Annotated in this window: 98 protein-coding genes, 2 tRNA genes and 3 pseudogenes (2 of these 103 cut by a window edge); 53 read left to right on the top strand and 50 right to left on the bottom strand. The window is 66.5% G+C overall.

Annotated features, from left to right (window positions below):
- Positions 1-1,710, top strand: partial view of a mechanosensitive ion channel gene (locus tag HT579_15080; protein QKS30129.1) — the 3' portion only. It extends 1,038 nt beyond the left edge of the window; only the last 1,710 of its 2,748 coding nucleotides appear in the window; its start codon lies beyond the left edge, outside the window; the stop codon is at positions 1,708-1,710.
- A gap of 356 nt (positions 1,711-2,066) precedes the next feature.
- Here HT579_15080 and HT579_15075 read toward each other — a convergent pair whose 3' ends face one another.
- From HT579_15075 to HT579_15055, 5 genes are read right to left on the bottom strand one after another with little or no spacing between them, the layout of a single operon-like run.
- Positions 2,067-2,633, bottom strand: coding sequence for a DUF3365 domain-containing protein (locus HT579_15075; protein QKS30128.1), 567 nt, complete (start codon positions 2,631-2,633; stop codon positions 2,067-2,069).
- A gap of 20 nt (positions 2,634-2,653) precedes the next feature.
- Complete coding sequence (locus HT579_15070; GenBank protein ID QKS30127.1) at positions 2,654-3,046, bottom strand: OsmC family protein; 393 nt, start codon at positions 3,044-3,046, stop codon at positions 2,654-2,656.
- A gap of 30 nt (positions 3,047-3,076) precedes the next feature.
- Positions 3,077-3,523, bottom strand: coding sequence for a YeeE/YedE family protein (locus HT579_15065; protein QKS30126.1), 447 nt, complete (start codon positions 3,521-3,523; stop codon positions 3,077-3,079).
- A 9-nt stretch (positions 3,524-3,532) separates the two neighbouring features.
- Positions 3,533-3,967, bottom strand: a complete 435-nt coding sequence (locus tag HT579_15060; protein ID QKS31656.1) for a YeeE/YedE family protein — start codon at positions 3,965-3,967, stop codon at positions 3,533-3,535.
- Positions 3,967-4,266 carry a helix-turn-helix transcriptional regulator gene (locus HT579_15055; GenBank protein ID QKS31655.1) on the bottom strand — a complete coding sequence of 100 codons (300 nt, stop codon included), beginning with the start codon at positions 4,264-4,266 and terminating at the stop codon, positions 3,967-3,969. The genes HT579_15060 and HT579_15055 overlap by 1 nt, the downstream gene beginning before the upstream one ends.
- Before the next feature lie 174 nt (positions 4,267-4,440).
- Here HT579_15055 and HT579_15050 point away from each other — a divergent pair, with 174 nt between their 5' ends.
- Together HT579_15050 and HT579_15045 are read left to right on the top strand one after the other, a co-directional pair.
- Complete coding sequence (locus HT579_15050) at positions 4,441-5,307, top strand: MBL fold metallo-hydrolase (protein ID QKS30125.1); 867 nt, start codon at positions 4,441-4,443, stop codon at positions 5,305-5,307.
- 7 nt (positions 5,308-5,314) lie between these two features.
- Complete coding sequence (locus HT579_15045) at positions 5,315-6,142, top strand: sulfite exporter TauE/SafE family protein (protein ID QKS30124.1); 828 nt, start codon at positions 5,315-5,317, stop codon at positions 6,140-6,142.
- 134 nt (positions 6,143-6,276) lie between these two features.
- On the opposite strand, the gene cysK is transcribed toward HT579_15045, so the two are convergent.
- Positions 6,277-7,254 (bottom strand): cysteine synthase A, encoded by a 978-nt coding sequence (gene cysK, locus HT579_15040; GenBank protein ID QKS30123.1) that lies wholly within the window; start codon positions 7,252-7,254, stop codon positions 6,277-6,279.
- Positions 7,255-7,498: 244 nt separating this feature from the next.
- Positions 7,499-7,678, bottom strand: a pseudogene (locus HT579_15035) (rhodanese-like domain-containing protein).
- 114 nt (positions 7,679-7,792) lie between these two features.
- Here HT579_15035 and HT579_15030 point away from each other — a divergent pair.
- The 5 genes and pseudogenes from HT579_15030 (at position 7,793) to HT579_15010 (ending at position 12,738) form a co-directional block, all read left to right on the top strand.
- Positions 7,793-8,803: a sulfate ABC transporter substrate-binding protein gene (locus tag HT579_15030; protein QKS30122.1), complete on the top strand. Its 1,011-nt coding sequence runs from the start codon at positions 7,793-7,795 to the stop codon at positions 8,801-8,803.
- A gap of 189 nt (positions 8,804-8,992) precedes the next feature.
- Positions 8,993-9,828, top strand: a pseudogene (gene cysT, locus HT579_15025) (sulfate ABC transporter permease subunit CysT).
- 1 nt (position 9,829) lies between these two features.
- Complete coding sequence (gene cysW, locus HT579_15020) at positions 9,830-10,729, top strand: sulfate ABC transporter permease subunit CysW (GenBank protein QKS30121.1); 900 nt, start codon at positions 9,830-9,832, stop codon at positions 10,727-10,729.
- A complete protein-coding gene (locus HT579_15015) occupies positions 10,726-11,793 on the top strand; it encodes a sulfate ABC transporter ATP-binding protein (protein ID QKS30120.1) in 1,068 nt (355 codons plus the stop codon). The genes cysW and HT579_15015 overlap by 4 nt, the downstream gene beginning before the upstream one ends.
- A 9-nt stretch (positions 11,794-11,802) precedes the next feature.
- The gene (locus tag HT579_15010; protein QKS30119.1) at positions 11,803-12,738 is read left to right on the top strand and encodes a CysB family HTH-type transcriptional regulator; all 936 of its coding nucleotides are present in this window, start codon (positions 11,803-11,805) and stop codon (positions 12,736-12,738) included.
- 101 nt (positions 12,739-12,839) lie between these two features.
- Here the strand turns inward: HT579_15010 and ychF are convergent, their stop codons facing one another.
- The 8 genes from ychF to HT579_14970 form a co-directional block, all read right to left on the bottom strand.
- On the bottom strand, positions 12,840-13,931 hold the full coding sequence (gene ychF / locus HT579_15005) for a redox-regulated ATPase YchF (protein QKS30118.1): 1,092 nt from the start codon (positions 13,929-13,931) through the stop codon (positions 12,840-12,842).
- A 16-nt stretch (positions 13,932-13,947) separates the two neighbouring features.
- Positions 13,948-14,517, bottom strand: a complete 570-nt coding sequence (gene pth / locus HT579_15000) for an aminoacyl-tRNA hydrolase (GenBank protein ID QKS30117.1) — start codon at positions 14,515-14,517, stop codon at positions 13,948-13,950.
- 76 nt (positions 14,518-14,593) lie between these two features.
- Positions 14,594-15,199: a 50S ribosomal protein L25/general stress protein Ctc gene (locus HT579_14995; GenBank protein QKS30116.1), complete on the bottom strand. Its 606-nt coding sequence runs from the start codon at positions 15,197-15,199 to the stop codon at positions 14,594-14,596.
- Between the two features lie 100 nt (positions 15,200-15,299).
- A complete protein-coding gene (locus HT579_14990; GenBank protein ID QKS30115.1) occupies positions 15,300-16,250 on the bottom strand; it encodes a ribose-phosphate pyrophosphokinase in 951 nt (316 codons plus the stop codon).
- 89 nt (positions 16,251-16,339) lie between these two features.
- Positions 16,340-16,416: transfer RNA gene (locus HT579_14985), tRNA-Gln, on the bottom strand.
- 145 nt (positions 16,417-16,561) lie between these two features.
- Positions 16,562-17,443: a 4-(cytidine 5'-diphospho)-2-C-methyl-D-erythritol kinase gene (gene ispE, locus HT579_14980; protein ID QKS30114.1), complete on the bottom strand. Its 882-nt coding sequence runs from the start codon at positions 17,441-17,443 to the stop codon at positions 16,562-16,564.
- Positions 17,430-18,062 (bottom strand): outer membrane lipoprotein LolB, encoded by a 633-nt coding sequence (lolB, locus tag HT579_14975; GenBank protein ID QKS30113.1) that lies wholly within the window; start codon positions 18,060-18,062, stop codon positions 17,430-17,432. Before lolB ends, ispE begins: the two co-directional genes overlap by 14 nt.
- Positions 18,059-19,810 carry a tetratricopeptide repeat protein gene (locus tag HT579_14970; protein QKS30112.1) on the bottom strand — a complete coding sequence of 584 codons (1,752 nt, stop codon included), beginning with the start codon at positions 19,808-19,810 and terminating at the stop codon, positions 18,059-18,061. The genes lolB and HT579_14970 overlap by 4 nt, the downstream gene beginning before the upstream one ends.
- A 95-nt stretch (positions 19,811-19,905) precedes the next feature.
- Between HT579_14970 and mutM the strand changes: the two genes are divergently transcribed.
- Both mutM and HT579_14960 read left to right on the top strand, forming a co-directional pair.
- A complete protein-coding gene (gene mutM, locus HT579_14965) occupies positions 19,906-20,733 on the top strand; it encodes a bifunctional DNA-formamidopyrimidine glycosylase/DNA-(apurinic or apyrimidinic site) lyase (GenBank protein QKS31654.1) in 828 nt (275 codons plus the stop codon).
- A gap of 86 nt (positions 20,734-20,819) precedes the next feature.
- Entirely contained in the window at positions 20,820-22,775 is a 1,956-nt protein-coding gene (locus HT579_14960) for a dynamin family protein (protein ID QKS30111.1), read from the top strand.
- Positions 22,776-22,793: 18 nt separating this feature from the next.
- Here the strand turns inward: HT579_14960 and HT579_14955 are convergent, their stop codons facing one another.
- The 3 genes from HT579_14955 to menB all read right to left on the bottom strand — a co-directional run bounded on the left by HT579_14955 (position 22,794) and on the right by menB (position 27,059).
- Complete coding sequence (locus tag HT579_14955) at positions 22,794-24,887, bottom strand: ATP-dependent helicase (GenBank protein ID QKS30110.1); 2,094 nt, start codon at positions 24,885-24,887, stop codon at positions 22,794-22,796.
- A gap of 114 nt (positions 24,888-25,001) precedes the next feature.
- Entirely contained in the window at positions 25,002-26,123 is a 1,122-nt protein-coding gene (gene menC, locus HT579_14950; protein ID QKS30109.1) for an o-succinylbenzoate synthase, read from the bottom strand.
- Between the two features lie 96 nt (positions 26,124-26,219).
- Entirely contained in the window at positions 26,220-27,059 is an 840-nt protein-coding gene (gene menB / locus HT579_14945; GenBank protein QKS30108.1) for a 1,4-dihydroxy-2-naphthoyl-CoA synthase, read from the bottom strand.
- A gap of 127 nt (positions 27,060-27,186) precedes the next feature.
- On the opposite strand from menB, the gene HT579_14940 reads away from it, so the two are divergent.
- Genes HT579_14940 through HT579_14920 form a run of 5 tightly spaced genes read left to right on the top strand, consistent with a single transcriptional unit; the run spans position 27,187 to position 34,213 of the window.
- A complete protein-coding gene (locus tag HT579_14940; protein QKS30107.1) occupies positions 27,187-27,387 on the top strand; it encodes a hypothetical protein in 201 nt (66 codons plus the stop codon).
- A gap of 9 nt (positions 27,388-27,396) precedes the next feature.
- Positions 27,397-30,183, top strand: a complete 2,787-nt coding sequence (locus tag HT579_14935; protein ID QKS30106.1) for a histidine kinase — start codon at positions 27,397-27,399, stop codon at positions 30,181-30,183.
- An 18-nt stretch (positions 30,184-30,201) separates the two neighbouring features.
- Complete coding sequence (locus HT579_14930) at positions 30,202-30,570, top strand: response regulator (protein ID QKS30105.1); 369 nt, start codon at positions 30,202-30,204, stop codon at positions 30,568-30,570.
- Between the two features lie 3 nt (positions 30,571-30,573).
- A complete protein-coding gene (locus HT579_14925; GenBank protein QKS30104.1) occupies positions 30,574-32,769 on the top strand; it encodes a DNA polymerase III subunit epsilon in 2,196 nt (731 codons plus the stop codon).
- The gene (locus tag HT579_14920; protein QKS30103.1) at positions 32,750-34,213 is read left to right on the top strand and encodes a CBS domain-containing protein; all 1,464 of its coding nucleotides are present in this window, start codon (positions 32,750-32,752) and stop codon (positions 34,211-34,213) included. The genes HT579_14925 and HT579_14920 overlap by 20 nt, the downstream gene beginning before the upstream one ends.
- On the opposite strand, the gene HT579_14915 is transcribed toward HT579_14920, so the two are convergent.
- Together HT579_14915 and HT579_14910 are read right to left on the bottom strand one after the other, a co-directional pair.
- Positions 34,210-34,653 (bottom strand): thioesterase family protein, encoded by a 444-nt coding sequence (locus tag HT579_14915; protein ID QKS30102.1) that lies wholly within the window; start codon positions 34,651-34,653, stop codon positions 34,210-34,212. The two genes, HT579_14920 and HT579_14915, sit on opposite strands and share 4 nt — an antisense overlap.
- A 56-nt stretch (positions 34,654-34,709) precedes the next feature.
- Positions 34,710-34,889: a hypothetical protein gene (locus HT579_14910; GenBank protein QKS30101.1), complete on the bottom strand. Its 180-nt coding sequence runs from the start codon at positions 34,887-34,889 to the stop codon at positions 34,710-34,712.
- A gap of 116 nt (positions 34,890-35,005) precedes the next feature.
- On the opposite strand from HT579_14910, the gene gcvA reads away from it, so the two are divergent.
- Entirely contained in the window at positions 35,006-35,962 is a 957-nt protein-coding gene (gene gcvA / locus HT579_14905; GenBank protein ID QKS30100.1) for a transcriptional regulator GcvA, read from the top strand.
- 129 nt (positions 35,963-36,091) lie between these two features.
- Here the strand turns inward: gcvA and HT579_14900 are convergent, their stop codons facing one another.
- Complete coding sequence (locus tag HT579_14900; GenBank protein QKS30099.1) at positions 36,092-36,514, bottom strand: phasin family protein; 423 nt, start codon at positions 36,512-36,514, stop codon at positions 36,092-36,094.
- Positions 36,515-36,830: 316 nt separating this feature from the next.
- Here HT579_14900 and HT579_14895 point away from each other — a divergent pair, with 316 nt between their 5' ends.
- Positions 36,831-38,246, top strand: coding sequence for a wax ester/triacylglycerol synthase family O-acyltransferase (locus HT579_14895; GenBank protein QKS30098.1), 1,416 nt, complete (start codon positions 36,831-36,833; stop codon positions 38,244-38,246).
- Positions 38,247-38,464: 218 nt separating this feature from the next.
- Here the strand turns inward: HT579_14895 and HT579_14890 are convergent, their stop codons facing one another.
- Positions 38,465-38,671 carry a hypothetical protein gene (locus HT579_14890; protein ID QKS30097.1) on the bottom strand — a complete coding sequence of 69 codons (207 nt, stop codon included), beginning with the start codon at positions 38,669-38,671 and terminating at the stop codon, positions 38,465-38,467.
- Positions 38,672-38,964: 293 nt separating this feature from the next.
- On the opposite strand from HT579_14890, the gene HT579_14885 reads away from it, so the two are divergent.
- From HT579_14885 to HT579_14875, 3 genes are all read left to right on the top strand, one after another.
- Positions 38,965-40,281, top strand: coding sequence for a replication-associated recombination protein A (locus HT579_14885; protein ID QKS30096.1), 1,317 nt, complete (start codon positions 38,965-38,967; stop codon positions 40,279-40,281).
- Between the two features lie 2 nt (positions 40,282-40,283).
- On the top strand, positions 40,284-41,567 hold the full coding sequence (serS, locus tag HT579_14880) for a serine--tRNA ligase (protein QKS30095.1): 1,284 nt from the start codon (positions 40,284-40,286) through the stop codon (positions 41,565-41,567).
- A 139-nt stretch (positions 41,568-41,706) separates the two neighbouring features.
- Positions 41,707-41,796: transfer RNA gene (locus HT579_14875), tRNA-Ser, on the top strand.
- A gap of 106 nt (positions 41,797-41,902) precedes the next feature.
- Here HT579_14875 and HT579_14870 read toward each other — a convergent pair.
- The gene (locus HT579_14870; protein ID QKS30094.1) at positions 41,903-42,262 is read right to left on the bottom strand and encodes a hypothetical protein; all 360 of its coding nucleotides are present in this window, start codon (positions 42,260-42,262) and stop codon (positions 41,903-41,905) included.
- Positions 42,263-42,326: 64 nt separating this feature from the next.
- Here HT579_14870 and HT579_14865 point away from each other — a divergent pair.
- From HT579_14865 to HT579_14855, 3 genes and pseudogenes are all read left to right on the top strand, one after another.
- Positions 42,327-43,480: pseudogene (locus HT579_14865) on the top strand (IS3 family transposase).
- 224 nt (positions 43,481-43,704) lie between these two features.
- On the top strand, positions 43,705-43,899 hold the full coding sequence (locus HT579_14860) for a hypothetical protein (protein ID QKS30093.1): 195 nt from the start codon (positions 43,705-43,707) through the stop codon (positions 43,897-43,899).
- An 80-nt stretch (positions 43,900-43,979) separates the two neighbouring features.
- Positions 43,980-45,179, top strand: a complete 1,200-nt coding sequence (locus HT579_14855; GenBank protein QKS30092.1) for an MFS transporter — start codon at positions 43,980-43,982, stop codon at positions 45,177-45,179.
- Positions 45,180-45,237: 58 nt separating this feature from the next.
- Here the strand turns inward: HT579_14855 and HT579_14850 are convergent, their stop codons facing one another.
- Entirely contained in the window at positions 45,238-46,398 is a 1,161-nt protein-coding gene (locus tag HT579_14850) for an NnrS family protein (protein QKS30091.1), read from the bottom strand.
- Positions 46,399-46,670: 272 nt separating this feature from the next.
- Between HT579_14850 and HT579_14845 the strand changes: the two genes are divergently transcribed.
- Complete coding sequence (locus HT579_14845) at positions 46,671-47,411, top strand: DUF4124 domain-containing protein (GenBank protein QKS30090.1); 741 nt, start codon at positions 46,671-46,673, stop codon at positions 47,409-47,411.
- 33 nt (positions 47,412-47,444) lie between these two features.
- Here the strand turns inward: HT579_14845 and HT579_14840 are convergent, their stop codons facing one another.
- On the bottom strand, positions 47,445-48,131 hold the full coding sequence (locus HT579_14840; GenBank protein ID QKS30089.1) for an RluA family pseudouridine synthase: 687 nt from the start codon (positions 48,129-48,131) through the stop codon (positions 47,445-47,447).
- Positions 48,132-48,319: 188 nt separating this feature from the next.
- Here HT579_14840 and HT579_14835 point away from each other — a divergent pair, with 188 nt between their 5' ends.
- Positions 48,320-49,135 carry a crotonase/enoyl-CoA hydratase family protein gene (locus HT579_14835; GenBank protein ID QKS31653.1) on the top strand — a complete coding sequence of 272 codons (816 nt, stop codon included), beginning with the start codon at positions 48,320-48,322 and terminating at the stop codon, positions 49,133-49,135.
- A gap of 79 nt (positions 49,136-49,214) precedes the next feature.
- Here HT579_14835 and folE read toward each other — a convergent pair whose 3' ends face one another.
- Positions 49,215-49,859 carry a GTP cyclohydrolase I FolE gene (gene folE, locus HT579_14830; protein ID QKS30088.1) on the bottom strand — a complete coding sequence of 215 codons (645 nt, stop codon included), beginning with the start codon at positions 49,857-49,859 and terminating at the stop codon, positions 49,215-49,217.
- Between the two features lie 237 nt (positions 49,860-50,096).
- On the opposite strand from folE, the gene HT579_14825 reads away from it, so the two are divergent.
- Together HT579_14825 and HT579_14820 are read left to right on the top strand one after the other, a co-directional pair.
- On the top strand, positions 50,097-51,344 hold the full coding sequence (locus HT579_14825; GenBank protein ID QKS30087.1) for a nitronate monooxygenase: 1,248 nt from the start codon (positions 50,097-50,099) through the stop codon (positions 51,342-51,344).
- 53 nt (positions 51,345-51,397) lie between these two features.
- Positions 51,398-52,243, top strand: coding sequence for a 23S rRNA (adenine(2030)-N(6))-methyltransferase RlmJ (locus tag HT579_14820; protein QKS30086.1), 846 nt, complete (start codon positions 51,398-51,400; stop codon positions 52,241-52,243).
- On the opposite strand, the gene HT579_14815 is transcribed toward HT579_14820, so the two are convergent.
- The 3 genes from HT579_14815 to HT579_14805 all read right to left on the bottom strand — a co-directional run bounded on the left by HT579_14815 (position 52,218) and on the right by HT579_14805 (position 54,715).
- Positions 52,218-52,628, bottom strand: coding sequence for a nucleotide pyrophosphohydrolase (locus HT579_14815; protein QKS30085.1), 411 nt, complete (start codon positions 52,626-52,628; stop codon positions 52,218-52,220). The genes HT579_14820 and HT579_14815 overlap by 26 nt on opposite strands.
- Before the next feature lie 4 nt (positions 52,629-52,632).
- Positions 52,633-53,616 carry a CoA ester lyase gene (locus HT579_14810; protein QKS30084.1) on the bottom strand — a complete coding sequence of 328 codons (984 nt, stop codon included), beginning with the start codon at positions 53,614-53,616 and terminating at the stop codon, positions 52,633-52,635.
- 112 nt (positions 53,617-53,728) lie between these two features.
- Positions 53,729-54,715, bottom strand: coding sequence for a malate dehydrogenase (locus HT579_14805; protein QKS30083.1), 987 nt, complete (start codon positions 54,713-54,715; stop codon positions 53,729-53,731).
- 210 nt (positions 54,716-54,925) lie between these two features.
- Between HT579_14805 and HT579_14800 the strand changes: the two genes are divergently transcribed.
- The 10 genes from HT579_14800 (at position 54,926) to lpdA (ending at position 66,426) form a co-directional block, all read left to right on the top strand.
- Positions 54,926-55,663 carry a GntR family transcriptional regulator gene (locus HT579_14800; protein QKS30082.1) on the top strand — a complete coding sequence of 246 codons (738 nt, stop codon included), beginning with the start codon at positions 54,926-54,928 and terminating at the stop codon, positions 55,661-55,663.
- 117 nt (positions 55,664-55,780) lie between these two features.
- Positions 55,781-56,173 (top strand): succinate dehydrogenase, cytochrome b556 subunit, encoded by a 393-nt coding sequence (gene sdhC, locus HT579_14795; GenBank protein ID QKS30081.1) that lies wholly within the window; start codon positions 55,781-55,783, stop codon positions 56,171-56,173.
- Positions 56,167-56,514 (top strand): succinate dehydrogenase, hydrophobic membrane anchor protein, encoded by a 348-nt coding sequence (gene sdhD / locus HT579_14790; GenBank protein ID QKS30080.1) that lies wholly within the window; start codon positions 56,167-56,169, stop codon positions 56,512-56,514. The genes sdhC and sdhD overlap by 7 nt, the downstream gene beginning before the upstream one ends.
- A complete protein-coding gene (gene sdhA / locus HT579_14785; protein ID QKS30079.1) occupies positions 56,515-58,299 on the top strand; it encodes a succinate dehydrogenase flavoprotein subunit in 1,785 nt (594 codons plus the stop codon). It begins immediately after the preceding gene.
- A gap of 24 nt (positions 58,300-58,323) precedes the next feature.
- A complete protein-coding gene (locus HT579_14780; GenBank protein ID QKS30078.1) occupies positions 58,324-59,037 on the top strand; it encodes a succinate dehydrogenase iron-sulfur subunit in 714 nt (237 codons plus the stop codon).
- Positions 59,037-59,291 carry a succinate dehydrogenase assembly factor 2 gene (locus HT579_14775; GenBank protein QKS30077.1) on the top strand — a complete coding sequence of 85 codons (255 nt, stop codon included), beginning with the start codon at positions 59,037-59,039 and terminating at the stop codon, positions 59,289-59,291. The genes HT579_14780 and HT579_14775 overlap by 1 nt, the downstream gene beginning before the upstream one ends.
- A 70-nt stretch (positions 59,292-59,361) precedes the next feature.
- The gene (gene gltA / locus HT579_14770) at positions 59,362-60,657 is read left to right on the top strand and encodes a citrate (Si)-synthase (protein ID QKS30076.1); all 1,296 of its coding nucleotides are present in this window, start codon (positions 59,362-59,364) and stop codon (positions 60,655-60,657) included.
- A 111-nt stretch (positions 60,658-60,768) separates the two neighbouring features.
- A complete protein-coding gene (locus tag HT579_14765; protein ID QKS30075.1) occupies positions 60,769-63,609 on the top strand; it encodes a 2-oxoglutarate dehydrogenase E1 component in 2,841 nt (946 codons plus the stop codon).
- A gap of 12 nt (positions 63,610-63,621) precedes the next feature.
- Positions 63,622-64,899 (top strand): 2-oxoglutarate dehydrogenase complex dihydrolipoyllysine-residue succinyltransferase, encoded by a 1,278-nt coding sequence (gene odhB, locus HT579_14760; GenBank protein QKS30074.1) that lies wholly within the window; start codon positions 63,622-63,624, stop codon positions 64,897-64,899.
- A gap of 90 nt (positions 64,900-64,989) precedes the next feature.
- Positions 64,990-66,426 (top strand): dihydrolipoyl dehydrogenase, encoded by a 1,437-nt coding sequence (lpdA, locus tag HT579_14755; protein ID QKS30073.1) that lies wholly within the window; start codon positions 64,990-64,992, stop codon positions 66,424-66,426.
- Positions 66,427-66,519: 93 nt separating this feature from the next.
- On the opposite strand, the gene HT579_14750 is transcribed toward lpdA, so the two are convergent.
- Both HT579_14750 and HT579_14745 read right to left on the bottom strand, forming a co-directional pair.
- Positions 66,520-67,152, bottom strand: a complete 633-nt coding sequence (locus HT579_14750; protein ID QKS30072.1) for an MBL fold metallo-hydrolase — start codon at positions 67,150-67,152, stop codon at positions 66,520-66,522.
- 119 nt (positions 67,153-67,271) lie between these two features.
- Positions 67,272-67,505 (bottom strand): thioredoxin family protein, encoded by a 234-nt coding sequence (locus tag HT579_14745; protein ID QKS30071.1) that lies wholly within the window; start codon positions 67,503-67,505, stop codon positions 67,272-67,274.
- A gap of 118 nt (positions 67,506-67,623) precedes the next feature.
- Here HT579_14745 and HT579_14740 point away from each other — a divergent pair, with 118 nt between their 5' ends.
- The 5 genes from HT579_14740 to HT579_14720 all read left to right on the top strand — a co-directional run bounded on the left by HT579_14740 (position 67,624) and on the right by HT579_14720 (position 72,560).
- Positions 67,624-68,214, top strand: a complete 591-nt coding sequence (locus HT579_14740; GenBank protein ID QKS30070.1) for a winged helix-turn-helix transcriptional regulator — start codon at positions 67,624-67,626, stop codon at positions 68,212-68,214.
- Positions 68,211-68,873: a hypothetical protein gene (locus HT579_14735; GenBank protein ID QKS30069.1), complete on the top strand. Its 663-nt coding sequence runs from the start codon at positions 68,211-68,213 to the stop codon at positions 68,871-68,873. The genes HT579_14740 and HT579_14735 overlap by 4 nt, the downstream gene beginning before the upstream one ends.
- Positions 68,870-70,330 carry a hypothetical protein gene (locus HT579_14730; GenBank protein QKS30068.1) on the top strand — a complete coding sequence of 487 codons (1,461 nt, stop codon included), beginning with the start codon at positions 68,870-68,872 and terminating at the stop codon, positions 70,328-70,330. The genes HT579_14735 and HT579_14730 overlap by 4 nt, the downstream gene beginning before the upstream one ends.
- Before the next feature lie 22 nt (positions 70,331-70,352).
- Complete coding sequence (locus tag HT579_14725) at positions 70,353-71,207, top strand: endonuclease/exonuclease/phosphatase family protein (GenBank protein QKS30067.1); 855 nt, start codon at positions 70,353-70,355, stop codon at positions 71,205-71,207.
- 207 nt (positions 71,208-71,414) lie between these two features.
- The gene (locus HT579_14720; GenBank protein QKS30066.1) at positions 71,415-72,560 is read left to right on the top strand and encodes an FAD-binding oxidoreductase; all 1,146 of its coding nucleotides are present in this window, start codon (positions 71,415-71,417) and stop codon (positions 72,558-72,560) included.
- A 125-nt stretch (positions 72,561-72,685) separates the two neighbouring features.
- Here HT579_14720 and HT579_14715 read toward each other — a convergent pair whose 3' ends face one another.
- The 6 genes from HT579_14715 to HT579_14690 all read right to left on the bottom strand — a co-directional run bounded on the left by HT579_14715 (position 72,686) and on the right by HT579_14690 (position 79,047).
- Positions 72,686-73,861, bottom strand: coding sequence for a glycosyltransferase family 4 protein (locus HT579_14715; GenBank protein QKS30065.1), 1,176 nt, complete (start codon positions 73,859-73,861; stop codon positions 72,686-72,688).
- 85 nt (positions 73,862-73,946) lie between these two features.
- A complete protein-coding gene (locus tag HT579_14710) occupies positions 73,947-75,158 on the bottom strand; it encodes a polysaccharide export protein (protein ID QKS30064.1) in 1,212 nt (403 codons plus the stop codon).
- A gap of 257 nt (positions 75,159-75,415) precedes the next feature.
- Complete coding sequence (locus tag HT579_14705; protein ID QKS30063.1) at positions 75,416-76,753, bottom strand: glycosyltransferase; 1,338 nt, start codon at positions 76,751-76,753, stop codon at positions 75,416-75,418.
- A gap of 318 nt (positions 76,754-77,071) precedes the next feature.
- On the bottom strand, positions 77,072-77,440 hold the full coding sequence (locus HT579_14700; protein ID QKS30062.1) for a cytochrome b5 domain-containing protein: 369 nt from the start codon (positions 77,438-77,440) through the stop codon (positions 77,072-77,074).
- Positions 77,440-78,699 (bottom strand): ferric reductase-like transmembrane domain-containing protein, encoded by a 1,260-nt coding sequence (locus HT579_14695; protein QKS30061.1) that lies wholly within the window; start codon positions 78,697-78,699, stop codon positions 77,440-77,442. Before HT579_14695 ends, HT579_14700 begins: the two co-directional genes overlap by 1 nt.
- 15 nt (positions 78,700-78,714) lie before the next feature.
- Positions 78,715-79,047, bottom strand: coding sequence for a hypothetical protein (locus HT579_14690; protein QKS30060.1), 333 nt, complete (start codon positions 79,045-79,047; stop codon positions 78,715-78,717).
- A gap of 842 nt (positions 79,048-79,889) precedes the next feature.
- Here HT579_14690 and glgX point away from each other — a divergent pair.
- From glgX to HT579_14675, 3 genes are all read left to right on the top strand, one after another.
- Positions 79,890-83,819, top strand: coding sequence for a glycogen debranching protein GlgX (glgX, locus tag HT579_14685; protein QKS30059.1), 3,930 nt, complete (start codon positions 79,890-79,892; stop codon positions 83,817-83,819).
- 79 nt (positions 83,820-83,898) lie between these two features.
- Entirely contained in the window at positions 83,899-86,070 is a 2,172-nt protein-coding gene (glgB, locus tag HT579_14680; GenBank protein QKS30058.1) for a 1,4-alpha-glucan branching protein GlgB, read from the top strand.
- Positions 86,070-86,453, top strand: coding sequence for a hypothetical protein (locus HT579_14675; protein ID QKS30057.1), 384 nt, complete (start codon positions 86,070-86,072; stop codon positions 86,451-86,453). Before glgB ends, HT579_14675 begins: the two co-directional genes overlap by 1 nt.
- A gap of 87 nt (positions 86,454-86,540) precedes the next feature.
- On the opposite strand, the gene HT579_14670 is transcribed toward HT579_14675, so the two are convergent.
- From HT579_14670 to HT579_14615, 12 genes are all read right to left on the bottom strand, one after another.
- Positions 86,541-87,275, bottom strand: a complete 735-nt coding sequence (locus HT579_14670) for a c-type cytochrome (protein QKS30056.1) — start codon at positions 87,273-87,275, stop codon at positions 86,541-86,543.
- A gap of 345 nt (positions 87,276-87,620) precedes the next feature.
- Positions 87,621-88,756 (bottom strand): IS3 family transposase gene (locus tag HT579_14665; GenBank protein ID QKS30055.1). Its coding sequence is split into 2 segments (ribosomal slippage): positions 87,621-88,504 and positions 88,504-88,756, totalling 1,137 coding nucleotides; the frame shifts between segments, so codons are not numbered across the junction.
- Positions 88,757-88,898: 142 nt separating this feature from the next.
- Positions 88,899-89,594, bottom strand: coding sequence for a two-component system response regulator KdpE (gene kdpE, locus HT579_14660; GenBank protein ID QKS30054.1), 696 nt, complete (start codon positions 89,592-89,594; stop codon positions 88,899-88,901).
- On the bottom strand, positions 89,591-92,302 hold the full coding sequence (kdbD, locus tag HT579_14655; GenBank protein ID QKS30053.1) for a two-component system sensor histidine kinase KdbD: 2,712 nt from the start codon (positions 92,300-92,302) through the stop codon (positions 89,591-89,593). The genes kdpE and kdbD overlap by 4 nt, the downstream gene beginning before the upstream one ends.
- An 83-nt stretch (positions 92,303-92,385) precedes the next feature.
- Positions 92,386-92,961 carry a potassium-transporting ATPase subunit KdpC gene (gene kdpC, locus HT579_14650; GenBank protein QKS30052.1) on the bottom strand — a complete coding sequence of 192 codons (576 nt, stop codon included), beginning with the start codon at positions 92,959-92,961 and terminating at the stop codon, positions 92,386-92,388.
- 10 nt (positions 92,962-92,971) lie between these two features.
- Positions 92,972-95,038: a potassium-transporting ATPase subunit KdpB gene (gene kdpB / locus HT579_14645; GenBank protein ID QKS30051.1), complete on the bottom strand. Its 2,067-nt coding sequence runs from the start codon at positions 95,036-95,038 to the stop codon at positions 92,972-92,974.
- 16 nt (positions 95,039-95,054) lie between these two features.
- Positions 95,055-96,866 carry a potassium-transporting ATPase subunit KdpA gene (gene kdpA / locus HT579_14640; protein ID QKS30050.1) on the bottom strand — a complete coding sequence of 604 codons (1,812 nt, stop codon included), beginning with the start codon at positions 96,864-96,866 and terminating at the stop codon, positions 95,055-95,057.
- Complete coding sequence (locus tag HT579_14635; GenBank protein QKS30049.1) at positions 96,863-96,955, bottom strand: potassium-transporting ATPase subunit F; 93 nt, start codon at positions 96,953-96,955, stop codon at positions 96,863-96,865. The genes kdpA and HT579_14635 overlap by 4 nt, the downstream gene beginning before the upstream one ends.
- Positions 96,956-97,343: 388 nt before the next feature.
- Positions 97,344-98,390, bottom strand: coding sequence for an NAD(P)-dependent alcohol dehydrogenase (locus tag HT579_14630; GenBank protein ID QKS30048.1), 1,047 nt, complete (start codon positions 98,388-98,390; stop codon positions 97,344-97,346).
- 355 nt (positions 98,391-98,745) lie between these two features.
- Positions 98,746-100,008, bottom strand: coding sequence for an ABC transporter permease (locus HT579_14625; protein ID QKS30047.1), 1,263 nt, complete (start codon positions 100,006-100,008; stop codon positions 98,746-98,748).
- A complete protein-coding gene (locus HT579_14620; protein QKS30046.1) occupies positions 100,005-100,718 on the bottom strand; it encodes an ATP-binding cassette domain-containing protein in 714 nt (237 codons plus the stop codon). Before HT579_14620 ends, HT579_14625 begins: the two co-directional genes overlap by 4 nt.
- A 4-nt stretch (positions 100,719-100,722) precedes the next feature.
- Positions 100,723-101,247 carry a DUF2796 domain-containing protein gene (locus HT579_14615; GenBank protein ID QKS30045.1) on the bottom strand — a complete coding sequence of 175 codons (525 nt, stop codon included), beginning with the start codon at positions 101,245-101,247 and terminating at the stop codon, positions 100,723-100,725.
- A gap of 342 nt (positions 101,248-101,589) precedes the next feature.
- Here HT579_14615 and HT579_14610 point away from each other — a divergent pair, with 342 nt between their 5' ends.
- From HT579_14610 to HT579_14580, 7 genes are all read left to right on the top strand, one after another.
- Positions 101,590-101,763, top strand: a complete 174-nt coding sequence (locus tag HT579_14610; GenBank protein QKS30044.1) for a hypothetical protein — start codon at positions 101,590-101,592, stop codon at positions 101,761-101,763.
- Positions 101,760-103,064: a hypothetical protein gene (locus HT579_14605; protein ID QKS30043.1), complete on the top strand. Its 1,305-nt coding sequence runs from the start codon at positions 101,760-101,762 to the stop codon at positions 103,062-103,064. Before HT579_14610 ends, HT579_14605 begins: the two co-directional genes overlap by 4 nt.
- A gap of 7 nt (positions 103,065-103,071) precedes the next feature.
- Complete coding sequence (locus HT579_14600; GenBank protein QKS30042.1) at positions 103,072-103,713, top strand: hypothetical protein; 642 nt, start codon at positions 103,072-103,074, stop codon at positions 103,711-103,713.
- The gene (locus tag HT579_14595; GenBank protein QKS30041.1) at positions 103,713-106,520 is read left to right on the top strand and encodes an AAA family ATPase; all 2,808 of its coding nucleotides are present in this window, start codon (positions 103,713-103,715) and stop codon (positions 106,518-106,520) included. Before HT579_14600 ends, HT579_14595 begins: the two co-directional genes overlap by 1 nt.
- A complete protein-coding gene (locus tag HT579_14590; protein QKS30040.1) occupies positions 106,513-107,691 on the top strand; it encodes a hypothetical protein in 1,179 nt (392 codons plus the stop codon). Before HT579_14595 ends, HT579_14590 begins: the two co-directional genes overlap by 8 nt.
- Positions 107,691-108,080: a cupin gene (locus tag HT579_14585; GenBank protein ID QKS30039.1), complete on the top strand. Its 390-nt coding sequence runs from the start codon at positions 107,691-107,693 to the stop codon at positions 108,078-108,080. Before HT579_14590 ends, HT579_14585 begins: the two co-directional genes overlap by 1 nt.
- A 716-nt stretch (positions 108,081-108,796) precedes the next feature.
- A complete protein-coding gene (locus HT579_14580) occupies positions 108,797-110,326 on the top strand; it encodes a PEP-CTERM sorting domain-containing protein (GenBank protein QKS30038.1) in 1,530 nt (509 codons plus the stop codon).
- Positions 110,327-110,400: 74 nt separating this feature from the next.
- Here HT579_14580 and malQ read toward each other — a convergent pair whose 3' ends face one another.
- The gene (gene malQ / locus HT579_14575; protein ID QKS30037.1) at positions 110,401-111,927 is read right to left on the bottom strand and encodes a 4-alpha-glucanotransferase; all 1,527 of its coding nucleotides are present in this window, start codon (positions 111,925-111,927) and stop codon (positions 110,401-110,403) included.
- Positions 111,928-112,170: 243 nt separating this feature from the next.
- Between malQ and HT579_14570 the strand changes: the two genes are divergently transcribed.
- A protein-coding gene (locus HT579_14570) for a RecQ family ATP-dependent DNA helicase (GenBank protein ID QKS30036.1) crosses the window boundary here: on the top strand, positions 112,171-115,343 show its 5' portion. Its footprint extends 1,993 nt past the window's final position; the window shows 3,173 of its 5,166 coding nt (coding positions 1-3,173); it begins with the start codon at positions 112,171-112,173; its stop codon lies off the right edge, out of view.

The raw sequence follows: 115,343 nt of genomic DNA, 5'->3' as shown, positions 1-115,343 counted from the left end.
GCAGCCGGCCCGCTGCTGAGGGCGGCCGACAGCCAGGCGTTCACCGCGGCGCTGGGGGACGCGCTGCTCGTCGTCGGCCGGCTGTTGCTGGCATTGCTCATCAGTGCGTGGCTGCTCGACCCGAGGGGGGTGGCCGTCCGCCATTTCGGCTGGGACGCCAGCCTGGTGGCGGCCACGGCGCACGGCCTGCGCCGACTGACGACCGTCTTCGTGCCGCTGATGCTCATCGCCGCAATGAACGGCATGGCGCATGCACCGTTTGCCAACGAAGAGAGCCTCGGTCGCGTGGCACTCGGTCTGAGTGCGTTGACGGTGGCCCTGTTCTTCCTGCGTCTCCTCCTTTCCGGCAGCGCGTTGATGCGCCGCTTTCGCGAGTACGCGCCACGCAGTTGGGCGGTGCGCCTGCGTCCGGTGTGGATGCTCTTTCTCGTCGGCGTTCCCTGCGCCGTGGCGGCACTCGCGCTCGCCGGCTACATCGTCGCCGCCGGCTACGTCTTTTCCCGCCTCGTCCACTCGCTTTTCCTCGTACTTGCGGCGGTTGTCCTGTACGGGCTGATGGCCCTGTGGGTACAGATTCAGCGGCAGCGGCTGGCGTGCGAGCGGATCGGTGTCGGGGCTGGCGAGGGGCGGCCACCGGGGGCAGCCGGATTGGCGGCTGCGGTCGCGCCGGCCGCCGCCGGCGTGCCGCGGCCGCGTCTCGACATCGCGGCGCTAGGCGAGGAGACGCGCTCGCTGCTCGACTTCGTCGTCACCCTGCTACTGGTCGGCGGGCTGTGGTGGGTATGGCGTGATGCCGTGGCGACGCTGGGGGTGATCACCGACTACAAGCTGTGGAGCTACACGGAAAAGGCCGGCGGCAAGGAGGTCACGCACGCTCTCACCGTTGGGCGCCTGCTGCTGGCGATCGTCGTCCTGGTGATCACCGGCATCGTCGTCCGCCGCGTCGGTGCACTGCTCGACATCATCCTGCTGCAGCGCCTCGACATGCAGGCCGACGCCACCTATGCGATCACCGTCATGACCCGCTACGCGATCGCGGCCATCGGCATCGTCGCTGCCAGCCGCCTGCTCGGCGTCGGCTGGGAGGACGTGCAGTGGCTGGTCGCGGCACTGGGTGTCGGCCTCGGCTTCGGCCTGCAGGAGATCGTCGCCAACTTCGTCTCCGGGCTGATCGTCCTTGCCGAGCGGCCGATCCGCATCGGCGACGTGGTCACCGTCGGCGACGTGTCCGGCAAGGTGGCGCGCATCCGCGCGCGCGCGACGGCGGTGATCGACTTCGACAACAAGGAAGTGATCATTCCGAACAAGGCCTTCATCACCAGCCATGTCGTCAACTGGACGCTGTCGAACCAGATCATCCGCCTGCTGATCAAGGTCGGGGTCGGTTACGGCAGCGACATTGCGCTGGTGCAGCGGGTCATCCTCGAGGTCGTGCAGGGCAACGCCGACGTGCTGCCCGAACCGGCGCCGTCGGTCTTTCTGGTGGCGTTCGGTGACAGCTCGCTCGACTTCGAGATCCGCGCCTTCGTCGATGCGCTCGACAAACGCCTGCGCGTGCAGCACGAGATCAATCAGGGAATCTCGCGCGCACTGCAGGAACGCGGGATCGACATCCCGTTCCCGCAGCGCGACCTGCACATCCGTTCGCTGCCCGAAGGCTTGGCCGCCGTCGTTGGGTCCGGTGCAGGTGGAGCAGGAACGGGTCGCTGACCGAGGCTGGCGGCACGGGTCCCACGGAGTTGACCGGAACCTCCTCGCCAACGACGGTGCAGTGTGACTTCAATGGGCCACGCCATGCCGGCTTTGGTCTCGCCAGTCCTGGTGCGAGTACCGCCTGCGTCGGGTGGGAAACCGACTGCAACATCGGCATCGACACCATCAGCTTCGCAGTGATCGCCCCTCGAAGGGGATTCCCGAGCCGGGATCGCTGGCGCTCCTGGCAACGGCGCTGGGTCTCGCCGGTCCTGGCCAGCGCCGCCACGCTGCAACGCATTGAGCACCTGCGGCAGTGCGGGGCCCGGCGTGGCGGCCCCGCCGGGCTTAGCGGCGGCGATCGACGCCTTCGTTCAGAGCGGGCGTTTGACCGTCAGCGCACCGCGGATCTGGCCCTTTGCGTAACCGGTGGCGCGGTCGTTCGGGTAGTGCTCGGCGAGCTTCCGCCGCAGCTCGCCATCCAGTCCGTCAACGGGACCGTGGCAGCCGAGGCAGACCTCGCTCACCGGCAGTGCCTTCATGTAGCGCAGTACGGGCCGCCCGTTGACGGTGACGATCTCGCTTTTCTCGATGGTTTCCGGCTTTTCGCCGCTGGCTGCGCGGCGGTCGAAATCGGCGAGCTGTGCGGCTTCCCACGCGTCGGGCGTACCGCGCTCGGCGTTGCGGGTCTTCAGGCTGACGCGCCGGATGTCCCAGCCGGTTTCGGCGCGCTTCGCGCCGATCAGCTGCGGTGCCAGGTCCTTGCAGACTGGAATTGCGCCGGCGACTCCCTCGGCGGCCACCGCCTCCTGCATCGTGGCGATGACCTTCGGGATGACGGGCAGCACGGTCGCCCGGGTTTCGCCGGTGAGCGCAGCCAGGTCCTGGGCGCAGACGGGCACGGTGCAGACGAGCAGGGCGATGCCGACAGTTGCTTTCATGGCGTGCGTCCTCGGCTTGTTCAGGAGACGGTGGCGGGTGCTTCACTGACCGAGAAGGCAATCTCGGCACCCGTCTGGACGATCTTCTTGACGGCACAATCGTTGATCGCCTGGAGAACACGTTCCCTCTGTTCCGCGGAGAAGTCCTCGGGAAAGCTGACTTCGGTGCGGAAGCGGGACAATGTCAGTGGCCCGCCGTGGCCGGCGAAGGGCTTGCAGCCGATCCGGATCCCGGCTGCAGACACGCCCATCGCCTTGCATTCCTTCTTCGCATAGACCGCCGCGCAACTCGCCAGCACAGCGTAGAAGGCTTCCAGCGGATTCATCAGCGAACCATCCACGGCGTAGCTCACCTTGTGCTTGCCGCCGCTGACGGTAATCACCTTCGAATCATCGACATCGACCGAATACATTCAACTCTCCTGATAAAGATGGACCGCGGATCACTTGCCCGCGTCTGACTGCGCCTCGCGCGCGCGCGAAAGGCGCTCGCAGGCGGTGAAGATGGCCATGCCGGCAAGCATGGCGAGGAAGAAGACGAAGGCCTTGGAGGCTCCGGTACCGAGCAGGACGAGAGCCGGTCCGGGGCAGATTCCCGCCAGACCCCAGCCGATTCCGAACAGCGCGCTGCCGGCCAGCAGCCGGCGGTCGATCTGGCGGGCAGTCGGCAGCTGCAGCGGCTTTCCGCGTAGCGAGGTCTGCCGCTGCCCGGCAATGCGGAAGGCCACCAGGCCGACGGCGATCGCCCCGGCCATGACCAGCGCCAGAGAGGGATCCCAGTCGCCGGCGAGGTCGAGAAAGGCGAGCACCTTGGCAGGATCGCTCATGCCGGAGACGATCAGGCCGCAGCCGAAGACGAGACCCGTCAGCAGTGAAATCAGCACGCTCATGCCGGGCTCCTACGCGAAAAGATGGCGACCGGCGAAGACGGTCACGAAACCGGCGGTCATGAAGACGATGGTGGCTACCAGCGAGCGCGGCGACAGGCGCGACAGCCCGCAGACGCCATGGCCGCTGGTACAGCCCGAACCGAGCCGGCTTCCGAAGCCGACCAGCAGGCCGGCGACGACGAGCGTTGCCCAACCGCCATCGATGCGGCTCGGCGGCAACTCGGCAAGCGCCTGGCAAAGCAGGGGCGCTGCCACCAGCCCGAGGGCGAAAGCCAGCCGCCAGGCGAAGTCGCCTGCCCGCAGCGGTTGCAGCAAGCCGCCGACGATCCCGCTGATGCCGGCGATGCGTCCTTCGAGAAGAATCAGCAGCGCCGCCGCGAGGCCGATCAGCAGGCCGCCGGCAAGGGCGCTGGCGGGTGTGAAGTGCAGCCAGTCGATGGTGATCATGGGTTGTCGTTCCCCGCTTGCGGGCAGTACAGTTCATAGAGGGTGCCGAGCAGGGCGAGCACCCGCGGGTCGGCGACCGAGTAGTAGATCTTCTTGCCGTCACGCCGGGTGCTTACCAGTCCCTCGCTGCGCAGAACGCCGAGTTGCTGCGACAGCGTCGGCTGGTGCAGGTCGAGCAGTTCCTCGAGTTCGCCGACGCACTTCTCGCCCTGACTGAGCTGGCACATCAGCAGCAGTCGGTTGGCGTTGGCCAGCACGCCGAGGACGGCCGTCGCCCGGCCAGCCGCGGCGCGCATCGATTCGATATCCAGGGTTGCGGTGTCCATGGCTCGATCTCTCCAAAAAGTTCTACTTGACAATATTATGTAGAGAAGTATTATGTGTGTCAACAGATTGTTTTGGCTGGCCGATACGGGACCGCTGCTCGGCGGTGGTTGCACGGCGCCAGCCGCTCACCAAGGAAGACCGCCATGCACATTGAAGCCTTTTTCGATCCGGCGACGAGCAGCAACACTTTCCTTGTGTTCGATGCTGACCGAACGCGTTGCGTCATCGTCGACAGCGTCCTCGACTACGATCCGCAGGCGGCACGGATCAGAACCGACAATGCCGACCGGCTGGTTCGCCGTGTCGCCGACACGGGTGCCCGCGTCGAGTGGATCCTCGAGACGCACGTTCATGCCGATCACCTTTCGGCCGCCGCCTACCTCAAGGAGAAGCTCGGCGGCCGGACAGCCATCGGCCGGCAGGTGGTCGTCGTGCAGGACGTGTTCGGCAAGCTGTTCAACGCCGGACCGGGCTTCGCCACCGACGGCAGCCAGTTCGACCATCTCCTTGCCGATGGCGAGACGATCACGGTCGGCAGGCTGAGCATCACGGTCATGCACACCCCCGGCCACACCCCAGCCTGTGCCAGTTACGTGTTCACCGATGGTGACGAGCAGGCGGTCTTCGTCGGCGATACCCTGTTCATGCCCGATACCGGCACCGCCCGCTGCGACTTCCCGGGTGGCGACGCGCGCACCCTCTATCGTTCGCTGCGCCGCCTGCTCGCGCTGCCGGCGGCGACCCGGCTCTACCTCTGCCACGACTATCCGCCGGCCGAACGGCCACACTCCTTCGTCAGCACCGTTGGCGAACAGTGCCGCAGCAACATTCACGTGCACGACGGCGTCAGCGAGGACGAATTCGCTGACCTGCGGCGCCGCCGCGATGCGACGCTGGCGGTGCCGGTACTGTTGCTGCCCGCGGTACAGGTGAATATGCGCTGCGGCCGGCTGCCCGAACCCGAGGAGAACGGTACGCGCTACCTCAAGATCCCGCTCAACACGATCTGAGCCGACGATGCCGATACTGAGCGACCCCGCAATCATCGCCCCGCTGCTCGGTGCGGCTGTCGGGCTGGTCCTCGCCCTGACCGGTGCCGGCGGTGGCATCATTGGCGTGCCGCTGCTGGTCTTCGGGCTTGGCCTGCCCATTCAGCAGGCCGGTCCGATCGGCCTGCTGGCGGTCGGCCTGGCCGCTGGTCTTGGCGCACTGCTCGGTCTGCGCCAAGGGATCCTGCGCTACCGGGCCGCCGCGCTGATCGGCGCCTGTGGGCTGCTCACGGTGCCGGCAGGAGTCTTCCTCGCACGGCACATCCCGAATCAGCCGCTGACGCTGGCGTTTGCCCTGCTGCTCGGCTGGACGGGCTGGCGAGCGCTGCGGCGCGCGCGCCCACGGCCGGACGTTGCCGCGTCGGCCAGCGAGCCCCAACCGTGCCGGCTGAACCCGGATGTCGGACGATTCGACTGGAATCTGCCCTGCGCCCGCGCGCTGGGTGGAACCGGCCTGCTGAGCGGCCTGCTGAGCGGTCTGCTGGGCGTCGGTGGTGGCTTCGTCATCGTGCCCGCGCTGACCCGCTACTCCGATCTGCCGATTGCGAGCGTCATCGCCACCTCGCTCGGCGTCATGACGCTGGTTTCGGTCGGCGGCATCGCGGCAGCCGCGGCGGCCGGCAGCATCGTCTGGTCCCTCGCCTTGCCTTTCGGCGGTGGTGCGATCGCTGGCCTGCTGCTCGGCCGGGCGCTTGCAGCGCGCTTTGCCGGCAGACGCCTGCAGCAGAGCTTTGCCGTTCTCTGCCTGATCGTCGCTGGCTTGTTGATCGGACGCGTCGTCAGCGCCATCCTTTGATCGCCCGGCCGGACTGGCAGGGATCAGGGCGTGTCGTGGGCAAGCGCCGCGTGCACGATGTTGCAGCCAGGCGCGAAGTGCCATTGTCGGCGACACCGGCGCTGTCCGGCCGACGGCGTCCCGCTGCGGTGGCCTTAAAAGGCTTGGCCCGTGGCGTCGAACACGCCGTCGAACAGCACCGAACTCAGGTAGCGCTCTCCCGAATCGGGCAGCACGACGACAATGGTCTTGCCGGCATTTTCAGCCTTCCTGGCATGGCGAAGCGCCGCTGCCACCGCCGCGCCACAGGAGATTCCGGCGAGGATGCCTTCTTCCCTGGCGAGGCGGCGGGCGTAGTCGACAGCCTCTTCGTTCGACACCTGTTCGATGATGTCGACCAGCGAGAGGTCCAGCACCTGCGGTACGAAGCCGGCACCGATCCCCTGGATCTTGTGTGGCCCGGGCCTGGGCACTTCGCCGGCGCGCGTCTGCGTGAGCACGGGGCTGGCGGAGGGCTCGACTGCCACCGAGAGAATGGCTTTGCGACGGGTATTCTTGATGTAACGCGAGACGCCGGTGATCGTGCCGCCCGTCCCTACCCCGGCGACGAAGATGTCGATGTCGCCGTCGGTATCGTCCCATATCTCCGGGCCGGTGGTGCTCTCATGAATCGCCGGATTGGCCGGGTTCTTGAACTGCTGCAGCAGCACATGGCGGCCCGGGTCGGACTCGACGATCTCTTCGGCCTTGGCAATCGCGCCGCTCATGCCCTTGGCGCCTTCGGTCAGGATCAGCCTGGCGCCATAGGCCACCAGCAGCTTGCGCCTCTCGAGACTCATGGTTTCCGGCATGGTCAGCGTCAGGGGAATGCCGCGTGCCGCAGCGACGAAGGCCAGCGCGATGCCGGTGTTGCCGCTGGTCGGTTCGACCAGTTCCTTGCCTGGGCCCAGCAGGCCCCGCTGCTCCGCGTCCCAGATCATCGCGGCGCCAATCCGGCACTTGACCGAATAGGCGGGGTTGCGTCCCTCGATCTTGGCGAAGACACTGGCCGGCGCGCCTTCGGCGAGTCGATTGAGCTTGACCAGCGGCGTGCGGCCGATGGAAAGGGAATTGTCTGCATACCATCTGGACATGCGGATCTCCTTGGTTGGCGATGGTGTCGGGATGGCAGGCGGCCGGTGATCGGCGGCCTGCCATGGCTCGTTCAGCACGTAGTCGCCAAGCTTAGCCGCCGTACCGCGCCACGCAAAGACGAACTTCTTCTGTACTTATGCGCACCAGGTGGATCCAGCCGTGTCGTCTGGCCAACACCTCCGGCGAGCCGAGGCTTTGTGCTGCCGCGCGGGGCGGCGCCCGTGCCCCACTCGCTGGCTGAAGCTACTCCACCGCTTCGAGTGGATAACCGGCACCTTTCCAGGCGAAAAGGCCGCGGGGGACGCGATAGACCTGCGTATAGACAGGCTTGCGCGCCCACGTCGCACCGTTGTCGCTACGAGTGCATTTGACAAAGCCGCAGTAGAACACCACCGGCTTGTCCTTGTCCGCACCGAGAAGGGCAGTGAAATCAGCCTCCGTCCGGACGTTCCTGAATAAGCTCATAAGCAAAGATTCGTTCACTGCAGGCTGCAGCATTCCTAAACTGCGCGCCCCACCCACTGCAACGGAACCCTGATGAAACTGAAAAGTCTTCTCGCCGGCCTGCTGGCGAGTGCTCTGCTTGTCGGCAGCGCTGTCGCAGCCGACGTCTCCCTGCTGAACGTCTCCTACGACCCCACCCGGGAGTTCTACAAGGAGTTCGACGATGCTTTCGCCAAACACTGGAAGGCCAAGGCTGGCGATGCCGTCACCATCAACCAGTCGCACGGCGGCGCCGGCAAGCAGGCCCGCGCCGTGATCGAGGGCCTCCAGGCTGATGTCGTGACGCTGGCCCTTGCCTACGATATCGATGCCATCGCCGACGCCGGGCTCATACCGTCGGAGTGGCAGAAGCGTCTGCCGCACAACTCCTCGCCCTACACCTCGACGATCGTCTTCTTGGTGCGCAAGGGCAATCCCAAGGGAATCAGGGACTGGAACGATCTGGTGAAGCCGGGCGTCTCGATCATCACACCGAACCCCAAGACGTCCGGGGGCGCGCGCTGGAACTACCTGGCCGCGTGGGCCTATGCACTCGAGCAGCCGGGCGGCAACGAAGCCAAGGCGAGGGAGTTCGTCGGCCAGCTCTATCGCAATGTGAAGGTGCTCGACTCCGGAGCACGTGGCTCGACGACGAGCTTCGTCGAGCGCGGCATCGGCGACGTGCTCCTCGCCTGGGAGAACGAAGCCTATCTGTCGCTCAAGGAAGCCGGCGCCGACAAGCTGGAAATCGTCACGCCGTCGCTGTCGATCCTTGCCGAGCCGCCAGTGACGATCATCGACCGGGTGGTCGACAAGCGTGGCACGCGCAAGGTGGCCCAGGCCTACCTCGAGTACCTGTATTCCCCGCAGGGACAGGAACTGGCCGCCAGGCATTTCTACCGCCCGACGGATGCGCAGGTTGCGGCGAAGTACTCGAAGCAGTTCGTCAAGACCAGGCTGATAACGGTTGACAAGGTCTTCGGCGGCTGGCGCAACGCGCAGAAGGTTCACTTCTCGGACGGCGGCGTCTTCGACCAGATCTACGTTCCCGGCGGCAAGCGCTGAGGGCTTCGCGGTGGCACAGCGAAGCGGGTGGCCTTGCGGCATCCGCCTCGTCCTCATGCGGACGGTGAATGAGCTTGTCACGATTCGGTATTTGCCAGCCATGACCGTCAACTCTAGACTTTGCGCAGCGAATGTTGCGGTGCAACAGGAATCGGCGATGAATCAGGATCTGTCCTTCAGGAGGCGCACATGGCCAGCGTGAAGCGTTTCAGCCCCTTGCCCGGGTTCGGCCTGGCGATGGGCTACACCCTGGTCTATCTGACTCTGGTCGTGCTCATCCCGCTGACCGCGGTGGGGACCAAGACTCTCACGATGGGCCTGGATGCTTTCTGGGCCGCCGTCAGCACCCGCGCGTCGTGGCTTCCTATCAACTCAGCTTCGGCGCCTCGCTTCTCGCCGCCGCGATCAACGTCGTATTCGGCCTGATTTTCGCCTGGGTCCTGGTCCGCTACCGCTTTCCCGGCAAGAGCCTGATCGATGCGCTGGTCGATCTCCCGTTCGCCCTGCCGACGGCGGTCGCCGGCATCGCACTGGCGACGATCTATTCCGAGAACGGCCCGGTCGGCGAGTTGCTGGAGCCATGGGGCATCGAGATCGCATACACGCCAAACGGTGTCCTGCTGGCACTGGTCTTCATCGGCCTGCCGTTTGTTGTGCGGACCGTGCAGCCGGTTCTGGCCGACCTGGAAAAAGAGGTCGAGGAGGCTGCCGCCGGGCTTGGCGCCTCGCGCGGGCAGACCTTTCTGCGCATCATCCTGCCGCACATCGCGCCCGCGCTGCTGACCGGTTTCGCGATGGCTTTCGCCCGCGCCGTCGGTGAGTACGGCTCGGTGATCTTCATCGCGGGCAACGTGCCGATGGTGTCGGAGATCACACCGCTGCTGATCATCACCAAGCTCGAGCAGTACGACTACGCCGGGGCGACGGCGGTTGCCTCGGTGATGCTGATCTTTTCCTTTGTTCTCCTGCTGATCATCAATGGCCTGCAGGGCTGGATGCATCATCGTCACACGAGGGGAGCCTGAGATGAGCACGACCATTGCGCTGCACGCGGGCAGTCTGGAGCGTGCCGAAACGGCAAGCACCCGCGAGCCTGCCTGGGTCAAGGTCGTGCTGATCAGTGTCGCCCTGAGCTTCTTCGCCGTCTTCCTGCTGCTGCCCCTGGGCACGGTCTTCGGCGAGGCCCTGCGGAAGGGCTGGGGCGCATATCTGGAAGCGCTGGTCAACCGCGACGCGTGGGATGCGATCAGGCTGACGCTGATCACCGCGGCCGTTGCCGTTCCGTTGAACCTCGTCTTTGGCGTCGCTGCCGCGTGGTCGATCGCCAAGTTCGAGTTTCGCGGCAAGCGCCTGTTGATCACCTTCATCGATCTGCCGTTTTCCGTCTCGCCGGTCATTTCCGGCTTGATCTACGTCCTGCTCTTCGGCGCCCAGGGCTGGTTCGGTCCCTGGTTGCAGGAGCACGACATCCGGATCATCTTTGCCGTGCCCGGCATCGTCCTGGCGACCACCTTCGTCACCTTTCCCTTCGTTGCGCGCGAACTGATTCCTCTGATGGAAGCGCAGGGGAGCGAGGAGGAAGAAGCGGCAGTGGTCCTCGGCGCCTCCGGCTGGCAGGTGTTCTGGTACACCACCCTGCCCAACATCAAGTGGGGGCTGCTGTACGGGGTGATCCTCTGCAATGCCCGCGCGATGGGCGAGTTCGGCGCGGTCTCGGTGGTCTCTGGACACATTCGCGGCCAGACCAACACGATGCCGTTGTATGTCGAAATCCTCTACAACGAATACAACTACGCCGCCGCCTTTGCCGTCGCTTCGCTTCTGGCGCTGCTCGCCATCGTCACGCTGGCACTGAAGACGCTGGTCGAAAGGCAGACGCGCCGGCAGTTGCAGGAAATTGCCGCCACCTCGGAGAGTGAGACATGAGTATTTCCATCCGCAACATCAGCAAGCAGTTCGGAGCGTTCCAGGCGCTCGACGATGTCTCGATCGACATTCCTTCCGGTGAGCTGGTCGCCCTTCTTGGCCCCTCGGGCTGCGGCAAGACCACTCTGTTGCGCATCATCGCCGGTCTGGATTATGCCGATCGTGGCCAGATCCTGCTCGACGGTGATGATGCGTCGACCCGCCATGTCCGCGAACGACGGGTCGGCTTCGTCTTCCAGCACTATGCGCTCTTCCGCCACATGAGCATCGCTGACAATGTGGCTTTCGGCCTGCGCGTCAGGCCGCGACGCGAGCGCGTCGCCGAGGCCGAGATCCGGCGGCGAGTGAAAAGGCTGCTGGAACTGGTCCAGCTCGACTGGCTCGCCGACCGTTTTCCGCCGCAACTGTCCGGCGGCCAGCGGCAGCGGATCGCCCTGGCGCGCGCGCTGGCGGTGGAGCCGAAGGTGCTGCTTCTTGACGAGCCCTTCGGCGCCCTCGACGCGAAGGTGCGCAAGGAGCTGCGGCGCTGGCTGCGCCAGTTGCACGACGAAATCCATGCGACCAGCGTCTTCGTCACGCACGATCAGGAGGAGGCGCTCGAGGTGGCTGACCGGGTGGTGGTGATCAACAAGGGCAAGGTCGAGCAGATCGGCACGCCGGAGGCCGTGTATGACCATCCGGCGACCCCGTTCGTCGCCAACTTTCTCGGTTCGGTCAATCTCTTCCACGGCCGGGTCGAGGATGGGCACCTGCATCTCGGCGAACACGCACTGGCTCTCGGCGCGGGCGGCGGCAGCGAGGGCAGCGCGGTGGCCTTCGTGCGGCCGCACGAGTTCGATCTCGTTCCGGGCTGGCAGGCGGAGGGTGGCCTGCCGGCGCGAATCCTGCGCGTGGCCGCGGTCGGACCCAGCGCGCAGATCGAAGTGAGCCGGGTCGATGGCGAGGTGATCGAAGTCACCATCGCGCGCGATGCCTTCCAGCTGCTCGGGCTCGCGGAGGGCGACCAGGTTTCCCTCCGACCACGTCACATTCGCGTCTTCCAGGCCGAAGCACTGGCAGCCTGAGGCAATTCCATGAACTTTCAGCAATTGCGCATCATCCGCGAAACACTGCGGCAGGATTTCAACCTCACCGAGGTCGCGAACGCCCTCTACACCTCACAGCCCGGGGTCAGCAAACACATCAAGGATCTCGAGGACGAACTCGGCATCGAGATCTTCTTGCGCCGCGGCAAGCGCTTGCTGGGGCTGACCGAGCCAGGCAAGGAACTGGCCGAGGTCGTCGACCGCATCCTGCTCGACACCCAGAACCTGCGCCGCATCGCCGACCAGTTCGCGAGTCGGGAGACGGGCCACTTCGTCGTCGCCACTACCCATACACAGGCGCGTTACGCGCTGCCACAGATCATCAAGTGGTTCAAGACCGACTATCCCAGGGTGCACCTCGCGCTGCATCAGGGCAGCCCGGGCGAGATCGCCGACCTGCTCGTTTCCGGCGAGGCCGATGTCGGAATCGCCACCGAAAAGCTGGACCTTGTGCCGGAACTGGTGACCTTTCCGTTCTATCACTGGCATCACGCGCTGATCGTTCCCTACGGCCACCCTCTGCTGCAGGTCGGGGAGCTGACGCTGGAGGTGATTGGCGAGTACCCGATCATCACCTATCAGGAGGGATTCACTGGCCGGACACTGATCGACAAGGCCTTTGCCGACGCCGGTGTCGTTCCCGACATCGTGCTCTCGGCGATCGACGCAGACGTCATCAAGACCTATGTGGAGCTTGAGCTGGGAGTCGGCATCGTGGCTTCGATGGCGTACGACGCCTCCAAGGACCGCAACCTGGCGCTGATCGCCGCACCGCAACTGTTTCCTCGCAGCACAACCCGCCTGGCGGTGCGTCGTGGCATCTATCTGCGCAGCTATGCTCTGGCGTTCATCGAAAAGGTGTGTCCCGACGTCGGCGAGGAACGGCTCAAGGCGGCAATCCAGAAGCAGAACGGGAGCGATTGATCGGCATCCGGATGGCGGCGCCCGGCGTTCGCCGCACTTTCCTGCGCAGGGCTGCCGCAAGCACACGGCACCTGGGTTGCCCGGGGAAGCTGCGGATCAGCCTAGACGTTGAAGAGGAAGTTCAGCACATCACCGTCCCTGACCACGTACTCCTTGCCTTCGGCGCGCATCTTGCCGGCCTCCCGGGCGCCCTGTTCACCCTTGCAGGCGATGAAGTCGGCGAAAGAGATGGTCTGGGCGCGGATGAAGCCGCGCTCGAAGTCGCTGTGGATGACGCCGGCGGCCTGCGGCGCGGTGTCGCCGACATGGATGGTCCAGGCACGAACCTCCTTCGGGCCGGCGGTGAAGTAGGTCTGCAGACCGAGCAACTGGTAGGCGGCGCGGATCAGGCGGTTTAGTCCGGGTTCGTCGAAACCGAGGTCGGCGAGGAAAACGGCCTTGTCCTCGTCATCGAGGTCGGCGAGTTCGGCCTCGATCTTGGCACACAGGGCGACCACCGGCGCTCCTTCGGCGGCGGCGTGCTGGCGCAGGCGGTCGAGGTGCGGATTGTTCTCGAAGCCGTCCTCGACGACGTTGCCGACGTACATCGTCGGCTTGATCGTCAGCAGGCAGAGCGGCCTCAGCAGCGCCCGCTCGTCGCTGCTCATCGGCAGCGTGCGCGCCGGCCGGCCTTCGTTGAGGTGCGGTTGCAGCCGCTCGAGGACGCCGACCATCTTCTGCGCGTCCTTGTCGCCCGCACGCGCCTTCTTGATGTCGCGATTCAAGCTGCGGTCGACGGCAGTGAGGTCGGCCAGCGCCAGTTCGGTGAGGATGGTCTCGATGTCGGCGAGCGGGTCGACGCGGCCGGAGACGTGGACGACGTTGTCGTCCTCGAAGCAGCGGACGACGTTGATGATGGCGTCGGTTTCGCGGATGTTGGCGAGGAACTGGTTGCCGAGCCCTTCGCCGCGCGAGGCGCCGGCAACCAGGCCGGCGATGTCGACGAACTCGACGATCGCCGGCTGCACGCGCTGCGGTCTGGCGATGGCGGCGATCTGCCGCAGCCGCGGGTCGGGGACCTCGACGATGCCGACATTCGGCTCGATGGTGCAGAAGGGGTAGTTCTCGGCCGCGATTCCCGCCTTGGTCAGCGCGTTGAAGAGGGTGGACTTGCCGACGTTCGGCAGGCCGACGATACCGCATTGGAGGCTCATTCGCAGGTTTCCATGGTCAGACGGTCTTCAGGTGCAGTTGTCGTTGCGCGGCGGCGTAGTCGCCGACGGCGAGCAGCGGCCAGGCGAGCAGGCAGCGGTCGATGGCCGGGTCGATCAGTTCGCGCTCTTCGCGCCGTGGTGGCTTGAGGACATAGTTGATCACCTCGCTGCGTTCGCCAGGGTGGCCGATGCCCAGCCGCAGGCGCCAGAAATCCGGCGTCGCCAGCCGCGACTGGATGTCCTTGAGGCCATTGTGCCCGCCATTGCCGCCGCCCTGCTTGAGGCGGATGCTGCCCGGCGGCAGGTCGAGGTCGTCATGGACGATCAGCGTTTCGTCGGCGGCGATGCGGTAGAAGCGGGCGACGGCGGCAACCGCCTGGCCGGAGAGGTTCATGTAGGTCGCCGGCTGCAGCAGCCACAGATCGCCATGCCGCGCGAGGCGGCCGAAGAACTTGCCCTGCGGTGCCAGCCGCAGCTGCAACTGCCGCGCCAGGTGGTCGATGAACCAGAAGCCGACGTTGTGCCGGGTCTCCTCGTACTCGCTGCCGGGGTTGCCGAGGCCGACGATCAGGCGGGGTGGGGGCATGGCGTCTCGTGCGCGGGAAAAACAACAAGCCGCCGCCGGCAGGACATGCCGACGGCGGCCTGGCAGGCATGCGGACCTAGGCGCCGGTTGCGGCCTCGCCGTCCTCGCCTTCGGCGCTGCTGCGCTTGGCCGGAATCGACACCACGACATAGTCGTCGCCGTGCAGCACCAGCTTGACACCGGTGGGCAGGACGACTTCGGAGGCATGGATCGCGTGACCAGATTCGAGGTCCTTCAGGTCGACCTCGATGTAGGCGGGCAGGTCCTGCGGCAGGCAGCTGACCTCGATCTCGTTGTGCACGTGCGACACGTTGCCGCCACTCAGCTTGACGCCCGGCGCGATCTCGGCATTGATGAAGTGCAGCGGAATCCGCTGGTGAATGACGTGCTCGGCATCGACGCGCTGGAAATCGACGTGCAGAATCACCGGCTTCCACGGGTGGACCTGCGAGTCGCGCAGGACGACGCTCTCGGCGACGCCATCGACCAGCAGGGTCAGGACCGACGAGTGGAAGGCTTCCTTGGCGTGGTTGAGCAGTGCCTGGTTGTGATCGATGTCGATCAGTTCGGGTGGCCTCGGGCCACCGTAGATGATGGCCGGAACACGGCCCTGGCGACGCAGGCGGCGGCTCGCTCCGGACCCCTGCAGGGTGCGCTTGCGCGCTTCAATCTGAAACTTCATGGACAGCTCCTGGTTGGACGAACCCCGCCCGCGACCAGGCGGGGGGTTGGGAAAGGACCGGTTGTGGGGGCAGGCGCCGGCGGTCGGCGGCTGCCTCCTGCTATTCGATGAACAGGGACGAGACGGAGTCCTCGTTGCTGATGCGGCGGATCGTCTCGGCCAGCATGCCAGCTACCGAGAGAACGCGGATGCGCGGTGATTCCCTGGCGTCGTCGCGCAATGGGATGGTGTCGGTGACGACCAGCTCGTCGAGGTCGGAGCTGTTGATGCGCTCGACGGCCCGGCCCGAGAGGACGGGGTGTACGCAGTACGAGAGCACCTTCTTCGCCCCGTGTTCCTTGAGCGCGGTGGCTGCCTTGCAGAGCGTGCCGGCGGTATCGACCAGGTCGTCCATGATGACGCAGGTTCGGCCTTCGACTTCGCCGATGATGTTCATCACCTCGGAAACATTGGCTTTCGGGCGACGCTTGTCGATGATCGCCAAATCGCATTCGAGACGCTTGGCGAGCGCGCGGGCGCGGACGACACCGCCGACGTCGGGCGAGACGACCATCAGGTTGTCGAAATCATTCTTCCAGACGTCGCCAAGCATGATCGGCAGCGAATAGATGTTGTCGACGGGGATGCTGAAGAAGCCCTGGATCTGCTCCGTATGCAGGTCCATCGTCAGCACGCGGTGGACACCGGCAGCGGTGAGCAGGTCAGCCACCAGCTTGGCCGCGATCGACACGCGTACCGAACGCACACGGCGATCCTGGCGGGCGTAGCCGAAATAGGGGATGGCAGCCGTGATGCGTCCAGCCGAGGCGCGCTTGAGCGCGTCGACCATGATCAGCAGCTCCATCAGGTTTTCGTTCGCCGGCGCGCAGGTGGACTGCAGGATGAAGACGTCCATGCCGCGGACGTGCTCCTGAATCTCGACACTGATCTCGCCGTCGGAGAAACGCCCGACATGGGCACGACCGAGCGAGATGCTGAGCTGTTTGACGACATCCGCAGCGAGCGCCGGGTTGGCGTTGCCGGTAAAGACCATCAGGCTGTCGTAGGCCATCTTGTGCTTCCCCTGGGGCTCTGCGCCAAGGCGCCCCACAAAGCAAGACGGGCAGGTAAGGACGCCTGCCCGCTTTGACAGAAATCGAATGGCTGGGGAAGAAGGATTCGAACCTTCGAATGCCGGAATCAAAATCCGGTGCCTTGACCAACTTGGCGACTCCCCAGCGGTCTCTCGCAACGCCCTGATGGCGGACGAGGCGCGCATTATAGCGGGGATTCGTCAGGAAAAAAAGGGCGCCGACCGACGAGCCGGAGCCGGTGCCGGCCGGCCGCGGGAGGGTGGCGGCGCGGCGGGCCATCAAAGCGACGTCAGTGCGCCAGCTCGCGCAGCGGGTGGGCGCCGGCGCCTGCGCTTGCCCAGGCACGCAGCCCCGGCGGCAGGCGCCGCAGCGCTGCCGCCGCCTGTTCCGCGCTGCCGAATTCGGCGAAGACACAGGCGCCGGAACCGGTCATGCGCGCGCGCGCCGGGGCCGCCGCCGCGGACAGCTGGTGGAGACATTCGGCGACGGCCGGGAAGTGGGCGCAGGCGACCGCCTCGAGGTCATTGCCGATGTCGTCCGGGCGCCAGTCGCCGGCGTCGATTGGCGGCGAGTCGCGGCGCAGCTCGGGGGCGGCAAAGATGCTTGCGGTCGGCACCTGCACCGGCGGTTCGACGACGACATACCAGCGCGGCGGCAGTTCGACCGCCTGCAGCGCTTCGCCGACTCCCTCGGCGAAGGCGTTGTGGCCAAAAACGAAGGCCGGCACGTCGGCGCCGAGAGTCAGGCCGAGTTCCTGCAGGCGCTTACGCGGCAGGCCGAGCTGCCAGAGATGATTGAGGGCGAGCAGTACGGTGGCGGCATCGGAGCTGCCGCCACCAAGGCCGCCACCGAGTGGCAGGTGTTTCTCGATGCGGATGTCGACGCCTCGGCGGCAGCCGCTCGCGGCCTGCAGGAGGCGCGCGGCGCGGACGCTGAGATCGTTCTCGGGGGGCACTCCTGGCAACGGTGTGGCGAGCCGTACCGCAGCGTCGCCGCGCGGCGAGAAATGCAGTCGGTCCGCGTGCTCGAGAAAGCGGAAGACGGTCTGCAGCAGGTGATAGCCATCACTGCGTCGGCCGACCACGCGCAGCAACAGGTTAAGCTTGGCTGGTGCCGGGAAGCTGCTGTCCCAGGCCCAGCGGCAGCCGGTGGCGGGTTTACTGCGGAGCATCCGCCGCGCCGGGCAAGCGCCACTCGTCGATGCGCAGGCGCAGCACGAAACCGCCTTCCCGTTCGACGAACAGCCGACCGGGCAGCGCCTGTGGCGCGTCGTCGTCGTACTCGTAGGCGATTCGCCAGTCCTCGTGCTGCAGGCGCAACGGACGGCCCAGCGTGTCGTGCTCGAAACGGCCGTTGCCGCCATCGCTGCCACGCAGCCAGGCGAGCAGTCTGCCGAGGCTGACCGGGTAGCCGAGGACGGTCAGCAAGAGCTCGTCGCTGCTCGCCGCAACTTGCTCGCTGCCGTCGCTGCTGCGCAGGCGGGCGCCCTTGGCGTCGCCAGTGATCTCGGCGATGCCCTGTCCGAACGGCGACGCCAGCAGCAGCGTGTCGCGTCCGCCGGCATGCTGCCACTCGATCCGTCCAGCGTAGTTCTGGGTCACATGACGCAACGTGAAGCGGCCGACCAGGACGAAGTCCTGCAACCGGTCGCGCTGCAGGGCCGCCGGTCGGTCCTGTCGGAGCGCTGGCTGGCTGCTGCAGGCGGCCAGCGCGACTGCCGTCAGGAGCAGCCCGAGATGGCGGCGCGGGGCCTCGAGTTTGCCGGACGACGAGGCGCTGCGCCGGCTCACGGGCTGAACTTCCTGATCGCCTCGTTGAGGGCCTCGTGGGTCGGGTCCTTCTTCTGCGCTTCGAGCATGATCCGCTGCGCCTCGTGCTTGCGGCCGAGGGTCCACAGGACCTCGCCGAGGTGGGCGGCGATCTCCGCATCCTGACGCTGTGCGAGCGCGCGCTGCAGGTAGGTGAGGGCGCCTTCCAGGTCACCCTGCCGGTACAGGACCCAACCCATGCTGTCGAGGATGTAGCCGTCGTTGGGTGCGAGTTGCAGCGCCTTTTCGATCAGTTGCCGCGCCTCGGCGAGACGGATGTTGCGGTCGGCGTAGGAGTAGCCGAGCGCGTTGTAGGCCTGCGCACTGTCCGGTTGCAGTTCGATCAGTTTGCGCAGGCGGGTCTCGACGACCTCCATCCTGCCCAGTCTTTCGGACAGCAACGCCGATTCGTACAGCAACTCGGGCTGCTGCGGTTGCCGTTGCAGTTCGCGCTCGAGGACTGCCAGCGCCGCCTCGGTATGTTTCGCTTCGCGCAGCAGCGCGGCTTCGGCGATCACCAGCTGCACCCGCAGTTCGGGCCGGCTGGTGGCCGCCTGCTGCAGCAGGCTGCGGGCCTCGTCGAGCTTGCCGGAGCGGGCGACGATCCCGGCGCTGCGCAACTGCGCCGGCAGGTACTGCTCCCCCGGGCCAACCTGGCCGTAGTAGGCGAGTGCTTCGTCGGGCCGCTGGCCGTCTTCGGCAATCTGGCCAAGGTAGTAGTAGGGCGCGCTTCTGTTTTGCAGGTCGAGCGTCAGCAGGTGCTTGAGCTGCTTCTCGGCGAGCGCGACGTCGTTCTCCTGCAGCGCCAGAAGGGCGACCGGGAAGACCACGTCCGGGTTGTTCGGATGACTGAGGAGCAACTGGTCGAAGTGGCGCCTGGCCTCGCTGTAGCGCTTTTCGCCGACCAGCAGCCGTGCGAGTTGCAGTTGCGCGTCCGGCGACTTCGGATGGCGGGCGAGGAAGCCCTGCAACGCGGTGATCGCCGCCGCCGGCGATTGCTGGGCAAGTATCTGCGCTTCGAGCAACGCTGCCGCTTCCCAGTCGGAACGCAGCTCGAGCGCCTGCCGCGCTTCGGTGAGTGCGCGTGCCTGCTGGCCGGCGGTGCTGGCGGCAATGGCCACCGCATAGTGCGCTTCGGCGAGGCCGAAGAAGGGAGCGCAGACCTCGCTGACCAGCGCCAGGACCGCCTGGCGATCGGGACTGCGGGCAAACATCCGGTTGAGCGCCACGAGGTTTGCCGGCAGGGCGGCAGGGTCCTTCTGCAGCATGCTGATCAACTGCGGTGCGAGGCCGTCGAGCCGGTTGCTCATGATCTGCACGCCGACCAGCACCTGCTGCGCGCGCTGCGAGCCCGGTTCGACCTCGATCCACAGGCGTGCGAGGGCGAGGACGAGTTCGACCCGCCGCGCCTGCCCGGCCACTTCAACGGCGCGGGCAATGATCGCCGGGTCACGCGTACGACGCGCGAGGTCGGCATAGGCGTCGCTCGCAAACTCGCTCTTGCCGCGCTGCAGGGCGACTTCGGCGAGCAGTGCCTGGTAGACCACCTGTCCGCTGAGGCCGCTGTAGTCCTTTTCGTCGGGCTGCGGTGCCGACGGCGGTGCCTTGCGGGTCTGACGGACCGATGCGGCAGCCTGCCGGGCGATGGCCGCTTCTTCGGCAGCCAGCGCAGGAATGCTGCCGCTGAGCGCCAAGGCAGCGCAGAGGACGCTTGGGGTGATCGCTTTCATTTTTTCCTTGCCTGACGCAGAGGGTTGCACGAATCGACGCCCGCTTTGCGTCATAATCCGTTCGCGCATGTTATGGACTTTTCGTGGTCGCAGCAATGCCGGAACTCCCCGAAGTCGAAGTCAGTCGGCAGGGATTGCTTCCCTTCCTGTCACAGCAACGAATTGCCGGCGCCGTCGTGCGAACGCCACGGCTGCGGCACGAGATTCCCTCCGGTCTCGAGGCGCGCCTCGCCGGCCTGCGTGTCGAGACGATCCGGCGCCGCGGCAAGTATCTGCTGTTCGACTGCCAGAGCGGTGATGGCGGCGGCTGGCTGATCCTGCACCTTGGGATGTCCGGCAGCCTGCGTCTGGTGCCACCGGCGACGCCGCCGCAGGCGCACGATCACTTCGACCTGCTCTTCGCCGACAACGTTCTTCGCCTGCGTGACCCGCGGCGTTTCGGGGCGCTGCTCTGGCATGAAGGTGAGCAGGTCGAGACGCATCCGCTGTTGGCCGGGCTCGGCATCGAGCCCCTGTCCGCCGACTTCGATGGTGACTGGCTGTACGCCGCGACGCGCCGGCGCCGCGTGCCGATCAAGCCGCTGCTGATGGACAGTCGCCTGGTGGTCGGCATCGGCAACATCTATGCCGCCGAGAGCCTCCATCTGGCCGGCATCGCGCCGCGACGCACGGCCAACCGCATCAGCCATGCGCGCTATCGGGTGCTGGCGGCAGCCGTGCAGTCGACCCTGTCGGCGGCGATCGCCGCTGGCGGCAGCAGCGTGCGCGACTACGTCCACAGTGATGGCGGCGCCGGCTGCTTCCAGCTTTCGTGCGCCGTCTATGATCGCGCGGGCGAGCCCTGCCCGGGTTGTGGCGGGCCGGTGCGGATGATCCGGCAGGGTGGCCGCTCGAGCTTCTATTGTCCACACTGTCAGCGTTGAGGGAGCTGCAGGGGGCCGCGGCCTGACGGGGACGCGCGACGACTTTGTGATAGAGTGCCGCCACCGACATTGTCCTGGGAACTGCCATGACGCTTGCCCAACACTTTGCCGCCTACAGCGAATGGCGCGCGCGGGTCTCGGAGATCATCGGGAAGTTCTCGGGCTGGTTGCTCGACCACGAGCTGAACGATGCGCAGACGGACCGTCGCATCGCCCGCCTGCTCGACAAGCTGCGCGAGGACCGTCTGCAGGTGGCATTCGTCGCCGAGTTCTCGCGCGGCAAATCGGAACTGATCAACGCCATCTTCTTTGCCGGCTACGGCAACCGTGTTCTGCCTTCGACCGCCGGCCGGACGACGATGTGTCCGACCGAGCTGCTGTTCGACCGGAGCAAGCCGCCGTCGATCGAGTTGCTGCCGATCGAGACCCGGGAAGGGAAGACCAGCATCAGTGAGTACAAGCGATTTGCCGACGAGTGGCGGATCGTGCCGATCGACACCACCTCCGCCGAAGCCATGCAGGAGGCGCTGCGGCACGTCAGCGACGTCATCCGGGTACCGCCGGCAGTTGCCGAGAACCTCGGTTTCACGCTTGCCGAAGGCGACTCCGAGCTGTTGCGACGCGGTGAAGACGGTTGTGTCGAGATTCCCCGCTGGCGGCACGCGGTGATCAATTTCCCGCATCCGCTGCTTGAGCAGGGGCTGGTGATTCTCGACACGCCCGGCCTCAATGCCATCGGTACCGAACCCGAACTGACCCTGTCGCTGTTGCCGAACGCGCATGCGGTGTTGTTCATCCTGGCTGCCGATACCGGCGTCACCCAGTCCGACCTGACGGTCTGGCGCGAGCACATCGCGTCGGCTGGCGGCCGCAGCAAGGGTCGCATCGTAGTTCTCAACAAGATCGACACCCTGTGGGACGAACTCAAGTCGGCGCAGGAGGTCAGCGCCGAGATCTGCCGGCAGGTCGATACCTGTGCCTGGACGCTCGATCTGGCGGAGGACCAGATCTTCCCCGTGTCGGCGCAGAAGGCTCTGGTTGCGAAGATCAACGGCGACGGCGAACTGCTGCAGCGCAGCCGTCTGGGAGAACTGGAGACCGCCCTCTCGCAGGAGCTGATTCCAGCCAAGCAGGAGATCGTTCGCGATGGCATCGACGCCGACTTCGCCGACTGCTTCCAGCGCACGCGCAGCCTGCTCGACTCGCGTCTTTCCGGGCTGCACGAGCAGCTCAGCGAACTGACCGAACTGCGCGGCAAGAACAGGGGTGTCGTCGAGTACATGATGGGCAAGGTGCGCGTCGAGAAGGAGGAGTTCGAGTCCGGCCTGCAGCGCTACTATGCGGTGCGCAGCGTCTTTTCGCAGTTGACCAACAACCTGTTCGCGCACCTCGGGCTCGATTCGATGCGCCTGCTGAGCACGTCGACGCGCGAGGCAATGGCCAAGGCCACGTTCTCGAAGACACTGGCTGCGGCGATGGCGCACTATTTCAACGAGGCGCGCGGCAACCTGGGGCGCTCGGAAGCAGACGTCAGGGAGATCACGACCATGATGGAGGCGATCCACAAGAAGTTCTCGGTCGAGCACGGCCTCAAGCTGGGGACGCCGGTCGGCTTCTCGCTGCTGCGCTACGAGAAGGAGATCGACCGTCTCGACGCCTGGTGCCAGACGCACGTCAGCAGCATGTTCCAGCTGCTGGTGCATGAGAAGAGCCAGTTGGTGCAGCGCTTCTTCGAAGAGGTGGCGGTGCAGGTGCGCAAGACCTTCGAGCGCGCCAACCGTGACGCCGAATCATGGCTGAAGGCGGTTATGGCGCCGCTCGAGATCCAGATCCGCGAGCACCAGATTCATCTCAAGAGGCGCCTCGAGAGCATCAAGCGGATCCATCAGGCGACCGATACGCTGGAACAGCGGATCGACGAACTGCAGCATGTCGAGGACAAGTTGTTGCAGCAGGTGCAATCGCTGACCCAGATCGGCCAGAATTTTGCCGACGTGCTGCGGCAGGAGGTCAACGCTGCCGCGGAGCGTCAGGCCGCCTGAGGCGAGCGCGCCGCCCGTTCATTGCCACATCGCGCGCATCCGCGCCGTCAGGTCGAACACTTCCTGGCGCGCCTGGGGATTGGCGGGCGGCGCTGTGGCGGCCGGAGGTGGCCAGGAAAGCTGTTGGTAATCGGGCAGCAGTGCATGCGGGATGAAACGCGTGCGCGCGGCATGGACGTGCCGGTCACCGAGGGCGGCCTGTTGCGTGACGTGGAAACGTTGCGGCAGGATCAGCTCGAGGTGCGTCCGCGCCCGCGTCATGGCGACATAGAGCAGCCGTCGCTCCTCCTCGATCGCCGCAGTCGAGCCGGTCGCCATGTCCGACGGGATGCAGCCATCGACGGCATTGAGGACGAATACCGCCGTCCACTCCTGCCCCTTGGCGGAGTGGACCGTGGACAGGATCAGATAGTCTTCATCGAGCAGCGGCGGGCCGGCCCCGTCGCTGCTGGCCGCGGGCGGGTCGAGCACCAGTTCGGTGAGGAAGCGCTCGGCACTTGGGTAGGTTGCAGCGATCAGCGCCAGCTGTTCGATGTCCGTCTGTCGCAGCAGCGGGTCTTCGTGCAGACGCTCGAGCTGCTCCTGGTACCAGCGGCAGAGCTGCTCGCAGGCCGCCGGCCACGGCGCCCCTCCCGGGCTGCAACTGGCGATCAGGCCGGCGAACTCGCGCCAGGCAGGCCGCGCCGCCTCAGGTACGGGTTGCTCTTCGAGCAGCAGGCAGCCTGGCGCTGCGGCAGCGATGTTGTCGAGCACCCGGCTGGCGCTTTTCGGGCCGATTCCGGCCACCAGTTGCATGGCGCGAAAGCCGGCCAGGCGGTCACGCCGGTTCTGCGCCCAGCGAAGTATGGCCAGGACGTCCTTGATGTGCGCTGCTTCGAGGAATTTGAGGCCGCCAAACTTGACGAAGGGAACGTTGCGCCGCCGCAGTTCGATCTCGACGCGGACGCTGTGCTGCGCGGTGCGGAACAGGACTGCCTGCGACTTCAGGCGGACGCCTGCCTCGCGCTGCGCGAGAACCTGCTCGACGACGTAGGTCGCCTGGTCGGCCTCGTCGCGTACGGCGACCAGCCGTGGCTTCTCGCCGGCGCTGCGCTCGCTCCACAGATCCTTGCTGAAGCGCTCGGCGGCAAGCGCGATGACCCGGTTGGCGGCGTCGAGGATCGGTTGCGTCGACCGGTAGTTGCGGTCGAGCGTCAGCACCTGTGCCGGTGGCGCGAAGTGCTGCGGGAACTCGAGGATGTTGCGCACGGTCGCGCCGCGAAAGGCGTAGATCGACTGGGCGTCGTCGCCGACGACGGTCAGGCCGCGGCCGTCAGGTTTCATCGCCAGCAGGATCGCCGCCTGCAGGCGGTTGGTATCCTGATACTCGTCCACCAGGACGTGGCTGAAGCGATTGCCGATCTCGTGTCCGAGTCCCGCTTCGCCGACCATCTGCGCCCAGTAGAGCAGCAGGTCATCGAAATCGAGTACCTGCTGTGCCTGTTTGCTGAGCACGTATTCGCGGAAGAGGCGTTTCAGCTCGGCTTGCCACTCGGCGCACCACGGAAAGCTTGTCTGCAGCACTTCGCCGAGGCTCGTCTGCGTATTCAGCACGGCCGAGTAGATCGCGAGACAGGTGCTCTTCAGCGGGAAGCGCTTCTCCCTGGCCGAGAAACCGAGGCCGTGGCGGGCGAGGTTCAGCAGGTCGGCCGAATCCTGGCGGTCGTGGATGGTGAAGCATGGGTCGATGCCGACCCGTGCCGCGTACTCGCGCAGCAGGCGGGCAGCGATGCCGTGAAAGGTCCCCGCCCATGGCAGTGACGGCGTGCCTGCCGCATGTCGGTTGAGGAGCCGCCCGACGCGGCGGGTCATTTCGCCGGCGGCGCGGCGCGAGAAGGTGAGGAGCAGCAGCCGGCCGGGGTCGACGCCGCAGTCGATGAGCTGCGCGACGCGGTGCGCCAGCGTGCTCGTCTTGCCCGAGCCGGCTCCGGCGATGACCAGCAGGGGCGGATGCCGCTGGTCGCCGCTGCCGCGCACGCCGATGCCGAAGCCGGCCGCAGCCCGCTGTGCCGGGTTGAGTTGCGCGAGCGGGTCGCCGGTGGCGGCGCGGCAGCCGTCATCCGGGATTGGCATCGTCAGCCCGCTGTCCACATGCCGCGTTGCCGGCCGGCGCGCATCCTGCCACCCGCTCCTGCGGCAGCCTGTCTGCCCGTGTCGTCGACAAGGCCGTCTCCTCGGTCACTGTAATTATCGACAGTATAACCCAGCGGGCGCAACGAAAAGCCTCGTCCGGTCGGGAACGAAGCCGAGCCCGGGCGATGCGTCGAGCAGCAGTTGGCCGCTGCCGATGATCGGCGGCGATCCGGTGTCCTCGCTCAGCCAGGTCGAGGTCGCGAGACCGTGTGCCAGGCGATTGTCGAGCGCGGCCGCGAGGTGGGCGGCAGCAGTGACGCCGCAGGCGCTGTCGAGGCTGCTGGTGACGATGCATTCGATGCCGGCGCCGCCCGCGCGGCGCGCCAGCGCCAGTGCCGGCAGCAGGCCACCGTGGCGCGGCGGCTTGATCACCAGCCGGCGTACCGCTCGCCGGGCGAGGAGGGCGTGACCGTCGAGGTCCCGAATCGACTCGTCGACCGCGATGGCGATCTTCGTACCGTCCTGCAGCGCCTGCAGCCGCTCGATGTCCGGGGTGGCCAGAGGTTCCTCGACCGTCTCGATCGGCAGATCGGCGCAGGCGTTCAGGAAGCGGGCTGCGGTCGCCGCGGGCCAGGCCCGGTTGGCGTCGAGGCGCAGCTGGCAGGCGGGCGGCAGGACGGTGGCGAGTTGCCGCAGAAGAGCGACTTCCTCATCGATCGCGAGCACCCCGAGCTTCAGCTTGAGGACCTCGAAGCCGGCGCTGCAGGCGGCGCGAATGTCGTCCTCGCAGAGTCCCGCCAGGCTGCCGCAGGCTGCGTTGAGCCGTATCGGCGGCGGTGGCGGGGCGCCCGCTGCCGGCCGCAGCCGGGCGCCGTTGAGATAGGCAGCGAGCGGAATGCCGGAATCCTGCGCCAGCAGGTCGAGGAGCGCCGTTTCGACGGCACAGCGCGCTGCCGGCATCCGGCTGCCGCTGCCGGGTCCGAGTTGCCGCAGCGCCTCCCGGGCAGTGCGGCCGAGCAGCGGCGGCAGCAGGGATTGCAGCGCATCGACCGCCGTCGCGGCGGATTCGGTGCCGCCGTCCGGCAGCGGAGCGCATTCGCCGTAGCCGCGGCGGCCGGTGTCGTCCTGCAGGCACAGCAGCCAGCCGCAACGCTCGCCGAGGCTGGCGCCCGCCGTCAGCCAGCGTGCACGCAGCGGCAGGCGATAGGGGTGGAGGGTGGCTGCGGCGAGCTTCATCAGCGTTCCGGCGGGCCGGTGAAAGTGGCTGCGATCGCTGCGCTGCAGGTGCGGGGGGAGCCCTGGGCGCCGCTGCAGCGGTGACGCCGACAGCGCTCAGGGCCGCCGGCGGTAGCGCGAGAAATCCGGCTTCCTTTTCTCGATCCAGGCGTTGCGTCCCTCCTGGCCTTCGGCGGTCATGTAGAAGAGGCCGGTGGCGTTGCCGGCCAGTTCCTGGATCCCGGCGAGGCCGTCGGTGTCGGCATTGAAGCCGGCCTTGATCATGCGCAGTGCCATCGGCGAGAGCTGCAGCATCTCGCGACACCAGCGGACGGTCTCCTCCTCGAGCCCGGCGAGGGGAACGACGGTGTTGACCAGGCCCATCGATAGCGCCGCTGCCGCGTCGTACTGGCGGCAGAGCAGCCAGATCTCCTTCGCCCGCTTGAGGCCGATCGTACGCGCCATCAGTCCGGCACCGAGGCCGGCGTCGAAACTGCCTACGCGCGGGCCGGTCTGGCCGAAACGGGCATTGTCGGCGGCGATCGTCAGATCGCAGACGAGGTGCAGCACGTGCCCGCCACCGATCGCGTAGCCGGCGACCATCGCCACCACCGGCTTCGGGCAGCGGCGAATCTGCATCTGCAGATCGAGCACGTTGAGGCGCGGCATGCCTGTCTCGTCGTGGTAGCCCCCGTCGTCGCCACGCACGCGCTGGTCGCCGCCAGAGCAGAAGGCGAGGTGACCGGCGCCGGTGAGGATGATGACGCCGATGCCGGGATCGAACTGCGCCCGGTGCATGGCATCCATCAGTTGCTCGATGGTTTCGGGGCGAAAGGCATTGCGCCGCTCGGGCCGATTGATGACAATGCGTGCGATGCCTTCGGCAGCGTCGTAACAGATGTCGCTGTAGGTGTCGTTGGCGACGCGCGGCTGCCATTCTAGAGCGGGGCGGATCATCTGGTATCTTTCCTCGGCGGGGGGACGGCGGGCAGTATAGCGGTTGACGCAGGCTGATTGGACGCTGGCAGCGTGCCACCGGAGCCGCTGCAGACGCAGCGGCATGGTCATTGGCGAGGAGGCTCTGATGCAGCGCAGGATACTCGGCAGGGATCGACTGATCGCGACCTTTCTCGCGGGCTGCGTGCTCTTCAACTATCCGCTGCTGTCGGTCTTCGACCGACCGAGCGAGATCTTCGACATCCCGATGATCTTCGCCTACATATTCTTCGCCTGGTTTCTGGTCATTTTGCTGATGGCGTGGGCGAGCGAAGCCCGTTCCGGCTAGGCGGCGACAATGCTGCAAGCGCCGGTCCTGATCGCCGTCTCGCTGCTCTACCTCGGCCTGTTGTTCGCCGTCGCCTGGTGGGGCGACCGGCGCGCCGACTGCGGTCGATCGCTGATCGACAGTCCGACGATCTACGCCCTGTCGATGGCCGTGTATTGCACGACATGGACCTTCTACGGCAGCGTCGGGCGCGCGGCCGTTTCGGGCATCGGATTCCTGCCCGTCTACCTCGGGCCGACGCTGGTGATGGCCCTCGGCTGGTTCATCCTGCTGAAGATGATCCGCATCGTCAAGGCGAATCGCATCACCTCGATTGCCGACTTCATTTCATCGCGCTACGGCAAGAGCCATCTCCTCGGCGGGTTGGTGACGATCATTGCCGTCGTCGGCATCGTTCCCTACATCGCGCTGCAGCTCAAGGCCGTCTCGAGCACGGTCGGATTGCTGCTGAGCTATCCCCACATCGTCATGCCGCATCGCAGCCCGACGATGTCGGTGGCGGCCGACATCAGCTTCTACATCGCGCTGATCCTGGCGGCCTTCACCATCGTCTTCGGTACTCGCCACCTCGATGCCACCGAGCGACATGAAGGCATGGTCGCCGCCATTGCCCTCGAGTCCGGGGTCAAGCTGGTGGCTTTCGTCGCCGTGGGCGTCTTCGTCACGTACGGGCTGTACGGCGGTTTCGGTGACATCTTCGAACACCTGGCGACGCACGCCGAACTGCAGCGCCTCGCCACGGCGATTCCCTCCGGCCAGGGCTACACCGGCTGGTTCTCGCTGATCGTTCTCTCGGCGCTGGCGGTGCTCTTCCTGCCGCGCCAGTTCCAGGTGGCCGTCGTCGAGAACGTCAATGAATCGCACCTCAGGCGCGCTGCCTGGCTGTTTCCGCTCTACCTGCTGCTGATCAACATCTTCGTCCTGCCGATCGCTCTCGGCGGGCTCATGCACTTCTCCGGCCAGGGTGTCGATGCCGACACCTTTGTCCTGACGCTGCCGATGTCGCAGCGGCAGGAAGGGCTGGCGCTGCTGGTGTTCATCGGCGGCCTGTCGGCCGGTACGGGGATGGTGATCGTCGAGACCATCGCCCTGTCGACGATGGTCTGCAATGACCTCGTGATGCCCCTTCTGCTGCGCCATCGGGGGCTCGCGCTGGCCGAGTCGAAGGACCTCTCGGGTTTGCTGCTGGGGATCCGGCGCGGCGCCATCGTGCTCATCCTGCTGCTCGGCTATTGCTACTTCCGGCTGGCGGGCGAAGCCTATGCACTGGTCGCCATCGGTCTCATCAGCTTTGCCGCCGTGGCCCAGTTCGCACCGGCGATCATCGGCGGCATGTACTGGCGCGGCGGCACGCGCGGCGGTGCGCTGGCGGGGCTGCTGGCGGGTTTCGTCGTCTGGGGCTACACGCTGCTGCTGCCCTCCTTCGCCAAGTCGGGATGGCTGCCGGGCGACTTCCTGACGCAGGGGCTGTTCGGTATCGACCTCCTGCGACCGCAGCAGCTGTTCGGACTGGGCGGCATCGACGAGATCTCGCATTGCCTGTTCTGGAGCTTCCTTGCCAACATCGGTGCCTATGTCGGCGTCTCGCTGCTGCGACCGCCGATGGTCGCGGAGGCGACGCAGGCGACGGTCTTCGTCGATGCGCTGAAGGAGACCGGGCCGATCGGCGCCGTCCTCTGGCGCGGCCGGGCAAAGGTCAGCGACCTGCAGCAACTGGTCGGGCGCTTTCTCGGTCCGGCGCGGGCGGAAGTGGCGTTTGCCGGCTACGCCCGTCGCCAGGGCGGTCGGCAGGACGACAGGCTGGAGGCCGACGCCCGCCTGGTTCAGTTTGCCGAGTCGCTGCTCGCCGGCGCCATCGGCAGTGCCTCGGCACGGGTCATGGTGGCCTCGGTGGCGAAGGAGGAGCCGCTGAGCATCGAAGAGGTGATGCACATTCTCGACGAGGCTTCGCAGTTGCGGACCTACAGCCGCGAGCTCGAGCGCAAGTCGCGGGAGCTGACGGCGGCGACCCTCGAGCTGCGCGAGGCCAACGAACGCCTGCAGGAGCTCGATCGCGTCAAGGATGACATCATGTCGTCGGTGACGCACGAGTTGCGTACGCCGCTGACCTCGATCCGCGCCTTCTCGGAACTGCTGCGCGACGATCCGAAGATGCACCTGCCTGACCGCGAGCGTTTTCTCGGCCTCATCGTCAGTGAGACCGAGCGCCTGACCCGCCTGATCAACCAGACACTCGATCTGGCAAAAATCGAGTCCGGCCGGGCCGACTGGAACGCCTGCGAGCTCGATCTGAAGGAGGTGATCGAGCAGTCGGTGGCGGCAACGAGCCAGCTTTTTCGCGAGAAAGAGGCGCACGTCGAGCTCGATCTGCCCGATAATCTGCCGCTCATCCAGGGTGACCGCGACCGCCTCATCCAGGTGATGCTGAATCTGCTGTCGAACGCAGCCAAGTTCCTGCCGCCAGGCAGTGGGCGCGTGCGCGTCGTGTTGCGCCTGCTGGCTGACGCACTGCAGGTGAGCGTCACCGACAACGGGCCGGGCATCCGACCGCAGGATCAGGAACTGATTTTCGAGAAGTTCCGCCAGGTTGGCGACACGATGACCGCCAAGCCCGCAGGTACCGGCCTCGGACTGCCGATCAGCCGGCGCATCGTCGAGCATCTGGGCGGTCGGTTGTGGGTGGAGAGCGTGCCGGGGGAGGGCGCGACCTTCCTGTTTACCCTGCCCTTCGCCCCGCAGCACGAGCCGGCGCCCGGGCAGCAGGAACAGGCTGCCGAGGGCGGCAGGAGTGGTTGATAGAGGAGCGGAGTGCTGATGAACAGAAAAATACTGATTGCCGACGACGAGCAAAACATAGTCATTTCGATCGAGTTTCTGCTGCGCCGCGAGGGCTTCGAGGTGCTCGTCGCCGGCGATGGCGAGGAGGCCCTGGCGAAGGTGCGCGGCGAGCGGCCTGACCTCGTGCTGCTCGACGTGATGATGCCGAAGATGAATGGCTTTGACGTCTGCCAGGCCCTGCGCGCCGACCCTGATCTCGCCGGCACGCGCATCCTGATGCTGACCGCCAAGGGTCGCGACACAGAGGTGAGCAAGGGGCTCGGCCTGGGCGCCGACGGCTACATGACGAAGCCGTTCTCGACCAAGGAACTCCTGGCCGAGGTGCGCAAGCTGCTCGGCATGTGAGCGATGACGGCGCGTCGCAAGCTCATCCTGGCCGTTGTTGCTGCCAGCTTGTTCATGCTCCTGCTGGTGGGGGCGACGGCGGCACTCATGCTGGCGGGCGAGCCGGACGAGAGCGGGAGCGGCAGGTCGGCCGCGGAGCGCGTCGTCGTCCTCGTCGTGCTGCTGCTGCTCGCCAGCGCCTTCGTCGCTTGGCTGATGGTCCAGCTGCATGATCTCTATGCCGCTTCGCCGTTGCGCATGGCGGAAGAAGTGACGGCGACCCTGGCACACGGCGGCCTGCGCGTCGGCGAGCAGCGAGCGGCCGAACTGCGGGTACTGGCGCAGGCGGTCAATCAGTTGCTAGCCCTGCGCGAGGCGAGGGAGAACGATGTCGCCGAGCGGGTGCGCGAGGCGCGCGCCTCGCTCGAGGAAGAGCGGAGCCGGCTGGCGGCACTGATGGCGGACCTCAGCCAGAGCGTCGTCGTCTGCAACCTGGATGGGCGTGTCCTGCTCTACAACCAGCGCGCCAGGCAGGAACTGGCGGCCGGCGCGGATGGCGGGCACGTCGAGCTGCTCGGGCTGGGCCGCTCGATCTACACGGTATTCGATCGCGCACTCATCACGCACGCGCTCGAGCGCCTGCAGCAGGCCAGCCGCGAACTCGGCGAGACGGAGAGCAGGCAACTCCTCGGTTCGGCACAGTTCGTCACCGCGACGCCGGCTGGTCGCCTGCTGCGCGCGCACATGTCGCCGGTCCTCGGTGGCCACGGTCCGCACCATGCGCAGGTCGGCGGGCTGTCGATCACCGGTTTCGTCCTCGTGCTCGAGGATGTGACCAGCAGCAACGAACGGCACGCGCGGCGCGATGCGCTGATCCAGTCGCTGATCGAGGGTGGGCGTGGGCCGTTGGGCAGCATCCGCGCGGCGGCGGAGATGCTCTCCGAGGTCGCCGACATGCCGGCGCAGCAGCGCGACCGCTTTCTGCGGGTGGTCCATGACGAGGCGGCAAAGCTGTCGGCACAGTTTGAAACCGCGGCCAGCGCTTTTTCCAACGATCTGCGCGAGCGCTGGCTTCTCGAAGAGATGCGCGGTGCCGAACTGCTGGTCGTCGCCGCCCGGAGCATCGGTGAGAGGCGGCCCGGCGAGCGGCGGGCGCTGGCGGTCAAGACCGAGAACGTCGATGAGGATCTCTGGCTGCGCGTCGATGGTTTCGGACTGTTTCAGGCGCTGCGCTATCTGGCCTGGCGCCTGCAGGACGAGTACGCGGTGCGCGAGGTGCGCCTGTCGCTGATACGCAGCGCGCAACTGGCGCAACTGGACCTGTCCTGGCTGGGCACCTTCATGAACAACGAAACGGCGATGAGCTGGTTGCAGGATCCGATGTCGGTTGCCGGCGAAGTGTCGCCGCTCAGCGTCACCGATGTCGTCGAGCGCTGCAATGGCGACATCTGGTTTCAGCGCGAACGGGTGTCGCATCGTGCCTTCTTCCGCACCATGCTGCCGATCGCAGACGCACCGACCGACCTGCCGCGGGCGGTCGTCGCCGCTGCCGAGGGCGAGCGACCCGAGTTCTACGATTTTGATCTCTTCGGTTGGTCGGCCGCCAGTCACGAACTCGACGACCGCCTGCTGTCGGAACTCGCGTACACCGTCTTCGACACCGAGACCACCGGGCTGCAGCCAACCCAGGGCGACGAGATCATCCAGATCGGCGCGACGCGGATCGTCAATCGCCGCCTGCTTCGCCACGAATGTTTCGACCAGCTGGTCAATCCGCAATGCCGCCTGTCGCCGCAGTCGATCGAAGTGCACGGCATTACACGCGAACTTCTCGTCGGCCAGCCGACGATCGATGTCGTGTTGCCGAAATTCCATGCCTTTTGTGCCGATACCGTACTCGTCGGGCACAATGCCGCCTTCGACATGCGCTTCCTGCAGCTCAAGGAAAAGCAGACCGGTGTGCGCTTCGAGCAGCCGGTACTGGATACCCTGCTGCTGTCGGCGGTTCTGCACAGCAACCAGACGACGCACCGGCTGGAGGCGATCGCCGAACGCCTCGGCGTCTCGGTGTTCGGCCGGCACACGGCACTCGGTGATGCGATCGTCACCGGTGAAGTGTTCCTGAAGATGCTGCCGTTGCTGGCCGAGATGGGCATCCGCACGCTGCGGCAAGCGCGCGAGGCGAGCCAGAAGACCTTCCATGCCCGACTCAGGTATTGAGCCGCGAGCGAGCGCCGTGCCGTTTTCGCCCTACGTCTCGCTGCGCTCACTCGTTCGCGGCGAGGCGCTGACGGTCCCGCCGGCAGCCAGCGTGCGTGAGACCCTGCTCCTCCTCGACCAGCGGCGTGCCGACGCGGTGGTGGTCGTCGATGGAGGCGGCCGGGTGCCGCTGGGAATCATCACGCTGCACGACGTGCTGCGGCGGATTGCTCTCGAGCGCTGCGAGCTGCAGGCGCCGGTGGCATCGGTGATGACCGGTGGCCTGATCACCGTTCCGGCCGACTGCAGCGCGCACCAGGCGAGCGTTGTGATGGTGCGGCGTGGCGTGCATCACCTGGTGCTCACCGAAGGCGACGGCAGCTACTTCAACCTGGTGTCGCAAGCCGATCTCCACTCGCTGCCGGGCATGCGGCAGGGAGACCTCGTGCGGGCGATCCTCGGCGCGCGCGACCTGCCGACGGTGGTGGCCCTGGCAGGTGAGATCCGGTCTTTCGTCGTCCGCCTCATCAGCGAACGGGTCGTGGCGGAGACGCTCTGCCAGCAGATCTCCTCGCTCAACGACCTGCTGACGATGCAGGTCATTGAACTGCTCGCCGGCGACTTCGAGCTGCCTTACGTACCGTGGTGCTGGCTGGTCTTCGGTTCGGAAGGAAGACTGGAGCAGACACTGGCCACGGACCAGGACAATGGCCTGATCTTTGCTGCCGAGTCGGAAGAAGACGCGCCCGCTTTGCGGGCGGCCTTCCTTCCCTTTGCACGGGCAGTCAATGAAGCGCTCGACGCCTGCGGTTTTCCGCTCTGCAAGGGCAAGATCATGGCCAGCAACCCGCAGTGGTGCCTGTCCGCGAGCGAATGGCAGGCGGCCTTTCTCGGCTGGCTCACCGAGCCGCAGCCTGACGCCCTGGTCAACGCGAGCATCTTCTTCGACTTGCGGCCACTCTACGGGCAGGACTCGCTGGCCAACCACCTGCGTGAGTGGCTCCTCGAGAGGGCCGCATCCTACCCGATCTTCATGCGTGCGATGGTCGAGAACTCGCTCAACTGGGAGTCGCCGCTGACCTGGTGGAAGGGGTTCCGCTACGACGGCGACAAGGAGTTTCCGCACACCATCGACCTCAAGAAGCACGGTTCGCGCCCCTTCGTCGACAGTGCACGGATCTACGCCCTGGCGCTGCGCATACCCGACACCAATACCGGCGAGCGACTGCGCGTCACGGGGGAGAGAAGCGGCATTCCCGGCGAGGATCTGGCGGCAATGATCGACGCCTTTCAGCACATCCAGCGCCTGCGGCTGGGGCGTCAGGCTGCTGCGCCGCCGACGGCAGCAACCAACCGGGTCAACCCGGACGAGTTGCACGAACTCGACCGACTGATCCTCAGGGAGTCGCTGAAGCAGGTTCAGGCGCTGCAGAAAAGGCTGAGCCGCGAGTACCTGCCCGCCTAGGCGGTGCCGCCGGTCGTCGCCGTCGCGCGCAGGCGGAAGGGCTCGGGGAGGCCGGCCACCTGCCGCAGCCGGTAATCGAAGAAGACGATGCCGGTCTTGCCGCGGGCGACTTCGCGCCCGCTGGACTTCTCGACCATGCACCAGAGCAGGTCGCAGCCCTTGCTGGTGAAGTCAGCCGCCGTCATGCGGACTTGCATGACCTCGCCGGCGAACGCTTCCGACCGGTACTGCAGCGCAGCGTCGGCAATGACGATGCCGAGGCCCTCGACATCCAGTTCGCTGTAGCCGAGCGAGCGGAAGAAGCGGGCGCGCGCCTCCGACACCACCGACAGCAGCAGCGCGTTGTCGAGATGCCCGCCGTAATTCATGTGGCCGACGTAGAGGGCGATGTCGGTCGAAAAGGCGAACTGTTCCGGCAGTTCGATGCGGATTCGTGGCATGGCCTGGCAGTGGTCTGGTAGTCGTGCGAGACGACCATTCTAGGCCATTCCGGCGATCACTGGCGGGCGGTCGGCGACATCAGCAGCAGGTGCAGGAACCTGTCGGTCCATCTGCCCAGAGCCGACAGCGTCCTGCGCGTACCGGCAGCGATCATGTCGCCGGCGGCGATACTCCGCTCGTGGCGGGCACGTTCGACCATCATCATCATCTGTTCGCGGGTAAGATCGGTTTTCATTTGTTTCGTCCTGGTTGGTTTCCCGGTTTGCCGAGAGGGTGTCGCCACTGTATCGGCTTGCCTGGAGGGCGGCAAACGATCAATAATCACGCAACAGGTGAGAAAATCTCAGCCATATGACCTATCGTCTTCCGCCGCTGAATTCATTGCGCGCCTTCGAGGCGGCGGCCCGGCACCTGAGTTTCAAGGACGCCGCCGCCGAACTGTCGGTAACGCCGACGGCGATCAGCCACCAGATTCGTGGTCTCGAGGAGTACCTCGGCTTCGAGTTGTTCCGGCGGCTGACGCGGGCCATGGAGCTGACGCGCGAAGGCCGGCTGATGTTGCCGAAGGTGCGCGAAGGACTGCAGTGCTTCGCTGCCGCAATCGAGAGCACCCATCGGCGCGAGCCGGGCGGGCGCCTGTTGCTGACGACGCCGCCAGCCTTCGGCACTCGCTGGCTGATCCGCCATCTGCCCGGCTTCACTGCCCTGCATCCCGAGATCCAGTTGCACATGTCGGCGTCGATCGAGACCATCGATGCACGCGATTCCGGGCGTGTATCCGGTCTGGCGCGGGTCGACCTGCGTGAAGACGAGACGGAGGTATTCATCCGTTTCGGCCGCGGCCAGTACGACGGTTGCCGGGTCGATCGCCTGTTTTCGCCGCGCTATGGAGTCGTCTGCAGTCCGCGCCTGCTGTTCTCGATGCGCCCGCTGAAGGTTCCGGCGGATCTCCGATGGCACAACCTTCTCCATGACGAGTCGATCATGGAGCTGCTCGATCGCCCGACCTGGGCGGAATGGTTGCATCTCGCCGGGGTCAGCGGCATCGATCCGGACGCCGGCACACACTTCAGCGATTCGGGGTTGGTGCTGTCGGCGGCGATCGATGGTGTCGGCATCGCACTGGCCTCGCAGCCTCTGGTCGAGGCCGAGGTGGCGGCTGGTCGGCTGGTGCAGCCCTTCGACCTCGTCATTCGCCGGACGCAGGCCTACTACCTGGTGGTGCCGGAAGCCGTTGCCGACCGCCCGCCGGTGCAATCGTTCCGGCAGTGGTTGCTGCGCGAGGCGGCGAAGGTCGTGCAGCAATGACGGCGGGGCGCGGGGCGATCCGCCCCGCGCCCCGCCGCCGATCCGAGATGTCGGCTGCCGCCCGGCAGCCGGCCGGGGACGAGCGCATGACCGACCCGTTCGCGTCGCGCCGGCGTTGCCGGCGATCGCTTATGCTTGGCCGCTGGTCGCCGGCTTCTCCTGCTGCCTGCTCTTGCCGCCGGCCAGTTTCTGGACTTCGGCACTGAGCTGGATGACGCGCAGCGAGAGCTGCTCGATGTCGCGCCGGGTGGCGAGGATGACGAAGTCGAGCGGTCTGAGGAAGCGCTCACGAACGAGTTGCTCGCCCCGTTCGATCGTCGCCGTTGCGCTGCTCTTCAGTTCGGCCGAGGTTTCCTCGATCTGCTGACGGGCCTTCGGCCGCATCGCCTGGCCTTCGCGGACGAGCGTCTCGAAGGTCTGCATGCTGCTCCGGGTGGCCAGCGAGTAGGCGCCAAGACCGCACAGCCAGAGCTTGCGCAGCGCTTCGCGGGTCTGGGCCAGCAGTTGTTCGGTCGTGATGCGGTCCATCGTGTTGCTGTTCGGGATGTTCATCTGTTTCTCCTTGATCCAAGAGGTTGCCGGATTTCCGGCGGTTGCCGAAGGGTCCTGGCTGCTTGTCGCCCGTGGCGACGCCGAAGAAGAGGCAGGACCACCTGCCAGCGGCTCCCCCGCAAAGAGGGGAATGGCGTTTCGTCGGTCGCTGGAGTGACCCTTCCGTCTGCCAGCCAACGCGGCGAAGTCTAGCCGGCATCGCTAGAGGAAGCACACTAAACGAATGGCCACCGGCCTCTGCAGGAGGGGTATGTGCTAAGGTGTTGCCCGGTCGCTGCGCTGACCGTTTTCCCGCATGAGCCCGAAGGAGACCGCCATGAACAAACTGTCCCTGCTCGATTTCGGTTTCTTCATCGCCGAGTCGGAACAGAGTCCAAAGCACGTGGGCGGACTGATGATCTGCAAGCGGCCGGCCGGGTCGAAGAGCAGTTTCGCCAGCGATCTGTACCGAGAGCTGCTTGGCTGTGTCGATGTCCAGCCACCCTTCAATCGCCGGATCGAATTCTCGCTGACGGCGATGCCGACCTGGCGTGAGGCGGAGGCGGTCGATCTCGAGCAGCACGTCTTCTACCGCCGCCTGCGGCGTGGCAGGAACAGCCAGCGCGACCTTTACCAGTTGGTCGCCGGGTTGCACCAGCCGACGCTCGACCGCTCAAGGCCGCTGTGGCAACTGCACGTCGTCGACGGGCTGAGTGGCGCCCGTTTCGCGCTGTACGTGAAGATGCACCATGCCTGTGCCGACGGCGTGACGATGATGCGTTGGGCGGCAGAATCGCTGTCGAAAAGCCCTGACGACCTCGCGCTGCGGCCGCTGTGGTCGCTTCGACACGGGCAGGTGGAGCGCAGGCTGCAGCGCGAGCGGGAGAAACTGGCGACCTCGCTGCTCGGCGATCTGCTCGGTGCTGGCAAGCGCGTGCTCGGGGTTGGCCGTCTGGCTGCCATGATGCTGCTGGAGAGCGTCAACCTGACGAAGAACGCGATCTCGCTGCCTTTCGCCGCCGACGGCAACACGCCACTGACCGGACAGGTGACCGCCGGCCGCCAGTTCGCGGCAGCCTGCGTGGACATGCAGCGGGTCAACGCGATTCGCTCGCGGACGCGCTCGACGCTGAATCACGTGGCGCTGACCTGCCTCGACGGGGCCTTGCATCGCTACCTGCGCGACGAGGGCGTCAAGCTGCGGACGCCAATCACCATCCAGATGCCGGTCAACCTGCGGCGGGAGGGCGACGAGGGGAGCGGCAACAAGATCGGCTTCGTGCAGGTGGAACTGTCGGCGCCCACCGACGATCCCTACGTTCGCCTGCGCAACATCGGCTTTTCGTTGCGCAACGTGCGCACGCTGATCGACAGCGTGGCGCCGGAGGCGATCGAGTCCTACACGGTGATCACGTCGCTGGTCGGCCTCATCGCCGAAAAGCTCAATCTCAGTGACCGTCTGCCGCCCGCGAACGGTAATACCCTGGTTTCGAACGTACCCGGTCCGGCGCATCATCTCTACATCAAGGGTGCGCGGATCGAGGAACTGCACCCGATCAGCACCCTGCCACCGGGCAACCTGCTCAACATCACGCTTTTCAGCTACGCCGGCCGACTGTTCTTCGGACTCATCGCGACCGATGAACTACCCCATCTCGAGCGCCTGAGCGACTACGTTGGCGAAGCGTTCAGTGAGCTCGAGCAGTCGGTGACCGACGCCTTTGCCACTCCCGCGCCGCTGGCGCAGTCCTGAGCGGGCGGCACGGCCGGGCCGGTTGGCGCCTGCGGGCACCGCGGCCTGTCGGCAGGCAAAAAAAAGACCGGGCGGGGACCCGGTCGGAAGCTTGGACTCCTGGTTGCTTGCCGGCGGTGCAGCGTTCCGTCGCAACTCTGGTAGACCTGTCGGCGCAGGCGGTGTCTTGCCACTGCCTGGAACATCGCTCGAGCGCAGTCCGCGAAGGGCGGTGTCGCTTAGCCGCGCACGGCTGATCGCCGCTTGCCGGCGCGTCCGTTGGCCTCGGCGAGCAGTAGCTGAAAGCCTTCGAACGAGATCTCGGTCGCTTCGCTCAGCTCCGGCAGCCGGCGCTCGGGTTGCCGCCGACGTTCCGGGAGCCTGCCAGGCCGCCCGAGGTCGACCTGGCGCCGGTCGCTGCCACTGCGGACTCTTTCGGTCTTCAACTCGATCCCTCCTGTCATCATTGCTCGAAGCGATGCCGCGACGATACGCTTGCCCGGCGAAAGCGCCCGTGCGGGATTTCACGATCGCGATCGTGTCGCCAACGGCGGCCCGGACCGCGCCGCGTCACCAACGGCCGGCACGCTTGCGGCGCGTGGCGGGGCGATCGCCGGCGTCCGTCATCGTCGGCGGGCGGCAAAAAGCCCTTAACATGCGTGCTGCGCGGGCCGTCCGGGCGGACTTCGGTTGCCGGCCGATGTCGGTCGTGTCGCTTGCTGCCTGAAGGGAAAGAGAAATGACCGGCCTGTCCACCGAAGAGCACACGCACGTGCCGCTTGCTGAGCGGCTGCGGCCGCGGACGCTGGCCGAAGTGATCGGCCAGACCCACCTGCTCGGGGAGGGCAAGCCACTCGCCGTCGCCTTTCAGTCCGGCCAGCCGCACAGCATGATCCTCTGGGGGCCGCCCGGGGTCGGCAAGACGACCCTGGCTCGCCTGATGGCGGATGCCTTCGCTGCCGAGTTCATCGCCCTCTCGGCCGTTCTTGCCGGAGTCAGGGACATACGCGAGGCGGTCGCCAGGGCCGAAGTCGGCCGTGCGCGCAGCGGCCGGCGGACGATTCTCTTCGTCGACGAGGTGCATCGTTTCAACAAGGCACAGCAGGACGCCTTCCTGCCCTACGTCGAAGGCGGGTTGCTGACGTTCGTCGGTGCGACGACCGAGAATCCGTCGTTCGAGCTCAACTCGGCGCTGCTCTCGCGCGCTGCGGTCTACCTCCTGCAGCCGCTGTCGCCAGAAGAGATGGGCGAACTCCTCGAACGCGCCTTACGCTACGCGTTGCCCGGCACGAGTGTCAGCGACGAGGCGCGTGTGCGGCTGATCGGCTTCGCCGATGGCGATGCCCGGCGACTGCTGAACGTCATCGAACAGTTCGCCACGGCGAGCAGGGAAGTGCTGCCGCAGACGATCGACGGTGCCTTCGTCGAGCAGGCGATGGCGCAGAGCCTGCGGCGATTCGACAAGGGGGGCGACGCCTTCTTCGACCAGATTTCGGCGCTGCACAAGGCCGTCCGTGGTTCCTCGCCGGATGCGGCTCTGTACTGGTTCTGCCGGATGCTCGATGGCGGCGCCGACCCGCGTTACCTGGCGCGGCGGATCGTTCGCATGGCCTGGGAAGACGTCGGTCTGGCCGACCCGCGTGCCGCGCGCATCGCACTCGACGCTGCCGAAACCTTCGAACGTCTCGGCTCACCCGAGGGCGAGCTGGCGCTGGCGCAGGCGGTCCTCTACCTGGCGATGGCAGCCAAGTCGAACGCCGGCTACCTCGCGTATAATGCCGCGCGCGGCTTCATCGGCAGCGATGCTTCGCGGCCGGTGCCGCTCCACTTGCGCAATGCGCCGACGCGGCTGATGAAGACCCTTGGCCACGGCAGGGACTATCGCTATGCGCACGACGAGCCGGAAGCCTATGCCGCCGGCGAGAGTTACTTCCCGCAGGGCATGCCGACGGTCGAATGGTATCGGCCGGTGGCGCGTGGGCTCGAGATCCGGATCGGCGAAAAGCTCGCCCACCTGCGCGAACTCGATCGCCAGGCAAGAGAAGACAAGGACTGAGCATGCTTGACATCCAGCTGTTGCGCAACAACATCGATGCCGTCGCCGAGCGGCTCGCGACACGCGGCTTCATCCTCGACCGTGCCGGTTTTCAGCGGCTGGAGAGCGAGCGGAAACTACTGCAGACACGTACGCAGGAATTGCAGGCGACGCGCAACAGTCTGTCGAAACAGGTTGGCGTGCTCAGGGCACGGGGCGAGGATGCCGCGCCGCTGATGCAGCAGGTGGCGGCGCTGAAGGAAGAGCTGGACACCAATGAGGCACGACTTGGCGGGTTGCTGAAGGAACTCGACGATTTTCTGGCGACGCTGCCCAATCCGCCGCACGAGAGCGTGCCGGTCGGCCGATCCGATGCCGACAACGCCGAGATGAAGCGCTGGGGAACACCACGCAGCTTCGATTTCCCCGTCAGGGATCATGTCGACCTCGGTGAAGCCCTGGCTCAGCTTGACTTCGCCACCGCCGCCAAGATCGCCGGCACGCGCTTCTGCCTGATCCGCGGTCCGCTGGCGCGCCTGCACCGCGTCCTTGCGCAGTTCATGCTCGATACGCACACCGCCGAACACGGCTATCAGGAAGTCTACTCGCCCTACCTAGTCAACGCCGCCAGCCTGACCGGGACCGGCCAGTTGCCCAAGTTCGAGGAGGATCTGTTCCGCATTCCACGTCCCGACGCCGAGCCGCTGTACCTGATTCCGACCGCCGAAGTGCCGGTCACCAACATCGTTCGCAACGAGATTCTGGCGGCGACCGATATGCCGCTCAAGCTCGTCTGCCACACGCCCTGTTTCCGCTCGGAAGCCGGCTCCTACGGTCGCGATACCCGCGGCATGATCCGCCAACACCAGTTCGACAAGGTCGAGCTGGTGCAGATCGTTGCCCCGGCAGACTCGCAGTCGGCGCACGAGGAGCTGACCGGGCATGCCGAGCGCATCCTTGAACTGCTCGAGCTGCCGTACCGGCGGGTCACCCTGTGCACCGGCGACATGGGCTTCTCGTCGGCCAAGACCTACGATCTCGAGGTCTGGCTGCCGGCGCAGAACGCCTACCGCGAGATCTCCTCGTGCTCCAACTTCGAGGCTTTCCAGGCGAGGCGAATGCAGGCGCGCTATCGCAACGAGCGCAACCGGACCGAACTCGTGCATACCCTGAACGGGTCGGGGCTCGCTGTCGGGCGCACGCTCGTGGCGGTGATGGAGAACCATCAGAACGCCGACGGCAGCATCAGCATTCCGGAGGTATTGCGGCCGTATTTTGGCGGCATCGCGACGATCGTGGCGAAGTGAGCGGGTCCGCGTCGCCAGTGCGTGCCGGCAGCGCCAGCCTGGCGATCGGGCGTCCAGGGGCGCCGGCGCAGAAAAGTTCCAGCGGCCAGGTTCGCGACCGGTGCATGCGGGCGTTCCTGTGCTAATATTCGCGCCCGACGGAGAGGTGGCAGAGTGGCCGAATGTACCTGACTCGAAATCAGGCGTAGGTGTGAGCCTACCGAGGGTTCGAATCCCTCCCTCTCCGCCAGTAACCTGCTGATTACTGGTTAGTTTTTCGAAGTCTGTTGCCGCTTGTCATTGCCTGGAAATCGCCCCATTTCCGCAACTTGCGGAAATCATTTCCGCAACCCCGGCTACTTTGTTGGTTTCACCCGTTTGCCGACGCGCTGATAGACGACCTTGGTGATCTGCTTGTCGCTGTGCCCAAGCAGGTCGCTGGCGTGGTCCAGGGCCATTTCGCTGGCCGCTTTTGGGCGCGCGTCACGGAACTGAAACTGCCTGATGCGTGCCGCCAGGACGAGATCCGCGGACTCTTCAGCTCGACCTGCTGCAGCCTCGCGCGCTGCTGTGAAACGCAGGCGAAGCATTCCCTTAGTGAGCTGCTTGCCCTCTGGCGTTGCCAACAGCCACAAGCTTCGCACGCTGCGCGCCCGGATGCGATCGATCAGCCGCCCAAGCTCTGAGCGGCCGCCGCTGTCCGGATCGGTCAGCATGATCGCCCTCTGGAGTTGACCCTTTTCGGTGGACACCTGATGCTTACGCAACAAGGAGTCCAAGATGCCGCAAAGCAGACCACCGTACCCGGCGGAGTTTCGCCAACAGATCATCGAACTGGCGCAGGCTGGCCGAAGCCCGCAAGAGTTGTCTCGGGAGTTCGGGCCGACCAGCCAGACCATTGTCAATTGGCTGGCGCAAGCAGCCCGCGACGCCGGCAAGCCCTTGCCTGGCAAGGAGGGCTTGAGCAGTACCGAGCGGGCTGAACTGGCCAAGCTGCGCCGGGAGAACCGGCAGCTGAAGATGGAGCGCGACATCTTGGCAAAGGCTACGGCCTGGTTCGCCAGAAGGAGCGAAGGTTCCACCTCGAACTCTTCGAACTCGTGATGGCGCGCCAGGCCGACTTCCCCGTGCGTACCCTGTGCCGCGTGCTGCGTGTCTCGGTCAGCGGCTTCTATGCTTGGCGACAGCGGGCGCCCAGCCCGCGCGCCGTGGCGAATGCCGTGCTGACCGAGCGTATCCGGCTGATCCACAAGGAATCCGGCGGGAGCTACGGCCGCCCCCGGGTTCGGGCCGAACTGCTGGAGCAAGGCGAGACCGTCAGCCAGAAGCGGGTCGCCCGCCTGATGCGCCTGGCGGGCTTGCAGGGCGTGAGCCGCCGCCGTGGCTACGTGGTCACCACCCGGCGTGATCCGGACCGTGATCCGGCGCCCGATCTGGTAAAGCGCCAGTTCGTGGCGGACGCACCCAATCGCCTTTGGGTGGCCGACATGACCTACGTGCCGACCTGGCAGGGCTTCATCTATTTGGCCATGGTGCTGGACGTGTTCAGCCGGCGGGTCGTCGGTTGGTCCATCGGCGAGCATATGCGCACGGAACTCGTGCTTTCGGCGCTCAACATGGCCGTGGCCACGCGCAAACCCCACGGGGTGATCCACCACAGCGACCAAGGCAGCCAGTATTCCGCCCTGGCCTTCGGCAAGCGCTCCCGGGAAATGGGCATCCAGCCGTCCATGGGCACCGTAGGCGATGCCTACGACAACGCCATGGCGGAGAGTTTCTTTGCCAGTCTGGAATGCGAACTGCTGGACCGCAACACCTTCCGCACCAAAACCGAGGCTCGCCTGGCCGTGTTCACCTGGATCGAAGGCTGGTACAACCCGCGCCGGCGCCATTCCGCGCTCGGCTATCTGTCACCCATGAACTACGAAAAGAAACACCACCACTCTGTGCAGTCAGCCAGCCCCGAACCCGGGTTATCCACCGCGCCGCTCGCCTCTGGCCTGAGAGGGGCCAGCGGCGGCGCCGTGGATAACCCTACGCCCGAGGAGGCTCAACCCGCTTGAAAACCAAGCGCTAACCTGTCCACCCGATAGGGGCAACTCCAACTCCAGGGAACTGCTTCGACCATCAGATCGACGATCCGATCGAGGCCGGCTTGGTGGATTGGCTCACCGACCGGCGCCAGACGCACTACTGGAGTTCGGTAAAGCTTGATCTGTACGGGCTCGACTCCCACTGCGAGCACGTGCCGAAGAAGCCCTGGGCGCCACCCGGTCTGATCAAGCCGCCGCGCGCGCAGCGCGTGCCGGACATCATTCTCCTCCGGCGGCAGGCGAGCGATGCCGATCCGTAGCCCGCCGGGAACCCGCTCCGCCGCGCCACCAGTTGCCGGGACTCTTGGCCTCGCGCGCTTTTGCTGCGAGGATGACGGCCATGCCCACCACGTCGACCTGTTCTTCCAGCGACGCTGCTGCCAGCCGCGCCGCCTGGCTCCTTGCCGGCGTCGAGTTCTTCTTCTCGCTCGGCTGGGTGGTCTACGTCATCTTCCTGCCCGAACTGCTGGCGCGCGGCGGGTTGGACAAGCGCCACCTACCCTGGCTGCTGGCGGCCGACCAGTTGCTCTTCGCGCTCGCCGACTGGTCGATCGGCGTTGCCGTCGACCGGGCACGCGCCGCGTTGCGGCGGATCGGCGCGATGCTCGTCCTGCTGTCGGCCGTGGCGGCGGCGGCGATGCTGCTGCTGCCCTGGCTGGCGGCGATGCCGGCCGTCTTCCTGTTCGCCACCGCGGTCTGGGTCGCTGCTTCGGCAGCCCTGCGGGCGCCGCCCTACGTCCTGCTGTCCCGGCACGCCGCGCGCGCGGCGATGCCACGGCTCGCCGGCATCCAGCTGCTCGGCCTGGCGCTCGCTTCGGCGCTGGCGCCGTACCTGGCGATCGTCCTCAAGGGGGTCGATCCGGCGCTGCCGTTTGCACTCAGCGCGCTGGCGGTGGGCGTGACGGCGCTGGCGCTGGTTGCCGTCGAGCGGGCGCTGCCGCCGCCGCAGCCGGTGGCGGTCGCGGCGGACGTCGCCGGCGGCCGGCGGGCGCAGGCGGCCGGCTGGAGTGTCCTGCTGCTGATCGCGCTGTTGTTCGCCTTCGGCCAGCAGGTGCATACGGCGATCAACTCGGCGGCGCAGTTCAGGCGCCTGGCCGACGCGGCGCTGCTGCCGTGGCTGCTGCCGGTCTTCTGGGCCGGCTTCAGCATCGGGCTGCTGGCGGTCGGCCGGCTCGTCCGCGCCCGCGGCGCGCTGGCGGTGCTGCAAGGGTCGGCGGCCGCCGGCGCGCTGGCACTCGGCAGCGCAGCGCTCGCCGGTTCATTGGTCGTCCTGTTGCCGAGCCAGTTCGTCGTCGGGGCGCTCTGGGGCTGCATCCTTTGCACGTCGATCGGCGTCGCTGCCGAGCGTGGCGATCCCCTGCAGAGCGGCCGTCACACCGGTGCGCTGATGGCGACGCTGGCGGTGGCGGCGATGTCGCGGCTGAGCCTGGCGGCTGCCGGTGGCGGTGGCACCGGAGCGCTGCTCGAATGGCTGCCGGTGGCGGTGTGGGTGGCGGCGCTTCTGCTGTTGCTGCGGTTGCGGCGGGTGTCGGGCGTGTAGCGGCGGCGCGGCGTCTGCCTGCCGGGCGCAGCCGGCGTGGCCTTGCGCCGCCATCGCCTCAGTGCTCCCTGCCGTCCGCCCGTGGCTTGACGAGAATGGGAATGTAACGCCAGGCGAGGAGGGTGAAGCAGGTGAACCAGCAGGCGGCGGCGAGCTGGATCCAGAGGAGGTAGTGGCCGGGGTCGAACTGCGACAGGACTGTGCGGATGACGAAGCCGGCGATCATGATCCAGAGCACGCTGCGATCGAGACGGTCGAAGACCAGCGGCCGGCCGGTATGGCCCTTGCAGATGCGGATCAGCATCGCCGGGATGACCAGCCCCATGGCGCCGAAGGTGAACACGTGCGTGGCGAGCGAGCCGAGCCACGGCGGCGGCGCCAGCAGTTCGCTTCCCTGCAGCACGAGTTGCGCGACGATCGCCAGGTAGCCGAGGTACATGATGCCGATTTCCAGCCGGCGCAGCGCCCGCTGCGGCTGCCAGAAGGCGAAGCGGACGGCGAGCAGCAGCGCCAGCAGCAGCGACAGCGCCGCGCTGAAGGCCGGCGGCAGCAGGCTGCCGGCGACGAGCAGCAGGGCCAGCAGCTTGATCGACGAATCGAGCAGCGGGTTGCGCAGGATGTCGGCGCCGAGCGCGTTCTTCATGAACTGGGTGACGGTCCGCTCGAGCATGACGAGGAAGGCGACGCGGAACAGCGCCAGCGTCATCGCCGCGCCGGCCGCGAACGATTCGCTGCCGAGCAGCAGGGTCTTGGCGACCAGGAACAGTGGCAGGATGATGAGGAAGAAATGGTTGTCGCGGAACGAATCGGTGTCGCGGTGGCGGAGCAGCGTCCACGACAGCATGCCGACGATGCCGGCGAGGAAGAGGTTGCTCGCGAGGCGGAAGACGAGTGGCGGCAGCGCGCCCGCAAACCACATGCCGGCACGCTCGAGCAGCCAGGCGGCGACGAGGATGATCAGCGGCAGGCCGTGGTAGCCGCGGACCTTCACCCAGTTCTTGCTGGCGGTGAGCAGGAAGCCGCCGAGAACCGCCCAGCCGAAGCCGAAGAACATTTCGTGCGCGTGCCACTGGCTGGGCGAGAACGGCGCCGGCGGCGGCGCGATCGTGCCGGCGAGGATCAGCGTCCAGACGACCGGCAGGCTGAGGCCCGCGAGGCAGGCAAGGGCGAAGAACGGGCGGAAGCCGACCAGCCAGAGGGGATGGTTCACGAAGTTCATCGGGCAGGTGCAGGGTGTCGGCATGGGCGCGGGAGGGCGCAGTATAGCCGGGCGGCGGCGGCCTGTCGCGACGCGTCGGGAGCAGGGTGCTGGCGACGATCCGCCGCTTGCCGGCCGGTGGGTCCTGGAGGAGAATCCATGTCGCGCCAACGCTGGGGGATCGGCGGGGTCGCTGCCGCACGCCTGCCGACGGGCGCCGCTGTGCGGCCGGCTGTGGCGCTGCGACCGGCCGGGGCGGCAGCCGGCGGCTGGATGATTCGACAGGGGGAGGCATGCGACGATCCGGGCTGCTCCTAGCCGTGGCGATCCTTCTTTTCGCCAGCCAGGCGTTGGCGCAGAAGGTCTACCGGTGGGTGGACAGGCAGGGCCAGGTCCATTTTTCCGATGTTCCGGCGGACGACGCACCGGCTACCGAGGTTCCGTGTGCGCCAGCCCCGACCTCACGGCAGGTCGACGAAGCGCGGCAGCGGGCCGAACGCGAACGGCATGCGGTCGCGGCGGCGGCAGCGGCGCGCGCGCAGCGCGACGCGGCGCGGTGGCCGGGCAAGGCGAGCGGCGTCCCGCCCGAGCCGTTGCTCGAGAATGCGACCTCGCAATACATGCGGACGTTGGGTACCGGCGTCACCTGCGACGAGCGGCAATCGTCGCGCCTGCTGCACACGTTCGTCCTGCAGTTGTGGGTGCACCCGGATGTCCCGGTCGGTGCCTACCTTGAGGCAGAGTTCGAGAACCAGCTCGATGGACGCAAGCCGCTGCGAGCCGGCGCTGAACTGCGGGCGCCGGGCTTCCCGGAGGTCAAGGCGCAGGAGGTGTCGCTGGTCTCGCCGCCGTTCGACACCGTCCGCTGCCGCAATTACGAGGTGGTGGTGCGCCTGTACCGCGACAGGACAGCGCGCGAGTTGCTGGGAACGCACCGCCAGCAGATCCGCTCACGGGTGGATTCGGCGCTCTGGAAGGCCTATGGCGAGAACGCCATCGAGCGCATGCTGGAACAGGGACACCTCTGCCCGTGACGGTCGCTGCCGTGGCGCTCGCCGCGCCGGCCGTCAGAACGGCGCCGGCGAGTCGACGCAGAGCGGCCTGCCGCTGGCGGGATGGATGAAGCGCAACTGGTCGGCGTGCAGCAGGAGCCGGCCGGCATCGCCGGCGCCGCTGGCGTCGCCATAGAGCAGGTCGCCGACGATCGCATGGCCGAGAGCCTGCAGGTGGACGCGCAACTGGTGGGTGCGGCCGGTTTCGGGAAAGAGGGCCAGCCGCGAGCGGTTGCTCGCGGGGTCGTGGCCGAGCACCTGGTAACGGGTGAGCGACGGTTTGCCGGCCAGCCGGTCGACCCGCTGCCGTGGCCGTTGCGGCCAGTCGGCGGAGAGCGGCAGGTCGATCGCGCCGCCCGCCGCCGGCAGGCGCCCGCAGACCACCGCCAGGTAGCGCTTGTGCACCCGGCGTGCGGCGAAGTCACCGGCGAGCCGTCGCTGCATCTCGCGGCCGCGCGCCAGGAGCAGCAGGCCGGAGGTGTGCAGGTCGAGGCGATGGACGATCAGCGCGTCGGCGACGATCGCCTGCACGCGCCGCAGCAGGCAGTCGTCCTTGCCGTCGCCGCGGCCGGGTACGGCGAGCAGGCCAGCCGGCTTGTTGACCAGCAGCAGCGACGCGTCGCGGTACACGATGTCGACGCCATCGTCGGCTGGCGGCGCGTAGGGCAGGGCGGCGAGTGTCGACGGCAGGTGCTGCGGCATCGTGCGTCCGGGACGGCGGGAGTGGACGCGATTGTCGCGCATTTTCCGCGACTCGCGGCGGCGGCTGCCGCCGCTCGGGTGCGCCGATCGGGTACACTGCGTCGGCGTTGCCCGCCGTCCGGCGCCGGTGCGCGCAGCGCGCCTGCCAGCCACGCGCGTGATCTTCAGGAGAAGCGATGACTACGACCATGCCGCAACTGACGACGATTGCCGTCGAGTTGAACGAGGGACTTGCCGAGCTTCGTCTCAATCGACCGGAACGTTCGAACGCGATCAACGAGGCGATGTGGCAGGAACTGCGCATCGCCTGCAACTGGGCGGACGCGACGCCGGCGGTGCGCGTCGTCGTGCTCGCCGGCGCCGGCCGCAATTTCTGCGCCGGCATCGACCTGGCGATGCTGGCGAGCGTCGCTGCGGTGGTTGCCGACGCCGACCCGGCGCGCAGCCGCGAGGCGCTGCGGCGGCTGATCCTCGACCTGCAGGATTGCCTGACGAGCGTCGAGCGTTGCCGCAAGCCGGTGCTGGCGGCGATCCACGGTGCCTGCATCGGTGGCGCGATCGATCTCGTGACCTGCTGCGACATGCGGTACGCGGCCGCCGATGCGCAGTTCTCGGTGCGCGAGATCGATGTCGGGATGACCGCCGACGTCGGCACGCTGCAGCGGCTGCCGAAACTCATCGCCGACGGCGTCGCGCGCGAGCTCGCCTACACCGGTCGCAGCGTCGATGCCGTCGAGGCGGAGCGCATCGGTCTCGTCAATCGCGTCTTCGCCGGCCCCGACGAGTTGCTCGCCGGCGTGCGCGAGATCGCCCGCGGCATCGCCGGCAAGTCGCCGCTGGCGATTCGCGGCACCAAGGAGATGCTCAACTATGGCCGCGACCATTCGGTCGCCGACGGCCTGAACCATGTCGCGACCTGGAACGCGGCGATGCTGATGTCGGCCGACCTCGACGAGACGATGGCGGCGATGCGCGAACGGCGGCCGCCGCGCTTCCGCGACTGAGCGCCGCCGGCGCGACCGTCGCTTCTGGCTGCGGGCTTCGCGCCGCCGTAGCCGCCGGGGCCTTGCCGCGGCGCGGCCTTCAGTCGTGGCGGCGGCTGCCGGCGATGGCGCGCTGGAACTCGCTGCGCCACTGCGGCGAGCGTTCGAAGTCGCCGCAGAATGACTGCGTGATGACGCGCTCGTCACCGCGCCGGTCCTCGCCGAGCAGCAGGCACAACTGCTCGGCCTCGATGACGCAGGCCGCGCCGCGCGCCCTGCCGTGCCGCATCAGCGCCTCGGCGATGTCGCGCGTCATCCATTCCTGGTAGGTGAAGCGGTGGCCGATGGCGTCGACCATGCGCGCGATGCGGCCGAAGCCGTGCAGGCGTCCACCCGGCAGGTAGGCGACATGGGCGACGCCGCGAAACGGTACCAGGTGGTGCGGGCAGACGCCATGCACGGCGATGCCGCGGACGATGACGAGGTCGCTGCGCTGGTCGGCGAAGCCGTCGCCGAGGGCGGTCGCCGGATCGAGATCGTAGCCGCCGAGCAGGCGGCGCTGCCAGAGTTCGCGCACGCGCTGCGGCGTGCGTCCCATGTGTTCGGCATCGGCGGCGATGCCGCACGCGCGCAGCAGGTCGACGACCGCTCTTTCGAAGGCCGCTGCATCGAATGGCTGCTGGCGGGGAATGCCGATCGTGCCTGTGCTGGCGGCGGCGGGCTCGGGGTGGCTGCAGTCGGTCATCGTCGCCTTTCGTCCGGCATGGCTGAGGGCATCATCATACACGCCGCCGGCTGCCGCTCCGGATGGCGACGGCCAGGGCGTGGCGAATTCGCGACGGGCCGCCTGAAGACGGTGATTTCACGCGCCGCAGGGCGCCACGCGCGCGCGCGATGAGCGATAATTCGGGCCTTGAGCCATTTCGATGATCGCCTGCAGTCCGATCTGTGGGGGCGCAGACCCGGCTTGGGAAGGAAGTGGATGAAGCGCGTTGATGATTTTCGCTTGCGGTTCGGCACGAAGGAACTCGTGCCGATCGTGATCGGCGGCATGGGAGTGGACATCTCGACCGCCGAACTGGCGCTCGAGGCAGCCCGGCTTGGCGGCATCGGCCACATCTCCGACGCGATGGTCAACACCGTCGCCGATCGACGGTTCAACGCCAAGTTCGTCAAGGACAAGCTGCAGCAGTACAAATTCAACGTCGCCAACTCCGACAAGTCGGTGGTCCGCTTCGATCTCGGCCAGCTTGCCGAAGCGACGCACATGCACATCGGGCGAACGATGGAGGCGAAGCGCGGTGACGGCCTGATCTTCGTGAACTGCATGGAGAAGCTGACGATGAATTCGCCGCGCGAAACGCTGCGTGTGCGCATGGCGGCGGCGCTCGACGCCGGCATCGACGGCATCACGCTGGCCGCCGGCCTGCATCTCGGCTCGTTCGCGCTGATCGAGGACCATCCGCGTTTTCGTGATGCCAAGCTGGGGATCATCGTTTCCTCGCTGCGCGCGCTGCAGCTCTTCCTGCGCAAGACGGCGCGCAGCAACCGTCTGCCCGACTACGTCATCGTCGAGGGACCGCTGGCCGGTGGCCACCTCGGTTTCGGCATGGACTGGGCACAGTACGACCTGGCGACGATCTTCAAGGAGATTCATGGCTACCTGCAGGCGGAGCAACTCGACATTCCGTTGATCCCGGCGGGCGGCATCTTCACCGGCAGCGACGCCGTCTCGTTCCTCGACCAGGGTGCCGCCGCAGTGCAGGTGGCGACGCGCTTCACCGTCTCCCGCGAGTGCGGCCTGCCGGAAGATGTCAAGCAGCGCTATTTCGCCGCCAGCGAGGACCAGATCGAGGTCAACCAGATCTCGCCCACCGGCTACCCGATGCGCATGCTGAGCAACAGCCCGGCGATCGGTGACGGCATCCGGCCGAACTGTGAGGCCTACGGCTACCTGCTCGACAGTACCGGCAACTGCTCGTACATCAGCGCCTACAATCGCGAGGTGGCGGCCAACCCCGGCGTCAAGCGCATCTCGGTGAAGGACAAGACCTGCCTGTGCACACAGATGCGCAACTTCGACTGCTGGACCTGCGGTCACTATGCCTACCGGCTGAAGGATACGTCGCGCCGTCTGCCCGACGGCAGCTACCAGTTGCTCGACGCCGAACACATCTTTCGCGACTACCAGTTCAGTACCGACGGCCAGATCCAGGTTCCCGGCCAGTGAACTCGCTGCCGGTGCACGGCGCCGTCTTTCTCAGCGGAGCGGGGCGATAGGCGGTGCTGAGTTACCGCCATGCCTTTCACGCCGGCAACCACGCCGATGTCCTCAAGCACGTGGTGCTGGTGCAGATGGCCCGCCATCTGGCGCAGAAGGACAAGGCGTTCTGGTACATCGACACGCACGCCGGCGCCGGCAGCTACGCGCTCGATTCGCCCGCGGCAGAGAAGCTCGGCGAACATCGCGACGGCATCGGCCGCCTCTGGCAGCGCAAGGATCTGCCACCGGCGGTCGGCGACTACGTCGACCTCGTGCGGCGGGCGAACCCGGACGGCCGTCTGAAGATCTACCCCGGTTCGCCGACCCTCGCGCTGTGGACGATGCGTGCGCAGGACCGGCTGCGGCTGTGCGAGCTGCACAGCCGCGAGGTGCTGCGGCTGCGCGAGAACTTCGACGACTGCCGCCGGCAGGTGGTGGTCGATGCAGCGGATGGCTTCGCCGGCCTGAAGGCGCTGCTGCCGCCGCCGCCGCGGCGGGCGCTGGTGCTGATCGACCCACCGTACGAGGAACGGCGCGATTACGAGCGCGTCGTGCTGGCACTCAAGGACAGCCTGCAGCGTTTTCCCGGCGGCAGCTACCTGCTCTGGTACCCGCTGCTGAACAAGCTGGAAGCGCACGAACTGCCGCCACGGCTGAAGCGCCTGCCGGTCGCGAGGTGGCTGCATGTGAGCCTGCGCGTGCGGACGCCGGCTGCCGACGGCTTCGGCATGCACGGCAGCGGCCTCTTCGTGATCAATCCGCCGTGGACGCTGCAGGCGACGCTGCAGGAGTCGCTGCCGTGGCTGCGGCAGGTGCTGGCGGTGGACGCCGGCGCCGCGTTCACGCTCGAGGGCGAGGCTCGCTGAAGGCGGTCGTGGGCTGGTCGTTGCCGTCGTCGGACGGCAGCTGGCCGTGCTTGCGGCTGCTGCCATAGCTGGTCGCGACCGGGTAGCGCGCGGCGTTTTTCAGCAGCTTGGCGCGTGCCGCTTCCTCGAGGTCGATGCCGGCGCGCTCGGCGATCAGCAACAGGTAGATCAGCACGTCGGCGCATTCGTCGCGCAGCGCCCCGACGGTCGCGGCGCTCGCGGGCAGCGCGTCGACCTCGGCGTCGCTCTTCCATTGCGTCAGTTCGAGCAGTTCGGCTGCTTCGAGGTTGAGCGAGACGATGAGGTTGCGCAGGCTGTGGAACTGGGCCCAATTGCGCTGCTCGCGAAAGTCGATCACCTGCGCCGTCAGCGCCGCGAGGCTCATGGTGTCAGGCGAAGAAGCGCTGTCGGGCGGCTTCCGGCAACTGCATGCCGGTGGCGCGGGCGCGCGCCAGCAGTTCCCAGTAGTAGCGGTACGAGGCGCGGTCGTGCAAGCGGCCGTGGTGCTGGATCGGCCCCCAGTCGCAGTCCTGCGCGGCAGCGAGGATGGCGGCGGCTTCCTCGACCTCCGAGAAGTCGGGGCACATCGCCTCGAAGATCGGCACGATCTGGTTCGGGTGGATGCTCCACATCCGCAGGTAGCCGAACTCGGTGCGCGCCCGCAGCGCGTCCTGGTGGATGAGATCGAGGTCGCGCAGTTCGGTGGTGACGTTGTGCGAAGGGACGACGCCATTGGCCAGCGCCGCGGTGGCGATCTCGCACTTGGCGCGGGCGACCAATGGGTGGTCGAACTGGCCCGGGCTTTTCATCGCCGACCCGGGGATCGCGCCATGGTGCGCGCTGACGAAATCCATCAGGCCGAAATCGAGCGATTCGACCGCGGGCAGGGCGGCTATCTGCCATGCCTCACGCAGCGCCGCATGGGTCTCGATCAGGACATGCAGCGGGATCGTCCGTTCGAGGCCGGCGGCTGCGGTGACGCGTTGCACGACGCGCAACTGCTCGCGGACGTCTTCCACACCACCGACCTTGGGCAGCGTCAGGAAGGCCAGCCGCCGCCCGGCCGCACCGACGATGATCTCGATGTCCTGCTGCCAGGCGGGGTGACGGATGTCGTGGATGCGTGCACCGACGCGGCCGTGCCGGTTGTCCTCGCTCATGATGACGCGGGCCACCATCTCGGCGTGTTCGCCGTCGGCGCCGGCGACGGCACCATCCTCGCAGTCGCAGGTGAGGTCGAAGATCGGCCCGATCTCGCGCTGCAGCTGCAGCGCCTTGCCGATCAGCTTTTCGGAGCCCGCGTAGTGGTCGACGGCGGGCAGCATCGGGAAGGGCTTCTCGCCCGCGAAGAGAACCTGGCTCGGGTGACGCATCGATGGTCGGCAGGGAAGGGTTGGCGAGCGGGTATTCTAGCGCGCGCTGGCGGCGGTCAGGCGGCAAAAAAACCGCGGCCGGAGCCGCGGCTGACAGTCGGCCGGCTGTCGCTTACAGCATGTGCTGTACCGCGTCGCGCTCTTCGGTCAGTTCCTTGAGCGTCTTGTTCAGCTTCTCGCGCGAGTAATCGTCGATGGCGATTCCCTGGATGATCTTGAACGCGCCGCCCGTGCACTCGCACGGGAAGCCGAAGACGATGCCTGCCGGGATGTCGTAGGAACCGTCGGAGGGGACACCCATGGTCACCCATTCGTCGGAACCGAGAACCCAGTCACGCATGTGGTCGATCGCCGCGTTGGCGGCCGAAGCGGCGGACGAGAGGCCACGGGCGTCGATGATCGCCGCGCCACGCTTGCCCACCGTCGGCAGGAAGGTGTCGTTGTTCCACACCGGATCGTTGATCAGTTCCTTGACGTTGTCACCGTTCGAGGTGCAGTTGCGATAGTCGGCGTACATCGTCGGCGAGTGATTGCCCCAGACGACGAGCTGCTTGAAGCTCGCAACCGGGCGGCCGGTCTTGGCGGCGAGCTGCGACAGCGCGCGATTGTGGTCGAGCCGCAGCATGCCGTGGTAGTTCGCCGGGTTGGTGCGGCCGACCTTGCGCGCGGCGCTGCCGGCGATCAGTGCATTGGTGTTGCAGGGGTTGCCGACGACCAGAACACGTACGTCCTCGCTGGCGTTCTCGGCGATCGCCTTGCCCTGGACGGTGAAGATGGCACCGTTTGCGGTCAGCAGATCGGCGCGCTCCATTCCCGGGCCGCGTGGCCTTGCGCCGACCAGCAGGCAGACGTCGGCGTCCTTGAAGGCGACGTTCGGATCATCGGTGGCGAGCATGCCGGCGAGCAGAGGGAAGGCGCAGTCCTCGAGCTCCATCATCACGCCCTGGCAGGCCTTCTGGGCTTGCGGCAGGTCGAGCAGCTGGAGGATGACCGGTTGATCCTTGCCGAGCATTTCGCCGGAGGCGATCCGGAAAAGCAGGCTGTAACCAATCTGGCCGGCGGCGCCGGTGACCGCGACGCGCATGGGGGCTTTGGACATGATGCGGCTCCTGTCGTGAGAAATTTGCAGTGAGTGGACGAAAGGCGATCGGCCTGGCCCCGCGGGCGGCTCGTGGCCGGGGGCAGCAAATCGCGTGCATGATAAGATCCCCGGTTCTTCAGTGTCAAATATATCTTATGTCTTATATAAGATATGGGTGGGTTCGAACGGGATGGACGCGAGCGTCGATTTGTGCTGAAATGGCGAGCCATGAGCCGGTCTTCGTCACTGCATTCACCCACCTTCAGTCCGCTGTATCGGCAGATCAAGGAGCTGATCCTGCGCCAACTGGAGTCGGGCGAGTGGGGTCCGGGCAGTCCGATCCCGAGCGAGTCGGAACTCGCGGCGCGTTTCGGCGTCAGTCAGGGGACCGTGCGCAAGGCCATCGACGAAATGGCGGCCGAGCACCTGCTGGTTCGCCAGCAGGGCAAGGGCACCTTCGTGGCGACGCACCGCGACCCGGGGTCTTCCTTCCGCTTCCTGCGTCTCGTCCCCAATCAGGGCGAACTGCAGGTGTCGCAGAGCGTGCCGCTCGAGTGCTGGCGCGCCAAGGCTGGTCCCGATGTGGCACGCACGCTGGCGCTCGAGCCGGGTGCACCGATCACCATCGTTCGCCGCCTGTTGAAGCTCGGCGAGGAACCGGTGGTTTTCGACGAGATCTATCTGTCGAGCGAGCTCTTTCCCGACCTGTCGCTCGACGCCCTGCGCTCCGGCGAGTCACTGTACAGCCTGTTCGAGACGCGCTATGGCGTGCGCATGATCCGTGCCGACGAACGCCTGCGGGCGATAGCCGCCGACCGGGTCAGCGCCGAGCTGTTGCAGGTCAGTGAGGGCAGCCCGCTGCTGCTCGTCGAACGAGTGACCTTCACCTATGGTTCGCGGCCCGTCGAATGGCGGCGCGGTTTCTATTCGACACGCAATTATCATTATCACAACGAACTTGGCTGACGGCTTGCGGCCGGCATGCGGGGAGAGTCAGGCACGCGTCGATACTCTATAATCGCGCGTGGTATCGAGGGGGTCGGGTGCTGCATCCGGCCTCATTACACATGAGGGGTGACGTTCATGGCAGAGATGGCAGTCAAGAAAAGGCGTCCAAAGAACTTGGACCTGCCAACCATCAGGCTACCGCTTCCGGGTATCCTGTCTATCATTCACCGGATCAGCGGGGCAGCCCTGTTTCTCCTCTTGCCCTTCCTCCTATGGCTGCTGCAGAGCAGTCTCGCGTCACCGGAAAGCTATGCCGGTGCGCGCGCGGTGGTGGGCCATCCGCTGGCCAAGATCGTCCTCCTCGGTCTGATCTGGTTCTACATGCACCACTTCTGCGCCGGCATCCGCTATCTGTTGCTCGACCTGCACAAGGGGATTGAACTCGAGGCGGCACGCCTCTCGAGCAAGATCGTTTTCGCCGTCAGCATCGCCCTGACGCTGATCATCGGAGCAAAAGTGCTATGGTAAATCGCATTCTCGTCGGGGCACACTACGGCCTCAAGGACTGGATCATCCAGCGCGCGACCGCCATCGTCATGGCCGTTTACACGTTGATCTTCCTGGTCGTCGTCGGCGCCATCGGGCCGGATTCCTTCGAAGCGTGGCGCGCGGTCTTTGCCAACGGCTTCATGAGGTTTGCCACCTTCCTCTTCCTGGTCAGCGTCTTCTACCATGCCTGGATCGGTATCCGGGACATCTGGATGGACTACATCAAGCCGGACGGCTTGCGTCTGCTGCTGATGATCGCGACTGCGACGGTGCTCGTCGGCTATGCCGGCTGGGCGTTTCAGATTCTGTGGAGAATTTAAGTGAGCAAGCAATCCGTACCGGTACGCAAGTTCGATGCCGTGATCGTTGGTGCTGGGGGTTCGGGCCTGCGGGCGGCGATCCAGCTGTCTGAAGCCGGTCTCAAGACGGCGGTCCTGTCGAAGGTCTTTCCGACCCGTTCGCACACCGTCGCCGCTCAGGGTGGCGTCTCCGCCTCGCTCGGGAACTCCGAGGAGGACCACTGGCACTGGCACATGTATGACACCGTCAAAGGCTCCGACTGGCTCGGCGATCAGGACGCAATCGAGTACATGTGTCGCAAGGCGCCGGAAGTCGTCGTCGAGCTCGAGCATTTCGGCATGCCGTTCGACCGTACCGATGAAGGCAAGATCTATCAGCGTCCGTTCGGCGGCCACATGTCGAACTTCGGCGAGAAGCCGGTTCGCCGCGCCTGCGCCGCCGCCGACCGCACTGGCCACGCGATGCTGCACGCGCTCTACCAGCGCAACGTGCGTGCCAACACGCAGTTCTTCGTCGAGTGGATGGCGCTCGATCTGATCCGTGACCAGTCGGGGCAGGTGCTCGGAGTCATTGCGCTCGAGATGGAGACCGGCGAGGTCGTCGCCTTCCACAGCAAGGCGACTGTCTTTGCCACCGGCGGCGCCGGCAGGATCTACTACTCTTCCACCAACGCCTTCATCAACACCGGTGACGGCCTCGGGATGGCGGCGCGCGCGGGCATCGCGCTGGAAGACATGGAGTTCTGGCAGTTCCACCCGACCGGGGTTGCCGGCGCCGGGGTGCTGATCACCGAAGGGGTTCGCGGCGAAGGCGGTATCCTGCGCAATTCGACCAACGAACGCTTCATGGAGCGCTACGCACCCAACGCCAAGGATCTCGCGTCGCGTGACGTCGTCTCGCGGGCGATGGTCACCGAGATCAACGAGGGCCGCGGCTGCGGTCCGAACAAGGATTTCGTGCTGCTCGACATCACCCACCTCGACCCGGCAACGATCATGAAGCGGCTGCCGGGGATTCGCGAGATCTCGATCCAGTTCGCCGGCATCGACCCGATCAAGGCACCGATTCCGGTGGTGCCGACCTGCCACTATCAGATGGGCGGGGTGCCGACGAACTACAAGGGACAGGTCGTCGGCGACGACGGCGCGCCGGTGCGCGGCTTCTACGCTGCCGGCGAAGTTGCCTGCGCTTCGGTGCATGGCGCCAATCGCCTGGGGACGAATTCGCTGCTCGACCTGCTGGTGTTCGGCAAGGCGTCCGGCGATACGGTGATCGACGATCTGCGCTCGGGCGAGATTGGCCTGCGGGACTTGCCGGCCGATTTTGCCGATCGCACCCTGGCGCGGTTGAACCGCCTCAACACGCAGACTGGTGGCGCCAGTGTCAATGAATGCCGCCTCGAACTGCAGCGGACGATGCAGAAGCACTGCGGCGTCTTCCGCTTCAAGGACATGCTCGTCGAGGGCGTCGCGAAGATCGTCGAGGTCGAGAAGGCCGTGGCGCACACGGAAATCAAGGACAAGTCGCAGGTCTGGAATACCGCCCGCGTCGAGGCGCTCGAACTGGACAACCTGATCGAGGTGGCAAAGGCGACCATGGTGTCCGCCGAAGCGCGCAAGGAATCGCGGGGTGCCCATGTCCGCGATGATGCGCCGGACACACCGGCCAATCCGAACGGGCGCGACGACGTCAACTGGCACAAGCACACCCTCTGGCACCGCGAGGGCAATCGCCTGAGCTACAAGCCGGTGATCATGAAGCCGCTGTCCGTCGAAACCATCGCGCTGAAGACGCGTTCCTACTGATCGTGCGCCAAGGAGTGCAAGATAATGGCTACCAGTACCATGCAGTTCAAGATCTACCGCTACGATCCTGACAAGGACACCGCGCCGTACATGCAGGATGCGTCGGTCGAGGTCGATTTCTCGCTCGACCGCAAGTTGCTCGACGTCCTGACGCGGCTGAAGGCGAAGGATGACAGCCTGTCGTATCGCCGCTCGTGCCGCGAAGGCATCTGCGGTTCCGACGCCATGAACATCAACGGCAAGAATGGCCTCGCCTGCCTGACCGAGATCAAGGATCTCAAGCAGCCGGTCGTCCTGCGGCCACTGCCGGGTCTGCCGGTGATTCGCGACCTGATCGTCGACATGACGCAATTCTTCAAGCAGTACCACTCGATCAAGCCGTACCTGATCAACGAGGGACCACGTCCCGAGCGCGAGCGGCTGCAGTCGCCGGAGGAGCGCGAGGAACTCAACGGTCTCTACGAGTGCATTCTCTGCGCCTGCTGTTCCACCTCTTGCCCCTCGTTCTGGTGGAACCCCGACAAGTTCGTTGGCCCGGCCGGGCTGCTCAACGCTTACCGCTTCATCGCCGATACCCGCGATCAGGCGACCAACGAGCGCCTCGACGATCTCGAGGATCCCTATCGCCTGTTCCGCTGCCATACGATCATGAACTGTGTCGACGTCTGCCCGAAAGGGCTGAACCCGACGCGGGCGATCGGCAAGATCAAGGAAATGATGGTTCGTCGCGCCATCTGATGGACGATCGGGAGAAGCTCAACCGCCTGCGCTGGCGCTGCACCCGGCGCGCGATGCTGGAGATGGATCTGCTGCTCGGCGAGTTCCTCGAGCGGATCTACCCGACCCTGAGTCCAGCGCAGGCGGATGCCTTCGTCAGCATGGCGGACATGGAGGATCTGGAATTGTGGCCGCTGGTGAATGGCCAGCGCGAGCCCGACGATCCGGTGCAGGCCGACGTGCTCGCCTTGTTGCGCAGCGTAAGAGTTAAGTAAGGAAGCGATTCTAGTCTCAGAGCTTCCTGTTCGTAGCAGTGACTTCAACACCTGAACGGGGATTCAACCAATGACGACCGAGCGTAAAGCAACCCTGATCATCGACGGACGGCCGCCCGTCGAGTTTCCAATCATGACGCCGACACACGGCAATGATTGCATCGACATTCGCACCCTGGGTGCCAAGACCGGCCTGTTTACCTACGATTCCGGCTATCTGTCGACAGCGAGCTGCCGGTCGACGGTCACCTTCATCGACGGCGACAAGGGCGAGTTGCTGTACCGCGGCTATCCGATCGAGCAACTTGCCGAACAGTGCAACTTCCTTGAGGTCGCCTACCTGCTCTGGCACGGCGAACTGCCGGACGCCGCCCAGAAAGCGAAGTTCGAGCTGAACATCAAGGAACACACCATGGTGCACGAGCAACTGGTGAAGTTCTACCAGGGCTTTCGCCGTGATGCGCACCCGATGGCCGTGCTGGTCGGCGTCGTCGGGGCGTTGTCCGCGTTCTACCATGAAGCCGAGGATTTCTCGGACCTCGAGCATCAGAACATCAGTTTCAACCGCATCGTTGCCAAGCTGCCGACGATCGTCGCCATGGCTTACAAGTACCACCGCGGCGAGCCGTTCATGTATCCGCGCAACGATCTCGACTACACGGCGAACTTCATGCACATGATGTTTGCCACGCCGTGCGAGAAGTACGTTCCGAATCCGGTTCTCGTGCATGCGCTGGACACGATCTTCACGCTGCATGCCGACCACGAGCAGAATGCATCGACCTCGACGGTCCGCCTCTCCGGCTCTTCGGGCGCCAATCCCTATGCCTGCATCTCGGCGGGCATCGCCTGTCTCTGGGGGCCGGCGCACGGTGGGGCGAACGAAGCGTGCCTGCAGATGCTCGAGGAAATCCACGACGTTTCGCGCGTCGGCAAGTACATTGCGCGGGCGAAGGACAAGAGCGACGACTTCAAGCTAATGGGCTTCGGCCACCGCGTCTACAAGAACTTCGATCCGCGCGCCAAGCTGATGCGCAAGGTGTGCAGCGACGTCCTCAGCGAACTCGGTCTGCAGAACGACCGCCTGTTCAAGCTGGCGATGGAACTCGAAAAGATCGCTCTCGAAGACGAATACTTCATCGACAAGAAGCTCTACCCGAACGTCGACTTCTACTCGGGCATCGTCCAGAAGGCCCTGGGTATCCCGACCTCGATGTTCACCTGCATCTTCGCGCTGGCGCGCACCGTTGGCTGGATGACGCAGTGGGAGGAAATGATCAACGATCCGGAGTACAAGATTGGTCGCCCGCGTCAACTCTACATCGGCGCTGCCAGGCGCGACGTCGTACCCGTCACTCAGCGCTAGAGCGATTGGGTTGAAAGGGCGGCAGGCAGTAGCCGCCCTTTTTTCATGCTGTGGTCTTTCCGCCACAGGTCTTTTCAATCCGAACCAGAACGGTGAAGACAGGTAACTGCCATGATGAATCAGCTTTTTGGTAACTCCCTCCTCTTTGGCGGCAACGCACCCTTTGTCGAGGAGTTGTACGAGAACTACCTCGACAATCCGGGATCCGTTTCCGAGCAGTGGCGCGACTATTTCGACAGGCTGGCGCAACTGCCGGGCTACGTCGCGCGCGACGTCCCGCATCTGCCGGTCATCAATGCTTTTGCCGAGCAGGCGAGGAAGGGAGGCTACCGGGCGGCGGCGGCGGCACCAGTTGACGACAGGAAACAGGTCGGTGTGCTGCAGATGATCACCTCATACCGCTTCATCGGTGATCGCTGGGCGAACCTCGATCCGCTCAAGCGCATGGCGCGTCCGGAGGTGCCGCAACTCGACCCGGCCTATTACGGCTTCTCCGACGCCGATCTGCACACCGTCTTCAACGCCGGTTCCTTCAAGGGTACTCCCGACCACGCCACGTTCGGCCAGATCTACGATGCGCTGAAGGCCACCTATTGTGGCTCGATCGGTGTCGAGTACATGTACATCAGCACGGTGGCGGAAAAGCGCTGGATCCAGGATCGCCTCGAGCGCATCCACTCGAAGCCGAACTACACGGCCGACGAGCGCAAGCGCATGCTCGAGCGCCTGACGGCGGCCGAGACGCTCGAGCGCTACCTGCATACCCGCTACGTCGGCCAGAAGCGATTCTCGCTCGAGGGCGGCGAGTCGGCGATCGTGGCGATGGACGAACTGATCCGCGTTGCCGGTGCCGGCGGTGTCGATGAGATTGTCGTCGGCATGGCGCACCGCGGGCGGCTGAACGTCCTGGTAAACACCCTCGGCAAGGAGCCGGCGATGCTCTTCGAGGAGTTCGAGGGCAAGAAGGCGCAGGAACTGACCGCCGGGGACGTGAAGTACCACATGGGCTACTCGTCGGACGTGTCGACACCGGGTGGCCCCTGCCATCTGACGCTGGCCTTCAATCCGTCGCACCTCGAGATCGTCAACCCCGTGGTCGTCGGTTCGGTCTATTCGCGCCAGCGGCGGCGCGGCGCGGACGGCCAGGACAAGGTTCTGGCGGTGCTGCTGCACGGTGATGCGGCGGTTGCCGGGCAGGGTGTCAACCAGGAAATGCTCAACTTCGCGCAGACGCGTGGCTACGGGGTTGGCGGCACCATCCACATCGTCATCAACAACCAGATCGGCTTCACGACTTCCGATCCGCGCGACTATCGTTCGTCGCTCTACTGCACCGACATCTTCAAGATGGCCGAGGCGCCGATCTTCCACGTCAACGGTGACGACCCCGAGGCCGTGGCGCTGGTCACCGGCATCGCCGTGCAGTACCGCAAGACCTTCAAGAAGGACGTCGTGATCGACATCGTCTGCTATCGCAAGCTCGGGCACAACGAGCAGGACGAGCCGATGGTCACGCAGCCGCTGATGTACAAGAAGATCCAGCAACATCCCGGAACGCGCAAGCTCTACGCCGACAAGCTAGTCGCCGAGGGTGTTCTGTCCCCACAGGGGCCGGACGAGATGATCGCCGACTATCGTGCCCACCTCGACCGTGGCGAACTGCTCTACAACCCGGTGATAGCCGGCTACAAGCACCCGATGACCATCGACTGGACGCCTTTCCTTTCGCCGAGCTACATCGAGAACTGCGATACCAAGGTGCCGGTTGCCGAACTGCGCCGGCTGGCCGAGCGGCTGACGACGATTCCGGCCAACTTCACGCTGCACAGCCGGGTCCGCAAGATCATCGACGACCGGCGGCTGATGGGCGAGGGCAAACTCCCGGTCGACTGGGGGATGGCCGAGAACCTGGCCTACGCTTCGCTGCTCGTCTCGGGCTACGGCGTGCGGATTTCGGGTGAGGATGTCGGCCGCAGCACCTTCTTCCACCGCCACGCCGCCCTGCACGACCAGAATCGCGAACATTGGGACCGCGGCACCTATTATCCGCTGGCCAATCTGCAGGATCGGCAGGGTGGCTTCCAGTGTTTCGACTCGGTGCTTTCAGAGGAAGCCGTGCTCGCCTTCGAGTATGGCTACTCGACGGCCAATCCCTTCGAACTGGTCGTCTGGGAAGCGCAGTTCGGCGACTTCGCGAATGGCGCGCAGGTGGTCATCGACCAGTTCATCGCCTCCGGCGAAGCGAAGTGGGGGCGCGCAAGCGGTCTGGTGCTGCTGCTGCCGCACGGCTACGAGGGTCAGGGGCCGGAACACTCGTCGGCGCGCATCGAGCGCTACATGCAGCTCTGTGCGGAAATGAACATGGAGGTCTGCCAGCCGTCGACGCCGGCGCAGGTATTCCACATGCTGCGGCGCCAGGCGGTACGCAACCAGCGGAAGCCGCTGGTCGTCTTTTCGCCGAAGTCGCTGCTGCGCCACAAGGATGCGACATCCTCACTCGAGGATCTGAGCGAAGGCGAATTCCAGCCGGTGATCGGCGAGGTCGAGCCGATCAATGCGAAAAAGGTGACCCGCGTCGTCTTCTGCTCCGGCAAGGTGTACTATGAACTCGTGGCCGCGCGCCACGAGCGCAAGATCGCGCACATCGCGATTGCCCGCCTGGAGCAGTTCTACCCCTTCCCGCAGGAGGCATTCCAGGAAGAGCTGGCGAAGTACCCGAAGGCGACCGAGGTCGTCTGGTGCCAGGAAGAACCGCGCAACCAGGGCGCCTGGTACTGGATCGCCTCGCGCCAGCACCTGTCGCGCTCGCTGAGCGACAAGCAGCACCTGCTGCTCGTCTCGCGCCCGGCGTCGGCCTCGCCGGCGGTTGGCTACGCGAGCAAGCACAACGCCCAACAGAAGGCTCTGATCGACTCTGCCCTGGGTGAGATCGAGTATTACAAACTGCCCTAGAACGGAGAGAACATGATCATCGACGTCAAAGTTCCACAGCTTTCCGAATCGGTCGCCGAGGCGACGCTGGTTTCGTGGCACAAGAAGGCCGGCGAGGCGGTCGCCCGCGACGAGAACCTGATCGACATCGAGACCGACAAGGTCGTTCTCGAACTGCCCGCGCCGGACAGCGGGGTATTGGTCGAGATCGTCAAGGGTGACGGTGATACCGTCGTCGCCGGCGAAGTGATTGCGCGCATCGATACCGCTGCACAGGCCGGTACGGTGGCTGCCGCCGCGGCGCCACCGGCTGCAGCCGCGGCGGCGCCGGCGCGAGCAGAAGCGAGCCCTGCCCCCGTGGCGGGTGCCGCCGGGGTCGCGTTGCCGGCGGCGCGCAAGATCCTCGAAGAGAAGGGTGTCGCAGTCGGCGACGTGGCGGGCAGTGGTCGTGGTGGCCGCGTCACCAAGGCCGACGCGCTGGCGGCGCAGGCGCCTGCTGCGGCCGCTCCGGAGCCGGCAGCAAAGCCGCCGGCCGCCAAGCCGGCAAGTCCTTTCGTCACCGCAGCGCCGGCGTTGCCGCCGGCACCAAGCGTCACCGTGCCGCTCGGCGAACGGCCGGAGCAGAGGGTGCCGATGTCACGCCTGCGGGCCCGCGTCGCCGAGCGCCTGCTGCAGTCGCAGGCGAGCAACGCCATTCTGACCACCTTCAACGAGGTCAACATGGGGCCGATCATGGCGCTGCGCAAGCAGTACGGCGATCGCTTCGAGAAGACGCACGGGGTTCGCCTCGGTTTCATGGCTTTCTTCGTCAAGGCGGCGGTCGCTGCCCTGCAGCGATTCCCCGTGCTGAATGCTTCGGTCGATGGCAACGACATCGTCTACCATGGCTACATCGACATCGGCATCGCTGTCGGCAGTCCGCGCGGCTTGGTCGTGCCCATCCTGCGCGATGCCGACCAGATGTCCTTCGCCGACATCGAGAAGAAGATCGGCGAGTATGGCGTCAAGGCCAAGGATGGCAAGCTGTCGATGGAAGAACTCACCGGCGGCACCTTCTCGATCTCCAACGGCGGCGTCTTCGGTTCGATGCTGTCGACACCGATCATCAATCCGCCGCAATCGGCGATCCTCGGCATTCATGCCACCAAGGATCGGCCGGTGGTCGAGAATGGTCAGGTCGTCGTCCGGCCGATCAACTATCTGGCGATGTCCTACGATCACCGCATCATTGACGGCCGCGAGGCCGTACTCGGTCTGGTGACGATGAAGGAAGCGCTGGAAGATCCGGCTCGCCTGCTGCTCGGCGTCTAGGCGCTCATCACCCGGGCACGGAGACACAGGGGCAGGTCCCTGTGCCCACTCCGTGCCTTCGTGTCTCCGCGGTTGGAAAGGGAATCCATCATGTCCAAGCAATTTGACCTTCTTGTCGTCGGCGGCGGCCCGGGTGGTTACGTCGCTGCCATCCGCGCCGCTCAGCTCGGTTTCAATGTCGCCTGCTGCGAATCGAACGCCTATGCGGACCCGAAAGGCGAGCCGCGGCTTGGCGGCACCTGCCTGAATGTTGGCTGCATTCCGTCGAAGGCGCTGCTGCATACCTCGCACCTCTTCGAGGAAGCCGGACACAGCTTCGCCGAGCAGGGAATCGGCGTCGGCACGCCGGTGATCGAGGTGGGCAAGATGCTGGCGCGCAAGAACGGCATCGTCAAGCAACTCACCAGCGGCATCAAGGGGCTGTTCAAGAAGAACAAGGTGACGCTGCTCAACGGGCATGGCAGCTTCGTCGGCCGCAAGCAGGTGGCTGGCGGCGAGGTCTGGCAGATGCAGGTCGGCGACGACGTCGTCGAGGCGAAGGAGGTGATCGTCGCGACCGGTTCGAAAGCGCGGCACCTGCCCGGGGTGCCGGTGGACAACGAGATCGTCTGTGACAACGTCGGTGCGCTCGACATCGCCGCCGTACCGAAAAAGCTGGCGGTGATCGGCGCCGGCGTCATCGGTCTCGAAATGGGCAGCGTCTGGCGGCGGCTCGGTGCCGAGGTGACAATCCTCGAGGCGCTGCCCGACTTCCTGGCGCTGGCCGACGTCGATGTCGCCAGGGAGGCGGCGAAGCTGTTCGCCAAGCAGGGACTGAAGATCATCCTCGGCATCGAGATTGGCGACGTGAAGGTCTCGCAGAAGGGCGTGTCGATCGACTATACGGACAAGGATGGGAGCGAGCACCGGCTCGACGCCGACCGCCTGATCGTTTCGATCGGTCGCATCCCGAACACGGATGGCCTGGCTGCCGAAAAGGTGGGTCTGCAGCTGAACGAGCGCGGCCAGGTCGAAGTCGATTCGCACTGCCGGACCAACCTGCCGGGAGTGTGGGCCATCGGCGACGTCGTGGCCGGTCCGATGCTGGCACACAAGGCGATGGAAGAGGGTGTCATGGTCGCCGAGCTGATGGCCGGCCAGGCCGGGCACTGCAATTTCGAGACGATTCCCTGGGTGATCTACACCAGCCCGGAGATCGCCTGGGTCGGCAAGACCGAACAGCAACTGAAAGCCGCAGGCACTGCCTACAAGGCCGGCAAGATCCCCTTTGCCGCCAATGGCCGTGCACTGGGCATGGGCGATCCGTCCGGCTTCGTCAAGATCCTGGCCTGTGCGGAAACCGACCGCATCCTCGGTGTCCATGTCATCGGCGCGAACGCGTCCGAGCTGATCTCGGAAGGCGTCGTGGCGATGGAATTCGCTGCCGCCTCCGAAGACCTGGCGCGCATCTGTCACGCGCACCCGACGCTGTCGGAGGTGGTGCACGAGGCGGCGCTGGCTTGTGACAAGCGGCCGTTGCACTTCTAGTCCGGACAGAAAAAGGGAAAGGGCGTGGTGCTGCTGGCACCCCGCCTTCCTCCTGCCTTGCAGGTGGAATGTGCAGAACCCGGTGGTTGCTGCTCAGTCCCCGCAGAAGGGGTTGCTGCGGCGCTCCTTGCCGAAGGTCGACATCGGACCATGCCCCGGAATGAAGGCGACATCGTCGCCGAGCGGCCACAGCCGGTTGCGTATGGACGAAATCAGCGTTTCGTAGTCGCCCTTGGGAAAATCGGTACGGCCGATCGAGCCCTGGAAAAGAACGTCGCCCACCACCGCCAGCCGCCCGTTGCGGTCGAAGAAGACGATGTGTCCCGGTGTGTGTCCGGGGCAGTGCAGGACCTCGAGTTCGACGTTGCCGACGGAAACCGTATCACCATGGGCGAGCCAGCGGTCGGGAGTGAAACTGCGTGCGTTTGCCAGGCCGAACATCCGGCTTTGTGACGGCATGCCATCGATCCAGAACTGATCTTCGCGCTGTGGTCCTTCGATCGGCAGCGAACGGCGTGCCGCCAGATCGGCAACGGCACCCGCGTGATCGATGTGGCCGTGGGTGACCAGGATTTTTTCCAGTTCGACGCCGTTGGCCTCGACGGCGCGCAGGATGCGCGCGATGTCGCCGCCCGGGTCGACGACCGCGCCGCGGCGGGTCTGCTCGCACCACAGGAGGCTGCAGTTCTGCTCGAAGGGAGTGACCGGGATGATCTGGTATTTCATGCGCGAAGACGCCGGGCGGGCGGGTAATGGTGGCAGCGGTGGCGCAGTATAGCAGAGCCACCGGCCGCCCCGGCACGGCGAGCCTGCCAGGGCGGGCTGTCGCGCACGGCGCCCGAGGCCTACATCAGCGCCGAGAGCGGCGCGCCAAAGTTGATGTGAAAGGCCTGACCGTCGATCACCAAGGCCGGGACCGACTGCACGCCCAAGCTTTCAGCCTCGGCAATGCGGCTGGAATCCTGGCCGAGGTGTACCACCTCGAGCGCGTAGCGAGCGGGATCGAGGGCTTGCGCGAACTGCTGTTCAGCTGCGACACAGACCGGGCAACCGGCGTGGTAGAAGATGGCATTGCTCATGGCTTTCTCCTGTTGGCGGAACGTTTAACCGATAGATGCATCGACTCGATGCATAATCCAGGTTAACGCCGCTACAAACGGCTTGTCAAGCAATGATTCGAGGCGATACATTATGTCGATGAGCCCGACCGTTTTCGTTCTCGAGCGCCTGGCGGCACTGCTCCAGCAGCTGGTACGCGAAGATGCCGCGCGCCATGGGCTGTTGCCGGTGCATCTGCAGGTGCTCGGCTATCTCGCGCAGGCGAATCGCTACAGCGATATCCCGATCGCCGTCGCCAGCTACCTCGGCATCACCCGCGGCACGGTCTCGCAGACCTTGGCGATGCTCGAGCGCAAGGGGCTGATCAACCGCAGTGGCGACGATCGCCACGGTCGCCGCGTGCACCTGAAGCTGACTGCAGCGGGTGAGGAGGTGCTGGCCGGCAGCTGGCCGCAGCGTCTCGACGAGTTGCTGGCCGCCGGCGGCGCCGACCTGGAGGATCTCGCCGTCCAACTGCGCGGCGTTCTCGGCAGCCTGCAGCGACTTGATGGTCGCCAGGCATTCGGTCAGTGCCGTGAATGCGCGCACTTTCTCGGTGAGCCCGGAAGCCACCGCTGCGGCCTCACCGGTGAAGCTCTGGTGACCGAACAGACGATCAAGATTTGCCGTGAGTGGAGCGCCGCCGGAACGGATCGCCAGACGCCGGCGGCGTCCAGCCGCGAGGCATGAGCGGGCTGGCAGCGCGACAGCCGCACTGGCGACGGTGGCGGGTGCCCGTCATCGCGGGCATCGCTTCGCTGGCCTTCGGCCTTGCCGCTGGTACCGAGAGTGGAGCGGTGGCGCAGGTCGAGGTCCGGCGCGACGGCGAGGCGTACAGTGTGCATGCAAGCGGGCAGCTCGCTGCGGGACAGCGAATCGTCTGGGATACCCTGACCGACTATGAGCGCCTGCGCGAGTTCGTCCCCGGCGTTCGGCGCGCGCGCGTGCTCGAGCGCCAAGGCAACCGCCTGTTGCTGGAGCAGGCGGGCGTCTTTACGGTTTTCTTCTTCGAACTGCCGGTGCAACTGCGTCTCGATGTCCTCCACCTCCCGTACACAACCGTCATGGCGCAGCTGGCGCCGGCCGACGCAAACGCCAGCGATGGGTCGACGCTGCGCAGCTTCAGCGGCCGCTACCGGATCCGCAAGGGGAGCGGGGGGCTGCCGCCGGGCGTTGTGCAGCTCGAGTACGACGCGCGTTTCGAACTGGCCACCCCGCTGCCACCGCTGGTCGGTGCCCTTTTCGGGGTCGCCGCCGTGCGGCAGACGATGCGCGCACAGTTCGAGGCGATGCTGCGCGAGATCGAGCGCCGGCAGCAATCGCTTGCGGGCGTGGAGCCACCCGGATGAGGCGCTGTTCGCTCGTCGTGGCAGGCTGTTGCTCGCTGCTCGGTTGCACCGCCCTCGATCCACATGCCTACGATCCGGCAGCGCAGCGCCGCCTGCGCGATGACGCCGTCGGCGAGTGCGCGCGCCTGTTCGCGTTGATCGACCACCGCATCGACGCCGAAGGCACGCGCGATGCGCAATCGCCACGTGTGCCCGGATTTCCCCACCTGCGCGTTGACCGTGTACTCGCCAGCCTGGCAACCGCCGCAACGGTGGCCGCGGGTGACGGACCTGCGACGCCATGGTATCGGGCGCTGGCGCAGCTCGACACCGCCGATCGCGCGATCGAGCTGGCGAACACCGGCGGCACGACGACGGCAACCGTCGAGGCACTGGCTGCTTGTCGCCAGACTCTCAGCCACGCCGACCAGGAACAGCTGGCGAAGCTGCAGGCAGTGGCAGATGTGCCCGACGACTATTCGACGACGCTGCGCGCGCTCGGCCTCTACCCGCTGACACGCTATCTCTTCGCCGCGGGCATCGAGCATTGGCGGCAGGAGACGCTGGCCACCTTCGCCGCGCAGGCGGTCGGCACGACCAGCGGTCCGCAGCGCGTGCGCTACGTTCCCGAGCCGTTGCCGGAAAGCCTGCCGGCAATCAGGGATCTGCCGCAGCTCGGACTGCCGAGCGTCGCCGGCCCGGCACTCGCCGAACTCGTCGTCCGCCATGCTCCGCGGCTGGAGATCGAGACTGCGGGCGACGCGGACCGGCCCGGAGCGCTTGTCTGGCAGCCCGATGGCGCCGGCGGCGAGCGACTGGCGGTGGCCACCGCGGTGCCAGTGCTCTACGTCCGCGGCGGGCACGCGCAAGTGGCGGGTCGCTGGCTCTTGCAGCTGAGTTACACTGCATGGTTTTCCGAGCGCCCGCCCGCGCGGGCTCCTGATCTGCTGGCAGGACGCTTCGACGGCCTGCTCTGGCGGGTCACCCTGGCCGAGGATGGCGATGCCCTGGTTTACGACACGATTCACCCCTGCGGTTGCTACCACCTGTTCTTTCCCGGCGAACGGCTGCGCGCCAGAGCAAGGCCGGCCGGCATCGACGAGGGGTTGTTCGCGCCACAGACGCTGCCGGCGCCGATGGCGAACGAGCGTGTCGTCCTCAGGCTCGCCGCCGGCACGCACTATCTGCAGCAGGTCGTGGTCGAGGCGGCTGCGGCGGTGGGGGGATTGCGGCTGGCGCTGCGTGACGACGACGAACTCCGCTCGCTGCCGTTGCCGCGTGCGGGCAGGCGCAGTGCATTTGCCGCCGACGGATTGCTCCCCGGGAGCGAACGATCGGAGCGTTTCTTCTTCTGGCCGATGGGCGTGCGCAGTGCCGGCCAGATGCGGCAATGGGGGCGACATGCGACCGCCTTCGTCGGCCGGCGCCACTTCGACGACCCCGCGCTGCTCGACCGCTATTTCGAGCGCCTGCCATGATGCCCCATCAGGAGGGGAGACCATGCCGGACACGGCCGTGAAGCTGAGGGTGGCGACCTACAATATCCACAAGGGCGTTACCGGGATCCGCGGGCGGCCGCGAATTCACGATGTTCGGCTGGCGCTCGAGGCGATCGATGCCGATATCGTCTTTCTGCAGGAGGTGCAGGACCGCAACGAGCGTCTCGCCCGCCAGCCGGGTTACCCGTCGTCTGGAACACAGCTCGATTTTCTGGCTACCGGTGCCTACGAGCACCGCGCCTATGGCATGAATGCCGCCTATCCACACGGACATCACGGAAACGCGATCCTCTCGCGCCACCGCATCGTCGCCCACACCAACCACGACATCTCGGACCATCTGCTGGAGAAGCGCGGCCTGTTGCACGCGGTGATCCGCCTTGGGCGCGGACGCGGCAAGGATGTCCACCTGATCTGTGTGCACTTCGGGCTGATCAAGCGCAGCCGCCTGCGCCAGGCGACCTTTCTCGCCGATTTCGTGCACCGCGAGGTACCGGCCAGGGTACCGCTGATCATTGCCGGCGATTTCAACGACTGGCAGCAGCGGGTCGACCGTGTGCTGCGCGAGCGGCTCGGCGTCGACGAGGTGACGGCGGCATCGCCCGGCGAGGTGCGGGACCGTCGCCTGCTCGACTGGCTGCTGCCGTGGCGGAGCAGCCGCACGACACCGGCGGAGGTTGCCCGCACCTTCCCCAGCTTTGCTCCCTGGCTGACGCTCGACCGTATCTACGTGCGCGGTTTCCAGGTGCTCGAGATGCACGTTCCCAAAGGCATTGCCTGGGCCCGCTGCTCCGATCATGCGCCGCTGATCGCTGAACTCGCCCTGCGCCCGCCGCGCCCTGCCGGGGCAGCGTAGAGTGGCCCCCGTTGGCGCCGGCAGACTGCCCCTCGCGATCGCTGCGCGATCGGTCTGCCTGCCGTGCGACAATCGCCGGCATCGCTGGTCCGCGCCGGGCTCCCGGTTGCCGGCTGGCGCCGCGCCCGGGAGAGTTGCCGCGCCAGCATTCCCTGTCGACGTGGTGGAGCGCGGCGCGCTGGGCAGGGCGACTCTCGGGAGCACGCCATGAGCAACCATCAGCCGCCCGAGGAGGCGGACTTCATCGTCATCGGGGGTGGCATTGCCGGCGCGTCCGTCGCCTGGCACCTGGCACCCTGTGGTCGCGTCATTGTCCTCGAACGTGAATCGCAGCCGGGCTACCACGCGACGGGGAGATCGGCGGCGCTGTTCGCCGAGAGCTATGGCAGCGCGCAGGTCCGCGCGCTGACGATGGCCAGCCGAGCTTTCCTGGAGTGCCCGCCGCCAGGTTTTGCCGAGCATCCACTGCTGACAGCCCGCGGTGCCTTGCTCGTCGCCACTCAGGAGCAGGAGGCGCTGTTGCAGCAGAGCTGGCGGACTCTCTGCACGCTGAGCGACCGCATGCAACTCCTGGATCGGCAACAGGCCTGCGCCATGGAGCCCGTCCTGCGACCCGAGAGGGTGGTTGGCGCGCTCTACGACCCCGACGCTGCCGACATCGATGTCAATGGACTGCAGCAGGGCTACCTGCGCGGCGTGCGCCAGCACGGTGGCAGGCTTGTCTGCGATGCCGAGGTGATGCGACTGTCCCGAACCGGTCGCGGCTGGCTGGTGTCTGCCGGGGGGCGCGAGTACTCGGCGCCGACCGTGCTCAACGCGGCTGGCGCCTGGGCCGACAGGATCGCGCAGATGGCAGCGGTCGCGCCCATTGGTCTGCAGCCCCGACGCCGATCGGTGTTCGTCTTTCCGCCACCGGGAGACGTCGATGTGGCACGCTGGCCGCTGACCATCGGCATCGCCGAAGACTGGTACTTCAAGCCTGACGCCGGCCGGCTGCTCGCTTCGCCGGCCAATGCCGATCCGGTCGAGCCGCAGGACGTGCAGCCTGAGGAGCTGGATATCGCGTTGGGAATCCACCGCCTGGCGGAAATGACCACCCTGAGCATCCGCCGTCCGACCCACACCTGGGCGGGTTTGCGCTCCTTCGTCGCCGACGGCGACCTCGTTGGCGGCTTCGACCCCGGGGCCCCCGGATTTTTCTGGGTGGCTGCCCAGGGTGGTTACGGCATCCAGACCTCGCCGGCGATGGGCGCAAGCTGCGCGGCGCTGGTTCGTCGGCTGCCGTTGCCCGAGCATGTCGCAGCACAAGGCCTGACCGCCGAGCGGCTCGCTCCGGCGCGCCTCAGGTCCTGATCCGTGGCGGCATGGGTGTCCTGGCGACCGCCGGCTGGCCGCCGGCGGCAGCCACGCCGTCTGCCGTGGCCGCACGCCGGACAGGGGGTGGCTCGACGGCGGTGAACGACGCCGGCGCAGGCGGATCAGCCGTGGGCCGGGTCCAGACGATCCAGCAGCGCTTCCACCTGCGCGAAGTGCGCCTGCCAGGTCGGCGCGACGAAGCCGTCGAGCCGCAGCAGCTGAGCCCGGCGGCACGGGCTCTCGGGCAACGCGTAGTCGACGATCAGGTCAGCCCATCGCCGGCCATCGAGGGGATCGAGGTACTCGGGGACTGCGCCGCCCACTTCGCGGAAAGCCGGCAGGTCACTCGCGAGCACCGGCAGGCCAAGAGCCAGCGCCTCGACGAGCGGCATGCCGTAGCCTTCGGCGAATGACGGGAACAGAAGCGCCTGCGCATGCCGCATGCAGGTTGCGAGTTCGGCATCGGAACAGCTGGACCGCTCGAAGACGAAGCCCTGCAGGACTTCGCAGCGTTCGAGCATATCGACGACGTTCTCGCTCTCCCAGCCGTGCTGACCGATGACCAGAAGGCGCGGCGTGCTGGCGCCCATCTTCGCGATCAGCTGCCGCCAGACGTGCAGGATCAGCCAGTGATTCTTGCGCGGTTCGATCGTACCGAGCATGACGAAGTACGGCGGCGGCAAGGGCGGTTGCGTGCCGGCCGCGGGCCACTGCGGCGGCGCCAGCGGTGCGACGACGGCGGGCGGCAGCGGCTGGTGGTGCTCTGCCGCGTAGTGTTGCATCGCATCGAGCGTCGCCTGCGAGTTGACGATGACCCCTTGCCCGGTCGACAGCACGGTCTGCATGCGGATGCGGTGACGCGTGGACTCGCCCGGACGGCAATACTCGGGGTAGCTCAGCGGAATGAGGTCGTGCACGAAGAAGACCGGTCGCAGCGGCGAGCGATGCAGCGAGTGCGCGTACCCGGGCTGGTCCAGTCCGGTGTGTCCGGTATTGAGGAGCAGCCGGCGCGAGGTGAAGCGCGCGCCGATGCTGCGTGGCAGTGCCTTGGCCACCAGCCACGCGATCAGCGCGTTGAAGCGTCGCGAGTCGGCAGGTTCGGCGAGGAGGCCGGTGAACAGGCGCATCGAGTCGCCCGTGGACAGTTCGATCCATTGGCCGGCAGCGTGCACGAGCGCGGTCGAGTGCGGGCCGAAGTGCCGCACGTATTCCAGGCTGACGCGGTCGATGCCGGTCGGCAAGCGCCGCTGCAGCCGGCGGTCGAGAAGGCGGCTGACGTCGAGCAGTATCGCCTTCATGCGTCGCTCGCTGTGGCAGTCGCGTGCGGGCAGCGGTGACCCACTCTCGGCCCGCGGATCCGCCCGCTGCTGGCGCTGCCGCCCGTCACTTGGTCACGTTATAGGTATTGAGTACCGAGTAGGCAGCCGGCATGATGATTCCGAGGAATTTCTGCAGCTCGGCGCCCGGCGAGTTGGCGACGTAGAGGACGTCCCTGTTGAGTACCGGGAACCCCTGGGCGAGGAAGAAGGTTTCCGGATTCTTGAGATTGACCTCATAGACGACAGGTACCTTGCCCTCGGGCGTTGTCCGCGGTGGGGCGGGCAGGTCGAGCACCGCCGGATCCTCGAAGCGGAAGATGAAGACGGCGCGGGCATCCGCCAGCCGGTCCTGCACACCGCCGACTCGCGCCAGTGCCTGTGCCAGCGTGATTCCCTGCGCCTCGAAGTTGACTTCCTCGTTCTTCGCCGTGGCGCCGAGAACGATGAAGCTCAGCGGCTGGAACAGTGCCGTGATGACGTCTCCGGGTTGCAGGGCGATGTTCTGCTTCGGGTCGCGAATGATCGTTTCCAGGGCGAGGGCATGTACCTGCTCGCCGCGCGTCAGTTGCAGCGTCACCTTTCCCACCGGCTGCCGGACGCCGCCGGCGGCGGCCAGCGCATCGAGCAGTCGCTCGCCGCGCGCGGTGAGCGGCATGCGTGTGCTCGCCGCCACCTCACCAACAACGGTCACATTCGATGTCGCGTTGCGGATGACACGAACCAGCGCCTGCGGCTGATTGGCCTTGCCGCTGAGACGGCGGACGACCTCGTTCTCCACCTGCTGCGGCGTCTTGCCGGCGACCTGCAGCGATCCGGCAAAGGGGATGTTGAGGGTTCCCTCGCTGCTGACCATCTGCTCGGGGAAGGCAGTCGACCTCGCGGCGGCGACGCCGGAGCGCGGATCGAGTGCAGGTGCGCCAAAGAGGACCGCTGGCGGCGCCTCCCAGACGGAGACCTCGAGTACATCTCCCGGCCCGATCGTGTAACTGAACGGGGCCTTGCTCGCCAGGACCTGCGAAAACAGCTGCTGCTGCTGGCTCGCGACGAGTCGCCGCGCAACCCGGTCGGTGACGCTGACGACCTGGATCAGCGAATCCGGCTGCCCCTCCCGGACCTCGATCACCTGCTGTCTGCTCGGTCCGCTCGACGGGAGCCAGTCGGGGAAGGTCGAGCAGCCGGCAAGGAGTGCTGCGGCAACGCCCGCAGCCAGCGTCAGCGCTCTCGAACCTCTGCAACAAGTAGTTGTAGCCAAGACCTTTTCCTCACCAATCGCCATCTGGCTGCGGCTGCGACAGGACCGCGATGCCGGTCGCCGATGCTGCCAAATCGTGCAAATATATCAGCATTTGCTTGCCTTTGGCTGCCGGCCGGGACGAAGGAGCAGTTCAGTCCGCTGCCCATGTGACGGCTTGACCGTTGCTCGTGCCGCCACGCAGCGATGTCGCTGCTGCCCGCGAAGGCCCGGCGGCGCCGGATGCGACGCCACTGCCGCCGCCACTTGAGCGTCCTGGCATGCGTGCTGACGGGCGTCTCTCAGATCAGCGTCATGGCTTCGACGCGAAACGACAGCTCGCGCATGTCCGACGAGCGCTCGTCGACGAGCCCCGGGATGAACACCTGGTCCGCGATGATCTCGATCTCCGCGCGCGGCCCGGCGGCAGCGGACAGTGGCAGGAAGAGCGAGAACCGGCCGTGCCCGACGACGATGCAGCGGCGCTCTGCCTGCTGCCCGGTACGAACGGTGAGCGACAATGGCGCGGCCAGCGGCGCCGCATGGTGGCAGACCAGGTGCAGGTAGGAGCGAGCGCTGTCGAGCAGGCAGCGACGCAGCCTGCTGCGCAGACGGACGAGAAGGCTCAGCGCTGTACCGGCCAGGCTCGTCCCGGCGACAAGCGGCCGGAACCTGCGGGCGCCTCGCCGGTCGGGGACGGGTTCAGCCTGGCGCAGTCTGATCCGCAGCGTTCGCGTCGCCCAACCATCCGCTGTGACGCTGGCGAAGGCTTCGGGCAAGGCGAGGAGCAGGCGCGCATCCATTGCCAGGCGCTGGCGCAGGAACTCGCGACCGTCTGGCGAAAAACAGCCGGCCAGTTCCGCAGCCAGCAGATCGACGTCATCGCGGAGATCGGCGGGGGAATCACCATGCGGGTACGAAGCGCACTGTTCCTCGACGTAGGTCAGCAGCCAATGCGGATCGGCGTCGCCGAGGTGGCGAGCGAGGACGCGCACGCTCTCGGCGGCGATCGTCCGTCGCATTCGCCGCGTGATGCAGGCCGGGTGCAGGCGGGACTTCGCCTGCACCCGGGGCAGACTGGCGATGCGACCGGGAAAGGTGAGAAAGACTCGCAGCCAGAGATCGAAATCGAATGCGGTCGACAGGGTTTCGTCGAGCCCACCGATCTCGTCGAAGACGCAGCGGCGGAGAAAGACGCTCGGCTGGCAAATGAAACAGCCGTTCCGGAAGGACGCCAGTGGGGTCGTCGCCGGTAGTGTCGGATAGCGATCGAGAACGTGGTCCGACTCATCGATGTGTTCCGCCTCGCCGAACACCATCAGCAGCGAAGGATCGGCCTGCAGCAGCGCAACGGCCGCCGCAACCGCTCCGGGCGTGTAGAGATCATCCGCGTTCAGCCAGCCGACGATGTCGCCGCGAGCCACCGCCAACGCCTTGTTGACTGCGTTCGCCGGTCCGGAATCGGCAGCCGCATGCCAGCGCAGGCGGTCGCCGAACTCGCGCGACAGGCGCTGCAGCGTCGAATGAGTGTCGTCGGTCGAGCCGCCGTCGGCCACCACCAGCTCGACCGCCAGGTAGTCCTGCTGCAGGACGCTGCGCGCGGCAGCCTCGATGAAAGCGGCCTGATTGAGCGACGGCATCACGACCGAAACCTGTAGCGCCCTCACCGACCGAGACTCGCACTGGCTGCCGGCGGCTGCCGCCTCTTGCGGTGCGTGGCGGCAGTCAATGGCGCACGGCGCCGGCAGCGCAGCCACGCATCGGGCTGCTTGAGCTCCGCCTGACGACGATCCGGATTCATTGCCGGTGCCACGAAACATTCTCCCTCCGTGTTCTGCTGCCGTGAGCGGCGGCCGGGCACCATCATAAGGCACTCGTATCGCCCGCAGGCGTCGTGCTGCCTGCCGGGCCCGGCCACCAAGCCGGTGCGGGCGGTCGCAGGGCCCGCTGCATGTCGGTCACGGCTGTTCATCGGCGAGGCGACCAATGCGGTATCTGGCAAGCAGTTCATCAGCCTGCGCCGAATGCGGGCGTCCCCGGGTCTTGGTCTCATAGGCTTCGGTCGCCTCCCGGCCGCACCATGGCACGACGACACCCGGGCGCGAGGGGTGGTCTGGCAGGTAGGTGCTGACATCATGGACGGCACCGCGGATGGCCATCCAGCAGTCATCGGGCAGCGAATGCCTGGCGAGCTCCGCGACCGGGATCAGCCGCTCGGCGGCGGGTGGATTTCCCGGGTCTGCCGCCGGCGCCCAGTGGCCGACGATCGCCACGGTGGCGACCAGTAGCCAGAAGACGACGGTGGTGCAGGCGTAAAGTCGGAGCATCAGCGAAAGTCGAAGTTCTCGAAGTGAATGTGGCGTGGGGTGACGCCGCGCTGGCGCAGCGCCTTGCGGACGGCGGCGACCATTGCCGGTGGACCGCAAAGATGGCACTCGCGGCTGGCGAGGTCGCGGCTGGCCGGCAGCAGTGATGCCACGTCAGGTGGTCGATCGCCGGTCGCGTGCGCCTGCAGCGACAACAGCCGATCGGCGGCAGCGAGCGCGCGCAGTTCGGGCAGATAGGCGGCGTCGGCCTCGCTGCGATAGAGGTAGATCAGGGTCGTCGGCTGGCCCAGCGGGCCGGCGCGCAGAAGGGCAAGGAAGGGCGTGACGCCGATGCCGCCAGCCAGCCAGAGTTGCGTCGTTGCCGGCCGGTCAGCGAGGAAACTGCCGAAGCCGCCATGAACCCTTGCCGGAACGCCAACTGCGATCGACTGCAGGTGTCGGGTACAGTCACCCAGTGCCTTGACGCCGACCCGGATCTCGCCTCCGCCGCCGATCGAGCTGATCGTGAACGGGTGGAACTGGCCGCAGCCACGGAATCCTGCGCCGGTGAAAAAGGCGACGAGGACGAACTGTCCTGCGTCGGCAACGATCGGTTCGGCGAGCGGCTGCAGGCCGATCTCGACGACGCCGTCGGCGACGGGAGTCGCCGTGCGGACGATGTAAGGCCGGGCCGCGAGCCCGGCGTCGTCGCGGATGAGGCGCCAGCCGAGCAGCAGGGTTGCCAGCGCCAGCAGCGGCAGCACCGGTTCCTCGATGCCCAGTTGCAGCAGGTGTCCGAGGCCGAGGAGGACGCCGATGCCGAGCGAGGCGTGCAGCCAGCGCCAGCTTCGGTACGGAATGCGGGTCGCGAAGGCGGTCGCCAGCCCGAACATCAGCAGCAGCAGCGACAGCCAGCCGAGGCGCACTGCCCAGCCGCGCCCGAAGGGTGACAGCGTCTGCCAGGCCAGTGCGGGGAACTGCGGCCAGGCGTCGGCAGCGAGCGCCAGCGGGTGCGCCAGCAGCGCGACGTAGGCGACGATGCCGGCTCGGTGGTGCCAGCGATACATGCTTTCGAGACCACCAAGCCAGCGCGACAGCCAGGTTTCGCGCAGCATCAGCAACAGGCTGCCGAGGAGCAGACCGCAGCCTGCCCAGCCGAGGATGATGCCGAGGCTGCGCCAGGGCGACAGTCCCGAGGGCATCGCCCAGCATACCGGGCCCGCCGTCGACGCCAGGAGGAGCAACGGGATCGTCAGGCGCTGCCTGGCGGCGCTCAGCATGGCTGGCAGCAGCGATCAGTCGGCATGCTGGCGGGGTTCGGCCGGAGGCTGCAGGTGCTCGCAGATGTCGCGTCGGCCGCGTGGCAGCTCGATCCCGCGCTGCCGCGCGCGCTCTTCCATCAGCCGGTGATGCTCGAGCTGATAATCGCGGCATTCGGAGTAGGTTCGGAAGCCGCGAATCCTCGCCTGATGCTCGATGCGCTCTTCCGCCGTCATCAGTTGCCAGCCGCGGGTGTTCGTCTCGCTCGCCCGCCAGGGGCCGCTGCCTGTGGTTGGTGTGGCGATGGCGAGCAGCAGTGCGAGGGGAACGAGTCTGTTCATGGTCGGGTGGCAGGGTGGCGCCGTCATTGTCGGGCGATCGGGCCGGCAGGAGCAAGCACCCGATGCTGGACGTGCCCGGGATTGCGGATCGGCCGCCTGCTCGCTGTTCCCGCGGCACGGATCCACGGCCTGCCCTCGCGGTCTGCGGTCCCCCGGACTGTCCCTGGGCTGGCGCGGCATTACCGCGCATCAGCTGTACGCCGCGTGCTCGCGGCGAGGCTTGCCGTGTCATTGAAGGCCAGCCGGGAGGGCAAGTCCACGCCGTTGCCGGTGCGGTCCTTGGCGGCGGTGGAAGGCACCGCCGGTCTGCCCGTCACCAACGCTGATGTGGCGAACGACGACCTTCGGTGGGCAGGGGCGTCGTGCGCTGGTACAATCGCACACACTGGCACAAGGGGCTTCGTCTTCGCTGTTGCGTACGCGCGGACTGGTGTCGGCTGCGAGGCGCTCGTTGGGGCGGGCTCGCAGGACAAACGACCAGGTTGCTCGCCAGAATCGCCGTGCGTTGGCGCCGACGCACCGGAAACTGGCTCGGATGGTGATGAAAAGAGTGTCGAGAGTGCGCCGGTTTCGCGGTGGCGTCGCTCAGAACGTTGCGCGGGGACTGGCTTGCATGCTTCTGGATCAGCGACTCCGGCGTGCAGTGTCCGCGCTCGCCCGAGCCGCATTGATGAGCCGGAAAGACGGCGACCTTCGAATCGCCGAGCTGGAATGCACATGCCACTCTGGAGGGGGCTCGCAAGCGCCTTGGTCGCAGGTGCTGCGACGGCAGGAAGACGTTGGAAGCGTGCCCCGGTGGATCGTCGGCCATTCCCTGAACGGCTCCGCCGGTCCGCTTCCGGCCTTGCCGGCGGATGGTGTCTGCGGCCATGTCTAGCGCACTGACGGCAGTCTGGCCTGGCAAACCATATCCCCTGGGCGCAACCTGGGACGGAGGAGGGGTCAATTTCGCCCTCTTCGCGGAGCACGCCGACAAGGTCGAGTTGTGCCTGTTCGACGACAGCGGCCGACAGGAGAAGCAGCGCATCGAACTGGCCGAGAAGACCGATCAAATCTGGCACGCCTATCTGCCCGAAGTGCGCCCCGGGCAATTGTACGGCTACCGCGTCCACGGTCCCTATCGGCCCGAGGAAGGGCACCGATTCAATCCGCACAAGCTGCTGCTCGACCCCTACGCGAAAACGATCGTCGGCGACATCGCGTGGAGCGATGCCCAGTTCGGTTACCGCATCGGCAGTTCGCGCGAGGATTTGAGCTTCAGCCGCCGTGACAGCGCGCCGCGCATGTTCAAGTGCCAAGTGATCGACCCCGCTTTCGACTGGGAAGGGGACCGCCGCCCCAATATTCCCTGGCATCAAAGCGTCATCTACGAGCTGCACGTCAAGGGCTTCACCCGCCTGCACCCGCAGGTGCCGCCCGGCCTGCGTGGCACCTTTGCCGGGCTGAGCACCCCGCCGGTCATCGACCATCTCAAGCGCCTGGGCATCACCGCGGTGGAGTTGCTGCCGATACAGACCTTTGTCGACGACCGCCATCTGCTGGAACGGGGGCTGAGGAACTACTGGGGCTACAATTCGATCGGCTACTTCGCCCCCGAACCACGCTATTCCGCCAGCGGTCGTCTCGACGAATTCAAGCATCTGGTCAAGACCCTGCACGCCGCCGGTATCGAAGTCATCATGGATGTGGTCTACAACCACACCGCCGAGGGCAACCATCTGGGGCCGACGCTGTGCTTCCGCGGCATCGACAATGCAGCCTATTATCGTCTGGTGGCGGGCGCTCCCCGTTACTACATGGACTACACCGGCTGTGGCAATACCTTGAACATGATGCATCCACGGGTATTGCAGCTGATCATGGACAGCCTGCGGTACTGGGTCATCGAGATGCACGTGGATGGTTTTCGCTTCGACCTCGCGGCTGCCCTGGCCAGGGAATTGCACGAAGTGGATCAGCTCGGCGCTTTCATGGACATCATTCACCAGGACCCGGTGCTGTCGCAGGTGAAGCTGATTGCCGAGCCCTGGGACCTGGGGGACGGTGGTTATCAGGTGGGGAACTTTCCGGTCGGCTGGACCGAGTGGAATGGCAAGTACCGGGACGTCGTGCGGGATTACTGGCGCGGCGAGGGCGGCCTCATGGGGCAACTCGCCTACCGTCTCACCGGTTCCAGCGATCTGTACCAGCACAGTGGCCGCCGACCCTATGCCAGCATCAACTTCATCACCGCCCATGATGGCTTCACGCTCTACGATCTGGTCAGCCACAACGAAAAACACAATGCGGCCAATGGGGAAGACAACCGTGATGGGGATGCGCACAACCGCAGCTGGAACTGCGGCGCCGAGGGCGATACCACAGACCCCGAGGTGCTCCGACTGAGGCACCGGCAGCGACGCAATCTGCTGGCGACGCTGCTGCTGTCGCAGGGCGTGCCGATGCTGCTGGCGGGCGATGAAATGGGACGCACCCAGCGCGGCAACAACAATGCCTATTGTCAGGACAATGAACTGAGCTGGGTGAACTGGGACCTGGCCGGGATGCCGGACAACCAGGAGCTCTTCGAGTTTGCCGTCCGCCTGATCGAACTGCGCAGGAAGCATCCGGCGCTGCGGCGGCGGCACTTCTTTCAGGGGCAGCGCATCCGCGGCGCCGGTGTCCGGGATATCATCTGGCTGCATCCGGACGCCGCCGAGATCAGTGACCAGGACTGGGATCATCATCATGCCCGTTGCTTCGGCCTGTACCTGATCGGCGAGGCTCTGGAAGAGCAGGATGAATGCGGGCAGTGGGCGCGGGACGATGATTTCCTGCTGCTGCTGAATGGCCATCATGAGCCGATTCGCTTCACCCTGCCATGGAAGGGGGACTGCGAGCTGGTGCTCGATACTGCTCTGGCCGAATGCGGCGAGCTGCGGCGGGTCAGCGACTCCGCATATTGCCTGCAGGGGCGTTCGCTGGCGCTGCTGACGCAACGGCGTCAGGGTGGACGAGTGGCGGAGCCGATACTGCGGCGGCGCTATTTCATGCCCTTCGGCGCACAACTGCTGGAAGGTGGGCGGGTTCGCTTTCGCCTGTGGGCGCCAGTGGCCGAACGGGTGGACGTGCTGCTGCAGAAACCGGGGGCTGGCGCCATCGCATTGCCGATGGAAGCCAGGGACGCGGGGTGGTTCGAACTGACCAGCGATGAGGCGACGGTGGACGACCTCTATCGCTATCGGATCGATGGTTCTTGCGAGGTGCCCGATCCAGCCTCCCGTTACAATCCCCAGGGCGTACATGGTGCCAGTCAGGTGATCGAGCCGGGCCGGTTCGTCTGGACCGATCGCAACTGGCGGGGCCGGCCGTGGGAGGAGGCGATCATCTATCAGCTGCATGTCGGCGCCTTCACCCCGCAGGGCAGCTTCGCGGCAGTCAGGGAACGACTGGACCATCTGGTGGACCTGGGCGTCACGGCGATCCAATTGCTGCCGGTCGGTGCCTTTGCCGGGGCGCATGACTGGGGTTACGACGGCGTGCTGCCATTTGCCCCGGCTGCCAGTTATGGCCATCCAGACGAGTTGAAGGATCTGGTTCAGACCGCTCACCAGAAGGGACTGATGGTCCTGCTTGATCTCGCCTGTCACTGCTTCGGCCCGGAAGGGAATTACCTGTCCGTTTACGCGCCAGCGTTCTTCGCGCCACGCACGACCGAAATCGCCGGCAGGAGCATCGACGTCACGCTGGCGGTCGCCGGCGAATTCCTCATCCACAATGCGCTGTACTGGCTGGAGGAGTTCCATCTCGATGGTCTGCGCCTGAACGCGGCACTGCTGCAGGATAACGCCGGTGAACTCGATCTGCTCGAGGCCGTCGCCGACGCTGTCCGTGAGGGGCCGGGCAAGCACCGCCATTGCCACCTGCTGCTGGGCCATGATCGACGGGCTGCCCACTATCTCCAATGGCATGACCACAGCGCGCCGCGCCGCTATGAAGGCGTCTGGAATGATGCCGCGCAGCAGGCGATGCAGGAGGTGTTGAGCGGCGCATCGGCAGGCGCGGTCGCTACCGCCCGGTCGCTCGATCGGTTGGGCGCCTGCCTGAGCCGTGGCTTTGCCGACGGCGGCGCAGATGGCCTGTTGCCCACCGCTTTCGTCACCTTCCTGCAGGACTACGCGCGCATCGGCGACCGGGCGCTCGGCGAACGTCTCCACCAGTTGACCCCGGCGCGGCCACTCGGTGCGCTGGTTGCGACCTCTCTGCTGGCGCCCATGCCGCCGGCACTGTTCATGGGCGAAGAGTTCGCGGCGGCGCAGCCGTTCCTGTATTTTTGCGACTTCAACCCCGCTCTGGTCAAGAACGTTGCGAGCGACCGGCGCAAGTCCTTCGCCCATCTGCAGGGTTTTCGCGCGACCAGGGCGCGGGCGCGCGTTCCGGACCCAACGGATCCGACCACGTTTCACCGCTGCAAACTGGACTGGAGCAGCGTGCGCCAGCCACCGCATGCTGATTGGCTGGATTTCTATCGCCGGCTGCTGGCCGTTCGCCGCCGGGAAATCTGTCCGCGGCTGCCTGGCATGCATGAAGAGGCCGTTCAGCATACCGTGCTCGGGGGGCGAGGCCTGTCGATCCACTGGACGCTCGGTGACGACTCAATACTGACGCTCCTGGCCAACTACAGTGGCGTCCAGCTGGAGGGGCTGCAACGGCCGGTCGGCGCCGTCCTCTGGGCCGAGCCAGGTGAAGCCGATCATGCGCTGACGCAAGGGCGGTTGCTGCCATGGTCGGTAGTGTGGTTGCTGCGGGGTGCCGCTTGATGCCAGTTGCGACAGTCCATTCCGGTGACATGGTACGCATGTCACAACCGATTGACCCTGACCGAGGGAAGGAAGAATCATGATAGAAGTCAAGTTGAATGATGAACTGATCCGCATCGCCGAAGCGCGCCACCACGATCCGTTTTCGGTCCTGGGAAGGCATCCCTGTCCCGAAGGCGTTGTGGTGCGGGCCTACATCCCGCACGCGACGGAAGTTGCCATCGCCGAAGGCAACCTGCCACTGGAACGAATTCCCAATTCCGACTTTTTCGAGTGGCGGGGTTCCGGCAAGAGCCTGCCGCAACACTATCGCCTGATCTGGCGCGATACCTGGCATCACGACCACATTGCCCACGATCCCTACACCTACCTGCCGCAGATAACGGATTTCGATCTGCACCTGTTCGGCGAGGGCAGGCACAGCCACGCCTACAACTTCCTGGGAGCGAACGAACAGGAGATCGACGGCGTCGCCGGCATCCTGTTCGCTGTCTGGGCGCCCAATGCCGAGCGTGTGAGCGTCCTCGGCGACTTCAATCACTGGGATGGTCGTCGCCACCCGATGCGCGTGCGTCCGGGGAGCGGGGTATGGGAGCTGTTCATTCCCGACATCGCCGCCGGCACCTTCTATCGCTTCGAGATCAGGAACCGGAACAGCGGCGAGGTGCTCACCAAATCGGATCCCTACGGCCGGCGCTTCGAGATGCGGCCGGGCAATGCATCGATTGTCGCTCCTCGCTCGACCTACGTCTGGCAGGACGCGGCCTGGATGGAGCGGCGCGCCGCGGCCGACTGGCAGCATGCGCCGATGTCCACCTATGAGGTCCATCTCGGTTCCTGGAAGCGTGGATACGAAGGCGAATTCCTCAATTACCGCGAGTTGGCGAGACAACTGGTCGAGTATGTCAACCGGATGGGTTTCACCCACGTCGAGCTGCTGCCGGTCACCGAGCATCCATTTGATCAGTCTTGGGGCTACCAGGTCACCGGCTATTTCGCGCCGACCAGCCGTTTCGGCACCCCCGAAGACTTTCGCTATTTCGTCGATCTCTGCCACCAGAACGATATCGGCGTGATTCTCGACTGGGTCCCCGCCCATTTCCCCAAGGATGCCCATGCGCTGGCGCGCTTCGACGGCACGGCGCTTTACGAGCATGAGGATCCACGCAAGGGCGAACACCTCGACTGGTCGACCCTGATCTTCAATTTCGGCCGCAACGAGGTGAAGAACTTCCTGATTTCCAGCGCCGTGTATTGGCTTGACGAGTTCCACATCGACGGTTTGCGCGTCGATGCCGTCGCTTCCATGCTCTATCTCGACTATTCGCGCACCGAATGGGTGCCCAATCAATATGGCGGCCGGGAAAACATCGAAGCGATCGAGTTCCTGCGCCAACTCAACGCCACGACCCACACCGAAGCTCCCGGCACGCTGGTCATCGCCGAGGAATCGACGTCCTGGCCGCAGGTGACGCGCCCGACCTACATTGGTGGGCTGGGTTTCGACATCAAGTGGAACATGGGCTGGATGAACGACACCCTGCGCTACATCGGACAGGAACCGATCTACCGCCAGTATCATCACGACCTGCTCACCTTCAGCATGCTCTATGCGTTTTCAGAGAACTTCATGTTGCCGTTCTCGCATGACGAAGTGGTGCATGGCAAGGGCTCGATGCTCAACCGCATGCCCGGCGACGAATGGCAGCGCTTCGCCAATCTCCGACTGCTCTACACCTACATGTTCACTCATCCGGGCAAGAAGCTCCTGTTCATGGGCACCGAGTTCGGGCAGGGGCTTGAGTGGAACAGCGCCGGCGTTCTCGATTGGTATGTCCTGGAGTTCCCCTTCCATGCCGGCATGCAGACGCTGGTGAAGGATCTCAATCAGCTGTATCGCGGCTCGCCCGCCCTGCACCGGAACGAGTTCGAGTGGCAGGGATTCGAGTGGATCGATTGCCACGATTCGCAACAGTCGATCCTGAGCTTTGTCCGCAAGGCCGACGATGAATTCGTCGTGGTGATCATCAACTTCACGCCGGTCCCGCGTATGGATTACCGCATTGGCGTGCCGCAACCGGGCCGCTACCGCGAACTCCTCAACTCGGATTCGCATTTCTACGGCGGCGGCGATGTGGGCAACAGCGATCGGCAACTCGTTGCCGAGGAAGTGCCGTGGATGGGCCGCCCGTATTCGCTGTCCATCACGGTGCCGCCGCTTGCCGGTGTCGTCCTGGCGCTGAGCCCCTGATGCTGCGCGAGGACTGCCGCGAACCCGTCCTCGGACATGAGCTGCGTGACCGGTCGTGGCAGCCGTGCACGCCGATCGCTCCACCGCGCGGTGCCCTGCCTGTCCGGGACTGGGTGCCGTTGCCGGTGGGTTCCGGCGGCCATCGCGGTGGTTCCGTTCTGCAGCCCTGCGCGGGCAGCAACGCCAGACCGGGGGCGTGCGAAGTGTCGGCGGAGCAGGCGGTCAGGTACGTGATCGTGGTCATCAGCTTCGTGTTTGACCCGCTCGCGATTGCGCTTCTCGTTGCCGGCAACTTCGTTTGGGAGTCGCGTGCAAGGAAACGGCAGCCGTCGGCGGCCGCTTCCGGGCATCCCGACAAGCTGGTGGAGCAGTTGCACGAGTAGGGCGTTGCCTCGGCAGAGGCGGCGCCAGGTCCAGCGCCCCTCATCGTGGCAGACGCTGTCGGGGTATCGCTCCACGCGGACGCTGGTCTAACGTTTGCGGATCGGCCGCTTGACCACGCACACGTTCCCGGGCAACACGAGGCTCGACTGGTAGGCCGCGACCGCTAGCAGTTCATCGTCACTGTAGCTGCCGATGATCCTGACCATGTCGCGGTTGGCCCCGGGACGTCTGCCGTCGCGGATTTCTGTCATCTGGCGCAGCAGGTAACTGTGGTGCTGCCCGGCAAGCATCGGATAGCCCTTGTGCCTCGAACCCTCTCCGCTCGGCCCGTGGCATGCCCTGCATGCCTTGTCGTACAGTGCTCTGCCGACGGTCACTTGGTGCTCCGCATCCGCAGCGTCGTAATGGCCGTGGTCGCCCTGGATGCACAGCCCTTCGAGATAGGCGGCAAGATCGGCCAGATCCTGCGGATCGGCCAGTACTGCGGCAAAGGGGTACATCGTCGAGTTGTGCCGCACACCGCTGCGGATGTCGGCCATCTGCTTGATCAGCACGCTGCTGTGCTGGCCGGCGAGTCGAGGAATGCTGCCGTCGGCAGTGCCGCCTGCCGATGCCAGGTGGCAACTGCGGCACAGCGCATACAACCGCTCGCCACGCTTGCTGTCGCCCTTGCGTTCCAGCGCTTCGTTTGTTTCGCCCGGCAGCGCCTGCCATGGGTAATCCTTGACCGGGACGCCCTCAGGCCTGACTGGCGGCGGTGCCGCATGCGCGGGCGCCGCGGCCTGCAGCACCAGAGAAAGCGCCAGGACCAGTTTCTTCATTGCCGACTCCCTGCTGTTCGAGACTTGCCGCTTGCCATCTGGCAGACAGATCACATGCTGGTTGCCGTCAGGACCAGCCGCAGCGGTGTGCCCGTTTCAAGAGGTGGCCCCGCTTGTTTGGACAGCAAATGCTCTTCGATAAGTGGAGCCCTGCCTGTTCCGGTCGGTTGACCGGTGATGCGGTTGGTTTTGACCTTCTGGGATTTTATCTGAACCGAATAGAGCTCGGTGGAGCTTGTGGGCGAAGGGACGTGCGGTGGGAAAGTCGCCAGACTTTTCCACGGCAAGCGGCCCGGTGCGCGCTAGCGCATCGTCCACAAATCCACGGAGCCCCTTCCCCATGCCTTACGCCGCGGCTCGGATGGCCGACGCGAGGGCGGCGAAGTAGGCGGTGTCCGGCGTTTTGCCGTCCAGGGCTTGGTGCGGTCGGCGCTCGTTGTAGAAGCGGACGTACGTGGCCAGGTTGGCTCTTGCATCGGCGACGCTGTCATAGGCCTTGAGATACACCTCCTCGTACTTGACTGTCTTCCACAGGCGCTCGACAAAGACGTTGTCCCGCCAGGAGCCCTTGCCGTCCATGCTGATCCGGATGGCGTGCGCCTTGAGCAGACCCGTGAATTCGCCGCTGGTGAACTGGCAACCCTGATCGGTGTTGAAGATCTCCGGGCAACCGTGCCGGTGGATCGCTTCCCGCACCGCGTCCAGACAGAAGTCGGTCGTCAGGGTGTTGGAGAGCCGCCAGGCAAGGACCCGCCGCGAGTACCAGTCGATCACGGCGAACAGGTAGAGGAAACCGCGACGCATCGGAATATAGGTGATGTCCGCCGCCCACACCTGATTGGGCCGCTCGACCGCGAGATCGCGCAGCAGATACGGATGAATTTCATCCCCCCGCTGCCGGCGAGAGGTGTTGGGCTTCCGATAGAGGGCTTCGATCCCCATACGCGACATCAGGGTGCCGATGTGCCTGCGGCCGGCCTGGAATCCCTCGGGGCGCAGCAGATCGCGCAACATGCGTGCACCGGCGAACGGGTGCTCGAGATGCAACTCGTCGATCCGACGCATCAAAGCCAGATCCTCCGGCGAGGCTTCGCGCGGTGTGTAGTACGCGCTCGAACGCGCCAGCCCGAGGAGCGCGCATTGATGCGTGACGGGGAGCTTGTGCTTGCGGTCAATCATCGTCTTGCGCTCAGCAAGCCCGCCTTGGTGAGCGCATGTTCTAAAAAATCGTTCTCCAGCGTCAGCTGTCCAATCTTGGCGTGCAGCTTCGTCAAGTCCGGATCACCGCTCGCGGGATTGCTCGCGTCACCGAAAACCTGAACCGCACGCTCCGTCAGTTGCCGCTTCCAGTCCGTGATCTGGTTCGGGTGGATGTCGTACTGCTGCGCCAGCTCCGCCAGCGTCTTCTCGCTCTTCAGCGCCGCCAGCGCCACCTGCGCCTTGAATGCCGGCGTGTGGTTCCGCCTCGTCCTTCTCGTCATGCTCTCGCTCCTGTTGAGACTGCTTCCGCAGCCATTCGATGGCGCAAGGCTACCACTTATCCTGCTGTCCGAAATTCCGGGGCCCCCTCTGGGCCTGGCAGCCGTACACTTTGACTTGGAGTGCCAGAAACGCATCGGCACTTCATGCGGCAACGAAACGGTAGCCCACGCCGGTTTCCGTGATGATGTGTCTTGGCTGCGCCGGGTCATCTTCGATCTTCTTGCGCAGCAGCCCCATATAGACCCGGACGTAATGGCTGTCGTCGGCATGCGCTGGACCCCAGACCGCCTTGAGCAGTTGGCGATGCGTCAGAACACTGTCCGGATGAGTGACCAGGAAGGCCAGCAGGCGATACTCGATGGGTGTCAGATGCAGGTGCTCTCCTGCTCGCTCGACCAGTCGCTTGCCAAGATCGACACGCATCTTGCCGAATTCAAGGACCGTAGAGCCGTTGCCACTGGCACTGGAGCGGCGTCGCAACTGTGCACGAACGCGAGCCAGCAGTTCCGCCGCCCCAAAGGGTTTCGTCACATAGTCGTCGGCACCCGAGTCCAGAGCACCCACCTTGTCGGCTTCGGTTGTCCGTGCCGACAACACGATGATGGGGATACCGGACCAGGCGCGCAGGTCGCGGATGAAATCCACGCCATCACCGTCAGGCAGGCCAAGGTCGAGCACGACCATGTCCGGTCTGCGGGTGCCGGCCGCGATCAGGCCACGCTGCATGGAGTCGGTCTCGTAGACCTGGCAGCCTTCTGCTTCCAGCGACATCCTGATGAAGCGCCTGATGTTGGGTTCGTCCTCGATGACGAGAACCACGGGCAGTGGTTCGTTCACTTCGGGTTTTCCTCCTCAGCGCCATCCAGTGAAGGTGGAGTGCCACGCGGCAGGGAGAACACGAAGCGTGCTCCACCACCGCTGCGGCTTTCTGCCCGAATGGTGCCACCATGCGCAGCGACAATGGCGCGGCAGATCGCCAGCCCGAGACCCACTCCTGACGTCGCACTTTCCTTCTGGCCGCGCTCGAACTTGCTGAAGATGAGTTCCTCCTTTCCAAGCGGCAGCCCGGGTCCGTCATCCTCGACCCAGACCTCCACCTGATCGCGGGAGGCCGGCGCGGCGCCAATTTCGATCGTGCTTCCGGCGGGTGTGTATGTGAAGGCGTTCTCCAGGAGATTGCACAGCACACGTTCTACCAGTACGGCGTCAAATTCCAGCAAAGGTAGTTCGTCCGCCAGGTTGACGTCAACCCGATGGCCAGCCATCGTCGATCGCATCGCCTTGATGGCGCTGCCGACCACTTCCTCCAGTGGTTGCCATTGTCGATTGAGCTTGACTGCACCGGCCTGCAGGCGAGCCATGTCGAGCAGGTTGTTGAACAGGGAACTCATGCGCAGCGCCTCTTCGCGCATGGACGCGGCTATCTCGCATTGCTCTCCCGTCGGCGGTGGCTGCGTCATTGACATCGAGTCGGCCAGGGCAACCAGCGCCGCGAGCGGCGTGCGCAGATCATGTGAGATCGCTGACAGCAGCGAATTGCGCAGGCGCTCCGACTCCATCTGCACCGTGGTTGTCCGCGCCACATCGACGTAATGGACACGCTCGAGGGAAATGGCGATCAACCGGGCGAAAGTATCCAGGAGGCGACGCTGCTCAGGGGCCATCAGCCGCCGCGCGTGGCTCGGCTCCAGAACCAGCACGCCGCGCGTGCGCATCGGCGCCTTGAGGGGAATATACAGGAGGGGACTGCCGGCGAGGGTGTCGGTGCCGCAACCGGCCTCGGCACAGTGGTCGAAGGCCCACTGGCTGATGCCCACGTCTACCGCTGGCCCACCACCGGGCACCTGAATCGGTTCGTGCAGCCGGTCCCGCTCGTCGGCGAGCATGATGGCGGCGCGGGCGCCGAACCCGGTAGCGGCGAAACGCTGGCTGATTTCGGCGATCTGCTCCGGCATCAGAGCGCCAGACAGATCGCGCGACATTTCATAGAGTGCCCTGACCCGCTGTTCGCGACGACTGGCGACGCGGGCCTGGAACTTGAGGTCCGCGGTCAGCTTGGCGGTGACCAGGCCGACGGCAAGCATGACGGCGAAAGTCATCAGGTATTGCACGTCGCCGACGGCGAACGAAAATCGCGGCGGCACGAAGAAGAAGTCGAAGGCCGCCACATTCAGGAAGGCCGCGGCGACTGCCGGGCCGAGACCATAACGGACTGCGGAAAGAACGACCGCCATCAGGAAGAGCATGGCGATGTTGGCACGGTCGAACACCGTGTGCAGCGGCATGGCAATGAGCGTCGCCAGCGCACAAAACACCGAACTCATCGCGAAAGACTGCCAGGGGGCGCGCAGCCGGTCGAGCAGCGACTCGCCGGTTGATTCCGCCTCCTGCCGCCTGTCGGCCGGCGTGTCCTCGCGCGCGACCTGGATGATGTCGAGATCGGGTGCAAGCTTGCCGACACGGTCAGCGAATGAGCGCTTCCAGGGTCGCCAGCCCTGCGGATGGTCGCGGCCGACAATGACCTTCGACAGGTTGTGGTCGCGCGCATAGTCGATGATGGTCGCAATCGCGTCGCTGCCGGAGAGGCTGGCTGTTTCCGACCCCATCTCCTGTGCCAGCTTGAGACTCTTGAGGATCTGCAAGCGCCGCTTTTCCGAGAGATGTCGCAGTTCCGGCGTCTCGACGTAGACCACGTGCCACGGCACGTCGAGCCTGGCGGCAATGCGGGCGGCGCTGCGGATGATCCGGTCGCTGCCATCTCCCGGGCCGATGCAGGCGAGAAGCGACTCACTCGTCTGCCAGGCGCGAGTGACCGACTTGTCGCGCCGATACTGGATCATCTCGCTGTCAACGCGGTCGGCGGTGCGGCGCAGTGCGAGTTCGCGCAGCGCGATCAGATTGCCCTTGCGAAAGAAATTCTGGATCGCGCGCTCGGCCTGCTGCGGCAGATAGACCTTGCCTTCCTTGAGTCGCTGCAGCAGTTCGTCAGGTGTCAGGTCGACGAGAACGACTTCATCCGCGGCATCGAAGACGTGGTCAGGAACGGTCTCCCAGACCCGGATGCCGGTAATCCCGCCGACAACGTCGTTGAGGGTCTCCAGGTGCTGCACGTTGACGGTCGAATAGACGTCGATACCGGACGACTGCAGTTCCTCGACATCCTGCCAGCGCTTGGCGTGGCGCGAACCCGGCACGTTGGAATGGGCGAGTTCGTCGACCAGGAGAAGGGCAGGCTTGCGTGCCAGAGCCCCGTCGATGTCGAACTCCTGCAACACCCTGTCACGGTAGGCCACCGCCTTCAGGGGCAGGCGTTCCAGTCCCGTCAGCAGGGCTTCCGTCTCCTTGCGGCCATGGGTTTCGACGACACCGATGACGACGTCCGTACCTTGCTCGTTCTGCTGGCGCGCGGCCGACAGCATGGCGTAGGTCTTGCCGACACCGGCCGAAGCGCCGAAGAAGATCTTCAGCTTGCCGCGGGCGGCACGAACCTCCTCTTCCTTGATCCTGTCGAGGATTCGATCGGGATCGGGGCGGCTGTCCTTCATCTTCTTCTTGCTGCTCCTCGAGGCGAGAGCCAGGTTGATGGCGTCAGAGGGCGCGACCGCACGGGCGGCCGCGCCGTGCCCGTTCAGCGCGCGTGTGCATCGAGGGCGAGGTTGAGGTTCAGGACATGGACGCGCGGTTCCCCGAAGACGCCGAGGTCGCGACCCTCGGTATTCTCGGCGACGAGTTGCCGCACGGCCTTTGCTTCAAGGTGGCGGGTGCGGGCGACGCGCTCCACCTGGTAGTCGGCAGCGGCCGGGCTGATGTGTGGGTCGAGGCCGCTTGCCGAAGCGGTGACCAGGTCGATCGGTACCGGTCGCTGGTTGCCCGGATCGGCGGCGCGCAGCGCCGCAACCCGAGCCTTGACGGCATCGGCGAGGCTCGGGTTCAGGGGCCCCTGGTTCGAGCCCGCTGATGCGGCAGCATTGTAGGGCTGGGGCGCTGTTGCCGACGGGCGGCCCCAGAAGTACTTCGGATCGCTGAAGTTCTGGCCGACCAGCGCCGAGCCGATCGGCTTGCCATCCCGGATGATCAGGCTGCCGGCGGCGGCATCGGGAAAGGCGATCCGCGCCACGGCGGTCACCAGCATCGGATAGACGAGACCGGTCACGACCGACAACAACGCGAACAGGGAGAGGGCAGGGCGCAGCAACGCTTTCATTGGTGCCTCCTCAGGCAAGACCGGCGGCGGCCAGCGCCATGTCGATCAGCTTGATGCCGATAAAGGGGGCGACCAGGCCACCGAGGCCGTAGATCGCCAGATTGCGACGCAGCAGGGTGGCGGCGCCGACGGCGTGATAGCGGATACCCTTGAGGGCCAGCGGAATCAGCGCGATGATGATCAGGGCGTTGAAGATGACCGCCGAGAGGATCGCCGAGGCCGGGCTGGCCAGACCCATCACGTTGAGTGCCGCAAGCGCCGGATAGGTGCTGACGAAGGCGGCCGGAACGATTGCGAAATACTTGGCGACATCGTTGGCGACGCTGAAGGTGGTCAGCGCGCCGCGCGTCATCAACATCTGCTTGCCGGTCTCGACGACTTCGATCAGCTTGGTCGGGTTCGAGTCGAGGTCGACCATGTTGCCGGCTTCCTTCGCGGCCTGCGTGCCGGTATTCATCGCCACGGCGACGTCGGCCTGGGCCAGGGCCGGTGCGTCATTGGTGCCGTCGCCGGTCATCGCCACCAGACGGCCTTCGCTCTGGTACCGGCGGATCAGCGCCAGCTTGGCTTCCGGTGTCGCTTCCGAAAGAAAATCATCGACGCCGGCCTCGGCGGCGATTGCAGCTGCCGTCAGGCGGTTGTCGCCAGTGATCATCACCGTCTTGATCCCCATCTGCCGCAGTTCGGCGAAGCGTTCCTTGATGCCGCCCTTGACGACGTCCTTCAGTTCGACGACGCCGAGCACGCGCGTGTCATCGGCCACCACCAGCGGCGTGCTGCCGCGGCGTGCCGCCGCGTCCACGGCCGTCAGCACGGACTGTGGCATGGCGCCACCGAGGCCCTCGACATGCTGGCGGATGGCATCGGTTGCGCCTTTGCGAATCTGCCGCCCGGGCACATCGACGCCGCTCATCCGTGTTTGCGCCGAGAAGTGCACGAACTGCGCTTCGAGCGCATGCACATCGCGCTCGCGCAGATTGAAGCGCTGCTTGGCGAGAACGACGATGCTGCGCCCCTCGGGCGTTTCGTCGGCGAGCGACGCCAGTTGCGCTGCGTCGGCGAGTTCGGCCTCGCTGACCCCGTCGGCGGGCAGGAAGGCCGCCGCCTGGCGATTGCCCAGCGTGATCGTGCCGGTCTTGTCGAGCAGCAGCACGTCGACGTCGCCGGCGGCTTCGACCGCGCGGCCGGACGTGGCGATGACGTTGGCCTGCATCATGCGGCTCATGCCGGCGACGCCGACGGCCGAAAGCAGGCCGGCGATGGTGGTCGGAATCAGGCACACCAGCAGCGCGATGAGGACCGTGATGCTGACCGGCGAACCCGACCCGGCCACCGCAACGCTGAACCGGGAGAAGGGCAGCAGGGTCGCGGTGACGCCGAGGAAAACGATGGTCAGGGCCGCCAGCAGGATCGCCAGCGCGATTTCGTTCGGTGTCTTTTGCCGCTTCGCCGTCTCGACCATGGCGATCATCCGATCGACGAAGGTCTCGCCGGGATTGACGGTGACGCGCACGACGAGCCAGTCGGAGAGCACGCGCGTGCCGCCGGTGACCGCCGAGAAATCACCGCCTGATTCGCGGATGACCGGCGCCGATTCGCCGGTGATTGCCGATTCATCGACCGAGGCGACGCCTTCGATCACCTCGCCGTCAGCGGGAATCGTTTCGCCGGTGGTGACCAGGACGACGTTGCCGACGCGCAGGTCGTCCGCGGGAACCGTGTGCCACTCGGCGTCGGCGCGCGGGGCGCTCAACCGCTTCGCCCAGGTTTCCTTCTTCAGGCCGCGCAGTGACGCCGCCTGCGCCTTGCTGCGCCCTTCGGCGAGTGCTTCCGCGAAGTTGGCGAAGAGCACGGTAAACCACAGCCAGATCGCGACGCCGAGGACGAACGCCGTCGACTCCTGGCCCGGGCCGCCGAGCGCCGGGACCGCGGCGAGTGTGGTCAGGATCGAGCCGATGAAGACGACGAACATGACCGGATTGCGCCACTGCACGCGTGGATCCAGCTTGCGGAACGAGTCGACGATGGCCGGCGTGACGAGCGCCGGGTCGAAAAGGGAAAAGGTCCTGCGTGTCATCAGATTCTCCAGCGGATCATCGCGTCGACCACAGCACGAGATGCTCGACCAGCGGTCCGAGCGCCAACGCGGGCACATAGTTGAGCAGACCGACCAGCAGCACGACACCGACCAGCAGCACGACGAACAGCGGGCCGTGCGTCGGCAGGGTCCCGGCGGTCACCGAGATCCGCTTCTTGGCGGCCAGCGACCCGGCCATCGCCAGCACCGGTACGATCACGGCAAAACGGCCAAACCACATCGACAGTGCCAGCAGCACATTGTAGAAAGGTGTGTTGGCCGAGAGTCCGGCGAACGCGCTGCCGTTGTTGTTGGCTGCCGACGAGAAGGCGTAGAGGATTTCGGCAAAGCCGTGCGCGCCCGGGTTGACGATGCCGGCCCGGCCAGCGTCGGTCGTCACGGCAACGGCGGTGCCGACGAGGACCAGCAGGGGCGTCGCGAGGATGGCGATCGACGTCATCTTCATCTCGTGCGCCTCGATCTTCTTGCCCAGGTATTCCGGCGTCCGTCCGATCATCAGTCCGGCGATGAATACCGCCATCACGGCAAAGATCAGCATGCCGTAGAGGCCGGAACCGACACCGCCGAAGACGACTTCACCGAGTTGCATCATCACCAGTGGCACGGCACCGCCGAGCGGCGTGAACGAGTCGTGCATCGCATTGACCGCACCGCAGGACGCGGCCGTGGTGATCGTCGCAAAAAGGGCCGAATCGGCGATACCGAAGCGCGCTTCCTTGCCCTCCATGTTGCCGTCGGTCAAGGCGGTGGTGCGCACGCCCGTCGCCTCGGTTTCGCCGACCTGCGCCAGCAGCGGATTGCCTTGCTGCTCGAAGCTGATCGCGCCGATGGCAAAGCTGACGAAGAGCAGCGCCATCCCGGCAAACACCGTCCAGCCCTGGCGTTCGTCGCCGACGATGCAGCCGAAGGTGATGCACAGCGCGCCGGGAATCAGGAAGATCGACAGCATCTGCAGGAAGTTCACCAATGGCGTCGGGTTCTCGAACGGGTGCGCCGAGTTGGCGTTGAAGAAGCCGCCGCCGTTGGTGCCGAGCATCTTGATCGCTTCCTGCGAAGCAACCGGGCCCATGGCCAGGGTCTGGGTCGTCGTCGATGCAGCTTCCGTCACCGGGTTGCCCTGCTCGTCCTTCAGGATCTGGCCGTCGGCGTCGAGCTTTGGCGCATGATATGTGGTCACGTCGACGGTGTTCACTTCCTGATAGGTGGCGAAGTTCTGGATCACGCCCTGACTGCTCAGGAACAGCGCGAAAAGCAGTGACAGCGGCAGCAGAATCCAGATGGTGGCGCGAAAGATGTCTGCCCACGCATTGCCGATGCCAGCCGCCGAATGCCGTGCAAAGCCGCGGATGAGCGCGATGGCGACGGCGATGCCGGTTGCCGCGGAAACGAAGTTCTGCACCGTCAGGCCAAGCATCTGGATCAGGTAGCCCATCGTCGATTCGCCGCCATAGCCCTGCCAGTTGGTGTTGGTGACGAAGCTCACCGCCGTGTTGAAGGCCGAATCGGGGCTGACATTGGCCATCGCCTGCGGATTCAATGGCAACCACAGTTGCAGGCGCTGCAGGGCATAGACGGCGAGCAGGCCGAGCGCGTTGAACAGCAGTACCGCCAGTGCATACTGCAGCCAGCCCATCTCTTCGTCGCGCTGGATACCACAGGCCCGGAACACCGCTCTCTCGACGCCGCTGACGCAGGTCTCGTGATTCCCCATCGTCATGACCCTGGAGATGTAGATGCCCATTGGTCGGGCCAGGAGCAGCAACATCGCCATGAAAAGACCGAGCAGGATCCATGCGTGGTCGTTCATGAGAAGTCCTCCGGAAACAGCAGCGCCACGATCAGATAGACCAACAGGCCGCCGGCGGCGAGGCCGGCGAGGATGGTGAGCAGGCTCATGCGCGGCCTCCGGTCAGGCGGGCGCAGCCATGGGCGAGCGCCACGACAAGCCCGAACAGCAGGGCCAGCGCGGTCAGATAGACGACATCCATTGCATTCCTCCAGTCAGGGTGTTGACAAACGGAATGCTAGGCCGGTGACCATCAAGATGGTCGAAAAGGCGGTGAACCGCGTGTAAAGACACGATAAAGATCACGCGTCCGCGACAGTCGTTGTGGCTGCCACGGCAGACGCGCAACGGGCGCCGCGGTCGATCAGGCTGGTTCGCACCGTGTGGGCGCGTCCGAGGTGCTTCGCATGGCGTGCGAGCCTGTCGGGGCGCGCGGGCAGGCGATGGACGCCGGCATGGGCGGCCGGCGCCCGGCGGCGGTGCCATCAGGGCCTCTGATTACAGGCTCGCCATGTCAATCACGAATCGGTACTTGACGTCGCTCTTCAGCATCCGCTCGTACGCCGTATTGATGTAATCAATCGGGATCGTCTCGACGTCGGAAAGGATCTGATGGTCGGCGCAGAAATCGAGCATCTCCTGCGTCTCTTTGATGCCGCCGATCAGCGAGCCGGCGATGCGGCGGCGCTTGAAGATCAGGTTGAAGACATTCGACGGCGGGTGTGGCTCCGCCGGGGCGCCGACCAGTGCCATCGTGCCGTCGCGCTTGAGCAGTTGCAGATAGGCGTCGAGGTCGTGCGGCGCCGCCACCGTGTTCAGGATGAAATCCAGTTGGTTGGCCTGTGCAGCCATCTGTTCGGGGCTGGTGGAAATGCACACAACATCGGCGCCAAGCTGCTTGCCGTCGTCGCTCTTGCCGGGTGAGGTGGTGAACAGGACGACGTGGGCGCCGAGTGCGTGCGCGATCTTGACCCCCATGTGGCCGAGTCCTCCGAGACCGACGATGCCGACCTTTCTGCCCGGTCCGGCGCCCCAATGGCGCAGCGGCGAGTAGGTCGTGATCCCGGCGCAGAGGAGGGGGGCGACACGTGCCAGATCCTTCTCGTCGTGCCTGACATGCAGGACAAAGGACTCCTTGACGACGATCGTTCGCGAATAGCCGCCGAAGGTATTCTCGCCGCCGAACACCGGACCGTTGTAGGTTCCAGTGAAACCGTTTTCGCAGTATTGCTCGTCACCCTCATGGCAGGAATGGCAATGGCCACAACTGTCGATCATGCAGCCGACGCCGGCCAGATCACCGACCTTGAAGCCGCGGACACCATCACCGACGGCGACGACGCGGCCGACGATCTCGTGCCCGGGGACACAGGGGTATTGGGTGTTGTGCCACTCGCCGCGAGCGGTGTGCAGATCCGAGTGGCAAACACCGCAATACAGAATCTCGATCTGCACATCCTCCGCGCCCGGGTTGCGGCGGTGCAGTTCAAAGGGTGCCAGCGCGCCCGTGCTGCTGTGGGCCGCGTATGCTTTGGTCTTGATCATCGCTGAATCCTTCCTCTGGACATTGGGCAGACAGGTCTTGCCGCTCGTGACCAGGACTCGAGGTGCCGTGGCCGAGCGCTGCCAATGGTACGCCAATGCCGCGGTTGCGAATGCGGCGCGGAGCCGTCGGCAGATCAGGCAGGAACTTCAGAGGATCGGCCCGGCTCGGCAGCGGGGATCGGGGCCGACTGTGCGCCCTGGACAGCCCGCAGCAGCCCGCGGGATGGGCCCGATCTTCGGTGCGTCCTGGCGCTGCCTCGGCCAGGATGGTCGGACATGCTGCGCCACGTGGCGTGCTCGGTGTCCACTCCGTCAGGCGTCGGTGGTCGACGGCGGTCGTTGGCGGTGCCTCGGCTCAGATCCGTGGCGTCAGCCCGTCGGCGAGCGAGAGGCGATAGGCTGAATAGCCGGGGACCAGACTCGCCAGCAGGCCGGCAGCGACGACGGCCGCCAGCAGCCGCAGTTCGTCGGCGGAAACCCACTGCGCCTGCAGCGAGAGACCGAAGTGCGCCTGCACGAGCGGCGCGAGCAGTGCGGTCAGCAGAGCCAGCAGCGCGACGCCGAGGAGAGCGCCGAGAAGAGTGACGAAAAGCGCCTCGGCGCTCAGCAGGAGGAACAGTTCGCCGGGCCGGGCGCCCACCGAGCGCAGGATGGCGAGCTCGCGGCGGCGTTCGCCGAGGCTGGCCAGGATGACCGCGACGAGGCCGGCGAGGCCGACGACAACGACCATCGCCGAAACCGCCAGCAGCGTTCGTTCGACAAGGCCGACCATCTGCCAGAGCTGGTCGAGGGCAACGCCGGGCAGCACCGCCAGCAGCGGCTCGTCGGCGTGGTTGTTGATCTGGCGCTGCACCCGGAACACCGCGGCGCGGTTCTTCAGCCCGACCAGCGCAGCGGTGATCTCCTTGGGCCGGAGGTCGAACTTGCGCACGTGTTCGGGCGGGATCGACAGCCCCGGCAGCGGTGCGCCACCTGCCCAGTCGAGATGGATGGCGGTGATCGCTTCCAGGCTGACATGCAGCGTGCGGTCGACGGGTGTACCGGTACGCGCGAGGATGCCGACCACCGTGAACGGCTTGTCGTCATGCCCGGCGAGACTGACGTCGCCCATCCCGTGGTTGATGACGATGCTGTCACCGAGGCTGTAGCCGAGCCTTTCCGCCACCTCGGCGCCGAGCACCGTGTCGAAGGGACCGGAGAACGGCGCGCCGGCGGCGAACGTCAGCGGTTGCCCGTCGCCGTAGCGGAAATGCTCGAAATAGGCTGTGGTCGTGCCGAGCACCGGCAGGCCGTGATGCGAATCGCCGAGCGACAGCGGGATGGCCCAGGCCACGGCCGGATTCTCCGCAACCGTCAGGTAGCTCTGCCAGCGGATGTTGTTGCTCGCCTCGCCGAGGCGGAAGACGGCGTAGAGCATCAGTTGGACGGCGCTGGTGCGGGCGCCGACGACGAGGTCGGTCCCGGAGACCGACAGCGCGAAGCTGTTGCGCGCTTCGTGGCGAACGCGCTCGACGCCGAGCAGCAGGGTGACGCTGAGGGCGACGGCGACCAGCGTCATGCCGAGCGTCAGGCGCCGGTTGCAGGCGCTGCGCACGGCCAGCATGAGCAGCCACTTCATTGCGTGACCTCGCCGCTGCCCGTGGCGCCGAGCGCGCTCAACGACAGCTCGCGGTCGAAACCAGCCGCCAGCCGGCGGTCGTGGCTGACGAAAAGCAGGGTGCTGCCGCTGCGCTCGCACTCGTCTCGCAGCAGTTCGAGGAACGCACCCTGTCGCTCGGCATCGAGCGCCGAGGTCGGCTCATCGGCGATGACGATCTCGGGCTGCCCGATCAGCGCGCGGGCCGCGGCGACCCGCTGCTGCTGGCCGACGCTCAGGCGGGTGACCTGACGCCCGTGCAGTGATGGGTCGAGGTCCAGTTGTGCCAGCAGGCGGCGCGCCTCGGTTGCCGGCGTGTTGCCGGCAGCCGTCGCCCACGCCAGCCGGCGGGCCGAAAAGCGGCACGCCAGGAGGACGTTGTCGACCAGCGAAAGATAGGGGACGAGGTTGAACTGCTGAAAGATGAAGCCGACGTGGTCGGCCCGGAAACGGTCACGGGCTGCCGGCCGGAGCTGCGTCAGATCGCTGCCGAGCAGCTGCAGGCGGCCGCGTTCGGGTACGAGGACGCCACCGAGCAACCCGAGCAGGGTGCTCTTGCCGCTGCCGCTCGGGCCGTGGAGAAAGATGCGTTCGCCCGCTTGCGCTTCGAAGAGGGGAATGTCGAGGCAGAAGCCCGCGTCGTTGGCCCAGCGGAAGCGCAGATCCCTGATCTGGATGACCGTCGCCGGCATGTCCCTACCAGGAGACGCGCCGCTGCTGCGGCGACAGACGGGCGGCGGACTGCCCGCGTGGTCCGGCGACCTGCACGTCGATCCGCTGCAGTCTGGGGAAGCTCGCAAAGAGGCCGACTTCGAGGTCGCGCAGTGCTGCAGGATCCTGGCAGCGGAAGACGAAGCTGCCGTCGAGGTCGGCATGGGCATCGTCGCCGGACTGCGGCGACGGCTGCAACAGCGGCGACTCGAGTTCGACGGAGATCGCGCTGCAGCGGGCTGCCGGCGACGGCGTGAAGACAGCGCCAGCCTGGCGCAGTCGGTCGGCCATGAGTCGCACCGCCTGCTTCTGCTTTTCGCTTCGCGGTGCGTGCTCGAAGCCGAGGAGATTCGCGAGCGGCGTCTCGAACTGCAGCGTGAGCGTGCCGCCGTCAATGGCGACCTGCAGGCTGGCCACCCCATGAACGTGCGCAGCGCTCCTGCCGGCCAGGGCCGGCAGAGGCAGCACACAGATGGCGGCGAGCAGGCAGGGCAGGGCAGATGTCTTCATTCGAGGCCTCCGGGTGACGGCCGGATTGAAGCACAACCTCATTGTAAATGCAACAGGATTGCGTCTGGGTGCCGCGCTGCCGGCCGGCGCCAGCGAGGTGGCGCGTCGGCCGTCGGTCCGGCGGCCGACTGGCCGCCAGCGCGGGCGCGTGGCACCGAATTGGGCGATAATCGGCCTCCTCGACTCGCGGCCGGCTGCGGCGTCGCTGACAGCCGCAGGGAGCCGGCATCAGCAGCAGCGCCGCCAGAGCAGGGAGCGACTGCCGTCGCTTGCCGGCGCCGTGGCTTCATCGGCGACGGGCGCCGCAAGGCTCGGGGTGTCTCGCGAACAAGGATGCAAAGCATGTGGCTGATCCTGCTGCCTTTTCACCGCCGGCCGCGCCGCTGCGCCGCCGCTGGCGACGACCCGCGGCCGACGGGTGCCGCCGTCGGTCGCAAGCGGGTGGCGGGACGGAGAGCGGCACTGGCGGCGGCGCCTGCCGGGGCACAACTGGCTGCTGGCGCGGTGCCGTCGTGAGCCAGTACGCCAGCAGATCGCCCAACTCGTCATTGGCCGAGTTCCTCGCTGTCGGTGTCGTTGCCGAGGACGTCCCGTCGCTCTTTCCGCTGCTCTCGGCACGGCCCTTGCTGGCGGCTTTCGTCGCCCTCTTTCGCGGCGGTGACGACGAGGTGCTGATCCGCCTGTCGGTCCTCAAGGGAATCGGTACGCGCGCCGAGTCACCCTTCTGGTCGCCGCGCGAACTCGAGGAGCAGTTCGTCTGGCTCGACCCGGTCAAGCTCGACACGGTGCTCAAGCGCTTGCGCGAACACGAACTGCTGATCTGGGACGGCGAGCAGCGGTTGTATCATCTGGCGCCAAGCGGCCGCATGGCGCTGGCGGCGATCGACCTGATGCTGCAGTTCGCCGCCGAGGAGGATGCCGAACTCGGCTTTCTCGCTTCGCAGGTGGCTGCCGGCGGTGCCGTCGGTCGCCTGTCCGCGGACACCCTGCGCCACCTGCTGGCGCGCCTGGCCGAGCTGGAAGCGCAGTTCGCCGCCGCCGTCGCTTCCGGCTCCGAGTTCCGCCTCGTCGCCGCGCAGGCGCGCCTGCAATCGGTGTGGAAATGGATGGAGAAGGGCACCGCCATCCTCGCCAGCCTCTCGGAAGAGGGCTTCGACGACGCCACCTGGCGGCTGGCGCAGGAGATCGGTTCGCGGCAGTCGCGGATCATGCGCATGACTTCCGTCTTCCAGCGCGAACTGGCGGCGATCGCCCGCCAGCGTGTCCACCTGTCGCAGGGCGGGCTGTCGTCGTCGGACGTCGCCGCGTGGCTGAAGGGACTCGAGCTCGAGCAGGTGGCGGCGCTGGCCGACGGCGCCCTGCGCATCGTCCCGGAGCCGGTGTTCGCGCTGCAGGATGTGATGCTCGACATCGCCGAGGCCGAACTGATCGACCGCCAGCACCCGGATCGCCGTCGTTCGAGCCTGCCGCCACCGGCGGCGGTGGCGACGACGCGCGAGTTGCCGGTCGAACCACCGCCCGAGCTCGCTGCCCTCCTGCAGGCGTTGCTGCACCTCGACAGCGCGATCCCGGTTGCAGACGTGGTCGTCGGCGGCAGTTTCCGGTCGGCGTCCTACCGCCTTTCGCTGCTGCCTTTCCTTGGCGAGGACAAGGCGCCATCCGACCTGGCGCCATTGGCGGCGCTGCCGGTGCAACTGCTGTGGTCGGCCGAGGCGGCGGCAGGGGAGTTGGCGGCGGTCAACCGCGCCGAGGTGGCGGCGATCACGCCCGGCTGCATCGCGCCGCTGCCGGACCTGCTCCGAAACCTGCCTGGATGAGCCGCACATGGAAGCTGCACCATTGATCGCCCGCCTTCTTGCCCGTCGCAGCCTGCCACGCAGCGATCCCGGCGTCTGCCGCCTGCTGGTCGATGCCGGTCTGCGCGGCGAGGTCGAGGCGCGGCTGGCCGCCTGCGGACTGCGGCTCCTCGACCATCCATATGCGGCGCATGTCGCGATCGGTGTCGACCGCGCCGCCGAGAGCGCCGTCTTCGAAACCGACAAGGACTGGCAGGCGAGCAACATCGGCCTGTCGCGCGATGTCGTGGCGCTGCTGGTGCTGCTCTGGGCGCTGATCATCCTGCCCAAGCGCGAGCGCCAGATCAGCCGCGACAGTCTCGAGAGCCAGGGCCAGAGCGACCTCTTCGGTGCCTCGCGGCCGGTCGACCGCGACAGCGCGGCGGTCTCCGGCGTCGTCGCCGAAAGCGCGCTGCTCGAAGACTACGGCAAGCTGCTCGGGGGCAAGGCACGCGTCCGGCAGTTCATGTTGCCGACGCTCAACCGGCTCGGATTCATCGAGCGTCGGCTGGGGATGATTCACGAGGGTCCGCTGCTCGACCTGGCCCTCGACTACGCGGAACTGGCGCCGCGCATCCTGCAGGGCGCGCTCGGCGATCTGCTGCGCCAGCGGTCGGCCGAGGAGGCCTGATGTTCCGTTTCGAGAAGCTCGAACTCGTCCACTGGGACTACTGGCAGCGGCTCGAGATCCCGCTGGCGGCGCCCATCGTCACCATCGTCGGCCCCAACGGTTCGGGCAAGACGACGCTGCTCGATGCGCTGCGCACGCTGCTGGCGCTCGAGTGCTCCGGGCACGGCAGCCGCAAGCGCGACTACAAGCGCTACGTGCGGCGCAACGGCGAGGACTTCGCCTGGCTGCGCGCGGTCGTCGACAATCGTCGGCTGCCCAACCATCGGCGCCCCTTCTGGCCGCCACACCAGGAGGAACAGGTGACGCTGGCGTGCCGCATCGAGCGCAAGGGCGGCGACTGGGCGCGGGTCTATTTCCTCGCAGCGGGCGATGTGGCGATCGAGCGCATCGAGACCGAAGGCACCGAGTACGGGGTCCGCGACTGGCGGCAACTGCTGCACCAGGCCGGGCTGACGCCGGCGCTGGCGCGGGTGCTGTCGCTCGAGCAGGGGCAGACCGACAAGCTCTGCGAACTCTCCGGCAGGGAACTGCTCGACCTCGTCTTCCAGGTCTTTGGCGACAAGGAGACGCTCGACCGCTATGCCGAGGCGCGCGCGCACCAGGAACTGGTGAACGCCGAGCTGAAGGCGATGCAGGGTGAGGAGTCGCGGCTGGCCAACGAACTCGAACGCTTCGAGCAGAAGGTGAACCGTCACCTCGAGTGGCAGGCTCTGGCCAGCGAAAGGCAGGCGCTGGCCGCCGAGACGCGGCCACGGCTCGAGTTCCATTCGCTCAACGAATCGATCCGCGGTGCCCGTCGCCAGTTGGCGGCAACCCGCCGTGACTGGCGGCGAGTACGCGACGAGCTGCGGGCGCGCGGCGACGAACTGCCGTTGCGACAACAGGCCATGCTCGCAGGCGTCGCGGCCCGGCTGGCTGCCGAGACGGCCGAGCAGGTGGCGAACGCGGCGCTCAACCAGGCCAATGCCGAGAGAACCCGCTGGCTGACCCGGCTCGAGGAGCGTCAGCGCCTGCTCGCGGCGGCGCGTGTCGAGGGCGGCGATCCGCTCGCCGACCAGGAGGCGCTCGAACGGGCCGAAGCCGACCGCGATGACTTGCGCCTGCAGTTGGCGGCCGGCAGTGGCGAACTGGCACAGGTCGCCGAACTGCTGCGCAACCTGAGCGCCGGCCGGCGCGCCGACCCGGCGGACGTCAGCCGTTTCCGCGCGGCGCTGCATGGCGCCGGCATCGGCCACTCGCTGCTCGCCGAGCGGCTCGAGATCACCGATGAGGGCTGGTCGAATGCCATCGAAGCCGTCCTCGCTCCGTTCGCGCACATCGTTCTGCTCGACGACCCGCAGCAGGCCGAAGAGGCCTTCGTTCTCGGCGAGCGCCTGCATTACCGCCACTATGTGGTTCCGGAAACCGTCGCCGTCCACGCAGCCGGAGCGGGCTCGCTGCTCGAGGTGCTGCGGCTGACCGGGCCGGTGCCGGAGTGGTTGGTCCACGTCCTGCAGCGCACCCAGCGTGTCGAGGACGCCGCCGTCGGCGCCCGCCTGCCGCGCGGTCAGGACTGGGTCAGCCGCCAGGGCTACCTGCGCGAGCGGCGTGGTGGCCGGCACGCCGCACCCGGGCTGCCACGCTTTGGGCAGGCCCGGATGGCCGCATTGCGCCAGCGTCAGGGCGAGCTCGAGAATGACCTGGCGCCGTTGCGACAGCGCCTGCACGAGGTCGAGCGCGACATCGCTGCCCGGCGCCAGCGTCTTTCCGGCAGCGACGCGCGGCGCGACCTGGCGGCTCGCGCCGGCGAGTTTGCCGAAGCCGGCAATGCACTGCAGCGAGCCGACGAGGCGCACCGGAGCGCCGCCCGCGCGGCACAGGGCGCTCGCCAGGCACGTCAGGAGTCGGAAGAGGCGCTGCGCGCGGCGCAGCTTGCCGAGACCGCCATCGCCAGTCAGATCGCCGCTCTGCGCAGCAGCCTGCCCGGTCTCGAGAATCTCGCCGGCCGGCGCGAGCAGGCGGAACGTCTGCGCCGGCTGCGCCGGCAACGCCGCGAGTTGCCGCTCGCCTGGCAGGAGACAGCAGGCAACCAGGCGCTGGCCGAGCAGTGGGGCGACGTACGCGCGATCGACCGCCGTCTCGCCGAGATCGAGCGCCGCTTTGCGCAGGAATCCTGGGAGACCGATGCCACCGTCGTCGCCCTGCGCGACAACCTGCGCGACAGCCTGCAACGCCAGCAGCGCGAGGTCAGCGACCGTCGCCGCGACAACGACATGGCGCGCGCGCAGACCGATGCCGCACGCAGCGAGTACGTCAAGGTCCTGCGCCACACCGCCAGCCGCTATGCGAAGAACCTGCGCCTGCTCGGCGAGATGGCCGGCGTCCGTGTCGAAGTCGAACTGCCGCCGCTGGCTGCCGACGAGAGTTCGCTGGCGCAGGCGGCGCTGGTCGTCCGCTTCGAGTTCGATGCCAAGGGCCTGATGGGAATGAACGATTCGGATGCCTCCGGAGGCCAGCAGGTCGTCAAGTCGCTGGTCCTGCTCGTCGGGCTGATGATGGAGGAAGCGCATCCGGGCGGCTTCGTCTTCATCGACGAGCCCTTTGCCCACCTCGACATCATGAACATCGAGCGCGTCAGTGCATTCCTCAGGGCGACCCGCGCGCAGTACCTGCTGACGACGCCGGTGACGCACAATGTCGGCGTCTACGACCCGGCGGCGATCACCCTGGTCACCGCCAAGAAGCGTCCCGACGAGCGCTGGGCAAGTCGCGTCGGGGTCCTCGTGCGACAGGCGGCCGATCTGGCAACGCCTGCCGGAAATGCCTGAGCGGATCGAGTCGCTCGGCGACGGCCCGCCGTGGCGGCGGCGCCGGCGCCGTTTCGAGGGTCCGCGACTGGCCCCCGACACCCTGCCGGCCGAGCGCCGCCAACTGCTGGCGCGCTGGCTCCGGCGCGGCGGCAACAGTCGCTGGGAGACTCTCGCGGGCGATGCCGGCAAGGCCTATCCGCTGGCGCAGGCGCTGCTCGAGTGGCTCGTGCAGGCCGGCTGGGCGGTGGTCAGCGAAGAGCTGCGCGGGCAGGCCTGGTGGCCGAGCAAGGTCGAGATCGTCGATCGCGGAGCGTTGCTGACGGCGCTTGGCCTGCCCGATCCGCAGGCTGCACGGCAGGCCTGGGAGGGCACCGAGCACATGCACTTCGTGCATCCGGAACTGCTCGCCGCTGCCGGGACACTTGCCGCGCTGCCGCCGGCACGCGCGCTGCGCCGCCTGTCGCTGCTCGAACGGCTCGAGTGTTGGCACGCCGAAGAGCGCAGCGGAACGCGGCGCGATTTCGCCTGGTTTGCCCGTAACGACACGAAAAGCATCAGTGAAGCCGAGTGGAACTGGCTCGGCGAGCACTGCGACCTGGCCGCTTTCGGCATCTGCGGCCATACGCCGCAACTCCTGGTTGCCGCACCGCTGCTGCTGCACCTGCAGGCGCGCGGGCGCCGCCCGGGCAGCCTCGCACTCGATGTCTCGGCCGACTGGATCGGCCTGACACCGGCGACGGTTGCCGCCACCGTGCACGTCGATGGCGGCCTGCGCTGCTGGCGACTGGTCGAGAACCGCAGCAGCTTCGAGCGCGTCGCCCGCCGGCGCCAGTTGGGCGACGGCGTCGTCTGGCTGCCCGGTTTCCCGCCGGGCTGGTGGCGGACGGCGATGGCGCGGCTGCTTGCGTACGCGCCGGCAGCGGCCGACATCGCCTGCGACCCCGACCCGGCCGGCATCGCCATCGCGCTCGAGGCCGGACGCATCTGGGAGGCCGCGGGTCTTGCCTGGCAGGCGCCGGAAATGGCCGCCGAGCGGTTGCGCGGCCTGCCGCAACGCAAGCCGCTGACCGAAGCCGATCGCCGGCAGCTCGAGCGGCTGCGCGCCGCAGGATTGCCGGCGACGCTCGCGGGACTCGCGGCGGCGCTCGACGAACTCGGCGAGAAGGGGGAGCAGGAGGGCTATCTGTGATGTCGTCGCAGCCGGGCGCGACGGCGGGCAGCCTCTTCGCCGCGCTGCCGCCGATCGGCGAGACCAGCGAGGAGTTCGTGCAGCTCCTGCGGCGACGTGGTCTGGTCATCGAGCGCATCGTCTCGAGCGGCCAGGCGAGCCCGCCCGGCTTCTGGTACGACCAGCCGGAGGCGGAATGGGTGCTGCTGCTGCAGGGCGAGGCGCTGCTGCGCTTCGCCGACGAAGACGAGGCGCGCCGCCTGCAGGCCGGTGACTGGCTGGACATCGCCGCACACCGTCGCCACCGCATCGAGCGGACGGCGCCCGATCGCCTGACGATCTGGCTGGCGGTGTTCTACGACGACGAAGGCCCGCCGCCAGTCGGGGCTGCCGGATCGCCGAGCGCATGAATGGCCTTCCGGTACCGCCGTCGGTCCTGAACCTTGCCGCGAAAGGCAACAATGAGGATTGACCATCCCGTCGACATGGTGGTGTGTGGCAGGGATCACGTCCGGCAAGAAGAGGGGAGTTCTACGGCAGACGAGTGTCGAAAAATTTTACACACGATTCCCGGAACGCCCGTGCTGACAGTCAGTGGAAGTCAGTGGAACGGAAAAATTCAAGTTTTATCAATGGAAAGTTCGGTCATTCGTGATATTTGGCACACATCTTGCTGAAAGAAGATGGTAAGCAGGACATGCACCCAGTCGTACCGCCTCTTCATGGCCCAGGTTCATTGACCGGCAAACCGTTTCGAGGACAGCAACGATGAGTGGATCGCTGACCGCAGGCGGTTTGCTTGCCCGGATCTCGCCGCCGCACTGGACAGCCTCGGCGTTGGTGCGCGGGCATCGACGGCCGACCTCAATCTTGCGGGAGGGTGCGCCGTGACAGGTTCGGGCTCGCTTGGCCCCGTGCGACGGACGGATGCCCTGCCCGGAGTGGCGTGTCGGCCCGTTCACCTGTCGGTCACATGCCCGCCCCAGAATCGGCCTTGCGCTCGTTCCATGAACGTCACGCAGGAAGGTCAGGGCTGTCCCCGGCCTCGCTCCTCCACGCGTGCCACTCGTCCTGTCGCCTCACTCCGGGCGCGCGGCACCACTGCAACCACTACCGGAAACCCTACATGCCCCGACTCTTCCGCCCCACAACTCCCGCCCTGGCATGTGCCATCCTGGCGCCCCTGGTCAGCCTCTCCGCTCTGGCCGCGCCGACGCTGAACAGCAAGGCCTGGACCTACACACACGACCCCGCCAGCGGCTACCTGTCCGAGATCGTCGCTTTCGACGGCGCCAGCCAGACCCTGTGGGTGGCCGGCGTCAGCGGTGTGGACGTGCTCAACGCCCGCACCGGCGCGCTGGTGCAGCGGATCGACACCCGCGCCTACGGCAGCATCAACAGCGTGGCCGTACGCGGTGGTGTCGCGGCCATGGCCTTCGAGGCGCCGCTGCGCACCGACCCGGGCAATGTCCGGCTGTTCGACACCGCGACGCGCAGCCTTCTGGCCGGCACGAATACCTTTGCCGTTGGCGCTTTGCCCGACATGCTGACTTTCACGCCCGATGGCAGCAAGCTCCTGGTCGCCAACGAGGGGACGCCCAGCACCTACGGTGCCCTTGCGTCGGTGCCGGGTGTCTTCCCACGCACGTATGGACCAGCCGCGCTGGATCCGGCGGGAAGTGTCAGCATCATCGACATGGCCAGCCGCAGCGTCAGTGCCACGGCGACGTTGGCCGGTGTGGCGACCACAGGGACACAGATTCGCACGAACACGGGCATGGACTTCGAGCCGGAGTACATCGCTGTCAATGCTGCCGGCACGAAGGCCTACGTGTCGCTGCAGGAGGCCAACGCAATGGGCGTGCTGGACATCCAGAGCGGGTCCTTCGCACAGATCGTCGGCCTCGGCGTGAAGGACTTCAGCCTGCCGGGAAACCGCATCGATCCCCTGAACGACGGCACACCCAGCCTGATCAACGTCAACGTCAAGGGTCTCTATCAACCCGATGCCATGGCCACCTTCGAACGCGGTGGGCAGACATTCGTGGTGATGGCCAACGAAGGCGATTACCGCGAAGACGATGGCGATCGCTCGAACGCCGGCTCGGCAGGCCTGAATGCCGCGCCACCACTGAACGCACTGCGCGTGTCGAACACCGAGTCGTCAGCTGGGAACCTGTTCACTGCCGGCGCGCGTTCGTTCTCGATCCGCGACGTCAACGGCACGCTGGTTTACGACAGTGGCGAGATCCTCGACCGGGAAGCCATCGCTGCCGGCATTTATGACGACGGCCGCAGTCGTGACAAGGGCGTTGAGCCCGAAGGCGTGGAGTTGATGGAGATCAACGGCCGCATCTTCGCCTTCATCGGTCTGGAACGTACGCTGCAGGCGGCGATTGCCGCGTTCGACATCACCGATCCAGCCAACACGAGCTTCGTTGGGCTGTTGGTCTCCAATGGTGATCGCGCCCCTGAAGGTCTCAAGGGCTATGTGCTCGACGGGCAGTACTACCTGGCGTTTTCGAATGAAGGCTCGAGCACCACTTCGGTCTTCTGGCTGGCACCGGTGCCGGAACCCGGCAGCTTGGCGCTGGCCGGGCTGGCGCTGGCGGGGCTGCTGGGCGGCCGGCTGCGGCGCGCGCGCAAATCGGCTTGAGCTGAAAGCGTCTGGCGTGGGCGCGTGCAACATGGGCTGATCGCGCAGCGCGCGATCCAGGCCCCGCCGCTGCGTCAGCCCTGACGGCGGCCGTAGAGTCGCGCCAGGTCGGCCAACCGCCGGGCGTGCCCGTCCGCCACCTGTTGCCAGCTGAAGCGCCATTCCCAGGAGCCTTCGCTCTGGCTCGGTTCATTCATCCGGTGGGCCGAGTCGAGGCCGAGGACATCCTGCATCGGGATGATGCAGAGCGCCGCAACCGAAGCACACGCGAGGCGGATGAGCTGCCAGTGCATCTCGCTGTCGGCTTCCGCCTCGACCCCGAGATAGGCGCGCACGTACGCCTGCTCGGGATGCCCGAGCGACTCCCACCAGCCGCGCGTCGTATCGTTGTCATGCGTGCCGGTGTAGATGACGGTATTGGCGTCGTAGTTGTGCGGCAGGTAGGGGTTGCGGGCATCGCCGTCGAAAGCGAACTGCAGGATGCGCATTCCGGGCAGGCCAATCGCCAGTCGCAGTGCATTCACTTCCGGGGTGATGATCCCGAGATCCTCGGCAATGATCGGCAGGCGCCCCTGACTGTCGCCCAGTTCTCGGCGCATGGCGGTGAAGACCGCTTCGCCCGGTCCTGGTCGCCACTCGCCGTCGATCGCCGTCTCGGCGGCGGCGGGAATCTCCCAGAACGACTCGAAACCGCGGAAATGATCGATGCGCACGACATCACAGAGGCTCATCGTCTGCCGCATGCGTGCGACCCACCAGCGGTAGCCCTCGGCCGCGTGCGCCGACCAGCGGTAGAGCGGATTGCCCCAACGTTGTCCGGTGGCGCTGAAATAGTCCGGCGGCACGCCGGCGACGACGCGCGGACGACCCTGCAGGTCGAGGTCGAAGAGGCCCGGATTGGCCCACACATCAGCGCTGTGCGCGGCGACGAAGATGGGCAGGTCGCCGACGATCTCGATGCGATGCGAGTTGGCGTAGCGCTTGACCGCCGCCCACTGTTCGGCGAAACGCCACTGGCAGAACTTCCAGAAGGCGATCTCGTCGGCGTGTTCGGCCTGCGCTGCGCGCAGTGCATCCGCTTGCCGCCGGGCCAGCGTCGCCGGCCAGTCCTGCCACATCCTGCCGTCGCCGCCATGGGCGCGGTCGAGCGCCATGAACAGTGCGTAATCGTCCAGCCAGCCACTGGCAGCGCTGCAGAAGCGGGCGAAGGCAGCGTTCTGGGCAGCGTCGCGCCGTTCGACAAAGCGCTTGGCCGCCTGTCGCAAGCGCGGCAGACGGTAGCGTCGGCTGGCGTCGTAATCGACCCGGTCGGCGGGGAACACCGGCAGCGGCCGCAGATCGGCCTCGCTCAGCCAGCCGAGATCGCGCAGCTGGCCGAGGTCGATCAGCAGTTCGTTGCCGGCGAAGGCAGATGGGCTGATGTAGGGCGAGTTTCCGGGCCCGACGCTGCCGAGCGGCAGCACCTGCCAGAGCGTCTGGCCGGCGCTGCGCAGCCAGTCGACGAAATGGTAGGCTGCCGGGCCGAGATCGCCGCAGCCGTGGGCGCCAGGGAGTGAGGTCGGGTGCAGGAGAATGCCGTTGCGGCGGGGAAGGGATGTCATGCCGGTCCTTGTCGGTGTCGTCGGTCGGTGCCCGCGGTCGGGGCGTTGAAGTGCCGTAATGCTAACCTGCAACGGCCTGCGCGGTCACCGTCGGCGTTGCCCTGGTCTGGCCTGGTTGCGGTGCACCCGGCAGGTTGCCGGGCGTCGCCACGCGGCCTCCGACAAAGGGGCGGCCGGAGTGGGCAGTGATCGGCGCAGCGGATCGACGAGTCGGCACCGCTGCCGGCGGTTATCATCGCGTCCATGAGCGATGCTTCTCCACGGGGCAGCAGCGAACGGCCGTTCCGGCCACGCTGCCTGTCGATCGATCTGGAGGTCGGGCTGCGCAGTGGGCGCATCCGGCAACTGGCTGCAGTGCGCGGCGACAGCGGCGAGCGGTTGCACTGCCGCGTCGGCGATCTGGCGGCGGCGCTCGCCCGTCTCGATGCACTGGCCAGCGGTTGCAGCTTCGTCCTCGGCCACAATCTGCTCGCCTTCGACCGCCCGCATCTCGCCGCGGTCGCGCCGCGACTGCGACTCCTCGAACTGCCGGTCGTCGATACGCTGTGGCTGAATCCGTTGGCCTTTCCGCGCCACCCGTATCACCACCTCGTCAAGCACTACCAGGACGGCGGGCTCAGGCGTGCACAACTGAACGACCCGCTGCTCGATGCACAGCTGACCCTCGATCTGTTCCGCGATCAGATGCTCGCGCTGCAGCAGCGGCAGCGCGAGGAACCCGACCTGATGCTCGCTTGGCACTGGCTGACGACCTCGGGGCAATCGTCGGAGGCTGTCCACAGCCTGTTGGCAACGCTGCGCCGGCGACCGCGCCCGGACGACGCCGAGGCGCGACAGGCGATCGCCCGCCTGCTCGCCGGCCGGGGCTGTGCGCAGCATGCCCTGGAAGTCGTGGACGCGGCCGCGGCGAGTGGCTGGTCGCTGGCCTACGCGCTCGCCTGGCTGTCGGTCGCCGGCGGCAATTCAGTCTTGCCGCCTTGGGTGCGCCACCAGTTCCCCGCTGCCGGCAAGCTCATCGGGCATCTGCGCGATGTCGCCTGTGCCCGGGCCGACTGCTGCTGGTGCCGCGAACACCACGACGCACGGCGGGAACTTCGGCGCTGGTTTGGCTTTGCCGATTTCCGGGCGGAACCGGCTGCGGCCGACGGGGATTCGTTGCAGCAGCGCATCGTCGAGGCGGCGCTGCGTGGCGAGCACCTGTTGGCGATCCTGCCGACCGGTACCGGCAAGTCCCTGTGCTACCAGATTCCGGCGCTGTCGCGCTTTACCCGGATCGGTGCACTGAGCGTCGTGATCTCGCCGCTGGTGGCGCTGATGGCCGACCAGGTGGCCGGCTTGCGCAGCCGTGGCATCGATGCCTGTGTCGCCATCAACGGCCTGCTGTCGATGCCCGAGCGGGCCGACGCGCTCGATCGCGTGCGCCTCGGCGATGTCGGCATCGTCATCGTCTCGCCCGAACAGCTGCGCAGCCCGATGCTGCGCAAGGTGTTGGCGCAACGGGAGATCGGCGCCTGGATTCTCGACGAGGCGCACTGCCTGTCGAAGTGGGGCCACGACTTCCGGCCCGACTACCGCTACGTCGCGCGCTTCATCCGCGAGCAGGCCGGCGACGCTCCGGTGCCGCCGGTGATGTGCCTGACGGCAACCGCCAAGCCCGATGTGGTTGCCGACATCGTTGCCCACTTCACCGACCGGGTCGGCATCGATCTGCGTCTGTTCGACGGCGGCGCGAGTCGCCACAACCTCGACTTCGCGGTGCTGCCGACGACGCCGGCCGCGAAGCTGGCACACATCCATGAGCTGCTGGCCGCCGAGTTGCCCGCCGACGGATCGGGTGGCGCCATCGTCTATTGCGCGACGCGTGGCAACAGCGAGGAAGTGGCTGCCTTCCTGCGACAGAAGGGGATGGCGGCGACCCATTTCCATGCCCGGCTGCCGCCCGAAAGCAGGAAGAACGTCCAGGAGGCGTTCATCCGCGGCAATCTGCGGGTGATCGCCGCGACCAACGCCTTCGGCATGGGCATCGACAAGCCGGACGTGCGCCTGGTGGTGCACGCCGACATTCCGGGATCGCTCGAGAACTACCTGCAGGAGGCGGGCCGCGCCGGCCGCGATCAGCAGGCGGCGCGCTGCGTCCTCCTGTACACGACCGATGACGTCGAGCGGCAGTTCGGCATGTCGGCGCGCTCGCGGCTGAGCCGCCGGGAAATCCAGGCGATCCTGCGCGCCCTGCGGCAGCTCGATCGTCGCCAGCGTCGGGGTGGGGAAGTCATTGCCACCGCCGGCGAGATCCTGGCCGAGGAAGACGAGGGCGAGTTCGAGCGTGACGCCACGACCGACGACACGCGCGTCCGCACGGCGGTCTGCTGGCTCGAGGAAGCGCAGCTGCTGACGCGCGAGGAGAACCGGGTGCAGGTCTTCCCGTCGTCGCTGCGCGTTGCCTCGCTCGACCAGGCGCGGCAGCGGCTGGCGCGCGTCAGGCTGCAGGCCGAATATCAGCGGCAGTTGCTGGCACTGGTCGAGGCGCTGATCGGCGCGCCGCCGGACGAGGGATTGTCGACCGACGAACTGATGGCCGTCAGCGGCCTCGCCCCGGAACGGCTGCGGGCTGCCCTGTACGATCTCGAGCGGCTGGGGATCGCGAGCAACGACACTGTCCTGACCGCCTACCTGCAGGTCGGCGTCGACAACCCGTCTGCGCAACGACTGGCCAGCGCCGCACAACTCGAGAAGGCGCTGATCGACCTGTTGCGCGAGCAGGCACCCGATCTCGCGCGCGGCGAATCGTCGCTGCTCCACCTGCGACGCCTGAGCCAGCGCCTGCAGGATGATGGCTATCGGCAGGCGCTGCCGGCGAGGCTGCGGCAACTGCTGGGGAGCCTCGCCGCAGACGGTCGCGGCGACGAGGGCGGTGTCGGCAGCCTCGCGATGCGGCGAATCGATGCCGAAACGGTGACGATCGTCCTGCAGCGCGACTGGTCGGCGCTGGCGCGAACGGCCGAGCTTCGCCGCGCCGCTGCCACCCACCTGCTCGACCATCTGCTGGCCTGTCTGCCGCCAGGCTCGCGTGGCGCCGACCTGCTCGCCGAGACGACGCTCGGCAGGCTGCTCGCAGCCATCGAGGGCGACCTGCTGCTCAGGGCGGAGGTCAGGGAGTGTGCCCGCCTGCTCGACCGGGCTCTGCTCTGGCTGCACGAGCAGGAGGTGATCCGTCTCAACAAGGGGCTGGCGGTCTTCCGGCCGGCGATGACCATCCGCCTCGATGCGGACTGGAAGCGCCAGTTCCGGCAGCCGGATTTCGCGCCGCTGCAGCTGCACTACGCAGAACAGGTGCTGCAGATCCACGTCATGGCGGAGTACGTGCAGCGCGGACTGCGGGCGATGGCCGATGCGCTGCAGCTGACGCTGGACTACTT

Source organism: Candidatus Accumulibacter similis (assembly GCA_013347225.1).
Classification (GTDB): Bacteria; Pseudomonadota; Gammaproteobacteria; order Burkholderiales; family Rhodocyclaceae; genus Accumulibacter; species Accumulibacter similis.
Note: the sequence above shows the minus strand (reverse complement) of the source record. Positions and strands in the feature narration are given on the sequence as shown.

Bases quoted from the DNA above. Each gene is read 5' to 3' on its own strand.
- HT579_15030 (QKS30122.1), top strand. From the start codon at position 7,793: ATGAAACTGAAAAGTCTTCTCGCCGGCCTGCTGGCGAGTGCTCTGCTT.
- glgB (QKS30058.1), top strand. From the start codon at position 83,899: ATGATAGAAGTCAAGTTGAATGATGAACTGATCCGCATCGCCGAAGCG.
- sdhC (QKS30081.1), top strand. From the start codon at position 55,781: ATGGCAGAGATGGCAGTCAAGAAAAGGCGTCCAAAGAACTTGGACCTG.
- HT579_14725 (QKS30067.1), top strand. From the start codon at position 70,353: ATGCCGGACACGGCCGTGAAGCTGAGGGTGGCGACCTACAATATCCAC.
- HT579_14620 (QKS30046.1), bottom strand. From the start codon at position 100,718: ATGCCGGCGACGGTCATCCAGATCAGGGATCTGCGCTTCCGCTGGGCC.
- HT579_15050 (QKS30125.1), top strand. From the start codon at position 4,441: ATGCACATTGAAGCCTTTTTCGATCCGGCGACGAGCAGCAACACTTTC.
- HT579_14670 (QKS30056.1), bottom strand. From the start codon at position 87,275: ATGAAGAAACTGGTCCTGGCGCTTTCTCTGGTGCTGCAGGCCGCGGCG.
- HT579_14825 (QKS30087.1), top strand. From the start codon at position 50,097: ATGAAGCGCGTTGATGATTTTCGCTTGCGGTTCGGCACGAAGGAACTC.
- HT579_14625 (QKS30047.1), bottom strand. From the start codon at position 100,008: ATGAAGTGGCTGCTCATGCTGGCCGTGCGCAGCGCCTGCAACCGGCGC.
- mutM (QKS31654.1), top strand. From the start codon at position 19,906: ATGCCGGAACTCCCCGAAGTCGAAGTCAGTCGGCAGGGATTGCTTCCC.
- HT579_14615 (QKS30045.1), bottom strand. From the start codon at position 101,247: ATGAAGACATCTGCCCTGCCCTGCCTGCTCGCCGCCATCTGTGTGCTG.
- HT579_14765 (QKS30075.1), top strand. From the start codon at position 60,769: ATGATGAATCAGCTTTTTGGTAACTCCCTCCTCTTTGGCGGCAACGCA.
- HT579_14690 (QKS30060.1), bottom strand. From the start codon at position 79,047: ATGACGGCGCCACCCTGCCACCCGACCATGAACAGACTCGTTCCCCTC.
- HT579_14780 (QKS30078.1), top strand. From the start codon at position 58,324: ATGGCTACCAGTACCATGCAGTTCAAGATCTACCGCTACGATCCTGAC.
- pth (QKS30117.1), bottom strand. From the start codon at position 14,517: ATGCCCCCACCCCGCCTGATCGTCGGCCTCGGCAACCCCGGCAGCGAG.
- HT579_14915 (QKS30102.1), bottom strand. From the start codon at position 34,653: ATGCCACGAATCCGCATCGAACTGCCGGAACAGTTCGCCTTTTCGACC.
- folE (QKS30088.1), bottom strand. From the start codon at position 49,859: ATGACCGACTGCAGCCACCCCGAGCCCGCCGCCGCCAGCACAGGCACG.
- HT579_14700 (QKS30062.1), bottom strand. From the start codon at position 77,440: ATGCTCCGACTTTACGCCTGCACCACCGTCGTCTTCTGGCTACTGGTC.
- HT579_14750 (QKS30072.1), bottom strand. From the start codon at position 67,152: ATGAAATACCAGATCATCCCGGTCACTCCCTTCGAGCAGAACTGCAGC.
- HT579_14715 (QKS30065.1), bottom strand. From the start codon at position 73,861: ATGAAGGCGATACTGCTCGACGTCAGCCGCCTTCTCGACCGCCGGCTG.
- HT579_14635 (QKS30049.1), bottom strand. From the start codon at position 96,955: ATGAGCCTGCTCACCATCCTCGCCGGCCTCGCCGCCGGCGGCCTGTTG.
- HT579_14910 (QKS30101.1), bottom strand. From the start codon at position 34,889: ATGAAAACCGATCTTACCCGCGAACAGATGATGATGATGGTCGAACGT.
- HT579_14800 (QKS30082.1), top strand. From the start codon at position 54,926: ATGAGCCGGTCTTCGTCACTGCATTCACCCACCTTCAGTCCGCTGTAT.
- HT579_15070 (QKS30127.1), bottom strand. From the start codon at position 3,046: ATGTATTCGGTCGATGTCGATGATTCGAAGGTGATTACCGTCAGCGGC.
- kdpA (QKS30050.1), bottom strand. From the start codon at position 96,866: ATGAACGACCACGCATGGATCCTGCTCGGTCTTTTCATGGCGATGTTG.
- HT579_15075 (QKS30128.1), bottom strand. From the start codon at position 2,633: ATGAAAGCAACTGTCGGCATCGCCCTGCTCGTCTGCACCGTGCCCGTC.
- ispE (QKS30114.1), bottom strand. From the start codon at position 17,443: ATGCTCCGCAGTAAACCCGCCACCGGCTGCCGCTGGGCCTGGGACAGC.
- HT579_14960 (QKS30111.1), top strand. From the start codon at position 20,820: ATGACGCTTGCCCAACACTTTGCCGCCTACAGCGAATGGCGCGCGCGG.
- HT579_14775 (QKS30077.1), top strand. From the start codon at position 59,037: ATGGACGATCGGGAGAAGCTCAACCGCCTGCGCTGGCGCTGCACCCGG.
- HT579_14895 (QKS30098.1), top strand. From the start codon at position 36,831: ATGAACAAACTGTCCCTGCTCGATTTCGGTTTCTTCATCGCCGAGTCG.
- HT579_14855 (QKS30092.1), top strand. From the start codon at position 43,980: ATGCCCACCACGTCGACCTGTTCTTCCAGCGACGCTGCTGCCAGCCGC.
- HT579_14745 (QKS30071.1), bottom strand. From the start codon at position 67,505: ATGAGCAATGCCATCTTCTACCACGCCGGTTGCCCGGTCTGTGTCGCA.
- HT579_14870 (QKS30094.1), bottom strand. From the start codon at position 42,262: ATGCTGACCGATCCGGACAGCGGCGGCCGCTCAGAGCTTGGGCGGCTG.
- HT579_14630 (QKS30048.1), bottom strand. From the start codon at position 98,390: ATGATCAAGACCAAAGCATACGCGGCCCACAGCAGCACGGGCGCGCTG.
- menC (QKS30109.1), bottom strand. From the start codon at position 26,123: ATGAAGCTCGCCGCAGCCACCCTCCACCCCTATCGCCTGCCGCTGCGT.
- HT579_14585 (QKS30039.1), top strand. From the start codon at position 107,691: ATGTCGTCGCAGCCGGGCGCGACGGCGGGCAGCCTCTTCGCCGCGCTG.
- HT579_14970 (QKS30112.1), bottom strand. From the start codon at position 19,810: ATGAAAGCGATCACCCCAAGCGTCCTCTGCGCTGCCTTGGCGCTCAGC.
- HT579_14730 (QKS30068.1), top strand. From the start codon at position 68,870: ATGAGGCGCTGTTCGCTCGTCGTGGCAGGCTGTTGCTCGCTGCTCGGT.
- HT579_14600 (QKS30042.1), top strand. From the start codon at position 103,072: ATGGAAGCTGCACCATTGATCGCCCGCCTTCTTGCCCGTCGCAGCCTG.
- HT579_15055 (QKS31655.1), bottom strand. From the start codon at position 4,266: ATGCGCGCCGCGGCTGGCCGGGCGACGGCCGTCCTCGGCGTGCTGGCC.
- menB (QKS30108.1), bottom strand. From the start codon at position 27,059: ATGATCCGCCCCGCTCTAGAATGGCAGCCGCGCGTCGCCAACGACACC.
- HT579_14805 (QKS30083.1), bottom strand. From the start codon at position 54,715: ATGTCCAAAGCCCCCATGCGCGTCGCGGTCACCGGCGCCGCCGGCCAG.
- cysW (QKS30121.1), top strand. From the start codon at position 9,830: ATGAGCACGACCATTGCGCTGCACGCGGGCAGTCTGGAGCGTGCCGAA.
- HT579_14595 (QKS30041.1), top strand. From the start codon at position 103,713: ATGTTCCGTTTCGAGAAGCTCGAACTCGTCCACTGGGACTACTGGCAG.
- HT579_14675 (QKS30057.1), top strand. From the start codon at position 86,070: ATGCTGCGCGAGGACTGCCGCGAACCCGTCCTCGGACATGAGCTGCGT.
- HT579_14940 (QKS30107.1), top strand. From the start codon at position 27,187: ATGCAGCGCAGGATACTCGGCAGGGATCGACTGATCGCGACCTTTCTC.
- lpdA (QKS30073.1), top strand. From the start codon at position 64,990: ATGTCCAAGCAATTTGACCTTCTTGTCGTCGGCGGCGGCCCGGGTGGT.
- kdbD (QKS30053.1), bottom strand. From the start codon at position 92,302: ATGAAGGACAGCCGCCCCGATCCCGATCGAATCCTCGACAGGATCAAG.
- HT579_15065 (QKS30126.1), bottom strand. From the start codon at position 3,523: ATGAGCGTGCTGATTTCACTGCTGACGGGTCTCGTCTTCGGCTGCGGC.
- HT579_15045 (QKS30124.1), top strand. From the start codon at position 5,315: ATGCCGATACTGAGCGACCCCGCAATCATCGCCCCGCTGCTCGGTGCG.
- gltA (QKS30076.1), top strand. From the start codon at position 59,362: ATGACGACCGAGCGTAAAGCAACCCTGATCATCGACGGACGGCCGCCC.
- HT579_14850 (QKS30091.1), bottom strand. From the start codon at position 46,398: ATGAACTTCGTGAACCATCCCCTCTGGCTGGTCGGCTTCCGCCCGTTC.
- HT579_14610 (QKS30044.1), top strand. From the start codon at position 101,590: ATGTGGCTGATCCTGCTGCCTTTTCACCGCCGGCCGCGCCGCTGCGCC.
- kdpC (QKS30052.1), bottom strand. From the start codon at position 92,961: ATGAAAGCGTTGCTGCGCCCTGCCCTCTCCCTGTTCGCGTTGTTGTCG.
- gcvA (QKS30100.1), top strand. From the start codon at position 35,006: ATGACCTATCGTCTTCCGCCGCTGAATTCATTGCGCGCCTTCGAGGCG.
- glgX (QKS30059.1), top strand. From the start codon at position 79,890: ATGTCTAGCGCACTGACGGCAGTCTGGCCTGGCAAACCATATCCCCTG.
- HT579_14695 (QKS30061.1), bottom strand. From the start codon at position 78,699: ATGCTGAGCGCCGCCAGGCAGCGCCTGACGATCCCGTTGCTCCTCCTG.
- HT579_14995 (QKS30116.1), bottom strand. From the start codon at position 15,199: ATGAAGTTTCAGATTGAAGCGCGCAAGCGCACCCTGCAGGGGTCCGGA.
- HT579_14835 (QKS31653.1), top strand. From the start codon at position 48,320: ATGCCGCAACTGACGACGATTGCCGTCGAGTTGAACGAGGGACTTGCC.
- HT579_14845 (QKS30090.1), top strand. From the start codon at position 46,671: ATGCGACGATCCGGGCTGCTCCTAGCCGTGGCGATCCTTCTTTTCGCC.
- HT579_14705 (QKS30063.1), bottom strand. From the start codon at position 76,753: ATGCCGTCGCTCAATCAGGCCGCTTTCATCGAGGCTGCCGCGCGCAGC.
- HT579_14810 (QKS30084.1), bottom strand. From the start codon at position 53,616: ATGCGTCACCCGAGCCAGGTTCTCTTCGCGGGCGAGAAGCCCTTCCCG.
- HT579_14900 (QKS30099.1), bottom strand. From the start codon at position 36,514: ATGAACATCCCGAACAGCAACACGATGGACCGCATCACGACCGAACAA.
- HT579_14935 (QKS30106.1), top strand. From the start codon at position 27,397: ATGCTGCAAGCGCCGGTCCTGATCGCCGTCTCGCTGCTCTACCTCGGC.
- HT579_15015 (QKS30120.1), top strand. From the start codon at position 10,726: ATGAGTATTTCCATCCGCAACATCAGCAAGCAGTTCGGAGCGTTCCAG.
- HT579_14710 (QKS30064.1), bottom strand. From the start codon at position 75,158: ATGGCGATTGGTGAGGAAAAGGTCTTGGCTACAACTACTTGTTGCAGA.
- odhB (QKS30074.1), top strand. From the start codon at position 63,622: ATGATCATCGACGTCAAAGTTCCACAGCTTTCCGAATCGGTCGCCGAG.
- HT579_14930 (QKS30105.1), top strand. From the start codon at position 30,202: ATGAACAGAAAAATACTGATTGCCGACGACGAGCAAAACATAGTCATT.
- sdhD (QKS30080.1), top strand. From the start codon at position 56,167: ATGGTAAATCGCATTCTCGTCGGGGCACACTACGGCCTCAAGGACTGG.
- HT579_14720 (QKS30066.1), top strand. From the start codon at position 71,415: ATGAGCAACCATCAGCCGCCCGAGGAGGCGGACTTCATCGTCATCGGG.
- cysK (QKS30123.1), bottom strand. From the start codon at position 7,254: ATGTCCAGATGGTATGCAGACAATTCCCTTTCCATCGGCCGCACGCCG.
- HT579_14815 (QKS30085.1), bottom strand. From the start codon at position 52,628: ATGAGCCTCGCGGCGCTGACGGCGCAGGTGATCGACTTTCGCGAGCAG.
- malQ (QKS30037.1), bottom strand. From the start codon at position 111,927: ATGACATCCCTTCCCCGCCGCAACGGCATTCTCCTGCACCCGACCTCA.
- HT579_14840 (QKS30089.1), bottom strand. From the start codon at position 48,131: ATGCCGCAGCACCTGCCGTCGACACTCGCCGCCCTGCCCTACGCGCCG.
- HT579_14920 (QKS30103.1), top strand. From the start codon at position 32,750: ATGCCCGACTCAGGTATTGAGCCGCGAGCGAGCGCCGTGCCGTTTTCG.
- HT579_14925 (QKS30104.1), top strand. From the start codon at position 30,574: ATGACGGCGCGTCGCAAGCTCATCCTGGCCGTTGTTGCTGCCAGCTTG.
- serS (QKS30095.1), top strand. From the start codon at position 40,284: ATGCTTGACATCCAGCTGTTGCGCAACAACATCGATGCCGTCGCCGAG.
- HT579_14885 (QKS30096.1), top strand. From the start codon at position 38,965: ATGACCGGCCTGTCCACCGAAGAGCACACGCACGTGCCGCTTGCTGAG.
- HT579_14590 (QKS30040.1), top strand. From the start codon at position 106,513: ATGCCTGAGCGGATCGAGTCGCTCGGCGACGGCCCGCCGTGGCGGCGG.
- HT579_14735 (QKS30069.1), top strand. From the start codon at position 68,211: ATGAGCGGGCTGGCAGCGCGACAGCCGCACTGGCGACGGTGGCGGGTG.
- kdpB (QKS30051.1), bottom strand. From the start codon at position 95,038: ATGACACGCAGGACCTTTTCCCTTTTCGACCCGGCGCTCGTCACGCCG.
- HT579_15010 (QKS30119.1), top strand. From the start codon at position 11,803: ATGAACTTTCAGCAATTGCGCATCATCCGCGAAACACTGCGGCAGGAT.
- ychF (QKS30118.1), bottom strand. From the start codon at position 13,931: ATGAGCCTCCAATGCGGTATCGTCGGCCTGCCGAACGTCGGCAAGTCC.
- HT579_14580 (QKS30038.1), top strand. From the start codon at position 108,797: ATGCCCCGACTCTTCCGCCCCACAACTCCCGCCCTGGCATGTGCCATC.
- HT579_14740 (QKS30070.1), top strand. From the start codon at position 67,624: ATGAGCCCGACCGTTTTCGTTCTCGAGCGCCTGGCGGCACTGCTCCAG.
- HT579_14990 (QKS30115.1), bottom strand. From the start codon at position 16,250: ATGGCCTACGACAGCCTGATGGTCTTTACCGGCAACGCCAACCCGGCG.
- HT579_14955 (QKS30110.1), bottom strand. From the start codon at position 24,887: ATGCCAATCCCGGATGACGGCTGCCGCGCCGCCACCGGCGACCCGCTC.